Origin of the sequence: Micromonospora sp. NPDC051006, from assembly GCF_044456245.1 — a bacterium.
GTDB lineage: Bacteria > Actinomycetota > Actinomycetes > Mycobacteriales > Micromonosporaceae > Micromonospora.
In genome coordinates this window covers 1-110,566 of sequence record NZ_JBITFP010000021.1, presented here as the reverse complement: position 1 = coordinate 110,566, position 110,566 = coordinate 1, and the positions used below count along the sequence as shown (strand labels likewise).

The 110,566-nt window shown below is 72.5% G+C and carries 103 protein-coding genes, 2 tRNA genes and 1 riboswitch (1 of these 106 cut by a window edge); of the genes, 59 read left to right on the top strand and 46 right to left on the bottom strand.

Features of this window, described 5'->3' with window-relative positions; all coding sequences use genetic code 11:
* Together ACIBBA_RS26065 and ACIBBA_RS26060 are read left to right on the top strand one after the other, a co-directional pair.
* Positions 1-214 carry the end of a SigE family RNA polymerase sigma factor gene (locus tag ACIBBA_RS26065; RefSeq protein ID WP_396700554.1) on the top strand. 317 nt of this gene lie to the left of the window's left edge, so only the last 214 of its 531 coding nucleotides appear in the window; the start codon falls outside the window, past its left edge; the stop codon is at positions 212-214.
* Entirely contained in the window at positions 211-1,380 is a 1,170-nt protein-coding gene (locus ACIBBA_RS26060) for a hypothetical protein (RefSeq protein ID WP_396700553.1), read from the top strand. Before ACIBBA_RS26065 ends, ACIBBA_RS26060 begins: the two co-directional genes overlap by 4 nt.
* A 160-nt stretch (positions 1,381-1,540) precedes the next feature.
* Here the strand turns inward: ACIBBA_RS26060 and ACIBBA_RS26055 are convergent, their stop codons facing one another.
* The gene (locus ACIBBA_RS26055; RefSeq protein ID WP_396700552.1) at positions 1,541-1,726 is read right to left on the bottom strand and encodes a DUF397 domain-containing protein; all 186 of its coding nucleotides are present in this window, start codon (positions 1,724-1,726) and stop codon (positions 1,541-1,543) included.
* Entirely contained in the window at positions 1,717-2,505 is a 789-nt protein-coding gene (locus ACIBBA_RS26050; protein ID WP_396700551.1) for a helix-turn-helix domain-containing protein, read from the bottom strand. Before ACIBBA_RS26050 ends, ACIBBA_RS26055 begins: the two co-directional genes overlap by 10 nt.
* Positions 2,506-2,751: 246 nt before the next feature.
* On the opposite strand from ACIBBA_RS26050, the gene ACIBBA_RS26045 reads away from it, so the two are divergent.
* The 4 genes from ACIBBA_RS26045 (at position 2,752) to ACIBBA_RS26030 (ending at position 6,352) form a co-directional block, all read left to right on the top strand.
* Positions 2,752-3,105: a hypothetical protein gene (locus tag ACIBBA_RS26045; protein WP_396700550.1), complete on the top strand. Its 354-nt coding sequence runs from the start codon at positions 2,752-2,754 to the stop codon at positions 3,103-3,105.
* Between the two features lie 156 nt (positions 3,106-3,261).
* A complete protein-coding gene (locus tag ACIBBA_RS26040) occupies positions 3,262-4,413 on the top strand; it encodes a hypothetical protein (protein WP_396700549.1) in 1,152 nt (383 codons plus the stop codon).
* Between the two features lie 166 nt (positions 4,414-4,579).
* Complete coding sequence (locus tag ACIBBA_RS26035) at positions 4,580-5,347, top strand: SGNH/GDSL hydrolase family protein (protein WP_357046679.1); 768 nt, start codon at positions 4,580-4,582, stop codon at positions 5,345-5,347.
* Between the two features lie 102 nt (positions 5,348-5,449).
* Positions 5,450-6,352, top strand: a complete 903-nt coding sequence (locus tag ACIBBA_RS26030) for a sulfurtransferase (protein WP_396700548.1) — start codon at positions 5,450-5,452, stop codon at positions 6,350-6,352.
* Between the two features lie 120 nt (positions 6,353-6,472).
* Here ACIBBA_RS26030 and ACIBBA_RS26025 read toward each other — a convergent pair whose 3' ends face one another.
* The 3 genes from ACIBBA_RS26025 to ACIBBA_RS26015 all read right to left on the bottom strand — a co-directional run bounded on the left by ACIBBA_RS26025 (position 6,473) and on the right by ACIBBA_RS26015 (position 8,837).
* Positions 6,473-7,660, bottom strand: coding sequence for a hypothetical protein (locus ACIBBA_RS26025; protein ID WP_396700547.1), 1,188 nt, complete (start codon positions 7,658-7,660; stop codon positions 6,473-6,475).
* Positions 7,657-8,184 (bottom strand): SigE family RNA polymerase sigma factor, encoded by a 528-nt coding sequence (locus tag ACIBBA_RS26020; RefSeq protein ID WP_396700546.1) that lies wholly within the window; start codon positions 8,182-8,184, stop codon positions 7,657-7,659. The genes ACIBBA_RS26025 and ACIBBA_RS26020 overlap by 4 nt, the downstream gene beginning before the upstream one ends.
* A 68-nt stretch (positions 8,185-8,252) precedes the next feature.
* Positions 8,253-8,837, bottom strand: coding sequence for a TetR family transcriptional regulator (locus ACIBBA_RS26015; protein ID WP_396700545.1), 585 nt, complete (start codon positions 8,835-8,837; stop codon positions 8,253-8,255).
* Between the two features lie 106 nt (positions 8,838-8,943).
* Here ACIBBA_RS26015 and ACIBBA_RS26010 point away from each other — a divergent pair, with 106 nt between their 5' ends.
* Positions 8,944-10,101, top strand: a complete 1,158-nt coding sequence (locus ACIBBA_RS26010; RefSeq protein WP_396700543.1) for an FAD-dependent oxidoreductase — start codon at positions 8,944-8,946, stop codon at positions 10,099-10,101.
* 9 nt (positions 10,102-10,110) lie between these two features.
* Complete coding sequence (locus ACIBBA_RS26005) at positions 10,111-10,674, top strand: VanZ family protein (protein ID WP_396700542.1); 564 nt, start codon at positions 10,111-10,113, stop codon at positions 10,672-10,674.
* Here the strand turns inward: ACIBBA_RS26005 and ACIBBA_RS26000 are convergent.
* Complete coding sequence (locus ACIBBA_RS26000; protein ID WP_396700541.1) at positions 10,565-11,833, bottom strand: MFS transporter; 1,269 nt, start codon at positions 11,831-11,833, stop codon at positions 10,565-10,567. The two genes, ACIBBA_RS26005 and ACIBBA_RS26000, sit on opposite strands and share 110 nt — an antisense overlap.
* 135 nt (positions 11,834-11,968) lie before the next feature.
* Between ACIBBA_RS26000 and ACIBBA_RS25995 the strand changes: the two genes are divergently transcribed.
* The 3 genes from ACIBBA_RS25995 to ACIBBA_RS25985 all read left to right on the top strand — a co-directional run bounded on the left by ACIBBA_RS25995 (position 11,969) and on the right by ACIBBA_RS25985 (position 15,126).
* A complete protein-coding gene (locus tag ACIBBA_RS25995; protein WP_350868607.1) occupies positions 11,969-12,571 on the top strand; it encodes a helix-turn-helix domain-containing protein in 603 nt (200 codons plus the stop codon).
* A gap of 106 nt (positions 12,572-12,677) precedes the next feature.
* Positions 12,678-14,045: an acetyl/propionyl/methylcrotonyl-CoA carboxylase subunit alpha gene (locus ACIBBA_RS25990; RefSeq protein WP_396700540.1), complete on the top strand. Its 1,368-nt coding sequence runs from the start codon at positions 12,678-12,680 to the stop codon at positions 14,043-14,045.
* 160 nt (positions 14,046-14,205) lie between these two features.
* On the top strand, positions 14,206-15,126 hold the full coding sequence (locus tag ACIBBA_RS25985) for a hydroxymethylglutaryl-CoA lyase (protein WP_396700539.1): 921 nt from the start codon (positions 14,206-14,208) through the stop codon (positions 15,124-15,126).
* 61 nt (positions 15,127-15,187) lie between these two features.
* Here ACIBBA_RS25985 and ACIBBA_RS25980 read toward each other — a convergent pair whose 3' ends face one another.
* The gene (locus ACIBBA_RS25980; protein WP_357046700.1) at positions 15,188-15,769 is read right to left on the bottom strand and encodes a snapalysin family zinc-dependent metalloprotease; all 582 of its coding nucleotides are present in this window, start codon (positions 15,767-15,769) and stop codon (positions 15,188-15,190) included.
* A 171-nt stretch (positions 15,770-15,940) separates the two neighbouring features.
* On the opposite strand from ACIBBA_RS25980, the gene ACIBBA_RS25975 reads away from it, so the two are divergent.
* The 3 genes from ACIBBA_RS25975 to ACIBBA_RS25965 all read left to right on the top strand — a co-directional run bounded on the left by ACIBBA_RS25975 (position 15,941) and on the right by ACIBBA_RS25965 (position 21,502).
* Positions 15,941-17,473 carry an acyl-CoA carboxylase subunit beta gene (locus ACIBBA_RS25975; protein ID WP_396700538.1) on the top strand — a complete coding sequence of 511 codons (1,533 nt, stop codon included), beginning with the start codon at positions 15,941-15,943 and terminating at the stop codon, positions 17,471-17,473.
* A gap of 65 nt (positions 17,474-17,538) precedes the next feature.
* Positions 17,539-18,693: an acyl-CoA dehydrogenase family protein gene (locus ACIBBA_RS25970; RefSeq protein ID WP_396700537.1), complete on the top strand. Its 1,155-nt coding sequence runs from the start codon at positions 17,539-17,541 to the stop codon at positions 18,691-18,693.
* 100 nt (positions 18,694-18,793) lie between these two features.
* Entirely contained in the window at positions 18,794-21,502 is a 2,709-nt protein-coding gene (locus tag ACIBBA_RS25965; RefSeq protein WP_396700536.1) for an ATP-binding protein, read from the top strand.
* A gap of 292 nt (positions 21,503-21,794) precedes the next feature.
* On the opposite strand, the gene ACIBBA_RS25960 is transcribed toward ACIBBA_RS25965, so the two are convergent.
* Positions 21,795-22,307: a MarR family winged helix-turn-helix transcriptional regulator gene (locus tag ACIBBA_RS25960; RefSeq protein ID WP_396700535.1), complete on the bottom strand. Its 513-nt coding sequence runs from the start codon at positions 22,305-22,307 to the stop codon at positions 21,795-21,797.
* Positions 22,308-22,404: 97 nt separating this feature from the next.
* Here ACIBBA_RS25960 and ACIBBA_RS25955 point away from each other — a divergent pair, with 97 nt between their 5' ends.
* Positions 22,405-22,986, top strand: a complete 582-nt coding sequence (locus ACIBBA_RS25955) for a YceI family protein (RefSeq protein WP_396700534.1) — start codon at positions 22,405-22,407, stop codon at positions 22,984-22,986.
* A gap of 287 nt (positions 22,987-23,273) precedes the next feature.
* Positions 23,274-24,752, top strand: a complete 1,479-nt coding sequence (locus tag ACIBBA_RS25950; protein ID WP_396700533.1) for a glutamate--cysteine ligase — start codon at positions 23,274-23,276, stop codon at positions 24,750-24,752.
* A gap of 34 nt (positions 24,753-24,786) precedes the next feature.
* Here the strand turns inward: ACIBBA_RS25950 and ACIBBA_RS25945 are convergent, their stop codons facing one another.
* Positions 24,787-26,139, bottom strand: a complete 1,353-nt coding sequence (locus ACIBBA_RS25945; protein WP_396700532.1) for a hypothetical protein — start codon at positions 26,137-26,139, stop codon at positions 24,787-24,789.
* A 123-nt stretch (positions 26,140-26,262) separates the two neighbouring features.
* On the opposite strand from ACIBBA_RS25945, the gene ACIBBA_RS25940 reads away from it, so the two are divergent.
* Positions 26,263-26,949 carry a PASTA domain-containing protein gene (locus tag ACIBBA_RS25940; protein WP_396700531.1) on the top strand — a complete coding sequence of 229 codons (687 nt, stop codon included), beginning with the start codon at positions 26,263-26,265 and terminating at the stop codon, positions 26,947-26,949.
* A gap of 115 nt (positions 26,950-27,064) precedes the next feature.
* Entirely contained in the window at positions 27,065-27,862 is a 798-nt protein-coding gene (locus ACIBBA_RS25935) for a PASTA domain-containing protein (RefSeq protein WP_396700530.1), read from the top strand.
* A gap of 13 nt (positions 27,863-27,875) precedes the next feature.
* Here ACIBBA_RS25935 and ACIBBA_RS25930 read toward each other — a convergent pair whose 3' ends face one another.
* Positions 27,876-28,349 (bottom strand): hypothetical protein, encoded by a 474-nt coding sequence (locus tag ACIBBA_RS25930; RefSeq protein ID WP_396700529.1) that lies wholly within the window; start codon positions 28,347-28,349, stop codon positions 27,876-27,878.
* 100 nt (positions 28,350-28,449) lie between these two features.
* Positions 28,450-28,734, bottom strand: coding sequence for a hypothetical protein (locus tag ACIBBA_RS25925; protein ID WP_396700528.1), 285 nt, complete (start codon positions 28,732-28,734; stop codon positions 28,450-28,452).
* A 634-nt stretch (positions 28,735-29,368) separates the two neighbouring features.
* Here ACIBBA_RS25925 and ACIBBA_RS25920 point away from each other — a divergent pair.
* The 3 genes from ACIBBA_RS25920 (at position 29,369) to ACIBBA_RS25910 (ending at position 31,108) form a co-directional block, all read left to right on the top strand.
* Entirely contained in the window at positions 29,369-30,250 is an 882-nt protein-coding gene (locus tag ACIBBA_RS25920; RefSeq protein ID WP_396700527.1) for a helix-turn-helix domain-containing protein, read from the top strand.
* Positions 30,220-30,441 carry a DUF397 domain-containing protein gene (locus ACIBBA_RS25915; protein ID WP_357046723.1) on the top strand — a complete coding sequence of 74 codons (222 nt, stop codon included), beginning with the start codon at positions 30,220-30,222 and terminating at the stop codon, positions 30,439-30,441. Before ACIBBA_RS25920 ends, ACIBBA_RS25915 begins: the two co-directional genes overlap by 31 nt.
* Before the next feature lie 262 nt (positions 30,442-30,703).
* A complete protein-coding gene (locus tag ACIBBA_RS25910; protein WP_350868575.1) occupies positions 30,704-31,108 on the top strand; it encodes a hypothetical protein in 405 nt (134 codons plus the stop codon).
* Here ACIBBA_RS25910 and ACIBBA_RS25905 read toward each other — a convergent pair.
* A complete protein-coding gene (locus tag ACIBBA_RS25905; RefSeq protein WP_396700526.1) occupies positions 31,073-31,675 on the bottom strand; it encodes a hypothetical protein in 603 nt (200 codons plus the stop codon). The genes ACIBBA_RS25910 and ACIBBA_RS25905 overlap by 36 nt on opposite strands.
* Positions 31,676-31,888: 213 nt before the next feature.
* On the opposite strand from ACIBBA_RS25905, the gene ACIBBA_RS25900 reads away from it, so the two are divergent.
* A complete protein-coding gene (locus tag ACIBBA_RS25900) occupies positions 31,889-33,760 on the top strand; it encodes a S8 family peptidase (RefSeq protein ID WP_396700525.1) in 1,872 nt (623 codons plus the stop codon).
* A 117-nt stretch (positions 33,761-33,877) separates the two neighbouring features.
* Here the strand turns inward: ACIBBA_RS25900 and ACIBBA_RS25895 are convergent, their stop codons facing one another.
* The 3 genes from ACIBBA_RS25895 to ACIBBA_RS25885 all read right to left on the bottom strand — a co-directional run bounded on the left by ACIBBA_RS25895 (position 33,878) and on the right by ACIBBA_RS25885 (position 35,947).
* Positions 33,878-34,684: a WecB/TagA/CpsF family glycosyltransferase gene (locus ACIBBA_RS25895; protein ID WP_396700524.1), complete on the bottom strand. Its 807-nt coding sequence runs from the start codon at positions 34,682-34,684 to the stop codon at positions 33,878-33,880.
* Positions 34,681-35,796, bottom strand: coding sequence for an NAD-dependent epimerase/dehydratase family protein (locus ACIBBA_RS25890; RefSeq protein ID WP_396700523.1), 1,116 nt, complete (start codon positions 35,794-35,796; stop codon positions 34,681-34,683). The genes ACIBBA_RS25895 and ACIBBA_RS25890 overlap by 4 nt, the downstream gene beginning before the upstream one ends.
* A 65-nt stretch (positions 35,797-35,861) precedes the next feature.
* Positions 35,862-35,947 (bottom strand) — tRNA-Leu (locus ACIBBA_RS25885).
* Positions 35,948-36,155: 208 nt separating this feature from the next.
* On the opposite strand from ACIBBA_RS25885, the gene ACIBBA_RS25880 reads away from it, so the two are divergent.
* From ACIBBA_RS25880 to pknB, 7 genes are read left to right on the top strand one after another with little or no spacing between them, the layout of a single operon-like run.
* Positions 36,156-36,944, top strand: a complete 789-nt coding sequence (locus ACIBBA_RS25880; protein ID WP_350868567.1) for a DUF3662 and FHA domain-containing protein — start codon at positions 36,156-36,158, stop codon at positions 36,942-36,944.
* Between the two features lie 6 nt (positions 36,945-36,950).
* Complete coding sequence (locus tag ACIBBA_RS25875) at positions 36,951-37,436, top strand: FHA domain-containing protein (protein WP_088996760.1); 486 nt, start codon at positions 36,951-36,953, stop codon at positions 37,434-37,436.
* The gene (locus tag ACIBBA_RS25870) at positions 37,433-38,896 is read left to right on the top strand and encodes a PP2C family protein-serine/threonine phosphatase (protein WP_396700522.1); all 1,464 of its coding nucleotides are present in this window, start codon (positions 37,433-37,435) and stop codon (positions 38,894-38,896) included. Before ACIBBA_RS25875 ends, ACIBBA_RS25870 begins: the two co-directional genes overlap by 4 nt.
* A 28-nt stretch (positions 38,897-38,924) precedes the next feature.
* Positions 38,925-40,424 (top strand): FtsW/RodA/SpoVE family cell cycle protein, encoded by a 1,500-nt coding sequence (locus ACIBBA_RS25865; RefSeq protein WP_396700521.1) that lies wholly within the window; start codon positions 38,925-38,927, stop codon positions 40,422-40,424.
* Positions 40,421-41,929, top strand: a complete 1,509-nt coding sequence (locus tag ACIBBA_RS25860) for a peptidoglycan D,D-transpeptidase FtsI family protein (RefSeq protein WP_396700520.1) — start codon at positions 40,421-40,423, stop codon at positions 41,927-41,929. The genes ACIBBA_RS25865 and ACIBBA_RS25860 overlap by 4 nt, the downstream gene beginning before the upstream one ends.
* A gap of 1 nt (position 41,930) precedes the next feature.
* Entirely contained in the window at positions 41,931-43,358 is a 1,428-nt protein-coding gene (locus ACIBBA_RS25855) for a protein kinase (protein WP_396700519.1), read from the top strand.
* On the top strand, positions 43,355-45,166 hold the full coding sequence (pknB, locus tag ACIBBA_RS25850) for a Stk1 family PASTA domain-containing Ser/Thr kinase (protein ID WP_396700518.1): 1,812 nt from the start codon (positions 43,355-43,357) through the stop codon (positions 45,164-45,166). The genes ACIBBA_RS25855 and pknB overlap by 4 nt, the downstream gene beginning before the upstream one ends.
* A gap of 129 nt (positions 45,167-45,295) precedes the next feature.
* On the opposite strand, the gene ACIBBA_RS25845 is transcribed toward pknB, so the two are convergent.
* Genes ACIBBA_RS25845 through ACIBBA_RS25830 form a run of 4 tightly spaced genes read right to left on the bottom strand, consistent with a single transcriptional unit; the run spans position 45,296 to position 48,775 of the window.
* Positions 45,296-45,946: an aminodeoxychorismate/anthranilate synthase component II gene (locus tag ACIBBA_RS25845; protein ID WP_396700517.1), complete on the bottom strand. Its 651-nt coding sequence runs from the start codon at positions 45,944-45,946 to the stop codon at positions 45,296-45,298.
* A 4-nt stretch (positions 45,947-45,950) separates the two neighbouring features.
* On the bottom strand, positions 45,951-46,229 hold the full coding sequence (locus ACIBBA_RS25840) for a hypothetical protein (RefSeq protein ID WP_396700516.1): 279 nt from the start codon (positions 46,227-46,229) through the stop codon (positions 45,951-45,953).
* A gap of 6 nt (positions 46,230-46,235) precedes the next feature.
* Positions 46,236-47,972 (bottom strand): class E sortase, encoded by a 1,737-nt coding sequence (locus tag ACIBBA_RS25835; protein WP_396700515.1) that lies wholly within the window; start codon positions 47,970-47,972, stop codon positions 46,236-46,238.
* Complete coding sequence (locus tag ACIBBA_RS25830) at positions 47,969-48,775, bottom strand: DUF881 domain-containing protein (RefSeq protein ID WP_357046751.1); 807 nt, start codon at positions 48,773-48,775, stop codon at positions 47,969-47,971. Before ACIBBA_RS25830 ends, ACIBBA_RS25835 begins: the two co-directional genes overlap by 4 nt.
* 228 nt (positions 48,776-49,003) lie before the next feature.
* Here ACIBBA_RS25830 and ACIBBA_RS25825 point away from each other — a divergent pair, with 228 nt between their 5' ends.
* Together ACIBBA_RS25825 and ACIBBA_RS25820 are read left to right on the top strand one after the other, a co-directional pair.
* Entirely contained in the window at positions 49,004-49,267 is a 264-nt protein-coding gene (locus ACIBBA_RS25825; RefSeq protein ID WP_350868547.1) for a cell division protein CrgA, read from the top strand.
* Between the two features lie 313 nt (positions 49,268-49,580).
* Positions 49,581-51,803: a (Fe-S)-binding protein gene (locus ACIBBA_RS25820; protein ID WP_396700514.1), complete on the top strand. Its 2,223-nt coding sequence runs from the start codon at positions 49,581-49,583 to the stop codon at positions 51,801-51,803.
* A 71-nt stretch (positions 51,804-51,874) separates the two neighbouring features.
* Here ACIBBA_RS25820 and ACIBBA_RS25815 read toward each other — a convergent pair whose 3' ends face one another.
* A complete protein-coding gene (locus ACIBBA_RS25815; protein WP_396700513.1) occupies positions 51,875-52,555 on the bottom strand; it encodes a GPP34 family phosphoprotein in 681 nt (226 codons plus the stop codon).
* A gap of 140 nt (positions 52,556-52,695) precedes the next feature.
* On the opposite strand from ACIBBA_RS25815, the gene ACIBBA_RS25810 reads away from it, so the two are divergent.
* The 3 genes from ACIBBA_RS25810 (at position 52,696) to ACIBBA_RS25800 (ending at position 56,184) form a co-directional block, all read left to right on the top strand.
* Positions 52,696-54,009 carry a hemolysin family protein gene (locus ACIBBA_RS25810; RefSeq protein ID WP_396700573.1) on the top strand — a complete coding sequence of 438 codons (1,314 nt, stop codon included), beginning with the start codon at positions 52,696-52,698 and terminating at the stop codon, positions 54,007-54,009.
* The gene (locus tag ACIBBA_RS25805) at positions 54,002-55,003 is read left to right on the top strand and encodes a hemolysin family protein (protein ID WP_396700512.1); all 1,002 of its coding nucleotides are present in this window, start codon (positions 54,002-54,004) and stop codon (positions 55,001-55,003) included. The genes ACIBBA_RS25810 and ACIBBA_RS25805 overlap by 8 nt, the downstream gene beginning before the upstream one ends.
* A gap of 167 nt (positions 55,004-55,170) precedes the next feature.
* Positions 55,171-56,184 (top strand): NlpC/P60 family protein, encoded by a 1,014-nt coding sequence (locus tag ACIBBA_RS25800; protein WP_396700511.1) that lies wholly within the window; start codon positions 55,171-55,173, stop codon positions 56,182-56,184.
* Between the two features lie 66 nt (positions 56,185-56,250).
* Here the strand turns inward: ACIBBA_RS25800 and ACIBBA_RS25795 are convergent, their stop codons facing one another.
* Positions 56,251-58,272, bottom strand: a complete 2,022-nt coding sequence (locus ACIBBA_RS25795; protein ID WP_396700510.1) for an N-acetylmuramoyl-L-alanine amidase — start codon at positions 58,270-58,272, stop codon at positions 56,251-56,253.
* A 239-nt stretch (positions 58,273-58,511) separates the two neighbouring features.
* A riboswitch (cyclic di-AMP (ydaO/yuaA leader) is annotated at positions 58,512-58,647 on the top strand.
* A gap of 12 nt (positions 58,648-58,659) precedes the next feature.
* Here ACIBBA_RS25795 and ACIBBA_RS25790 point away from each other — a divergent pair.
* A complete protein-coding gene (locus ACIBBA_RS25790) occupies positions 58,660-59,700 on the top strand; it encodes an NlpC/P60 family protein (RefSeq protein ID WP_396700509.1) in 1,041 nt (346 codons plus the stop codon).
* 61 nt (positions 59,701-59,761) lie between these two features.
* On the opposite strand, the gene dcd is transcribed toward ACIBBA_RS25790, so the two are convergent.
* The gene (dcd, locus tag ACIBBA_RS25785; RefSeq protein ID WP_350868534.1) at positions 59,762-60,340 is read right to left on the bottom strand and encodes a dCTP deaminase; all 579 of its coding nucleotides are present in this window, start codon (positions 60,338-60,340) and stop codon (positions 59,762-59,764) included.
* Positions 60,341-60,439: 99 nt separating this feature from the next.
* On the opposite strand from dcd, the gene ACIBBA_RS25780 reads away from it, so the two are divergent.
* Entirely contained in the window at positions 60,440-60,988 is a 549-nt protein-coding gene (locus ACIBBA_RS25780; protein ID WP_396700508.1) for a pyridoxamine 5'-phosphate oxidase family protein, read from the top strand.
* Between the two features lie 73 nt (positions 60,989-61,061).
* Here the strand turns inward: ACIBBA_RS25780 and ACIBBA_RS25775 are convergent, their stop codons facing one another.
* Complete coding sequence (locus ACIBBA_RS25775) at positions 61,062-62,039, bottom strand: zinc metalloprotease (protein WP_396700507.1); 978 nt, start codon at positions 62,037-62,039, stop codon at positions 61,062-61,064.
* A gap of 265 nt (positions 62,040-62,304) precedes the next feature.
* Here ACIBBA_RS25775 and ACIBBA_RS25770 point away from each other — a divergent pair.
* A tRNA-Gly gene (locus tag ACIBBA_RS25770) sits at positions 62,305-62,378 on the top strand.
* A 228-nt stretch (positions 62,379-62,606) separates the two neighbouring features.
* Positions 62,607-63,377 carry a HEAT repeat domain-containing protein gene (locus ACIBBA_RS25765; RefSeq protein WP_396700506.1) on the top strand — a complete coding sequence of 257 codons (771 nt, stop codon included), beginning with the start codon at positions 62,607-62,609 and terminating at the stop codon, positions 63,375-63,377.
* Positions 63,378-63,702: 325 nt separating this feature from the next.
* Here ACIBBA_RS25765 and ACIBBA_RS25760 read toward each other — a convergent pair whose 3' ends face one another.
* The 4 genes from ACIBBA_RS25760 to ACIBBA_RS25745 form a co-directional block, all read right to left on the bottom strand.
* Entirely contained in the window at positions 63,703-65,004 is a 1,302-nt protein-coding gene (locus ACIBBA_RS25760; protein WP_396700505.1) for an MFS transporter, read from the bottom strand.
* Between the two features lie 12 nt (positions 65,005-65,016).
* The gene (locus ACIBBA_RS25755; protein WP_396700504.1) at positions 65,017-65,796 is read right to left on the bottom strand and encodes an aminoglycoside adenylyltransferase domain-containing protein; all 780 of its coding nucleotides are present in this window, start codon (positions 65,794-65,796) and stop codon (positions 65,017-65,019) included.
* 52 nt (positions 65,797-65,848) lie between these two features.
* Positions 65,849-66,607 (bottom strand): Stf0 family sulfotransferase, encoded by a 759-nt coding sequence (locus ACIBBA_RS25750; RefSeq protein ID WP_396700503.1) that lies wholly within the window; start codon positions 66,605-66,607, stop codon positions 65,849-65,851.
* A 101-nt stretch (positions 66,608-66,708) separates the two neighbouring features.
* Positions 66,709-69,069 carry a FlgD immunoglobulin-like domain containing protein gene (locus tag ACIBBA_RS25745; RefSeq protein WP_396700502.1) on the bottom strand — a complete coding sequence of 787 codons (2,361 nt, stop codon included), beginning with the start codon at positions 69,067-69,069 and terminating at the stop codon, positions 66,709-66,711.
* A gap of 292 nt (positions 69,070-69,361) precedes the next feature.
* Here ACIBBA_RS25745 and ACIBBA_RS25740 point away from each other — a divergent pair, with 292 nt between their 5' ends.
* A complete protein-coding gene (locus ACIBBA_RS25740; RefSeq protein WP_396700501.1) occupies positions 69,362-71,836 on the top strand; it encodes a choice-of-anchor D domain-containing protein in 2,475 nt (824 codons plus the stop codon).
* Positions 71,837-71,908: 72 nt separating this feature from the next.
* On the opposite strand, the gene ACIBBA_RS25735 is transcribed toward ACIBBA_RS25740, so the two are convergent.
* Together ACIBBA_RS25735 and ACIBBA_RS25730 are read right to left on the bottom strand one after the other, a co-directional pair.
* A complete protein-coding gene (locus tag ACIBBA_RS25735; protein WP_396700500.1) occupies positions 71,909-72,283 on the bottom strand; it encodes a VOC family protein in 375 nt (124 codons plus the stop codon).
* A gap of 44 nt (positions 72,284-72,327) precedes the next feature.
* Positions 72,328-72,813 (bottom strand): GNAT family N-acetyltransferase, encoded by a 486-nt coding sequence (locus ACIBBA_RS25730; RefSeq protein ID WP_396700499.1) that lies wholly within the window; start codon positions 72,811-72,813, stop codon positions 72,328-72,330.
* A 110-nt stretch (positions 72,814-72,923) separates the two neighbouring features.
* Here ACIBBA_RS25730 and ACIBBA_RS25725 point away from each other — a divergent pair, with 110 nt between their 5' ends.
* The 3 genes from ACIBBA_RS25725 (at position 72,924) to ACIBBA_RS25715 (ending at position 75,622) form a co-directional block, all read left to right on the top strand.
* Positions 72,924-73,445, top strand: coding sequence for a SigE family RNA polymerase sigma factor (locus ACIBBA_RS25725; protein WP_396700498.1), 522 nt, complete (start codon positions 72,924-72,926; stop codon positions 73,443-73,445).
* A 1-nt stretch (position 73,446) separates the two neighbouring features.
* Entirely contained in the window at positions 73,447-74,619 is a 1,173-nt protein-coding gene (locus ACIBBA_RS25720) for a hypothetical protein (protein WP_396700497.1), read from the top strand.
* A 124-nt stretch (positions 74,620-74,743) separates the two neighbouring features.
* A complete protein-coding gene (locus tag ACIBBA_RS25715) occupies positions 74,744-75,622 on the top strand; it encodes an LLM class flavin-dependent oxidoreductase (protein WP_396700496.1) in 879 nt (292 codons plus the stop codon).
* A gap of 51 nt (positions 75,623-75,673) precedes the next feature.
* Here the strand turns inward: ACIBBA_RS25715 and ACIBBA_RS25710 are convergent, their stop codons facing one another.
* Positions 75,674-76,105 (bottom strand): ASCH domain-containing protein, encoded by a 432-nt coding sequence (locus ACIBBA_RS25710; protein ID WP_396700495.1) that lies wholly within the window; start codon positions 76,103-76,105, stop codon positions 75,674-75,676.
* 115 nt (positions 76,106-76,220) lie between these two features.
* On the opposite strand from ACIBBA_RS25710, the gene ACIBBA_RS25705 reads away from it, so the two are divergent.
* Positions 76,221-76,748: an alpha/beta hydrolase gene (locus ACIBBA_RS25705; protein ID WP_396700494.1), complete on the top strand. Its 528-nt coding sequence runs from the start codon at positions 76,221-76,223 to the stop codon at positions 76,746-76,748.
* A gap of 21 nt (positions 76,749-76,769) precedes the next feature.
* Here ACIBBA_RS25705 and ACIBBA_RS25700 read toward each other — a convergent pair whose 3' ends face one another.
* Positions 76,770-77,321 carry a phosphoribosyltransferase family protein gene (locus tag ACIBBA_RS25700; protein ID WP_396700493.1) on the bottom strand — a complete coding sequence of 184 codons (552 nt, stop codon included), beginning with the start codon at positions 77,319-77,321 and terminating at the stop codon, positions 76,770-76,772.
* A 187-nt stretch (positions 77,322-77,508) separates the two neighbouring features.
* On the opposite strand from ACIBBA_RS25700, the gene ACIBBA_RS25695 reads away from it, so the two are divergent.
* The 4 genes from ACIBBA_RS25695 (at position 77,509) to ACIBBA_RS25680 (ending at position 82,103) form a co-directional block, all read left to right on the top strand.
* Positions 77,509-78,132 (top strand): septal ring lytic transglycosylase RlpA family protein, encoded by a 624-nt coding sequence (locus tag ACIBBA_RS25695; protein ID WP_396700492.1) that lies wholly within the window; start codon positions 77,509-77,511, stop codon positions 78,130-78,132.
* A 100-nt stretch (positions 78,133-78,232) separates the two neighbouring features.
* On the top strand, positions 78,233-79,360 hold the full coding sequence (locus ACIBBA_RS25690) for a PP2C family protein-serine/threonine phosphatase (protein WP_396700491.1): 1,128 nt from the start codon (positions 78,233-78,235) through the stop codon (positions 79,358-79,360).
* Between the two features lie 151 nt (positions 79,361-79,511).
* A complete protein-coding gene (locus ACIBBA_RS25685) occupies positions 79,512-81,368 on the top strand; it encodes an acyl-CoA dehydrogenase (RefSeq protein ID WP_350868498.1) in 1,857 nt (618 codons plus the stop codon).
* A 465-nt stretch (positions 81,369-81,833) separates the two neighbouring features.
* Positions 81,834-82,103 (top strand): DUF6458 family protein, encoded by a 270-nt coding sequence (locus ACIBBA_RS25680; protein ID WP_013730795.1) that lies wholly within the window; start codon positions 81,834-81,836, stop codon positions 82,101-82,103.
* Between the two features lie 39 nt (positions 82,104-82,142).
* On the opposite strand, the gene ACIBBA_RS25675 is transcribed toward ACIBBA_RS25680, so the two are convergent.
* Positions 82,143-82,679 (bottom strand): SixA phosphatase family protein, encoded by a 537-nt coding sequence (locus ACIBBA_RS25675; protein ID WP_396700490.1) that lies wholly within the window; start codon positions 82,677-82,679, stop codon positions 82,143-82,145.
* A gap of 113 nt (positions 82,680-82,792) precedes the next feature.
* On the opposite strand from ACIBBA_RS25675, the gene ACIBBA_RS25670 reads away from it, so the two are divergent.
* Positions 82,793-83,083: a DUF6458 family protein gene (locus ACIBBA_RS25670; RefSeq protein WP_396700489.1), complete on the top strand. Its 291-nt coding sequence runs from the start codon at positions 82,793-82,795 to the stop codon at positions 83,081-83,083.
* A gap of 57 nt (positions 83,084-83,140) precedes the next feature.
* On the opposite strand, the gene ACIBBA_RS25665 is transcribed toward ACIBBA_RS25670, so the two are convergent.
* Complete coding sequence (locus ACIBBA_RS25665) at positions 83,141-83,818, bottom strand: hemolysin III family protein (protein ID WP_396700488.1); 678 nt, start codon at positions 83,816-83,818, stop codon at positions 83,141-83,143.
* 109 nt (positions 83,819-83,927) lie between these two features.
* Between ACIBBA_RS25665 and ACIBBA_RS25660 the strand changes: the two genes are divergently transcribed.
* From ACIBBA_RS25660 to ACIBBA_RS25650, 3 genes are read left to right on the top strand one after another with little or no spacing between them, the layout of a single operon-like run.
* On the top strand, positions 83,928-84,578 hold the full coding sequence (locus ACIBBA_RS25660; RefSeq protein ID WP_396700487.1) for an allophanate hydrolase subunit 1: 651 nt from the start codon (positions 83,928-83,930) through the stop codon (positions 84,576-84,578).
* A complete protein-coding gene (locus ACIBBA_RS25655; RefSeq protein ID WP_396700486.1) occupies positions 84,575-85,432 on the top strand; it encodes a biotin-dependent carboxyltransferase family protein in 858 nt (285 codons plus the stop codon). The genes ACIBBA_RS25660 and ACIBBA_RS25655 overlap by 4 nt, the downstream gene beginning before the upstream one ends.
* Positions 85,416-86,168: a LamB/YcsF family protein gene (locus tag ACIBBA_RS25650; RefSeq protein ID WP_396700485.1), complete on the top strand. Its 753-nt coding sequence runs from the start codon at positions 85,416-85,418 to the stop codon at positions 86,166-86,168. The genes ACIBBA_RS25655 and ACIBBA_RS25650 overlap by 17 nt, the downstream gene beginning before the upstream one ends.
* Before the next feature lie 36 nt (positions 86,169-86,204).
* On the opposite strand, the gene ACIBBA_RS25645 is transcribed toward ACIBBA_RS25650, so the two are convergent.
* The 6 genes from ACIBBA_RS25645 to pdhA form a co-directional block, all read right to left on the bottom strand.
* Entirely contained in the window at positions 86,205-88,037 is a 1,833-nt protein-coding gene (locus tag ACIBBA_RS25645) for an NHL domain-containing thioredoxin family protein (protein ID WP_396700484.1), read from the bottom strand.
* A 134-nt stretch (positions 88,038-88,171) separates the two neighbouring features.
* Positions 88,172-90,838 (bottom strand): hypothetical protein, encoded by a 2,667-nt coding sequence (locus ACIBBA_RS25640; RefSeq protein WP_396700483.1) that lies wholly within the window; start codon positions 90,836-90,838, stop codon positions 88,172-88,174.
* Positions 90,839-91,181: 343 nt separating this feature from the next.
* Positions 91,182-91,319 (bottom strand): hypothetical protein, encoded by a 138-nt coding sequence (locus ACIBBA_RS25635; RefSeq protein ID WP_350868483.1) that lies wholly within the window; start codon positions 91,317-91,319, stop codon positions 91,182-91,184.
* 221 nt (positions 91,320-91,540) lie between these two features.
* The gene (locus ACIBBA_RS25630) at positions 91,541-93,028 is read right to left on the bottom strand and encodes a dihydrolipoamide acetyltransferase family protein (RefSeq protein ID WP_396700572.1); all 1,488 of its coding nucleotides are present in this window, start codon (positions 93,026-93,028) and stop codon (positions 91,541-91,543) included.
* 5 nt (positions 93,029-93,033) lie between these two features.
* The gene (locus ACIBBA_RS25625; RefSeq protein WP_350868480.1) at positions 93,034-94,023 is read right to left on the bottom strand and encodes an alpha-ketoacid dehydrogenase subunit beta; all 990 of its coding nucleotides are present in this window, start codon (positions 94,021-94,023) and stop codon (positions 93,034-93,036) included.
* A complete protein-coding gene (gene pdhA / locus ACIBBA_RS25620) occupies positions 94,023-95,198 on the bottom strand; it encodes a pyruvate dehydrogenase (acetyl-transferring) E1 component subunit alpha (protein WP_357046822.1) in 1,176 nt (391 codons plus the stop codon). Before pdhA ends, ACIBBA_RS25625 begins: the two co-directional genes overlap by 1 nt.
* 525 nt (positions 95,199-95,723) lie before the next feature.
* Between pdhA and ACIBBA_RS25615 the strand changes: the two genes are divergently transcribed.
* Both ACIBBA_RS25615 and ACIBBA_RS25610 read left to right on the top strand, forming a co-directional pair.
* The gene (locus ACIBBA_RS25615; protein WP_396700482.1) at positions 95,724-96,515 is read left to right on the top strand and encodes a hypothetical protein; all 792 of its coding nucleotides are present in this window, start codon (positions 95,724-95,726) and stop codon (positions 96,513-96,515) included.
* Between the two features lie 66 nt (positions 96,516-96,581).
* Positions 96,582-97,208 (top strand): phosphatase PAP2 family protein, encoded by a 627-nt coding sequence (locus tag ACIBBA_RS25610; RefSeq protein ID WP_396700481.1) that lies wholly within the window; start codon positions 96,582-96,584, stop codon positions 97,206-97,208.
* A 113-nt stretch (positions 97,209-97,321) separates the two neighbouring features.
* Here ACIBBA_RS25610 and ACIBBA_RS25605 read toward each other — a convergent pair whose 3' ends face one another.
* From ACIBBA_RS25605 to ACIBBA_RS25595, 3 genes are all read right to left on the bottom strand, one after another.
* Entirely contained in the window at positions 97,322-98,536 is a 1,215-nt protein-coding gene (locus ACIBBA_RS25605; protein ID WP_396700480.1) for a hypothetical protein, read from the bottom strand.
* Positions 98,537-98,589: 53 nt separating this feature from the next.
* Entirely contained in the window at positions 98,590-100,254 is a 1,665-nt protein-coding gene (locus ACIBBA_RS25600; protein WP_396700570.1) for a GTPase, read from the bottom strand.
* A gap of 129 nt (positions 100,255-100,383) precedes the next feature.
* On the bottom strand, positions 100,384-102,198 hold the full coding sequence (locus ACIBBA_RS25595) for an ABC transporter (protein ID WP_396700479.1): 1,815 nt from the start codon (positions 102,196-102,198) through the stop codon (positions 100,384-100,386).
* 222 nt (positions 102,199-102,420) lie between these two features.
* On the opposite strand from ACIBBA_RS25595, the gene dnaK reads away from it, so the two are divergent.
* The 5 genes from dnaK (at position 102,421) to ACIBBA_RS25570 (ending at position 107,154) form a co-directional block, all read left to right on the top strand.
* Positions 102,421-104,283 (top strand): molecular chaperone DnaK, encoded by a 1,863-nt coding sequence (gene dnaK, locus ACIBBA_RS25590; RefSeq protein ID WP_350868472.1) that lies wholly within the window; start codon positions 102,421-102,423, stop codon positions 104,281-104,283.
* A 47-nt stretch (positions 104,284-104,330) separates the two neighbouring features.
* Positions 104,331-105,086, top strand: coding sequence for a nucleotide exchange factor GrpE (gene grpE, locus ACIBBA_RS25585; RefSeq protein WP_396700478.1), 756 nt, complete (start codon positions 104,331-104,333; stop codon positions 105,084-105,086).
* 85 nt (positions 105,087-105,171) lie between these two features.
* Complete coding sequence (gene dnaJ / locus ACIBBA_RS25580; protein WP_396700477.1) at positions 105,172-106,359, top strand: molecular chaperone DnaJ; 1,188 nt, start codon at positions 105,172-105,174, stop codon at positions 106,357-106,359.
* Between the two features lie 28 nt (positions 106,360-106,387).
* On the top strand, positions 106,388-106,831 hold the full coding sequence (locus ACIBBA_RS25575) for a heat shock protein transcriptional repressor HspR (RefSeq protein WP_350868468.1): 444 nt from the start codon (positions 106,388-106,390) through the stop codon (positions 106,829-106,831).
* A gap of 131 nt (positions 106,832-106,962) precedes the next feature.
* Positions 106,963-107,154, top strand: coding sequence for a hypothetical protein (locus tag ACIBBA_RS25570; RefSeq protein ID WP_396700476.1), 192 nt, complete (start codon positions 106,963-106,965; stop codon positions 107,152-107,154).
* Between the two features lie 139 nt (positions 107,155-107,293).
* Here ACIBBA_RS25570 and ACIBBA_RS25565 read toward each other — a convergent pair whose 3' ends face one another.
* The 4 genes from ACIBBA_RS25565 to ACIBBA_RS25550 all read right to left on the bottom strand — a co-directional run bounded on the left by ACIBBA_RS25565 (position 107,294) and on the right by ACIBBA_RS25550 (position 109,904).
* The gene (locus ACIBBA_RS25565; RefSeq protein ID WP_350868464.1) at positions 107,294-107,725 is read right to left on the bottom strand and encodes a hypothetical protein; all 432 of its coding nucleotides are present in this window, start codon (positions 107,723-107,725) and stop codon (positions 107,294-107,296) included.
* Positions 107,726-107,905: 180 nt separating this feature from the next.
* On the bottom strand, positions 107,906-109,111 hold the full coding sequence (locus ACIBBA_RS25560; protein WP_396700475.1) for a cation:proton antiporter: 1,206 nt from the start codon (positions 109,109-109,111) through the stop codon (positions 107,906-107,908).
* Positions 109,112-109,116: 5 nt separating this feature from the next.
* A complete protein-coding gene (locus tag ACIBBA_RS25555) occupies positions 109,117-109,617 on the bottom strand; it encodes a cation:proton antiporter regulatory subunit (RefSeq protein ID WP_396700474.1) in 501 nt (166 codons plus the stop codon).
* Positions 109,618-109,685: 68 nt separating this feature from the next.
* Positions 109,686-109,904, bottom strand: a complete 219-nt coding sequence (locus ACIBBA_RS25550; protein WP_396700473.1) for a winged helix-turn-helix domain-containing protein — start codon at positions 109,902-109,904, stop codon at positions 109,686-109,688.
* 241 nt (positions 109,905-110,145) lie between these two features.
* On the opposite strand from ACIBBA_RS25550, the gene ACIBBA_RS25545 reads away from it, so the two are divergent.
* Positions 110,146-110,409, top strand: coding sequence for a hypothetical protein (locus ACIBBA_RS25545; protein WP_396700472.1), 264 nt, complete (start codon positions 110,146-110,148; stop codon positions 110,407-110,409).
* The last annotated feature ends 157 nt before the right edge of the window (positions 110,410-110,566 follow it).

Below are 110,566 nucleotides of genomic sequence, written 5' to 3'. Positions count from 1 at the left end.
GACCCTGCGGGCGGCGCTTGCCAAGCTCTCGCCGAAGCAGCGCGCCGTGTTGGTGATGCGGTTCTTCGAGGACCGCACCGAGACCGAGGCCGCCGAGATGCTCGGCGTCACCGTCGGCACCGTGAAGAGCCAGACCTCGGAGGCCCTGGCCAAGTTGCGCACCGTCGCACCCGAGCTTGCCGAGCTGTACGTCCTGGAAGGGAGTGCCCGATGAACGACCAGCGTCTCCGGCTCGACCTGGCCGACCTGGCCGACGAGGTCACCCCGGTCGACCTGCGGGACCGCGCGCTGCGGACGTCCCGCCGGATCGGCATCCAGCGCGCCGTCGCCACCTCCGCCGCCGCGTTGGTGCTGCTCGGCGCGGCCACCGGCACCGCCTTCGCGATCATGCCGAATCGAGGGGCTGACCCGCTTCCGGCGACCACCCCGTCGATCACCGCCAGCCCGTCGCCGTCGGCGTCGCCGAGCCCGTCGGTCAGCACCAGCCCGTCGGTGGCGCCTCCGGCCAGCTCGACCAGCAGCGAGCCGGCCACCGACGCCACCTTCGGCCGGCTCTTCTACGGCCCGTTCAGCCTGGGCGGGGGCGACACCGCCCACCTCTACTCGTGGACGCCCGGCGGTACCCCTGCCCGGCGACTCCAGTTGCCGGCCGGGCCCGCGCGGCTCAACGCCCTGGTCTCGCCGGACGGCCGCAAGGTCGCCTGGGTCGAGGACAACGGTTCACTCTGGACCGCCGCTCTCGACGGCTCCGGCAAGCGCAAGCTCCACGACCTGGTCGACAACATGTGCTGGTCACCCACCTGGTCGCCGGATTCGCGGCAGCTGACGGTGCGGTTGGGCGCCGAGGACGGCGGCTACGACCGGGCCGGCCTGCTGAACGTGTCGTCGGGTGCGTTCACCGAGGTCAAGGGGTTCCAGGGCTGCCATCCGCTGTGGGCGGCCGACGGCACGGTGGCCTTCGCGGACGGAGGCGACGGCACCGTCGTCGTGACCGACCGGACGGGCACCGGGCGGCGGACGATTCCCGGCCTCGACGTCAAGGGCAGCCGCTACCACTGCAACGACGTCACCAGCCTCTCTCCGGACGGCCGGCGGATCGCGCTGTTCCGGATCGACCGCAACGGCGAGAGCGGGGACGCCGCCCGCGACCTGCTGGTGAACGCCGTGCTCGACACCCGGACCGGGAAGCAGGTCACCCTGCCGCTCGGCGGTCGTGAACTGCGGCAGGTCTACTTCCAGGCGGACGGTTCGATGGTCGTCCGGGTGCGCAGCGGCGACCGCTACACCCTCCTCCTCGTCGACGAGGACGGGAAGAAGGTCGCCGAGAAGGCCGAGCCGTCGACCCTCAAGAACATGCAGATCATCGGTACGGCCGACTAGCCGGTCGGATCAACCCGGATCGCCGTAGGTCGGGTGCCCACGTCGGGCCCCGACCCGCGGCGATCCGGCCGTTCGCGGGTTGATCGACTCGATGTCGGCGACATCGGGGTATCCGAACGCGGGCGATACCGCCAGATCGCCGAAACGGAGTCGATCTCGTTCAGCGCCGCCGGGCGAACTCCACGAACGACCGCCACGCCCAGGGGTCGAAGGTCAGCACGGGCCCACCCCGGTCCTTGCTGTCCCGAACCCCGACAACCCCGGTCAGATTGTCGGCCACCTCGACACATTCGCCCTGGGTGCCGCTGCGGGTGGACTTCCGCCAGGTAGCGCCAGTCAGCTCCATGACGTCATCACTTCCTTCATCAGCTCGACCGACTGCCGTCGAGGAAGCGCCTCACTACGCACGCTCTCCCACCTCGACAGCAGGATAGCCAGATCCTCATCTTTATCGACCACGACGCCACCGAGCTGGGTCTCCAGATGACCGACCCATCCGCCGTCGCTGCCTCGGCCAAGTACGAAGGGGCCGACCAGGCCGACATGCACGCTGATTTCGATGGGGATGAGGTGGACGCTGATGTGCGGACGTTCCGCGCATCCGATCAAGTGATCGAGTTGTTGGATCATCAGCCCGCGGAAGGCCTCGTCGGCACGACGGAGAACCGATTCCTCGATCACCGCGACGAACTTGGGAGGGTCGGGCTGGACGAAGATGGACTGCCGATCCATTCGGACTGCCAGTCGGCGCTCCACCTCGTCATCACTGATCGTGTCGTCGCAGCGAATCAACGCTCGCGCATAGTTCTCGGTCTGAAGCAGGCCGGGCACCAAGCTCGGCTGGTAGCAGCGCAGCTGCTGGGCCTGTCGTTCTGCTTCGAGCCAGGGGCGGAACCAGCTTGGCTGGCCGTCGCGTTCCGCCAGCTTGAGCAGGGAGGTCAGCAGGCCGCCCGTGCCGAGCACCTCGTCGGCGCGCTTGAGGAAGAACCGGTCGAGCGGCCGTTGGCCCAGCTCGACGGCGGACACCTGGGAGCCCGAGAAGTGGACCAGTTTCCCGAACTCCTCCTGGCTCAGGTCGGCGTTCAGTCGCAGCCGCCGTAGTTGCGCCCGGACCAGCTCGGCCATCGGCTCACCTTCCACATCTCCTCCACGACTTCACCGGATCTCCCGGGCGGATCCCGCCCGGTGGACCGCTCGCCCCGCCACCACCACGACCCCCGTCGATCACTTCCGACAGTAGTCACCTGGCTAGCAGAGTGTCACGCAGCGAATCCGCCCCGATCCAGCCCGGACGGGGTTGGTTCGCTCCGGGGCCGTCCCGGTTCCCCCGTACCGGGGCGGCCCCCTCCGTAACCCGCTGAGGAGGTCGATGTGGCCGGACCGCCGCGCCAGCTTCCGGTGCCCCGTCTCGGGCCGTACGCCGATCGGCCCCGGGCGTATCCGCCGGACCACCCGCCGCACCTGCCGATCCGACCGCTCTGGCTGTGCCGCGCGTGCGGTCTGCCGTGGCCCTGCGCGCAGGCCCGGCTGCTGCTCAAGGTCGAGTACGACGGCCGCTACCTCGACCTGGCCGTCTACCTCTCCGGGCTCTATCACGAGGCGAGTCACGACCTGTTCCGGCTGAACCCGGACGACGGCCCGACGCCCCGCGATCTCTTCGACCGCTTCGTCGCCTGGGGGCCGTACCGGCGGCCGATGGTCGAACCACCACGCGGCGACCGCTGAATCGAGTAATCCCAGACGTCTGCGAGCGCCCGGATGGTTGCCGTCCCAGGCCGGAAAAGATTGTCGGAAAACAGCGTTGAACAGCGGCAACTGAGATCCACAGGGGACGCGTCTTGGGGGGCGTCGGAACGAGATCCGCTCCCGGAGGCCACCCCCATGGACAGCATCCTCACCCCCCGTACCGTCTTCACCTCGGCGCTGCGGCGGGCGCTGCGGCCCCGCGCGCTGATGGGCGCCGCGGCGCTGGTGCTGCTGCCTCTCGCGGCGGCCGGCTGCGCCACGCCGGCCACCACGGTCGGCGCCGCCGCGCGGCCGGCCGGCACTCCCGCCAGCACCGAGCCGGTCGCCGTGGCCCGGGTCGCCGACGACGGCGGGACCGGCGGGTCCGCGCCGCGGTCCGGCGACGTCCGGCGGAGCGCCCCGGCCGGCACCGGCAGCAACCTGAGCTGGCCGCAGCTCACCTGGTACTCCGAGCGGGAGTACGGCGGGACGAGCGACGCGCCGGCCCGAGTCTGGCGCAGCACCCCGGCGGGCCGTTGGGAGCTCGTCCGGGAGGGTCGCCCCGCCGACCCGAAGGCCGAGGGCAAGGTGGTCGCATCCCCGGACGGCCGGCGGATGGCCTGGCGCTCGGCGAACCCGAACCAGCTGATGATCAGCGCCTTCGAGGGCGGTCCGGTCACGACGGTGCCGGCGCCGGGCGACCGGGGCTGCGAACCGCGCTGGCTGGACAACCTCACCGTGACCTACACCGAGGGCGCGCTGGGCGACTGGACGGTGGTCGGCGTCCGCCCGGACGGCAAGGGGCGTCGGGTGCTCGCCACCCAGGAGTCGAAGTGCCCGTTCGTCGGGGACGGCGTGGTGGCCTTCGTCCAGGAACGCGCCCTGCGCATCGCCGAGGGCGGTGGCAGCTCCTTCCACTTCGTGAAGCCCCGCATCCCCGCCGATCTCAGGATCCACAGCGTGGCCGGCTTCTCCCCGGACGGCCGGGACGTCGTCATCAGCACTCACGTGCCGAACGCGGGCGAGTGTGGCTGCACCTGGCGGATCCGCAACTTCCGAGTGCAGGTCGGCACGGGCGTCGCCACCGAGTTGACGCCGCTCGACCCGGCGTGGCGCGGGGAGACCGGTCGCGGCCAGGCCGAGCAGGTTCACTTCCTCCCGGGCGGCACCATGATCGCCCAGATCAACACCGCCACCCTCGGTGACGACGCGCCCGCCTACCGGCTGGTCCGCTACGCCGCGGACGGTCGGGTGCTGGGCAGCCTTCCGGTGCCGGCCGGTACCCCGTGGGGTCAGCTGCTCGGCTGACGCGGGAGCTGCGCGGGCGAACGGGCCACACCGACGGGGGGTGGCCCGTTCGCCCGCGCCTCGATCCGGCTCGATGACCTCTGCCACGTCGCCCAGTAGCGGGACCCACCGGCCCGGCCGGCGGTGCAAAACTTGTCGCCGCAGGCAACGAGAGCGAGGGGGCGCGGTGCGCTGGCGCAGCTTTGTGGCGGTGGGGGACAGCTTCACCGAGGGGATGGACGACCCCTACCCGAACGGCACCTACCGCGGGTGGGCCGACCTGGTCGCCACCCGGCTGGCCGCCGAGGCCGGTCCGGAGTTCCAGTACGCGAACCTGGCCATCCGTGGCCGGCTCTTCCCGAACGTCGTCGCCACCCAGGTGCCCGAGGCGGTCGCGATGAAGCCCGACCTGATCAGCTTCGCGGCCGGCGGCAACGACGTGCTGCGCCGCACCTTCGACCCGGACGCGCTGGTCGCCCGCTTCGACGACGTGGTCCGCGAACTCCGCTCCGGTGGCGCCGACGTGATCCTGTTCCGGTTCGCCGACGTGATGGCCCGGCTCCCCGGCCAGCGCCTGGTCGCGCCCCGGGTGCAGCTGCTCAACCAGGCGGTCGGCGAGACCGCCGAGCGGCACGGCGGCATCCTGGTCGACCTCTACGCCGACGACACCTACCTCAACCCGATGCTGTGGAGCACCGACCGGCTGCACCTCTCCCCGGCCGGGCACCGCCGGGTCGCCGGCCAGGTGCTGACCGCGCTCGGGGTGGGTTGCGACGAGGAGTGGCTGATGGTGCCGCCGCATCCGGCGCCGACGCCGTGGCTGGCCGCCCGCGCGGCCGACGCGCGGTGGGTCGGCCAGCACCTGGCGCCGTGGATCAAGCGTCGGGTGACCGGCCGCTCGTCCGGCGACACCGTCACCGCCAAGCGCCCGGTGCTCGGCCCGTTCACCGACTGACCGTTCGCCCGGCGCCGGCCGCCGCCGTGCGGTCGGCCACATTGTGGGCCCTGACCTCGGATGCCGGGTTCCCGGCGTCCCATCGGGCGTACCTTGGGGATCATGTCTGTGCCGAGTGATCCGGATCCCCGCCTTCGGGCCTACGCGGATCCCCAGCGGCTGGTCACCACCGAGTGGCTGGCCGAGCACCTGGGCGACGAGGGCCTCGTCGTCATCGAGTCCGACGAGGACGTTCTGCTCTACGACACCGGCCACATCCCGGGCGCGGTCAAGGTCGACTGGCACCTGGAGCTGAACGACCAGGTGACCCGGGACTACCTCGACGCCAAGAGCTTCGCCGACCTCTGCGCCGCCAAGGGCATCGGTCGCAACGACACGGTGGTCTTCTACGGCGACAACTTCAACTGGTGGGCCGCGTACGCGCTCTGGGTCTTCACCCTCTTCGGCCACCAGGACCTCCGGCTGCTGGACGGCGGTCGGCAGAAGTGGATCGCTGAGGGACGGGAGTTGACCCGGGAGAAGGTGTCCCGGCCGCGCGCCGAGTATCCCGTCCCGCAGCGGGACGACGCGCCGATCCGGGCGTACCGCGAGCAGGTGATGGCGCACGTCGCGGCCGGCCGGCCGCTGGTCGACGTCCGTTCGCTGGGCGAGTACACCGGCGAGATGCTGCACATGCCGGACTACCCGCAGGAGGGCGCGCTGCGCGGCGGCCACATTCCCGGCGCGGTCAGCAAGCCGTGGAAGTCCGCAGCCAACGACGACGGCACGTTCAAGTCGCCGGACGAGCTGCGGGCGATCTACGCCGACCAGCTCGGGTTGAGCCCGGACGACGACATCGTGGCGTACTGCCGGATCGGCGAGCGGTCCAGCCACACCTGGTTCGTGCTGCGGCACCTGCTCGGCTACCCCCAGGTGCGCAACTACGACGGCTCGTGGACCGAGTGGGGCAACCTGGTCCGGGCTCCCGTCGTCAAGGGCGACCAGCCCGGCGGGCTGAACAGCTGACCGTCGCCGGACCCGCGTGCGGCCGAGGGCCGTCGCGCGGGTCCGGCGCTTCGGCGGTACGGCGCGCGCCGGCTCCCGGCCGGAACGCGCGGCGGAATGCCGGTCGCGCGCTGGCCGGGCTCAGCCGGCGGCGAGCGAGACCTCGCCGTGCAGGTCCCGCACCACGCCGGTGACCGCGCCGGTCGACGGCTGCCAGCGCAGCAGGCCGCCCGGGTCGTGGCGGAGCAGCAAGGCACCGTCCCGGTCCCAGCCGAGTACCTCGCAGCAGGCCTTCCAGCGGTCCCGGCCCAGGTCGAGCAGGCGGGTGACCACTCCGGTCTCGGCGTTCAGCACCGCAACCCCCTCTAGCCCACTCATGCTGCCGGTGGTGAGCCAGCCGGCCCGGGCCACCTGGTCGCCGCGCTGCCAGCCCCGCCCGTAGAACTCGTCGACCCGGTTGCCGCTGGGCAGCGCGCGGAAGTCCAGCGGCCAGGAGCTTCGGTCCGTGCCCGCGGCGCTCTGCGTGTATCTGCCCAGCGTGAGGCTCTCCGGGGCGCCGCCCAGCGTCAACACGGTGTCCGTCCGGACGCTCGGGTCGGGGCTGATCACGTCCCAGGGGGACACCGACACCTCCCGGGCGGCACCCGTGCCCCGGTCCACCTCGTACGTGGTGTCGTTGTCGCCGACGAACAGCCGGTCGCCGGACCAGAGGACGTGCTCCAGGTAGCCCTTGAGCGGATAGTGGCGGACCGTCGCGGTGGTCAGGTCGACCACGATCACCTCGTCGGTCTGGGCGAAGGCGGCCGTCCGCCCGTCCGGCGACAGGCTGCTGCTCTTCAGCGGGACGGCGGCGTTGCCGTCGGCGTCGCGGGTCTTGGCCGGGGTGACCACGTCGAGATCCCGGACGAGACCGTCGTCGCCGAGCACCCGGATCCGTCCCTCGACGCCGGTTCCCGGATCGACCGGCTGGTACAGCGCCAGCGCCTGGCGGACCGGGCGGGCGGAGAGCGACGCGCTCACCGGGTCGCCGAGGCGAGCGAGCGGGTCACCGGGATACGTCAGTTGCTCCGGCGGTCGCTGCACCGGTGCGGCGCTCGGGACCGGGCTCGCGGTCGGCGTGGCCGGTGTGATCGGCGACGGCCGGTCGGCGGGGCGCAGGGCAACGGCCGTACCGCCGGTCAGCAGGACGACCGCGACGGCGGCGGCACCGGCGGCACGGCGGTTACGCCGGGTGCGGCGGGCCCGCTCCCAGCCGGCGGACGCGGGGTGCGTCGGCCGGATGTCCTCGGTGGCCACGGCCAGCAGTCGGGCCAGGTCCTCTTCCTTCACGGGTTCACCTCCATGCCGCTCGGCCGGCCGTCCTCGCGGCCCAGCTCAGGGGCCACCTCGCGGAGCCGGCGCAGCGCCGCGTGACACTGGCTCTTCACGGTGCCGACGGTGACGCCGAGCACCTCGGCGGTCGCCGTCTCGGTCAGGTCCTCGAAGTAGCGCAGCACCACAACCGCCCGCTGGCGGGGCGGGAGCTGCCCGAGGGCGTCGTGCAGGGCGAGCCGGAGCAGCCCGTCCCGGTCGTGGGCGGCCTGCTCCGGCGGGTATCCGCCGAGCCATTCCCGCCGGCGGCGACGCCACCAGGAGACGGCGTCCCGGTAGAGGATGGCCCGCACGTACGCGGCCGGGTCGCCGTCACGGACCGCGGGCCAGCGCAGCGCCAACTTCAGCAGGGCGTCCTGGAGAAGATCCTCGGCCTGGTGCCGGTTGCCGCAGATCAGGTAGGCCGCACGCAGCAGCCGGTGCTGGTGGTTCTCCACGAAGGCGACGTAGCCGTCGCGCCCGTCGTTCGCCGCCGGTCCCATCCGCCCCCTCCCCGGCCGTCGCGTTCCGTGTCACCCGACAGACGCACGGGGAGCGGCAAAAGGTTGGGTCAGTTCTCCGGCAGCCCGGTCAGGTAACGCTGGAGGGTCGGCGCGACCCAGCCGACCAGCTCCTCCGGTGCCATCTCCACCATCGGCGGCAGCTGGACGATGTAGCGCGTGAAGGCCAGCCCGAGGATCTGACTGGCCACCAGGCCGGCTCGCCGGCCGGTGGTCGCCGGGTCGGTGCCGAAGCCGGCCACCGCGGCGCTGAGCTGGCTGGCGAAGATGCCCCGCATCCGCTCGGCCGCGCCCGGGTTGGTGCTCGCCGTACGGAGCAGGGCGGCCAGCGTCTCGTCGCCCTCCCACCGGGCGAGGAAGTGCCGGATCAGCACCTCGCCGAGCTGCCCGGGCGGGACGTGGGTCAGGTCGGGCAGCCGTAGGTCGAACTCGGCCGCCGCCGCGAACAGCCCCTCCTTGCTGCCGTAGTAGCGCATCACCATCGACGGGTCGATCCGAGCGTCGGCGGCGATGGCGCGAATGGTGGCGCGCTCGTAGCCGTCGGAGGCGAACCGTTCCCGGGCGGCGCGCAGGATCGCCGCGCGGGTGACGTCCGAGCGGCGGGGCCGGGGCGCGTCGGTGGGGGCGACGGTCATGTCCACGACCGTAGGCCAACAACTGTTGACACACCAACACCCGGCGGCCAAACTTGCCAACAAGTGTTTGCCAACACACGTTGGCAATCCCTTCCCGGAGGTGGCGATGCTGCCCGCGAAGACCGACGTTCTGGTGGTGGGAGGCGGCCCGACCGGCCTCGCCACCGCGCTCACCCTGGCCCGACGCGGGGTCGAGGTGACCGTGCTCGACCAGATCGACCACCCGCCGGTGACCTCCCGGGCGGCCGTCGTGCACGCGTACACCCTGGAGGTGCTGGACCGGATCGACGCCGCTGCGCCGCTCGTCGCCCAGGGCCTGCGGGCGCCGCGGTTCACCGTGCGCGACCGCGACCGGGTGCTGCTCGCGGTGCCGTTCGACCGGTTGCCGTCCCGCTTCCCCTACGCGCTGCTGGTCTCCCAGTCGGTCACCGAGGCGGTGCTCGCCGAGCGGTTGGCCGAGCACGGGGTGCGGGTGCGGCGGCCGTGCCGGCTGACCGGTCTGACCCGGACCGACGACGGGGTGCTCGCTGAGGTCGACGGGGCCCCGCTGCGCGCCCGGTACGTGGTCGGCGCGGACGGCATGCACAGCACCGTCCGGCAGGCCGCCGGCATCGGCTTCACCGGTCCCACCGACGAGGAGTCCTACGTGCTCGCCGACGTCCGGGTCCGCAGCACCCTGCCCCGCGAGGAGGTGTCGCTATTCCTCGCCCGCTCCGGGCCGCTGGTCTGGGCGTCCCTCCCGGACGGGGTGGTCCGGCTGGTCGCCGCCGTGCCGGCGGCCCCCGCCGAGCCGGACCGGGCCTACCTCCAGGCGCTGCTCGATGAACGCGGACCCGCGCAGCGACCCGACCAGGTGACCGAGGTGCTCTGGGGATCCCGGTTCCGGGTGCACCACCGGCTCGCCGACACGTTCCGGGCCGGGCCGGTGCTGCTGGCCGGAGACGCCGGGCACGTGCACAGCCCGGCCGGCGGGCAGGGCATGAACCTCGGCATCTGCGACGCGGTGGCCCTCGGCACCGCCCTCTCCGACGTGCTCGCCGGCGGCCCGGAGACGCTGCTCGACGAGTACACCGCGCGGCAGCGCCCGATGGCCGAGGACGTGCTGAGCTTCGCCGCCGGGCTGACCCGGCTGGCCACCCTGCCGCCCGCCGGCCGGCCGGTGCGGGACGCGCTGCTGCGGCTGCTCGGCGCCCTGCCGCAGGTCAGGCAACGGATCGCGCTGCGCCTCTCCGGGCTGTCCCACCGGGAGCGCGCGCCGGGCTAGGCTCCGCCCGTGGAGCAGGTCTGGCGGGACTGGGGCGGCGTCCTGCTCGCCGTGCTGGCCGGGCTGCCCCTGCTGGCCCTGGTCACCGCCGGGCTCGCCCGGCGTCGGGACGTGCCGGCCGGGCAGGCGTGGCGACGCAGCGTCGCGGAGGTGGGCGCGGTCGCCGGCACCCTGCCCTGGGTGTGGATGATCCTCACCCCGCGCGACGCGCCCCGCCAGGTCGACCCGGTGCCGCTGCGCGACCTGGCCGACCTGCTCACCGGCCCACCGGTGACCGCGGTGGTGCAGGTCGTCGGCAACCTGCTGGTCTTCGCGGCGCTGGGCTTCTTCGCCCCGGTACGCCTCGCCGCGCTGGCCGGCGTCGGTCGGCTCTTCCTGCTCGGCGCGGTCGGCTCGGTGCTGGTCGAGACCCTCCAGTACGCGCTGGATCTCGGCCGGGTCTCCTCGGCGGACGACGTGCTGCTCAACGCGACGGGCGCGGCGCTGGCCGGGCTGCTGTCCCGGGGCTGGTGGGCGCGGCCGGCGGCGGCACCGGCGGAGCCGGCCGCAGTGCCCACCACGCGGCGAGGGTGACCAGCGCGAACGTGCCGGCCGCGCCCACCGCCACCGGCGCCGTCCCGTACGCCGCCCCGACCAGGCCGGCGAGCGCCGCGCCGACCGGCGCGGTGAGCAGCCCGACCATCCGCTGGGCGGCGCCCACCCGACCGAGCAGCCCGGCCGGCACGCGCCGCTGCCCGTACGACGCAAAGACGCTGTTCCACGAGGCGGTGCCGGCGGCGAAGACGGCCAGCGCGAGCCCGCCCGGCACCGGGTGCCGGGCCAGCGCGAACCCGGCCAGCGCGACGGTCTGCACGGCGAGCACCGCGCGCAGCGCCGGCACCGTGCCGAGCCGGGCGGCGAGTCGCCCCGAGCCGAGCGCCCCGGCCACCCCGCCGACGATGGCCGCCGCGGCGAAGAGCCCGTACCCGGCCGGCGGCACCCGCAGCACGTCCAGCGCGTAGAGCACCAGCACGGCCAGCAGCCCGCTTATCGCCAGGTTGCTCGCCGCGGTGAGCAGGGTGAACCGCCACAGGGTCCGGTCCCCGCGCAGCCACCGCACCCCCTCGCCGATCTCGGCCCGCACCGAGCCCCGCGGTGTGGGCTTCGCGTCGCCGAGCGGACGGGCCGGGGTGAGGGCGAGCACGAGGAGGGCGGCCACCGCGAACGTGACCGCGTCGATGGTGAAGGGCAGCGCCGGGGCGGCGGTGAAGAGCAGGCCGGCGGCGGGCGCGCCGAGGAAGCCGCCGGCCACCGCGGCGCCCGCCTGGAGCCGGCCGTTCGCCCGGGGCAGCGCGGCCGGCGGCACCAGCGCGGGGAGCAGCGCGAAGGAGGCGGCGTCGAAGAGGGTGCCCAGCGTGGCGAGCAGGAACGCGGCCAGCAGCAACGCCGCGACGCCGGCCCGGTCTAGGGCGACCGCGACGGCCAGCGCGCCGACCACGGCGGCGCGTACCCCGTCCACCAGGGCCATCGTCCGCCGGCGGTCCCAGCGGTCCGCGTACACGCCGCCGAGCAGGCCGAAGAGCAGCGGCGGCAACTGGCCGGCCACGGTGACCGCCGCGATGACCCGGGGGTCGCGGGTCAGCGTCGCGGCCAGCAGGGCCAGCGCCGGCGTCCGCAGCGCGTCACCGAACCGGGACGAGACGGCGGCGGACCAGAGCAGGTGGTAGTCACGCCCGAGTCGGGATGCGGTCATGCCGGCGATCTTGGGGGGTCGAGCGGGTCGAGGGTCAAGCCGGCCGGCATCGCCCGGTCGCCCGCTCCTCAGGTGTGACCAACCGCCCGGTAACCAAGCCTCCACCTCGCGCTGGGCGCGGTCTAGGCTTGCCCGGTGACGGTGGAGCAGCAGGCGCGCGGCGGCGCGGCGAGCGCGGGGCGGCGCCGGTCCCGCAAGGACGAGATCCTGGAGATCGCGGTCGGTCTCTTCGCCGCCCGGGGCTACCACGGCGTCTCGATGGACGACATCGGCGCGGCCGCCGGGGTCACCGGTCCGGCCCTCTACCACCACTTCGCCGGCAAGGAGGCGATGCTGGTCGCCGCGCTGATCCCGGTGAGCGAGGGGCTGCTCGCCGGCGGCCGGGAACGCGCGGCCGGCCGCCCCGACGATCCGCGCGGCGTGCTGGAGTCGCTGATCGACTACCACGTCGACTTCGCGCTGGCCAACCCCGCGGTGATCGCCCTGCACCTGCACGAGCTGGACCGCCTTCCCGACGAGCCGCGCCGCCGGATCCGGCGCCTGCAGCGGCTCTACGTCGAGGAGTGGGTGACGGTGCTGACCGCCCTGCACCCGGGCATGCCGGACGGCGAGGCCCGGGTGTTGGCGCACGCGGCCTTCGGCCTGATGAACTCGACCCCGTTCCTCGGCGGTGAGGTGGACCGGCGACGCCGGGCCGAGCTGCTGCGCGGCGCGACCCTCGCCGCCCTCCTGGCCTGACACCCCGGGCCGACCTCGCTGACCGACCCCGATGGCGACTTCTGACTGGCCGGGGTGGCATGGTTCCCTGACAACCGTCCCGACATCTGGACGCTGGGGAGGAAACATGATCGAGTCGCTGCTGGTCGCCAACCGGGGCGAGATCGCCCGCCGGATCATCCGTACCGCCAAGCGGCTCGGCGTACGCGCGATCGCGGTGCACTCGGAGGCGGACGCCGGTCTGCCCTTCGTCACCGAGGCCGACGAGGCCGTCTGCGTCGGCCCGGCCAACCCCGCGCAGAGCTACCGCAACACCGAGGCGATCCTCGCGGCCGCCAGGTCCACCGGCGCGCAGGCGATCCACCCCGGCTACGGATTCCTCTCGGAGAACGCCGACTTCGCCCGTACCGTCGAGGCCAGCGGGCTGATCTGGGTCGGGCCCGGCGCGGACGCGATCACCGCGATGGGCGACAAGATCAATGCTCGGAACCTGATGGCGGCGGCCGGCGTCCCGGTCGCGCCCGGCACCACCGAACCGGCGGCCGACCTGAACGCCGCCGTCGCGGCGGCGGCCGAGATCGGCTACCCGGTGATGGTCAAGGCCGCGGCCGGTGGCGGCGGCATGGGCATGGGCGTGGCCGTCGACGAGGCCGCGCTGCGCACCGAGTACGACAAGGTGCGCGCGTTCGCCGAGCGGATGTTCGGCGACGGCTCGGTGCTGCTCGAGCGGTACTTCCCCCGGGTACGCCACGTCGAGGTGCAGATCCTCGGTCTGGCCGACGGTCGGGTGGTGGCGCTCGGCGAGCGGGAGTGCTCGGTGCAGCGGCGCAACCAGAAGCTGGTCGAGGAGTCGCCGTCGCCGGCCGTCTCGCCCGAGCTGCGCGCGCGGTTCCTCGCCGCGGCGGTGCGGGCCGGCGAGGCGGTCGGCTACCGCAACGCCGGCACGGTGGAGTGCCTGTTGGTCCCGCGTGAGCGGGACTCCAAGGGGGAGGGTTCCGGTTCCGAGGAGTTCTTCTTCCTGGAGATGAACACCCGCCTCCAGGTGGAGCACCCGGTGACCGAGCTGGTCTACGGCCTGGACCTGGTCGAGGAGCAGCTGCGGGTGGCCGGTGGGCTCGCCCCGACGTTCGACCCGGACCGGCTCGCCCCGCGCGGGCACGCCATCGAGCTGCGGATCAACGCCGAGGACCCGAAGCGTTTCCTGCCCGGCCCGGGCGCGATCACCACGTGGGCCGAGCCGACCGGCGAGGGCGTTCGGGTCGACTCCGGCTACGTCGCCGGCAACACCGTCACCCCGTTCTACGACAGCCTGCTGGCGAAGCTGATCGTCAGCGGCGCGGATCGGGCCGAGGCGATCGAGCGGGCCCGCGCCGCCGTGGCCGCCTTCGAGGTGGCCGGCCCGAAGTGCAACCTGCCGTTCTTCGCCGAGCTGTTGGAGAACGACGAGTTCGTCTCCGGCGACTACGACACCGGCATCGTCTCCCGGATGCGCTGACCCGCCCCCCTGCGCCGCTGATCATGAAGTTGTTGCCCACCACCTCGGCGTGTCGCGGCAACAACTTCATGATCAGCCCGGCTGGATGCGGATTTTTCGGCGCGGGTGGGAGGCTTGAGGGACCAGGAACCAGCACGCGTCACAGTGAGGTGACCATCGCATGAGCCAGCTGCCAACTTCCGTGTCGATCCGCGAGGTCGGGCCGCGCGACGGGCTCCAGAACGAGGAGCCGATCCCGACCGACGCCAAGGTGCGCCTGCTCGACGCGCTCTCCGGCACCGGCGTCAAGCGGATCGAGGCGGTGTCGTTCGTGCACCCGAAGGCGATCCCGCAGATGGCCGACGCGGACGAGGTGTGGCAGCGGGCCCGCAAGGCCGACGGGGTGCGCTACTCGGCGTTGGTGCCGAACACCCGCGGCGCGCAGCGCGCCCTTGCCGCCGGGTTCACCGAGATCGAGGTGGTCGTCTCGGCCAGCGACACGCACAACCGGCGCAACGTCAACCGCTCGACCGACCAGTCGCTCGACGACATCGCCGAGCTGATCGACCTGCTGCACGGCGCGGGGGCGCAGGCCGAGGTGATCGTGGCGACCAGCTTCGGCTGCCCCTACGAGGGGGACATCGACCCGCAGCGGGTCGCCGGGATCGTCGACCGGGTGGTCTCCGACGGTGCGGACCGGGTGGCGTTCGGCGACACCACCGGCATGGGCACCCCGCGCCGGGTCCGCGACCTGCTGACCGCGGTACGCGACCGCAACGCGCACGTTCCGGTGCTGCTGCACTTCCACAACACCCGGGGCACCGCGCTGGCCAACCTGCTCACCGCGCTGGAGCTGGGAGTCACCGAGTTCGACGCCAGCGTCGGCGGTCTCGGCGGCTGCCCGTACGCGCCGGGGGCGAGCGGCAACCTGGCCACCGAGGAGGCGGTGCACATGCTGCACGACATGGGCATCGACACCGGCATCGACCTGGACGCCCTGATCGAGGCCGCCGAGCTGGCCGAGCGGCTGATCGGCGGGAAGCTCCCCTCCGGCGTGCTGCGGGCCGGCCCGCGTACCCGGTTGACGCCGATGCCGGCCTGACCGGTCGGGCACGCAGCGGAGGGGCCGGCGGTCGCGCCGCCCCTCCGTCGTACCCGGTCGGTCAGCCGATCGGGGCCAGCGTGGCCGGGGCCGGCCAGCTGTCCCGGAAGATCTCCGACCCGGTGCGGTCCGCGGCGCGCTCGCCGGCGCTGCGGGTGCCGGCGAAGAGGTTGCTCACCCGGTTCGCCTCGGTGGTGCTCGGGTAGGGGTTGGTGCAGCTGGTGCCGGCGCTGCCGCCGGACATCAGGATCGCGCAGTTGCCGTTGTAGTTGTCCGGCAGGCCGAGGATGTGCCCGATCTCGTGGGTCATGATCCGCAGCGGGCTGTACTGCGAGGCCTGCTGGGTGTCAATGTAGACCCGGCCGTTGCCGAGGCTGGTCCGCACGGCGTACGAGCCGCCGCCGGTGATCTGGTAGATCCGCAGGTTGGAGCCGCAGTTCGCCGAGAGCGTCAGGTTCGAGGTGGCGTTGTTCCAGATGGAGGCGGCCTGGTTGGCGATGCTGGCGTAGCTCGGCGCCTGGCTGGTGTTGTAGCAGATGGTCATGGCCGCGGACGCGGGTGACGGGTTGGCCACCGTCACGCCGAGGGTGGCGACTGCCGTCGCGACCAACGCGCCTGCGATCCGGCCGATGCGTGAGGTCATTGCGGGCTCCAATCCGGAAGGGGTGTCAGGAGCCTAGACATATACATCCATCAATTTCAATATTTGGTTCGCGTTCGCCGTCGTGCGGTGCGGCGGCGTCCGGGTGGCCGGGCGTCCTCGCGATGCGATAGCCTAACGATCGTTCAGGTCGCAACAGGCGAGGGAGTCGGCGTGACGCTCGACGGTGAGGCACTGGAGCAGCTGCGCAAGCGGGCCCAGGCCGGCGGGGCGGACAAGTATCACGCGGCCAACGCCGCCAAGGGCAAGCTCTTCGCCCGGGAACGGGTCGCGCTCCTGGTCGACGAGGGCAGCTTCGTCGAGGACGGCCTCTACGCCAACGCAATGGCCGACGGCCTGCCCGCCGACGGCGTGGTCACCGGCACCGCCACCATCGACGGGCGGCAGGTCTGCCTGATGGCGAACGACTCCACGGTCAAGGCCGGCAGCTGGGGCGCGCGCACCGTAGAGAAGATCATCCGGATCATCGAGCGGGCCTACTCCACCAGCGTGCCGATGGTCTACCTGGTCGACTCGGCCGGCGCCCGGATCACCGACCAGGTCGAGCTCTTCCCCGGCCGGCGCGGCGCCGGAAAGATCTTCTGGAACCAGGTCCGCGCCTCCGGCTCCATCCCGCAGGTCTGCGCGCTCTTCGGGCCGAGCGCGGCCGGCGGGGCCTACATCCCGGCGTTCTGCGACGTGGTCGCCATGGTCGACGGCAACGCGAGCATGTACCTCGGCTCGGACCGGATGGTCGAGATGGTCACCGGCGAGAAGACCACCCTGGAGGCGATGGGCGGCGCCAAGGTGCACTGCGCCGAGTCCGGCGTCGGGCACTTCCTCTGCAAGACCGAGGCCGAGGCGCTCGACGTGGTGAAGCGCTACCTGTCCTACCTGCCGGCGAACTGGACCCAGGCGCCGCCGGTGGCCGAGGCGCAGCCCGCGCCGGCGAAGGCCGACCTGGCCGCGCTGGTGCCGGCGAGCGAGCGGCAGGCGTTCGACATGCGCCGCTACGTCAAGGGTCTGCTCGACGAGGACAGCTTCTTTGAGATCCAGGCGCTCTGGGCCAAGGAGCTGACCATCGGCTTCGGCCGGCTCGACGGCCAGGTCGTCGGCGTGGTCGGCAACAACTCGATGTTCAAGGGCGGCGTGCTCTTCGTCGACTCGGCCGACAAGGCCACCCGGTTCGTGCAGCTCTGCGACGCGTTCAACGTGCCGCTGCTCTTCCTCTCCGACGTGCCCGGCTTCATGGTGGGCAGCGCGGTCGAGAAGCAGGGCATCATCCGCCACGGCGCCAAGATGATCACTGCGATCTCCGAGGCCACCGTGCCGAAGATCTGCGTGGTGGTCCGCAAGGCGTACGGCGCGGGCCTCTACGCGATGGCCGGCCCCGGCTTCGAGCCCGACGCCACCATCGCGCTGCCCACCGCCAAGATCGCCGTGATGGGTGCCGAGGCGGCGGTGAACGCGGTCTACGCCAACAAGATCGCCGCGATCGAGGACGAGGCGGAGCGCGCCGCGTTCGTCGCCGCGAAGCGCGCGGAGTACGAGCAGGACATCGACATCGTCCGGCTCGCCAGCGAGCTGGTGATCGACGCGATCGTCGAGCCGCACGAGCTGCGGGCCGAACTGGTCCGCCGGTTCACGGCGGCGCAGGGCAAGGAACGGCACTTCTCCCGGCGCCGGCACGGCGTCACCCCGGTCTGACCGACCCGACCCACTCCCGGCCGGCGTCACGAGCGCCCGGCGGGCCCGTCCTACAGGAGGAACCCATGGACTTCCGGCTCACCGAGGAGCAAGAGGCGCTGCGGGAGAGCGTGCGGGACTTCGCCCGCGAGGTGGTCGCACCGGTCATCGCCGAGCACTACGAGAAGCACACCTTCCCGTACGAGGTGATCCGGCAGATGGGCAAGATGGGCCTCTTCGGGCTCCCCTTCCCCGAGGAGCACGGCGGCATGGGCGGCGACTACTTCGCGCTCTGCCTGGCCCTGGAGGAGCTGGCCCGGGTCGACTCCAGCGTGGCCATCACCCTGGAGGCCGCGGTCTCCCTGGGCGCCATGCCGATCTACCGCTTCGGCAACGACGAGCAGAAGGCGCAGTGGCTGCCGAAGCTGCTCAGCGGCGAGGCCCTCGCGGGCTTCGGGCTGACCGAGCCGGGCACCGGCTCCGACGCGGGCGGCACCCAGACCCGGGCGGTCCTGGACGAGGCGACGAACGAGTGGGTGATCAACGGCTCGAAGGCGTTCATCACCAACTCGGGCACCGACATCACCACGCTGGTCACGGTGACCGCGGTGACCGGGGTACGCGAGGACGGCTCGAAGGAGCTCTCCACCATCATCGTGCCCTCCGGCACCCCGGGCTTCACCGTCGCGCCGGCCTACTCCAAGGTCGGCTGGAACGCCTCGGACACCCACGAGCTGACCTTCGAGGACTGCCGGGTGCCGGCGGCGAACCTGCTCGGCGAGCGGGGTCGGGGCTTCGCCCAGTTCCTGCGCATCCTCGACGAGGGGCGGATCGCCATCGCCGCGCTCGCCGTCGGCCTCGCCCAGGGCTGCGTCGACGAGTCCGTCAAGTACGCCAAGGAGCGGCACGCCTTTGGCCAGCCGATCGGCAACTACCAGGCGATCCAGTTCAAGATCGCCGACATGGAGCTGAAGGCGCACACCGCCCGGCTGGCCTACTACGACGCGGCGGCCCGGATGCTGGCCGGCGAGCCGTTCAAGCGCCAGGCCGCGATCGCCAAGCTGCACGCCAGCACGGTCGCGGTGGACAACGCCCGCGAGGCCACCCAGGTCCACGGCGGCTACGGCTTCATGAACGAGTACCCGGTAGCCCGGTTCTGGCGGGACTCGAAGATCCTGGAGATCGGCGAGGGCACCAGCGAGGTGCAGCGGATGATCATCTCTCGCGACCTCGGGCTCTGAACGCTCGCCGACGCTGCCGCTGTCGGGTATCGGCGGCGGAGCGTCGGCAGCCCGACGCTCGACTGCCGGAGGTCGGACCCGATCCGTAGTGTTCCACCCCATGACTCCGGCTCATGATCGATCGCCCGGCCTGGGCGTTCGTACTGGTCTGCCGGACCTGTTGCGCGGGCACCGGCTCGCCGCCGGCCTCACCCAGGCCGAGCTGGCCGACCGCGCCGGTGTCGGCGTACGGACGGTGCGTGACCTGGAACGCGGTCGGTCCTCGCGGCCACAGCGGACCACCGTCGAGCTGCTCGCCGGCGCGCTCGACCTCACCGGGGTCACCCGGGCGGCCTTCCTCGCCGCGGCCCGCGGGCCGACCGCCGATCCGCCCGACCCTTCCGGCGATCCGCTGACGGCCGGCGGTGAGCGGGGCGACGCGGGCCCGGTGAGCCTGCCGCCGCCGGTCGAGCTGATCGGGCGCGACCGGGACGTGACCGAGTTGACCGGCATGCTCACCGACGAACTCGGACCCCGGCTGGTGAGCCTGGTCGGGTTGGCCGGCGTCGGCAAGACCGCGCTGGCCCTGTCGGTGGGGCACGCGGTGGCCGGCAGTCACCCGGGCGGGGTGGCCGGGGTGGTGGTGGCGGCCGGGTCGGACGGGTCCGATCTGCTCGCCGCCTCGGTGGCCGTACTCGGCGCGACCCGGGTCCCGGACCTCGCCGTCCGGCTGACCGGCCGGCCGGCGCTGCTCGTCGTGGACGCCGCCGAGCGGGCGCCCGGCCCGGTCGCCGAGACCCTGCACCGGCTGATCGCGGCGGTGCCGTCGCTGCGGGTGCTGGTCTCCGGGCGGCATCCGGTCGGCCTGCCCGGGGAGTGGGTCTGGCCGGTCGCACCGCTCGAGGTGCCGCCACCGGAGGACGAACAGGCCGAGCCGACGGTGCTGGCCCAGTGGCCGGCGGTGGCGCTCTTCACCGCGCGGCTCGCCCAGGTGCGCCGTGAGCCGCCCGTCGCGGCCGAGCTGCCGGCGCTGGCCCGGCTGGTGCGCCGGCTGGACGGGCTACCGCTCGCCATCGAGCTGATGGCGGCCCGTGGCCGGATCCTCGACGTGACCGAACTGCTCGACCGCTACGGCGACCGGGTTCTCGACCTCGCGACGCCCGGCGACGGCGGGCAGCACCCCGGCTGGGACGCGCCGGGCGGGGCGGAGGCTTCCCGGCCGCGGGTGGGCGTCACGCTGCGGGACGCCGTGGCGACCAGCTACCGGCTGCTCGCCCCGAACGAACGGGCCGCGCTGCGCCGGCTGGCCGCGTTCGGCAACCGCTGGTCGGTCGACCTGGCCGAGGAGATGCTCGCCGACGACGCTGACTCGGACGGCACGGTCGCGGTCGACCCCGTGCCGGTGCTCGACCGGCTCGCCGAACTCGGTCTGCTGAGCGTCCGCGGCGTCGGGCCGCTCCGGTTCCGGCTGCTGGACGCGGTCCGCGACTTCGCCACCGAACAGGCCGCCGGCGCGGGCGAGCTGACCTGCATCCGGCTCCGGCACGCCGCGGTGGTCGCCCGGTTGGTCGCCCGGACCGCCACCGACCTGGTCGGTAGCGGACTCCCCGAAGCGGTGCACCGGCTCGACGAGGTGAGCAGCGACATCAACTCCGCGCTGGCGCACGCGGCGACCGACGATCCGCTGACCGCGCTGCGGCTGGCGACCGGGTTGACCCGCTGGTGGCGGTTCCGCGGCCGGGATGTGGCCGGGCGGCAGTGGCTGCGCCGGTTGCTGGCCGACCCGCGTACCGCCGATGCCGACCCGGTGCTGCGGGCGTGGGCGTCGGTCGGTGTGGCCCAGCTCGCCGCCGAGCACGGCGCGGGCGCGGAGGAGTTGCCCGCGGCGCGAGGGGCGCTGGAGGCGTTCCGCCGGGCCGGTGACGTGACCGGGGAGCTTGCGGCCCGTACGGTGCTCGGCGCCCTGCTGGTGACCACCGGGCATCAGCAGGAGGCCCGGGAGCAGGCCGACTCGGTGCTCCGGCTGGCGGCCCGCAACGGGCGCGTCCGGGAGATGGCGGTGGCGCAGAACAACCTCGCGTGGCACGAGGTCCGGGTCGCCGACCTGGCCGCCGCCCGGCGTCGGCTCGCCGCGGTGGACCGGCTCGCCGCCCAGTGCGGGGAGCAGCGGCTGCGGGTGCTGGCGCGGGCGAACCTGGCCGAGGTCGCCCGCCTGGAGGGCCGGTACGCCGACGCGGTGGACCAGGGCCGCTTGGCGGCGACGGCGCTGGCCGAGCTGGGTGATCCGGGACAACGACGTCGGGTGCTCGGCCGGGTCGGCCTGGCGCTCGCCCAGGACGGTCGCGGCACCGAGGCGGCCGAGGTGCTCGCCGAACTACAGGCCAGCTTCCCGGAGGTGCCCCGCCAGGCGCGTTCGGCCCCGGTGGTGCCCCGGCCCCGGGCGGCCGGGTCCGTGGGTCGTCCGGACGGCGCGCCGCGTCGGGACGACCTCGGCGCGTTCACCAGCGGTCCGGCCGTGGCCGCAGGCGGGTGGTCGCACCCGGAGGAGGGCATCCGTGCGCTGATCGAGGGAAACCTCGCGCTGCACCGGGGGGACCGGGAGTTGGCTGCGGAGTGGTTCGCGGCGGCGGTCGCCGTGGCCGGCACCGATGGGCAGGACCGGCGCGACGTCGTGGAGGCGCTGGTCGGGTTGGCCGCCAGCACCGGAGATCCGGCGGCGCTGGACCGGCTCGACCAGGTCTGCCGGAAGAACGGGATCCGGCTGCTGCCACAGGAGGAAGGCCTGCTCTACGCGCTGGTCGTGGCGCGGGAGACCGGGTCGCACCGCTAAAGGCGGCGGGCATCTGCGCTGACGACGCCAGCGTGGCGGGCGTCAGCCGTGGCGGGCGTCAGCGTGGACGCACGGGGCCGGGGGTGGCGCGAGCGAAGAGCCCCCTGTTGCTACCCCTCGCCGTTCGCCCGCGCCGTCACCCCCCGGTGAATCCCCGCTGACCGAAGACTAGCCAGCGCCGGCCAGGTGATTGGTCCGATTTCGGGGGCTGTATCCGGCTGGTCCGGCAGTTCTGCCGGTCTTTCTGCCGGTGCACGGGCCGTGCGGCCGACCGGGCCGCGGTCGAAGGCGTTCAGCCGCGGCTGAGGGTCGACTGCTCCTCGACGGGCTCGTTCTCGGCGTTGCTTCCGGCGGTCGCGCAGGGGTGAACGGCGTCCCGTACCCGGCGGAGCCCGTCGAGCATCGCGTCCAGGGCCGCCGGGTCGAGTTGGCCGGTGAACCACTCCTCGATGATGCGCAGGTGCCCGGGCAGCACCTCGTCCAGCCGTTGCAGCCCGGCGGCGGTGACCACGGCGTACGAGCTGCGCCGGTCGGAGGGACAGGCGCGCCGGGTCAGCAGACCGTCGCGCTCCATCCGGTCGACCACCCGGGTCACCCCGCTGGTGGAGAGGGAGGTCTGGGCGGCGAGATCGGTCATCCGCAGCTGGTTGTTGGGTGACCGGGCCAGCCGGGTCAGCACCTCGAACTCGACGGCGGAGACGTCGTGCTCGTCGAACTGGGCGGCGAACCGGGCCGTCAGCCCGGCGTGCACCTCGTAGAGCAGGCCGATGGCGGTGATCCGGGGATCGTCCAACACGTTCTTCACCCGTTCATCGTAGCAGTACTTGACACGGGGAATATTGCACCGGCTATAGTTGCTGCGGCAGTCGTTGGGCTACTACATATTCCTGGAGGAGAGCACCATGACCAGCAGCACCGATGCGGTTACCCGCGACTGGCAGGGCCTCACTATCCCGACCGCCGGCACCTACGTGCTGGACGCCGCGCACGCGCGGGTGGGTTTTGTCGCGCGCCACATGATGGTCAGCAAGGTCCGCGGTGAGTTCACCGAGGCCGCCGCCACCATCACCATCGCCGAGGACCCGCTGCAGTCCTCGGTCACCGCCACCATGCAGGCCAGCAGCATCAACACGGCCCAGGCCGACCGGGACGCGCACCTGCGCAGCCCCGAGTTCCTCGACTCGGAGCAGTTCCCGACGGTGGAGTACCGCAGCACCGGTGTGAAGTCCCAGGACGGCAACGAGTTCGTCCTGCTCGGTGAGCTGACCATCAAGGGCGTCACCCGCCAGGTCGAGCTGGACGTGCAGTTCGAGGGCGTCGGCCGCAGCCCCTTCGGCCAGGACATCTTCGGTTTCTCGGCGAGCACCGAGATCGACCGTGAGGAGTTCGGCCTGACCTGGAACGTCGCCCTGGAGACCGGTGGCGTGCTGGTCAGCCGCAAGATCAAGATCGAGATCGAGGGCGAGGCCATCCGCCAGGCCTGATCCTCGGATCTCCGCCAACGCTCGGGCCCGCGCCGTACTCCGGCGCGGGCCCCGCGTCGTTCAGGTGCCAATTGTCACGACTTGTTTGTGGTCCGGCCGGTGGTGGGCACAGTGACCAGGGCGGTGCTGCCGCCTGAGGGCTCGACCAGGCCCGGACGGAACCGCTCCGGTGCGGGATAACCGGAGTCGGCCTCTGGTTTGGCGAGGTGGGCGCTCTTACCGTGGATGGCTGACAACGCGCATCCGGGGCGGCGAGCCCCCGACTGCGCCTCGTGCCGGGAGGACACATGGGCAGGGACGTCTCGCAGGGCGCCTTCACCCGCGAGGACCGGGTCCGCTACCGGCAGAAGGTCCGGCGGTGCCTGGACGTCTTCGCGCTGATGCTGGACGACTTCGGCTTCGACGCCGACCGCCCGATGACCGGGCTGGAGATCGAACTCAACCTGGTCGACTCGGCCGCCGAGCCGGCGATGCGCAACGAGGAGATCCTCGCCAACATCGCCGACCCGCTCTTCCAGACCGAGCTGGGGCAGTTCAACCTCGAACTGAACGCGCTGCCTCGGCTGATCGAGCGCGCCGGCTTCGCCGACTACGAGCAGGACCTGCGCGGCAGCCTGTCCCGGGCGGACGAACGGGCCGCCAAGTCGGACGCGAAGATCGTCCTGGTGGGCATCCTGCCCACCCTCACCGAGGGCCACCTGGTCGAGGACAACCTCTCCACCAACGAGCGCTACCGGGTGCTCAACGACCAGATCGTCGGCGCCCGGGGCGAGGACATCGAACTCGACATCCGCGGTGTCGAGCGGCTGCAGACGCACACCGACTCGATCGCGCCCGAGGCCGCCTGCACCAGCCTCCAGTTCCACCTCCAGGTCGCGCCGGACAGCTTTGCCGACTACTGGAACGCGTCCCAGGCCATCGCCGGGGTCCAGGTGGCGATCGGCGCGAACTCCCCCTTCCTGTACGGCCGGCAGCTCTGGGCGGAGACCCGGATCGCGCTGTTCGAGCAGGCCACCGACACGCGTCCGGATGAGCTGAAGGCGCAGGGCGTACGACCTCGGGTGTGGTTCGGCGAGCGGTGGATCACCTCGATCTTCGACCTCTTCGAGGAGAACGTGCGGTACTTCCCGCCGCTCCTGCCGATCTGCGAGGACGAGGACCCGGTCGAGGTGCTGCACGCCGGCGGGGTGCCCCAGCTGGGTGAGCTGCGGCTGCACAACGGCACGGTCTACCGGTGGAACCGGCCGGTCTACGACATCATGGACGGCCGCCCGCACCTGCGGGTGGAGAACCGGGTGCTGCCCGCCGGCCCGACGGTGGTCGACATGCTGGCGAACGCGGCCTTCTACTTCGGTCTGGCCCGCGCGCTGGCCGAGGCGGACCGCCCGATCTGGAGCCAGCTCACCTTCAGCTCCGCCGAGGAGAACTTCCACGCCGCCGCCCGGCGCGGCATGGACGCCGTCCTGCACTGGCCGCGGCTCGGCGACGTGCCGGTGACCCAGCTGGTGCTGGATGTACTGCTGCCGAAGGCCGCCGCCGGGCTGGACGGCTTCGGCGTGGCCCCGGCCGAACGGGACCGGCTGCTCGGCATCATCGAGCAGCGCTGCCGGACCGGACGCAACGGCGCGGTCTGGCAGACCGAGGCGGTCTGGGCCGCCGAACGTCGCCGAGGCATGGACCGCAACGCGGCGCTGCACCACATGGTCCAGCGCTACGCCGAGCTTCAGCGCAGCAACGAGCCGGTGCACACCTGGCCGGTGGACTGACCGCTGCGGCGGTGGCGCGCCGGCCGAGCCGACGTCAGCTCGTCTTGCGCGGCGGCCGGCTGCGGCGGCCGGCTGGTTTCGGCGGGGTCTGACCCGGTGCCGCGTCGTCCGCACCGACCGGGTCGAGTCGGTCCGCCTCCCCGGTCCGGGGCGCGGGCACCCGTGGCACACCGGCCGGGGCCGCGGGCGAAACCGCCGGCGGCTGGTTCCAGTCGCCCGATCGCCCAGGGGTGGCCGAGGTCTTCTCGGCCGCGCCCAGCCCGAGCTGTCCGGTCGACGGCTCCGCCTCGCCGGCAGCCTCCCCGGCGGGCGGCGTCGGGTCGGTGACTGCGGCCGCGGGCTCAGCCGCCGGCCGGCTACGCGTCGCCGAGCGCTGGTCGGCGCGCTGGGCGAGGGTGGCCAGCAGCACCGATCCGCCCATACCCACGATCACCGCGTACGGCGCGATGAGGTGCGCCGACACCTGCTCCGGGCTGATTGCCGAGAGCCGGGGCACGGCCAGCAGGTAGCCGACCGCGACCAGCAGCGGCCCGGCCGCGCCGGAGGTCGTCGCGCCGACCCGGCGCTGCGCGGACCGGGCCGCGCGCAGGGCGGCGAGCACGCCGATCACCAGCGCGGAGCCGAGCGAGAGCAGCGCCCCGGGCCAGTAGAGATAGTCCCGGATCCAGAACCCGGGCCGGTCCGAGCTGATCTGCCAGATGCCGAGCTGCGCGCTGGACAGCCCACGGCCGGAGAGCATCCCGTCGACCACGGCGACCACGGCGAGCAGCCAGAGCCAGGCCACGGTCGCGATCATGTTGGTGGCGGCGGCGCGCGAGCGAAGTGCCCAGAGCGCGGCGAGCACGCCGAGCAGCACCCCGATCGCCGCGTAGCCGGCGGCGACGCGCTGCGGGGTGGCGGTGTCCGGAGCGGCCGCGACGCGGGCCGGCACCGCGACCAGCAGGACGGTGATCAGGGCGCCGAGGCCGGCGGCGACCGCGAGGCCGACGTGCCACAGTCCGCCGCCCCGGGTGGTGTCCGCCATCGGCGCGGCGGCCGGCCTCGGGTGCTTCCCGGCCTCGTCGACCGGCGCAACGTCCGGACCTGACGGGTCGAGCGGCGCCTCGCCGGGCGATTCGGGCGTCGGTCGGATTCCGTCGGCCGCCGCCGGGACAGCGGACCGCTCGTGGAGCCGATGCGCGCACACCGCGCCGAGCACGGTCGAGGTGGCGGCGATCCAGGTGGCCCAGATCAGGCTGGCGACCCAGGCCGCCGGCGCCGCGCCGGCATCGGCCGGCGCCCAGTTGATGATGCCCAACCCGTAGCCGAAGCCCAGTTGGGCTGCGCCGGTACCGGCAGCAACCCCGACCGCGGTCGCGATCGATCCTCCCCAGCCGCGTCTGGCCATGCCGGGGAGCGTAACGTCCCGTCGTCGCCGCGGCGAGTCGTCGGCGACCGGCGCGGTCCGACAGTGGCGGCGTCGGCTTTGGCGGGGACCGGTACGGTCGCCGGTGACGGAGGCGGTGGCGGTGTGACGGACGGGAACACGGGCGGGCAGTTCTCCCCGGGCGACGGCGACGGCCGCCCCGGTCGGATGGCCGTGGTGCTGGGCGGCGGCCTGGCCGCGGTGCTGCTGGCCGCGCTCGGCGCGACGGGGGGCTGGCTGCTGGCCGGCGAGGACGACGTACCCCCCGAGGAGCCGGCGGCGGCGACCAGCCCGACCGCCGGTTCCAGCTCTCCGACGGCGCCGCGGCCGACGGCCACCCGCAGCACGCCGTCCGCCCCCCGCACCTCGGCGTCCACCGGTTCCGGGCTGACCGTGCCGCCGGTGATCGGCACCGACTTCGAGGACGCCCGGGACGAGCTGCACGAGCGGCGGTTGAGCTGGCGGCTGGTCTTCGGCACCGGTTCCGGTCGTACCGTCGAGCGGACCGAACCGGCGGTCGGCGCCGCGGTGAAGCGGGGTACGACCGTGACCCTCTACGTCAGCGGACCGGCGCCGACCAGCACCGTGCCGGATCTCGTCGGCGACGACTGCTCCGAGGCGGCCGAGGAGTTGGGCGAGGAGGGTCTGTTCCCGCGCTACCCGACCGGCCGCAGCGGCACCATCCAGCGGCAGGAGCCGGCGGCGGATGCCGTGGCGCGCTGGAACGACACGGTTCAGGTCTTCTGCGGGGCGCAGCCGGACGGCCCGCCGAGCGGTTCGCCGGCACCCTGACCGGACGGGTGGGTGCCGGGCGGGTCGGCACGCTGATCCCGGCCGATGGCCGCGCGGACCGTTAGGTTGGCGGTCGAGGGCCAGGACGCCCGCCCGGTTCGGGAAAGGACGTGCGATGAGCGACGACCGCCAGCAGCCGCCCACCGGGGAGCCCGACGACGACCAGACCCGGCCACTGCCGCGAGACGACGCGGAGCCGGCCGACCTCACCCAGCGGTTGCCGGCGGAGCGGGCCGGGTCGAACGAGTCCGGCGGGAAGCCGCCTGAGCCCGGCGCACCGGAGGCGACGGCTCCGCTGGGTCGGCCGGTGGACCGGACCGCCGCGCTACCCCCGGAGCGGGCGGCACCGTGGTCCGGGCGGGCCGAGGTGCCGCCGCCCCGACCGGCCGACTACCGGGAGCAGACCGGCGACTGGTACGCCGAAGACCAGGGCGGCCGGCGCTGGTGGCTGCCGATCCTCTGGGGTGTCCTGACGTTGCTGCTGGTCGCGCTGCTCGGTACCGCGCTGTGGCTGGTGCTCAACGCGGACGACGACCGGCCCGGCCCGGAGCCGTCCCCGTCCCCCGTGTTGACCACCGCGGTGCGGACCAGCGCGGCCCCGACCTCGGCCGCACCGACCAGCGAGGCGCCGAGCAGCGCGCCGCCGACCACCGAAGCGGCCGGGGTGCCGGTGCCACCCGTGACCGGGCTGCCGCAGGCGACCGCGGAGGCACTGCTGGACGGGCTCGGGTTGAGCTACCGGGTGGAGTTCCGCCCGTCGGAGCTGCCACCGGGGCGGGTGATCGGCACCGAGCCGGGGGCGGGTGAGCTGGTCTCCGAGGACGACGAGGTCGTGCTCCTGGTCTCGCAGGCCGAATCGTCGGAGACCGTGGAACCGCCCACACCGAGCCCGACGGGAACGGCCACACCCTGATCGCGGCCGGCCGTCACCACATTCGTCGTCTGGTGCTGACCAGGCCGAGCCCGGCCAGCGAGATGGTCAGCCCGATGATGCCGGACCAGAACAGCGAGCGCCGGATGTCCTCCGCCGAGTGCTGGCCGGTGAGGGAGCCGGTCTCACCGGCAAGCGCGCCCGCGCCGGTTCCGGAGTCGCCGTCGGCCCCGGTGCCGTCCTCGGTGCCGGCTTCCTGACCCGTTCCGGCGCTGGCGTACGGGTCTGCGGCCGGATCGGCGGCACCGGCCCAGCCGGGTTCGTCCTCCAGGTCGGGCGGGCCGCCCTCCCCGATCACGGTGATCTCCGGTGCCGGGACCGGCTCCGGTAGGTGGGTGGCGGAGAGAGCGGGGTCGCGGAACACGACCACCAATGTGGTTGCGGCGCCGAAGAGCGCCAGGAGCCCGAAGGCGTAGCCGATACGGAAGCGGTGGTGCCGCCGCGCGGCGGGCGGATTGACCATGACCATCCCAGGGTCGGGGTCCTGGACGCGCGGGGTGGAACGTGCCGGGGTGGGCGTGCCTCGATTCTATGGCGGCGGCACGCCCACCATCGGTGGTTTCGGCTGGTCAGCCAACCCGGACCGGAGTGCGGGCGACCGGCCGGCGCGGTCGTACGGTGTGCGGGCGCGGCTCCGGCGCGGCCCGCAGCTGCTGCAGCCCCTGCCGCTGTACGTAGATCGACCGCCGGTTGACCGCGTCCCCCGCCGCGTTCAACTCGTAGCCGTCGAGCCACAGCCAACCGTCGTAGGTCGGCCACTCGAGGACCCGGATCACTCGAAACATGATGGGCCGGAAGAACTGGACACTCGCCGCGCGAGTCACGTGCAGTACGTCACCAGAGCGGGGAAGCACATGGGCTCCTGGAGAGGGACGGCCGGCGGAGGCGCCGGCGAATCTGATCGGGGGACGTCTCGGCCGGTCAACGGGGTCGTGCCTCGTCCACCGGTGTGGTGCGGTCGGTGGTGGTCGGGCCGTACCCGCTGGTGGCGTGCCGCCACCCGACCATCACCCGGCCGCTCCGGTTTCGCGCCCGCCGCCGCAGCCAACTGACATGCAGCGGCGGGGTCATCACTCCGGAGCAGGTCTGGCGGTCTCTGTCGCCTCGCCGACATCCCCCGACCCCCACCAGCTGCAATGATCACCAGCGGGGATCGAACGGAGACGGTGAGTAACTCGCGTCATACGGACAGAGTGCACCAGCGAGGTGCCACATGCAAGTTGCACGTCGAGATTTGCCGATACATGAGTGCCCTCCGCAAATCGGCGCTTGAAGCGGTCGGCGTCCGGACGGCACACTGAGGGACGGTTTCGCCCGTCGCGGCCGGCCGAGGACCGGCACCACCCCGCCGCGAACGCCCGCCGTCCCAGGGTCGCGCCCCGGCGGGCGCGAGCATTCGGCGCGTCGACCGGAGGTAGGCCGGGTGAGGGCGAGCAGCCAGCATTCCGAGGTGGCACCTGTGAGTGAGGCGTGGGCCGAGGTGGACAGGTGAGTGAGCGGCGCAGTCCGACCATCCGGCGGCGCCGGCTCGGTGCGGAGCTGCGTCGGCAGCGCGAATCCGCGGGCATCACCATCGAGGTCGTCGCCGAGCAGTTGGAGTGTTCGGCCTCCAAGATCTCCCGGATCGAGACCGGCCACACCTCGGCCACCCCGCGCGACGTCCGGGACATGCTGCGGATCTACGGGGTGGTCGGCGTCGAGAGCGACGAGCTGGTCCAGATCGCCCGGGAGGCCCGGCAGAAGGGCTGGTGGCACCCGTACAGCACGGTCCTGGTCGGGGCGTACGTCGGGCTGGAGGCGGCGGCGAGCTCCATCCGGGCCTACGAGCAGCAGGTGGTACCGGGCCTGCTGGAGACCGAGGAGTACGCGAGCGCGATGATCCGCGCGGCCCGGCCGGACTTCACCCCGGATCAGGTCGCACAACGTGTCCGTGTCCGCCTCGGTCGACAGTCGTTGCTGACTCAGGACGATCCGGTCGATTTGTGGGTGGTGCTCGATGAGGCGGTGGTAAGCCGTCCGGTGGGCGGGGACGAAGTGATGCGTGGCCAGCTCAAGCGGCTGGTCGAGGTGGCCGAACTTCCGAACGTGACGCTCCAGATCCTGCCGTTCGAGGTGGGGGCGCACGCCGGCATGGACGGGACCTTCACGATCCTCAGCTTCCCCGAGCCCGGTGATCCGGATGTCGTGTACGCGGAGAACGCCACGGGAGGGCTCTTCCTCGAGAAGAGTGACGAACTGCAGAAGTACAGCTTCATCTTCGATCACATTCGAGCAGCGGCCATTCGTCCGGAGGAGTCCGTCGCACACATCGCGAAACTGGCAGAGGAGCCGTTGTGGAAATGGCGACCAAGAGGTTCCCCGTGGACCTGACGCAGGCAACGTGGTTCAAGAGCTCGAAGAGCGGGCCGAACTGTGACAACTGCGTGGAGGTGGCGTACGCGACCGGCGCGGTCGGGGTGCGGGACTCCAAGGACAAGACCGGGCCCGCCCTGATCTTCGCTCCGGGTGAGTGGCGCGCCTTCGTCGCCGGTACCAGGGGCGGCGGGTTCGGCCCGGCCTGAGAGCCGTCGGGCAGTTGATGACGGGCGGGTCCCCGTCCGGTGGGTGGCCGGGCGGGGGCCCGCCCTTCCCATGCGCCGGTCGGGGAACCGCCCTTCCCCCGTGCCGGTCGGGGAACCGCGTACCACCCACCGGCCGGCCGGTGGACCAGGATCCGCCGGGAATCCCGTCGCCACATCCGTTCCGCCTCGTTGAACCCGTCGGTACGGCGCTGGTCGACAACCCGCCGCAGGGATCCGCAACCGAGCGAGGCAGGCGAGACGGATGACGACGATCGGGTCAGACAACCTCACCAACGGTCCCGGGAAGCCGGAGCGGTTCGGTGGTAAGTACCGCGGGGCGCGTCGGGACACCGTGCTGACCGAGGTGGTGTCGAGCGATTCCGAGCTGGGTGCTCGGGAGGCGCCGGCCCCCGAGCAGGCCGGCCCGCCGCTGTCGCTGCCGTCGCTGGACCCGAACCCGCTGACCGAGCCGTCGTTCCCGCCGGCCGGCTGGCCGGCGGAGCCCGGTGACTCGCTGGTCGACCACCCGCTGCTGCGTGGCCTGCTGATGGAGTTGCCGCCGAAGGGCAGCGTGCCGCCGCCGGGCTGGCTGGACCGGTGGTTCGAGGCGACCCGGGCGATCCTGGAACTGCTATACGTGCAGGGGACTGGCGGCCGCTCGCGCTGAGGACGGCTCCGCCGGCCTGGCCCGCTCCGCGAGCCGGTTGTGCCGTAGCGCGTGCCGGACCCCGAAGACCAGGATGATGAGCGCGCCGACGGTGATCGCCGGGCCGGTGAAACCCGGCGTGGCGAAGCGGTCGTCGCCGCTCGCGGCGATCACCGCCGGCACCGTCAGCAGGCCGGTGACCTGCAACGGCAGGCCGATCAGCGGATGCGCCGCGGCAGCCCGCAGGCCGTGTGGCGCGGGGGTCTCCGGCGCCGTGGCGAACGCGCCCGCGCCGGCCCACAGCCGGCGCACCCGGCGTACGGTGCAGACCGCCACCACGAGCGCGGGAAGGCCGGCGAGGTCGAGGGCGCCGGCGGCCCGGTCGGCCGGGGCGTCCCCGGCGCTGACCAGCCCGGCCGCCAGCACGGTGGCGGTCAGCGCCAGGCCGGTGAGGGTCAGGATGAGCAGCCATCCGGCGCGCCGGCGCAGCGCGCAGGCGCGGTCCAGCCCGGGCAGTCCGTCCGCGATCACGCCGGCGGCCAGCCACACGGCGGCGATCGGCAGCAGGGCGACGAGATAGCTCTCCATGCTGGACACTCTTGCCCGTCGAGGTGCTGCGCGAATCCGGGCCCAGCCCCCGTTCGCCCCGGACAGCATCCCGTAGGGGGCATCGTCCCGCGTTATGAAAGATTCGACATGTTTATCTTCATCACTCTCCTGATCTACGCTCAGCTAGATCGGCCGCCATCGATCTGAGCGGGACCCGCGTCGGGCGGCTGCCGGTCGGAGGGAGGTAGCAAGATGGGTCTTGCCCACAGATCCGTACTCGTCGGGGTGGCCACGCTGACCATGTTGGCCGCCGCCACGCCCGCCCTGGCCGCCGAACCGACCGGAGCGATCCGGGCGGCGGGCGGGGACACGGCCGTCGCGGACAGCTACATCGTCGTCTTCAAGGACACCGCGGTCAGTCGGAACGCGGTCGGCGACAACGCCGACCGGTTGGTCGGCCGGCACGGCGGTGCGGTGGCCCGCACCTACGGGGCGGCGCTGCGCGGCTTCGAGGTCCGGGTCGGCGCGAAGGCCGCCGCACGGATCGCCGCCGATCCGGCCGTCGCGTACGTCGAGCAGAACCACACCGTCTCGATCGCCGGCACCCAGGCCAACCCGCCGTCCTGGGGCCTGGACCGGATCGACCAGCGGAACCTGCCGCTGAACAGCTCGTACACCTATCCGAACACGGCGTCCAACGTGCGCGCCTACGTCATCGACACCGGCGTGCTGTACGGGCACAACGACTTCGGCGGCCGGGCCGTCTCCGGCTTCGACGCGGTCGACGGCGGCTCCGCCGACGACTGCAACGGCCACGGCACCCACGTCGCGGGCACGGTCGGCGGCTCCGCGTACGGCGTCGCCAAGGGCGTCCAGATCGTCGGGGTCCGGGTGCTCAACTGCCAGGGCAGCGGCACCAACGCCCAGGTGGTCGCCGGCATCGACTGGGTGACCGCGAACGCGGTCAAGCCGGCCGTGGCCAACATGAGCCTCGGCGGCTCCGCCAACAGCTCGATCGACACGGCGGTCACCAACTCGATCAACTCCGGCGTCACCTACGCGGTGGCGGCCGGCAACGGCAACGCCCTCGGCGTCCGGCAGAACGCCTGCAACTACTCCCCGGCCCGGGTGCCCTCGGCGATCACCGTCGGCGCGACCCAGAACAACGACGCCGCGGCGAGCTTCTCCAACTTCGGCACCTGCGTCGACATCCTGGCCCCGGGCGTCAACATCACCTCGGCCTGGTACACCGGCAGCGGCGCGACGAACACCATCAGCGGCACCTCGATGGCGTCGCCGCACGTCGCCGGGGCCGCGGCGCTCGTGCTCTCGGCGAACCCGTCGTGGAGCCCGCAGCAGGTGCGGGACAACCTGGTCACCAACTCCACCCCGAACGTGGTGACCAACGTCGGCACCGGCACGCCGAACCAGCTGCTCTACGTAGTCAACGGCACCCCGCCGGCCAACGACTTCTCGGTCTCGGTCTCGCCGACCTCCGGCTCCACCGCGCCGGGCGGTTCGGTGACGGCCACCGTCGGCACGGCCACCACGGCCGGCTCCGCCCAGTCGGTCAGCCTCTCCGCCAGTGGCCTGCCGGCCGGCGCGACCGCGTCGTTCAGCCCGTCGACGGTGACCTCGGGCGGCTCGTCCACCCTCACCATCGCCACCTCGGCGAGCACCCCGCCCGGCAGCTACCCGGTGACGATCACCGGCAGCGGCGCGGCCGGCACCCGGACGGCCAGCTACACGTTGACCGTGACCGGCTCGGGTGGCGGTGGCTGCTCCGGCAGCAACGGCACCGACGTCGCGATCCCGGACACCGGCGCGACGGTGGCCAGCTCGATCACGATCGCCGGCTGCAACCGCAACGCCTCGGCGTCCGCCACGGTCGCGGTGAACATCGTGCACACCTACCGCGGTGACCTGGTGATCGACCTGGTCGCCCCGGACGGCTCGGCCTACCGGCTGAAGAACAGCAGCTACTTCGACGGCGCCGACAACGTGAACACCACGTACACCGCCAACCTCTCGAGCGAGGCGGCGAACGGCACCTGGCGGCTGCAGGTGCGCGACGTCTACGCGGGTGACACCGGCTACATCAACACCTGGACGCTCAACCTCTGAGTCCGGGGATCGACCGGGGCCCCTTCCGACACGCCGCGGAAGGGGCCCCGCCCCGTCCGGCCCGGGCCCGCCCGCTCCGCCGGGATGCGGCGGGCCGGGACCGGGTGCCGGGGCGGGTCAGACCGCGAAGGTGGCGGGGCGCTCGGTGGCCGGCGCCGGTGGCTGGGCCTTCCACAGGCCGAGCTTCTGGGCCGTCATCCGGGTCAGGTAGACCGGGTTGAGGATCACGTACCGGCGCCAGAGCCGCTTCGGCTCCAGGCCGAGCCGCCAGAGCCACTCCAGGCCGACCCGCTGCATCCACGGCGGAGGCTGGCGCAGCAGCCCGGCGTGGTAGTCGAAGGCCGCCCCGACCGCCATCATCGGCATGTCGAGCAGCGGCCGCATGGCGTACGTGAAGACCTCCTGGCGGGGGCAGCCGAGCCCGACCAGGACGAGCCGGGCGCCACTGGCCCGGATCCGGTCGGCGATCTCGGCGTCCTCACCCGGCTGCACCGCGCGGAACTTGGACGGCTCCACCCCGGCGATCTTGAGGGCCGGGAACATCCGCTCCAGCGCCGGGATCAGCCGGGCCAGGGTCTCCTCGGTCGAGCCGTAGAGGTAGACCGGCAGGCCCTCGTCGGCGAACCGGGAGAGCACGTGCAGGGTCAGCGTCGGGCCGTAGACCCGGTCGGTCAGGCCGGCGCCGTGCAGCAGGTTGAGCGCCCAGCGCACCGGCTGCCCGTCCGGGGTGACCACGTCGAAGGAGTTGAGCCTCGCGTTGTGCGCCCGGTCCAGGACGCCGGTCATCACGCCGTGCACGGCCAGCGCGGTCAGCGCCAGCGGGCGGCGGTCCTGGGCGGCCGCCACCACCTGCTCGGTCGCCGCGGCGTAGTCGGTGGCGTCGACCAGGACGCCGAGCACGTTGCGCTTGCTGCCGGTGGTCATGGCTGCGGCACCCACTTGTCGACGTTGGCCTCGTAGATCTCCCGCAGGATCATCGGCACGTCGTAGGTGATCTTCCAGTTCGGGTAGTGCTCCTCGAACCGGGCCATGCTGCTGACGTACCACTGGTGGTCGCCGGTGCGCGCCTGCTCGACGTAGTTGATCTGCGCCTCGCGGCCGGCGATCTCCTCGGCGACCCGGAAGGCCTCGATGTGCGAGGTGTTCGAGTGCCGGCCGCCGCCCAGGTTGTAGACCTGCGCCGAGCGGGGCTCCCGGAAGAACGCCTCGAACGCGGTCAACACGTCCCGGGAGTGGATCGCGTCGCGGACCATCTTGCCCTTGTAGCCGAAGAGGTTGTAGGTCCGACCCTCCATGACGCAGCGCATCAGGTAGGCCAGGAAGCCGTGCAGCTCGGCCGCCGAGTGCGCCGGGCCGGTCAGCGTGCCGCCCCGGAAGCAGGCCGTCTTCATGTCGAAGTACCGGCCGTACTCCTGGACCATCACGTCGGCGGCCACCTTCGACGCGCCGAAGACCGAGTGCAGCGACTCGTCGATCGACATCTCCTCGGTGATGCCCTGGTGGAACGGGTGATCCTCGGGCAGCTCGTACCGGGTCTCCAGCTCGACCAGGGGCAGGCTGTTCGGCCGGTCGCCGTAGACCTTGTTGGTCGAGCAGTGGATGAACGCGGCGTCGATCGCGTGCCGGCGGGTGTTCTCCAGCATGTTGAGCGTGCCGCCGGCGTTGACGTCGAAGTCGGTGTACGGCTCCTTGGCCGCCCAGTCGTGGCTGGGCTGGGCCGCGCTGTGGATCACCACCGCGATGTCCGAGCCGTACTTCTTGAAGATCTGCTCCAGGCCGTCCCGGTCCCGGATGTCCACCCCGAAGTGGGTGTACGACCCGCCCAGGTCGGCGCCGAGCCGCTCCAGGCTCCAGGATGTCGAGCCATCCGCGCCGAAGAAGTACCGCCGCATGTCGTTGTCGATGCCAACCACGTCGAGACCGAGGCCGGCGAAGTGCCGAGCCGCCTCGGAGCCGATCAGACCGCCCGACCCGGTCACCAACGCGACACTCACACGCCACTCCTGGTCCATCGGAGGCAGAAACCATCGGAGCATAGCGTGACGCCCGATACGTCCCGATATGCCGCGAGGGCTCCGCAACCTGCGGAGCCCTCGTGTGGTGGTGGGGAAGGGGGGAGTTGAACCCCCACGCCCTTTCGGGCACACGGACCTGAACCGTGCGCGTCTGCCATTCCGCCACTTCCCCGTGGCACGACCCGGATCACTGTAATCCGCCCTGACCTCGCCGTCTCCGGCGGGGCCCGAAACATATTACGCTGTCCCGGTCATCGCCACGAGCGGTTACCGTTCGTGGCGGACGAAAGAGTAGCACGACAGGAACGGCCCAACCGAACGGGCCGGGAGCAGCCGGCCGAGCGGCGTGTGAGCTGCGCGCGCGCCGGCCGGATACCATCATGTCCTCGGGACCCGAGGAGGAGCCGGTGAGCGTGCTGCAACGCTTCGAGAAGCGTCTGGAAGGCCTGGTCGAAGGGGCCTTCGCCAAGGTCTTCAAAGGGGTGGTCCACCCCGTGGAGATCCTCAACGCCATGCAGCGGGAGGCCGAGGCGCACAAGGCCATCCTGGCTGGTGGCCGCACGTTGGTGCCCAACCGCTACGTGATCGATCTCTCGCCTTACGACCACAGTCGGCTGGCGCCGTACGCCGCCGCGCTGGCCCAGGAGCTGGCCCAGTCGCAGGCGGAGTTCATCGGCGAGCAGGCCTGGACGGTCTACGGCGACGTGATCGTCGAGATCGAGCGCGGTGAAGGGCTGGACACCGGCATGTTCCGGGTCACGGCCGAGGTCTACACCGGCGGCGAGGTCGCCCCGGTCTCGGCGCCCGGCTACGACGCCGGCCCGCCCGCCTACCCCGCGTACGACCAGGGTGGCGGCTACGGCCCACCGCCCGGACACGGCGGCACGCGCAACGTGCGGCTGGTCTCCGGCGACGGGCGCACCTATCCGCTGCAGATGGGCTCGACCGTCATCGGTCGCGGCGACCAGGCCAACCTGCGCCTGCCCGACGTCGGCATCTCGCGGAGGCACGCCCGGCTGGACTTCGACGGCGGTCAGGTCGTGCTGACCGACCTCGGCTCGACCAACGGCACGATGGTCAACGGCCAGCGGGTCTCCGCCGTCGCCCTCAACCCGGGCGACATGATCCAGCTCGGCACCACGACGCTGACCTTCCGCGTGGACGGCTGACCCGCCTTGCCGGAACTCGTCATCACCGTCGCCCGGTTCGGGTTCCTCATCCTGCTGTGGATCTTCGTGTTCACGGTGGTCGGCGTCATCCGCCGGGACCTCTTCGCGGGCGCCCGCTCGGGCCGGCTGGTGGCCGCGCCCCGAGCGGTCGGCGCCTCGACGGGCCAGCCGGCGAAGCCGGCGAAGGTGAAGCGGGGCAGGGCGGCGCACCAGCTGGTGGTGACCGCCGGTCAACTGGCCGGCACCCGGATCACTCTCGGTGAAGCGCAGATCACCATCGGTCGGGCGGAGGACTCCACCCTCGTGATCACCGACGATTACGCCTCCGCGCGACACGCCCGGCTCGTGCCGCGCGACGGGCAGTGGTTCGTCGAGGACCTCGGTTCGACTAACGGCACCTATCTCGATCGCGCTAAGGTCACCGGACCAACCCCCGTCCCCCTCGGCGTGCCGATCCGGATCGGCCGCACTTCCCTCGAATTACGGCCATGACTCTGACCCTGCGCTATGCGGCCCACAGCGACCGCGGTCTGATCCGAGACGGCAATCAAGACTCCGTCTACGCCGGACCGCGGCTACTCGCCGTCGCCGACGGCATGGGCGGCATGGCCGCCGGTGACGTCGCCAGCAACATCGTCATCGGTGCCATGGCGCCACTCGACGAGGACGTCCCAGGGGACGCTCTCGTCGACGCGCTGCGTTCGGCCGTCGGCACCGCCAACCAACAACTCCGCGACACGGTGGACGCCAACCCGCAGCTGGAGGGGATGGGCACCACGCTGACCGCGACGCTCTTCTCCGGCAGCAAGATCGGCATGGTGCACATCGGCGACTCGCGGGCCTACCTGCTCCGCAACAACGAGTTCGCCCAGATCACCAAGGACGACACGTACGTCCAGATGCTGGTCGACGAGGGCCGGATCAGCGCCGAGGAGGCGAGCAGCCACCCACAGCGGTCGCTGCTGACCCGGGCGCTCGACGGCCGGGACATCGACCCGGAATACTCCGTCCGCCAGGTGCTCCCCGGTGACCGCTACCTGATCTGCAGCGACGGGCTCTCCGGCGTGGTCAGCGCGGAGACCATCGGCGAGACGATGCGGGAGTACGTCGACCCGCAGCAGTGCGTCGAGCGGCTGGTGCAGCTCGCGCTGCGCGGCGGCGGCCCGGACAACATCACCGTGATCATCGCCGACGCCACCGACCAGGACATCGTCGAGGCGACGCCGATCGTCGGCGGTGCGGCGGCCCGGGACCGGGGAATGGCCACCTCGGCCGACGACTCCACCCCGGCCGCCCGTGCCTCCGCGCTATCCGCGCCCCGCCCCGCCGCCCCGGAGGAGCCCAGCTCCACCGCCGACGACGACGAGCCGGAGCGGCGGCGACACCGGCCGGTCCGGGCCGCCGCGATGGCGCTGGCGTTGCTGGTCATCCTCGGTGGCGGGCTCTTCGCCGGCTGGTCCTACACCCAGCGGCAGTACTACGTCGGCGCCACGGAGGACGGCCAGGTGGCCGTGTTCCGCGGGATACAGGGTCAGATCGCCGGGATGGACCTCTCCAGCGTCCACTCCACCAGCCCCGCCGACCTGGAAGACCTCACGCTCGCCGCGCAGGAGCAGGTCAAGCAGGGCATCCCGGCCAAGAGCGAGCCGGACGCCGAGCGCCGCCTGGCCGAGCTGACCAGCGACACGCCGAGCAACCCCAACCTGAAGCCGGTCTGCGGGCCGAGCCCGACCGCCGACGTCAGCCCGGAGAGCCCGTCGCCGACCGGCGTCGTGACCTCGCCGGGCCCGAGCGGCAGCGCCACCGCCGCCACGCCGACCGGCAGCCGTGTTCCCAGCCCCAGCGCCAGCAGCAGCGTGGCCGGCACCGAGCCGTCCGCCACGCCCGACGCCCCGCCCTCCGACTCGGCTCCGCCGGCGCTCGACCCGGCCGGCTGCCGGTCGCCGGAGTGAGCGCCGGCCCTACTCCGAGGACCCATCCGTGACCGCAGCGGCCACACCGGCAGCCTCGCCCGCCACCACGGGCGAGCAGCCCGGCGTACGCCTGGCCCGGTCCCGGCGCAACGCCGAGCTGTCACTGCTGCTGCTGGCCATGGTGCTGGTGGCCGCGTACGGGGCGACCGTCGAGGCGAACATGCTCGACACGGTCACCCCGGACTTCTGGTTCCCGGCAGCCGCGCTGGGTGCCGTCTTCCTCGGCCTGCACCTGGTCATCCGGTTCCTGGCCCCGTACGCCGACCCGGCTCTGCTGCCGGCGGTGGCGCTGCTCAACGGCCTCGGGGTGGGCTTCCTGCGCCGGATCGACCTGGGCGAGGCCCTACCGGCCGACCGGGAGGACCTCGCCATCTTCGCCGGCATCGGCGGGCGGCAGTTGGCGTGGACGCTGGCCGCGGTGATCCTCGCCGCCGGCCTGCTCGCCATCATGCGCGACCACCGGTCGGTCTCCCGCTACGCGTACACCCTGGGCCTGGCCGGCATCGTGCTGGTGATGATCCCGGCGGTGCTGCCGGCCAGCATCTCCGAGATCAACGGCGCCAAGCTGTGGGTCCGGGTGGGCAGCTTCTCCATCCAGCCGGGTGAGTTCGCCAAGCTGGCGCTGCTGGTCTTCTTCGCCTACTACCTGGTGCGCAAGCGCGAGGTGCTCTCGCTGGCCAGCCGGCGCTTCCTCGGCATCGACTTCCCGCGCGGACGCGACCTCGGCCCGGTCGTCGTGGTCTGGCTGATCAGCCTCCTGGTGCTGGTCTTCGAGAAGGACCTCGGCACCTCACTGCTCTACTTCGGCATGTTCGTGGTGACGCTCTACATCGCCACCGAACGGGTCAGCTGGCTGCTGATCGGTCTGATCCTCTTCTTCGGCGGCGCCTACCTCGCCTACTTCCTCGGCGAGCTGGTCGGCGGGCCGTTCGCCAACTTCTACCTGCGCGCGCAGATCTGGCTGGACCCGTTCGCCGACCCGACCGACAAGGGCTACCAGCTCGTCCAGGGTCTGCTCGCCCTGGGCACCGGCGGGCTCTTCGGCGCCGGGCCGGGCGGTGGCCAGCCCGGCATCCTGCCCGAGGTGCAGAACGACTTCATCTTCGCCGGCATCGGTGAGGAGATCGGCCTCTTCGGGCTCTCGGCGCTGCTGGTGGTCTACCTGCTGATCGTGGAGCGGGGCCTGCGCGCCGCGCTGGCCGTGCGGGACTCGTTCGGCAAGCTGCTCGCGGGCGGCCTCGCCTTCACCCTGGGGCTCCAGGTCTTCGTGATCGTCGGCGGGATCAGCAAGCTCATCCCGCTGACCGGCCAGACCACCCCGTTCCTCTCCGCCGGTGGCTCGTCGCTGATGGCCAACTGGCTGCTGATCGCGGTGCTGCTCCGGGTCTCCGACGGCGCCCGCCGGCCGGTGACCGGTGGGGCCGGCGGTGGCAAGGCGGCGCGGCCGTCGAGCGGCGGCCCGCCCGAGCAGCTGCACGGTGCCCCCACGGAGGTGATCAAGCCGTGAACGCACCCCTGCGCCGCGTCGGCGTCGTCGTCATGGTCCTGTTCGGTCTGCTCTTCGCGAACCTCAACTGGATCCAGGCCTACAAGGCCGATGAATACCGCACCAGCGACTACAACGGCCGGGTCCAGGTCGCCGAGTACGAGCGCAAGCGCGGCAACATCGAGGCCGGCGGCACCGCCCTGGCCACCAGCAAGGAGACCAGCGGCCAGCTGAAGTTCCTGCGCACCTACCCCGGCGGGGCGAAGTACGCGCACGTGCTCGGCTACAAGCCGGTCAACCTGGCCGACACCGGCATCGAGCGGGCCGAGAACGACTTCCTCGCCGGCACCAGTGACCAGCTGCTCGGCGACCGGATCAAGGACATGTTCACCGGTGACCAGACCGGTGGCGGCAACGTGCTGCTCACCCTCTCCAAGCGGGCCCAGGACGTGGCCTACGAGCAGCTGCGCAACAACGAGCAGGGCGTGAAGCGGGGCGCGGCGATCGCCATCGACCCGCGTACCGGAGCGGTGCAGGCGCTGGTCTCCATGCCCAGCTTCGACCCGAACCCGCTGGCCAGCCACAACACCACGCAGGCGGCGGCGGCGTACAACCAGCTGGAGCAGGACCCGAACAACCCCCTGCTGAACCGGGCGTTCGCCGAGACCCTGCCGCCGGGCTCCACCTTCAAGATCGTGGTGGCCGCGGCGGCGTTGGAGAACGGGATCGGCAAGAGCACCCAGATCCCGGCCGGGTCGAGCTGGACCCCGCCGACCTCGGGCACCCCGATCCGCAACGCGGCCTCGTCGATCTGCCCCGAGCCGCAGGTCACCCTGATGAGCGCGGTCACCGAGTCGTGCAACACCGGGTTCGCGCAGCTCGGCGTCCGGCTCGGCGCCGACGTCATCAAGCAGAAGGCCCGCCAGTTCGGCTTCGAGCAGGACGACCTCACCGTCGGTCAGCTCGGCGAGGACGGGCAGGCGGTCGCGGCGAGCCGGACCGGCGACATGCAGAACCCGGACGGCAGCACCGACCCGGCGGCGCTGGCCCAGTCGTCGATCGGGCAGAACAACGTGCGGATGACCCCGCTCGAAGGGGCCCTGATCGCCGCGTCGGTCGCCCGCAAGGACGGCAAGCAGATGCGTCCGTACCTGGTCCGGCAGCTGCTCGCCCCGGACCGCACCACCAGCTACTACACCGCCGACCCGCGGGAGCTGCGCCAGCCGGTCAGCGGCCAGGTCGCCGCCGACCTGCGGGACATGATGGTCAGCGTGGTCGAGAACGGCACCGGCGGCCGGGCCAAGATCAATGGCTACACGGTGGGCGGCAAGACCGGCACCGCCCAGTCCGCGCCGGACCGGCCCGACCACGGCTGGTTCATCGGTTTCGCGCTGGACAAGAACGGCGACCCGGTCTCCGCCGTCTGCGTGGTGCTGGAGCAGGCGGGTTCCGGCGGCAGCACCGAGGCGGCCCGGATCGCCGGCAAGATCATGCAGGCGGCCATCGCCGACCCCGGGGGCCGCTGACATGCTGAGCCCCGGGGTCCAGCTCGGCAACCGCTACCGCCTCGACGAGCGGATCGCCAGCGGCGGCATGGGCGACGTCTGGCGCGGCACCGACCAGGTCCTGGGCCGCACCGTCGCGGTGAAGAGCCTGCTCCCGGCGTTGCTCGACGAGCCGGGCTTCGCCGAGCGGTTCCGCGGCGAGGCCCGCACCATGGCCACCATCAACCACCCCGGCGTCGTCGACGTCTACGACTTCGGCAACGACCAGCAGATCGCCTTCCTGGTGATGGAGTACGTCGAGGGCGACGCCCTGTCGGCCACGCTGAGCCGGGTCGGCCGGCTCACCCCGGCCCGGACGATGGCCCTGGTCGCCCAGGCCGCCGACGCGCTGCACGCCGCCCACGAGAAGGGCATCGTGCACCGCGACGTCAAGCCGGGCAACCTGCTGGTCCGGCCGAACGGCACGCTGGTGCTCACCGACTTCGGCATCGCCCGCTCCGAGCTGGTGGGGCAGCTCACCGCGGCCGGCTCGGTGCTCGGCACCGCCTCCTACATCTCCCCGGAGCAGGCCACCGGCGGGGTCGCGACGCCCGCCTCCGACGTCTACGCGCTCGGCGTGGTCGCCTACCAGTGCCTCGCCGGCCGCCGTCCGTTCGAAGGGGACAATCCCCTCGAGATCGCTATGCGGCACGTCCAGGAGACGCCCCGGCCGCTGCCGGCGGACATCCCGCCGCAGGTCCGAGCCGTGGTCGAGCGGGCCCTGGCGAAGGACCCGGCGGCCAGGTGGCCGAGCGCCGCGGCGCTCGCCGGGGTGGCCCGCCAGTTGAAGGCGGTCCTGTCCCAGCAGGCCCGCGCCGGTGGGCAGGCCCGGCCGGTCTCCGGCGCGCCGTCCTCGCCGGCCGCACCCGGCCGCGCCCAGGTGCCGCAGCAGCCGCGCCCGCCGGCGACCGCCCAGCGGCCGCAGGCCGCCGGTTCGGCGCCGCGCCCGGCCGGCACCGCCCGCCCGACCACCGTGGCCCCGGCCCAGCAGCCGCCGCGTCCGACCGTGGTCGCCCCGGCCGCGACCCAGTCCCGGCCGCCGGCGGCCCAGGCCGGCTATCCGCGCGGCGCCGCGGCGGTGCCGTCGGCGCCGACCCGGCACGAGCCGTCACCGGCGTACGCCCCGCAGGCCAGCCCCGGGATGCCGGCGCCGGGTCGGTCCCGCCCCGGGATGGTGCTCGTCGCCATCCTCCTGGCCGTACTGGTCCTGCTCTGCTCCGGCGTGATTTCCTACAAGCTGCGGAAGGCGCAGACCGGCGAACCCGGGGCGCTCGGCCCGCGCACCGTGACGTCCGGCGCGCTGCGGCCGGACGGACGCGACGATCTGCCCCAGACGTCGTACCGTCGACACGAACGGCTCAGGCCGGCGAGCGGCGAGACGACGACGAGCGAAGGACGACAGACGCGATGACAGCGCAGGCCCGCCTGCTCGGTGGCAGGTACCAGGTCGGCGAGCTCCTCGGCTACGGCGGCATGGCCGAGGTGCACCGCGGTCGTGACCTGCGGCTCGGCCGGGACGTCGCGATCAAGATGCTCCGGACCGACCTCGCCCGGGACGCCACCTTCCAGATGCGGTTCCGCCGCGAGGCGCAGAACGCCGCGTCGTTGAACCACCCGGCGATCGTGGCCGTCTACGACACCGGCGAGGAGACCGCGCCGACCGGCGAGACGCTGCCGTTCATCGTGATGGAGTTCGTCAACGGGCGGACCCTCAAGGAGGTGCTCGGCGCCGAGGGGCGGCTTCAGCCCCGCCGGGCGCTGGAGATCTGCGCCGACATGTGCGCGGCGCTGGAGTTCAGCCACCGGCACGGCATCATCCACCGGGACATCAAGCCCGGAAACGTCATGCTCACCCAGACCGGCCAGGTCAAGGTGATGGACTTCGGCATCGCCCGGGCCCTGGCCAGCGGCGCCACCACCATGACGCAGACCAGCGCGGTGATCGGCACGGCGCAGTACCTCTCGCCCGAGCAGGCCCGGGGCGAGGCGGTCGACGCCCGCTCCGACGTCTACGCGGCCGGCTGCGTGCTCTTCGAACTGATCTGCGGCCACCCGCCGTTCGTCGGCGACAGCCCGGTCAGCGTCGCCTACCAGCACGTACGGGAGGCGCCGCCGACGCCGAGCGACATCAACCCGGACGTCAATCCCGCGGTCGACGCGATCGTGCTCAAGGCGCTCTCCAAGAACCCGCTCAACCGCTACCAGAGCGCCGGCGAGATGCGGGCCGACCTGCTCCGCGCCGCGGCGGGCCGGCCGGTGCTGGCCACCCCGGTGATGCGGGAGCAGGAGACGATGCCGATGGCCCCGGCCGCCGGTGGCGCGGGCTACCCGGCCGGTGGCGCGGGTGCGCCGCCCACCGGGCAGATCCCGGCCCGGGTCGGTGACCCGCGCCGCCGCAAGGCGTCGTCCTGGCTGATCGCCACCTTCGCTGCGCTCGGTGTGCTGGCGGTGATCGCCCTGGTCGCCGCCCTGCTCTGGAACCAGCAGAGCGACAAGCAGGTGAGCGTGCCGACGGTGACCGGCTTGACCCAGCAGCAGGCGTTCGCCGAGATCCAGAAGGCGGGCCTCGCCGCCCAGGCCGGCGACCAGGTGCTCAGCACCACCTGCGAGAAGGGCAAGGTCGTCAACCAGGACCCGGCCCCGAACACCCGATTGGAGCCGAGCCGCACCGTGACCGTCCAGGTCTGCGGCGGTCCCAACGTGAAGGCCATTCCTCCCGTGGTCGGTCTCGACTTCGAGACCGCCAAGCAGACGCTGGAAGGGCAGGGCTTCAAGGTCGCCAAGCCGACGGAGAGGGACAGCCCGAAGGATGAGGGGACGGTGCTCGCCTCGTCCCCCGAGGTCGGCAAGGAGGTGGCTGAGGGCACCTCGGTCACCCTGACCATCTCCAAGGGCAACGTGAACCAGGTGCCCCGGGTGATCGACTCCACCGTGGAGGACGCCAGGCAGGAGCTGAGGGAGGCCGGTTACGACGTCCGCGTCATCGACGGTGACGAGGTGCCCGCGGCCCAGGTCGGCCGGGTGCAGCGGCAGAACCCCGAGCCCGGCAAGGATCTCGCCAAGGGCAAGACGGTGACCATCGAGATCGGCATCCCCGAGCCGGAGACGCCGCCGACCACCGGCACGCCCACCCCGACGCCGACGACCACGCCGACGACGCCGGGTACCGGGGGCGGCTTCCCGATTCCCCCCATGCCGCCGATCCGGTCCGACGACTGACCGGCCGCCGGCGGTAGCGCGACAGTCAGGCGTCGGCAAGAGGCCCGGCGTCGGGCGCGACGGTCAGGCGTCGGCAAGGGCGGCCGGCGGCCAGGCGTCGGCGAAGGCGTTTCGGCGGTGGGGCGGCGGTCAGGCGTCGGCGAAGGCGGCCCGGCGGCGGGCGTCCACCTCGGCGGCGAGGGCCGGGGCGCGCTCCAGCGCCTCCGGGTGGCCACAGTCGGCGAGCCAGTTGGCGAGCATCAGGTGCCCGCCCTCGGTGAGCACCGACTCGGGATGGAACTGGACGCCCTCGATCGGCAGGGTGCGGTGTCGCATCGCCATCACCACCCCGGAGCCGGTCCAGCCAGTGACCTCCAGCTCGGCCGGCAGCGTCTCGGGCAGCACGGCGAGTGAGTGGTAGCGGGTCGCGGTGAACGGGTCCGGTAGGCCGGCGAGCACCCCGGTCGACGTGTGCCGGACCTCGGAGGTCTTGCCGTGCAGCAGCTCGGGAGCCCGGGTCACGGTCGCGCCGAACGCCTCGCCGATGGCCTGGTGACCGAGGCAGACACCGAAGATCGGCAGCTCGCCCGCGTACTGACGGATGACGTCCAGGCAGATGCCGGCGCGATCGGGGCTGCCCGGGCCGGGTGAGAGCAGGATGCCGGCCGCGCCGACCCGGCCCACCTCGGCGACGTCGATCTCGTCGTTGCGGCGTACGTCGCACTCGACGCCGAGCTGACCCAGGTACTGCACCAGGTTGAAGACGAACGAGTCGTAGTTGTCGATCACCAGGACGCGCATCGGCTCACCGGTCCGGGGTCGGGGGCGCGGTGTTGTTCCGCTCGGTGTCGTACGGCAGGTCGTGCTCGTCGCCGGGCGGCGCGTCACTCGGCACCATCTCGCCGGCCGGGTCGCCCTGGTCGGCGTCCTGGCTGACCTGCACGTCGTCGAAGGGGAGCAGGGGTTCGGCCCACGGGAAGACCACGTACCAGAGCAGCGCGACGGTGGCGGCGGCGAGCAGCACCGACCCGCCCAGCTTGCCGACCAGCCCGAACGGGAGCTTGCGCCAGATCCACGAGTACATCGCCGGTCAGCCTCCCAGCTCCGCCGGGCGGCCCGCCGACTTCGGCTGGGTCCGGTCCAGCTCGGCGTGGATGATCAGCCGCTGGTAGTTGTCGAACTTCGGGTTGCAGGTGGTGAGGGTGAGCATCCGCTTGGTCGCCTTCACGCCCGGCTTGCCGGGCACGGCGGCCACCACCTCGACCTGCGTCGGCTTGACGATCCGGGTCTGCGAGACCTTGTAGACGTACCAGTCGGTCTTGCTCTCGACCACGATCGCGTCGCCGTTGTTGAGTTCGTCCAGCCGCCAGAAGGTGGCCCGGTTCCGGTGCCCGGCGACGGAGAAGTTGCCCACCTCGCCCGGCATCGCGCTTTTCGGGTAGTGGCCCGGGGCGTAACGGATGTCGGCCTGGGTGACGCCCTCGACCACGACCCAGTTCTTGGCGAGTTTCGGGATGTAGAGGCCCGCGATCGGCTTGCCGTGCACCGGCGGGGACGGCTTCGCCGACGGAGTCGCCGGTGCGGCGACGGTGGGGTCGCCGGTCGGGCCCCACGCCTGGGCCAGCTGCTGACTGAGATCATTCTGGTGAGCGTCGACGATCGCCGACTTGCCCCAGACCTCGTAGCCGGCGAAGAGCAGCACCACCAGGCCGAAGGTGATCAGCACCTCGCCGGACACCCGGATGCCGGTGCGTACCCGGGAGGCCAGCGACGGCCGGGTCAGCTCGGAGTAGACGCTCTTGTAGCCCTCCCCGGTCTGCTCCGGGCGCAGCTGGACCACCCGCTCACCCCGCCGGGGCCGAGGCGGCTCGGTGGCGTCGGTGCCGCCGGTGTCACCCGCGTCGCCGGTCTCCGGCGTCCTGGGCACCGCGCCCATCAGTGCGGTCGAGTCGAGTGCCGGGTGTCGCGCCGGGGCGCCGGGCACGACCGGGATCAGCGCGGTGGCGGCGGGGTCGGCGGCCGGGGAGACCGGAGCGGCGGGACCGCCACCCGGCCCGCTGGAAGAGCGCTCGGCTCGCGGGCCGACCGGTGCGATGAACGCGGTGGGCCCGTCGGTCTGGCTCGCCGGGGGCGCGGCCGGGGCGGCGCGGTTGGTGGACTCGTCCGCCGGTGCCGCGGACCGCGGCAGGCCCGCACCTGGCCGGCCGGAGTCGGCCGAGGAGGTGGCGGGGCGACGGCTCGGCAGGCCACCGGGCGTAGCGGGCCGCACCGGAACCTCGCCGGGATGGCGCGGGTCGGCCGCCGCTCCCGGCGCGGAGAAGTAGTGGGGCGCACCAGGGTGCCCGCCGGGGACCGGCGCGTCGCCGGCGGCGGGACCGGCCGGCGGTGTCGTTCGGGCCCCGGCGGCGCCGGGCCACGGAGGCGGTGCGCTGCCCGCGCCACCGGCGGGCGTGGTCGGGCGGGCCGGTTCGGCGGCGGCCGGTGGCCGACCGGACTCAGGCGCGAACCAGCCCTGGCTTCCGGGCTGACCGACGTCTCCGGCCCCGCCCGGCTGGGGCGGCACCGCGTTCGGGCCGGAGCGGGCGGTCGCCCCCGCTGCCGACGGCCCGACGGTCGGCGGCTGTGCGGCCGGTGGTTGCGGTGCGGGCGACTGCGGGGCCGCCGGCGGCTGCGCGGTCGGCGGGCGCGTCGGCAGTACCGGGTCGGGCCAGGCGCCCCGGCCGGGTCGCTGTGGGGCCGGCTCGGTGCGGTCGATCTTCGGCAGGAGGGCCGTCGGATCGTCGGCCTGATCCCGGTGCCGCCCGTCGGGCCGGTCGCCGGCACTCACCGGAGCACCTTCGCCGAGCGCAGGGCGGTCGAGTCCTCGAAGGCAGGCACGGTCACGGTGGAGACGGTCTCCCGGTAGCCGAGTTGGTAGTCATCGACCACGTCCTTGAACAAGCGAACTCCCTCGGATTCGGCGAGGGCCTGCTGGAGGGCAGCGGGATCGCCGATCGCTACGATCTTGAACGGGGGGGAGTACACCCGACCATGCAACAGCAGGGTGTTACCGACGCAGCGTACCGCGCTGGTGGCGAGCACGCGGACGTTCATGATTGACATGGCCTCCGCGCCGCCGGCCCAGAGCGCGTTCACCACCGCCTGTACGTCGCCCTGGTGAACGACCAGGTCGTCGTTGCTGACGCCCTCGGGTAGCTGGTCGCTGCGCCGGGGTGCGGCGTCGTTGAGCTCGACCGTCACGCCGGTGCCGGTCAGCGCGGTGAAGCCGGCGGTCTCCCGGCTGCCGAGCGCCCGCTCCTGCTGGGCCTTGATCGGCCCGTCCTGCTCGCCCAGCGCGGTGGTCCGCTCCTCGACGTCGCCGCGGAGCGTCGCGGCCTGCCGCTCGCTGTCGGCGACCTGGTGCCGGCGCTCCTCGATCAACTGGTTGAGCTGCGGGCGTCGGTCCTCACGCAGGGCGGTGCCGCCGGCGGTGGTCGCGGTGGTGGTGAAGAGCAGCCCGGCCGCGGCGGCGATCAGCGGCACCCCGATCGACCAGCCCGGTCGTCGCTGCCGCCCGCGCCGTGGCAGCAGCCCGGCGACGGCGCGCCGGAGCACCTTCTGCCAGGATGCGCCGCCGGATGTGTACTCCACCGAGCGTTCCTTCCCGTCGTCTCGCGTCGGCCCACGCCGGCTAGGCCGGCATGGTGACCGGAATAACTCCCGCTTTTTCGGTCACTCCGTGCACCGGCCTGACCCCATTCGTGGCTTGGGCGGGCCTTCGGGACTACGCTAGCTTTCGAAACATTATTGGCCATGGACCGTCGCCCCCGCGCCCGGTTGTCAGGCCGGACGAGGTCGTAACCCCCTCTGGAGAGCGTCGTGCCCAAGTCTCAGGTCCGCAAGAAGAAGGTGTACACCCCGCCGACGGACGTGCGCCCGACGGCGACGGCGTCGACGCGCAAGCCTAGCCCGGTGTGGTTGCCGCTCACGGCGGTCGCGCTCATCGTCCTGGGCATCGGCTGGCTGGTGGTCTACTACCTCTCCGAGCAGGAGTACCCGGTCATGTCGTGGGGTTACTGGAACCTCGCGGTGGGCTTCGGGGCGATGGTCTCCTCGCTGATCCTGCTCTCTCGCTGGCGCTGACCCCGGCTCTCGCGCGCCCGCCGGCCTCCGTCGCTGCCGCGCCGGAGGCCGGTCTACCTCACTCCACGCCGCCCCTGCCCGGCAGATCAGGGCGGGGCCACCTATGGTGTGCGCAGGGCGGCGCGGCCCGGTGCGAGAAGGCTCACGTTACTGCTGGGTAACCTTGCGCGTAGGCTGCACTGCATGACCGAGCGGAGCGAGGTCATCGACCGGCCCGGTCGAGGGTGCGGCAGCGGCGGCTCGCCGACCGCGCCCTGAACTGGCCCCGGTCGCCGAGCCGCTCGACAGGCAGCAGACCGGGGAGGCCAACTCGATGGGCAGCGTCCAGATCGTCACCACGATCCTCGCGGCCGCCATCACCGCCGTGGCGGTGGGGCTTGCGGTGCGCGCCGTCCTGAGGATGGTGGCAGTCGTCCGGCTGGGTCAGCCCGCGCCGGAGCGGTTCACCGACAAGGGCGCCCGCACCAGGACCATGCTGGTGGAGACCGCCGGCCACACCCGGATGTTCAAGTGGGGCGTCGTGGGTGCCGCGCACTGGTTCGTGATGGTCGGCTTCATCGTGCTGTCGCTGCTGGTGCTCGAGGCGTACTTCGAGGTCGTCACCCCGACCGGCGGGCTGCCGATCATCGGGCCCTGGACGATCTTCGGCCTGGCCACCGAGGTCATCGGCGTGCTGGGCCTGGTCGGCATCCTGGTGCTGATGGCGATCCGGCTGCGTAACCGGCCCAACCGGCCGGGCGGTCGCTCCCGGTTCACCGGCTCGACGATGTGGCAGGGCTACTTCGTCGAGTGGATCGTGCTGCTGGTCCTGATCTTCGGGTTCGTGATCCGGGGCTTCAAGGTCGCCACCGACCACTTCGAGTACCCGGTCTGGGCCACCCCGGTCAGCCACGCCGTCGGGGCGGTGCTGCCCGACTGGCAGGACGGCGCCAGCATCGCCGCGCTCATCAAGATCGTAATCTCGATGACCTGGCTGATCGTCATCTCGCTGAACGTCACCATGGGTGTCGCCTGGCACCGCTTCCTGGCGTTCCCCAACATCTTCTTCAAGCGCGAACCGGCCAAGCCCGCCGGCTCGGGTCTCGGCGCGCTGCGGCCGATGACGAGCGAGGGCAAGCCGCTCGACTTCGAGGAGGCCGACCCGGAGAAGGACCAGTTCGGCGTCGCCCAGGTGGAGCAGTTCAGCTGGAAGGGTCTGCTCGACTTCAGCACCTGCACCGAGTGCGGCCGCTGCCAGTCGCAGTGCCCGGCCTGGAACACCGGCAAGCCGCTCTCGCCGAAGCTGCTGGTGCTGAGCCTGCGCGACCACGCGTACGCGAAGGCGCCGTATCTGCTGGCCGGCGGCGGCAAGGATCTGACCGGCGAGGAGAAGGCCACCGCCGCGCAGCTGGCGCACGTCGACGTGCTCGCCCTCGCCGAGGCCGAGAAGCCGCTGATCGGCACCGCCGAAGAGGGCGGCGTCATCGACCCGGACGTGCTCTGGTCCTGCACCACCTGCGGTGCGTGTGTCGAGCAGTGCCCGGTCGACATCGAGCACGTCGACCACATCGTCGACATGCGCCGCTACCAGGTGCTGATCGAGTCGAGCTTCCCCTCCGAGGCCGGCGTGATGCTGCGCAACCTGGAGAACAAGGGCAACCCGTGGGGCGCGCCGCAGAACACCCGCGAGGACTGGACCAAGGGGCTGGACTTCGAGGTGCCCCGGGTCGGCGAGGTCGACGACTTCGAGTACCTCTTCTGGGTGGGCTGCGCCGGCGCGTTCGAGGACCGGGCCAAGAAGACCACCCGGGCGGTGGCAACGCTGCTCAACGAGGCGGGCGTCTCCTTCGCCATCCTCGGCGAGGGCGAGACCTGCTCGGGCGACCCGGCCCGCCGGATCGGCAACGAGTTCGTCTTCCAGATGCTCGCCCAGCAGAACGTGGAGACCCTGAACGAGGCGTTCGAGGGCCGGGAGAAGAGCAAGCGCAAGATCGTCGCGACCTGCCCGCACTGCTTCAACACGCTGGGCAACGAGTACGGCCAGCTCGGCGGCGAGTTCGAGGTCGTGCACCACACCCAGCTGCTGGCGCACCTGGTGGCCACCGGCAAGCTCACCCCGGTGCAGCCGGTCGACGGCGGCGTCACCTACCACGACCCGTGCTACCTGGGTCGGCACAACCGGGTGTTCACCCCGCCGCGCGAGGTGCTCGGCAGTGCGATCACCGGCGGCGACGGCCAGGAGAGCGCGGGTGGCCTGATCGAGATGCCGCGCAACAGCGAGCGCTCCTTCTGCTGCGGCGCCGGCGGCGCCCGGATGTGGATGGAAGAGAAGATCGGCAAGCGGATCAACGTGGAGCGGGTCGAGGAGGCCATGGCCACCGGGGCGAAGACCGTCGCGGTCGGCTGCCCGTTCTGCTCGACGATGCTCAGCGACGGGGTCAACGGAAAGGGCGCCGGCGAGCAGGTCGAGGTGATCGACGTGGCCAGCGTGCTGCTCCGCTCGGTCAAGCCGGAGCAGGCGCAAGGGGACAAGAAGGCCGAGCCGGTCGCCGGTTGACCCGCGTACCCCCGGAATCGACGCACGACGGCGGTGGCACCCGGTGCCACCGCCGTCCGCGTCTTCCAGGGTCAGGAGACGGCGGTGGTCACGATCGCGGCCGTGGTGACGGCGGTGGTGGCGGCGATCAGCACCGCCTGGGTGTCCAGGATCGCCCGCGTCGTCGCGTCGGACGCCCAACTGCCCTCGGAAATTTCCGCCACCCGGCGCTTGACCCGGTCCTTCGGCAGCTCGTGGAAGACCTTGCGGTCCAAGCCGACGGCCCGGGCCAGGCTGACCAGTGCGGCGGTCCGGGGCTCGACCGGTCCGTCAGTCGCGACCGCGGCGACCATGCGCTGCCGGGCCAGCGTCTCCACCGCCGGCTCCGTGCCGCTCGGCGAGGGATAGCGGGTACGCGGAAAGACCCAGAGCACCCGGTCGGACTCGCGGCGCAGCACACCGGCGCCGACCAGACCGTCGAGCACCCGGTCCGGCAGGTCCCTGGCGAGCCGGCTGATCCAGTCCTTCGGCCGACGCCGCTCGTCGTCCGCCGCGATCCGGGCGAGGGCCTCGTCCAGCAGCGGTACGCCCAGCGGGTCCGCGCCGATCGCGGTAAGCCGCTCGTCGGTGACCGACAGCCGGCCGGCGAGCGCGAGTTCGAGCAGCAGCGCGCCGGCCAGCCCATAGCCGAGGTGCAGCGCGCCGAGCTGGTTGACGCCCCCGTCGTCATAGCTGAGCAGGGCCAGTTCGTCCGCCAGGGTGAGGTCCGACATGATCACGACGGTAACCGCCGCCGGCAAGAGCATCCGGCCGTGCGGAACCGGCGGTGTGGGCACTCGTACCCCTGGGGCCGCCGTGGAACAATCGCGCCCGAGGTGAGGCGATCATCGACGGCCTGCTATTGATCACGCTGCTGCCCCTGGTCGGCTTCGCCGCGCTGACCGCCGGCAACGCGTTCTTCGTCGCGGCCGAGTTCGCGCTGGTCACCGTCGACCGGGCCGAGATCGACCGGCGGGCCGAGGCCGGCGACGCCCCGGCTGCGGGTGTCCGCCGGGCGTTGCGCGAACTCTCCTTCCAGCTCTCCGGCGCGCAGCTCGGCATCACCATCACCGCGCTGCTCACCGGCTACCTGGCCGAGCCCGCCCTGGCCCGGATCTTCACCCCGGTGCTGCGTCCCCTCGCCGGGGACGCCACCGAGCGGTTCACCCCCTTCCTCGCCCTCGCGCTGGCCACCCTGATCTCCATGCTCTTCGGCGAGCTGGTCCCGAAGAACCTCGCGCTGGCCCGGCCGATGCCGACCGCGCTGGCCACCGCCGGCCCGATGCGCGGCTTCTCCCGGACCTTCGGCTGGCTGATCCGGGGGCTCAACGGGTCGGCGAACCGGCTGGTCCGGGCGCTCGGCGTGGAGCCGCAGGAGGAGTTGGCGAGCGCCCGGTCACCGGAGGAGCTGGGCCTGCTCGCGGCCATCTCGGCCCGGGCCGGCGCACTGCCGCCGGACACCGCGATGCTGCTGCGCCGGACCATCCGGTTCGGCGACAAGCGGGCCGCCGAGGCGATGACCCCACGCGTCGACGTGGTCGCGCTGCGCGCGTCCGCCAGCGTGGCCGAGCTGCTGGCCCTTTCCCAGCAGACCGGGCGGACCCGCTTCCCGGTCTACGAGGAGACCCTCGACCTGGTCACCGGTGTCGCCGGGGTGCCGGACGCGCTCGGCGTGCCGCTCGGCCGGCGGGCGGGCACCACGGTCGGCTCGGTGGCCCGTGAACCGGTGTACGTGCCGGAGAGCCTCGACCTCGACGGTGTGCTGGCCGCGCTGCGGGCCGCCGGCGCCGACCTGGCCATCGTGGTCGACGAGTACGGCGGTACGGACGGCGTGGTCACCGTCGAGGACCTGGTGGAGGAGCTGGTCGGCGAGATCGCGGACGAGTTCGACCCGGCCGCGGTGGCTGACGCCGCTCCGGGTGAGCTGACCGTGCCGGGCGGTGAGCGCACCCTGCTCGTGGACGGTGTGCTGCGCTCCGACGAGCTGGCCGAGCGGACCGGGTTCCGCCTGCCCGAGGGGCCGTACGAGACGCTGGCCGGCTTCCTGATGGCCCGGCTGGGGCACATCCCGGTGGCCGGTGAGACGGTCGAGGCGCGCGGCTGGGAGTTCACCGTGGTCGAGGTGGAGAGGCACCGGATCGAGCAGGTCCGGGTGGTCCTGCCCGAGGAGCCGGACGGCGATGGCTGAGCTGCTGTTGACCGTGCTGCTGCTGCTCGGCAACGGGTTCTTCGTGGGCAGCGAGTTCGCGCTCATCGCGTCCCGGCGTACGGTGCTCGAACCGCTCGCCGCCAGCTCGCAGCGGGCCCGCTGGGCGCTCTCGGCGATGAACCAGATCCCGCTGATGATCGCCGGGGCTCAGCTCGGCATCACGGTCTGCTCGCTCGGGCTCGGGGCGATCGCCGAACCGGCGCTCGCCCACCTGCTGGAATCGCCGTTCCACGCGGCCGGGCTGCCGGAGCGGGCGGTGCACCCGGTGGCCTTCGTGCTCGCCCTCGGCGTGGTGGTCTTCCTGCACACGGTGGTCGGCGAGATGGTGCCGAAGAACATCACCCTGGCCGGGCCGGAGCCGTCGGCGCTCTGGCTGGGCCCGGCGATGCTCGCCTTCTGCGTGGCGACCAAACCGCTGCTGCTGGCCATGAAGTGGGCCTCCCGGCAGGTGTTGCGGTTCTGGCGGATCGAGGCGACCGACTCGGTCAAGACGGTCTTCACCGCCGAGGAGCTGGCCGGGCTGGTCTCCCAGGCGCGTACCGAGGGGCTGCTCGACGCCGAGGAGCACGCCCGGATCACCGGGGCGCTCGCCCTGCACAGCCGGACGGCGGCCGACGCCCTGCAACCGTGGTCGACCGTGGTGACGGTGGCCGAGGACGTCTCGCCCGCGTCGCTGGAGGTGCTGGCCACCGGCACCGGCCGGTCGCGCTTTCCGGTGGTGGAACGGGCCACCCGCCGGGTGCTCGGCTTCGTGCACGTCAAGGACGTGCTCGGGTACGCCGGACCGGGCCGCCGGGCCCCGGTGCCGATCGAGGTCTACCGGCCGCTGGCGGTGGTGCCGCCGGACCGTACGCTCGCCGACCTGCTGCTCGCGATGCGCCGCGAGCGGCGGCACATGGTGCTGGTCAGCGACGGCCGCCGCCCGCTCGGCGTGGTGACGCTCGACGACGTATTGACCGCCATCGTTGGATGATCCGCCAACACCCTTGGTGTGCAAGCGGTTGCGCCAGCGTGACGACGCGCGGACTCACCTTGATTCCGCTCCGGCGCTTCCCTATCGTGGGGCACCGACCGCTGTGGGTCGTCTGCCTCGCCGCTTCCCCTCTGCGAGGCGCCCGGCGGTCGGTTGCAAAGGAGTCGGTGCCGGTGGCAACCATGCCCCCCCATCGTCACGCACCGGGACGATCCGTCCGTCCGGGTGGCCTGCGCCGGGTCGCCCACCGCCTGCTCATTCTGGTCGCTGCCGCGGCCGTCGGTGCCGGCATGCTCGCCGCACCGGCGCATGCGGAGCCCACGGTCGACGAGATCGAGGCACAGATCGACAAGCAGTGGGAGCAGTTGGAGCCCACCATCGAGCAGTACAACAAGGTGCGGGCGCAGCTGAAGGTCAACCGGAAGAAGTCGGCTGACCTGGAGAAGAAGATCGAGCCGCTCGCGTTGCAGAGCGAGCTGGCCATGAGCCGGGTCGGCGACCTCGCCTCCCGCTACTACATCGACGGTCCGTCGCAGGACATCGGCGCGCTGCTGGTCAGCGCCAAGCCGAGCACCCTCACCGAGCAGCTCACCATGCTTGACCGGCTGGCCAAGCAGGAGCGCAAGGAGGTCGAGGGGGTGCTCAAGGTCCGCGCGAAGTTCGACGCGGAGAAGCAGAAGCTCGACGCGCTGATCGCCACCCAGGTCAAGCAGCAGGACGAGCTGGCGGCGAAGAAGAAGAAGATCGACGCCGAGATCAAGCGGCTCGAGAAGACGCTGCCGGTGACCACGGTCAAGACGGCGGCGTGCCCGACCGTCAACGGCGTGGTCAGCGCGGCCGCCCGGACCGCGATCAAGACCGCCTGTCAGCAGGTCGGCGACCCGTACGTCTGGGGTGCCACCGGGCCGAACTCGTTCGACTGCTCCGGCCTGACCCAGTACGCCTACAAGGCCGCCGGGATCAGCCTGACGCACTTCACCGGCGCACAGTGGAACGAGGGCAAGGCCATCCCGCGCTCCGAGGCGCGCCCCGGTGACCTGGTCTTCTTCTTCAGCGACCTGCACCATGTCGGCCTCTATCTGGGCAACGACAAGATGGTGCACGCGCCGCGGGCCGGTAAACCGGTCCAGGTGGCGAGCATCAACAACATGCCGGTCGCCGGGTTCCGCAGACCCAGCTGATCCATCCGTGCCACGACGAGGGCCCCCGGTCGAATCGACCGGGGGCCCTCGCGTACGTGCCGACGGCTAGCGGGGCGCGCCCAGCGGTGACGGGAGCAGCAGCACGTCGTCCAGGTTGACGTACATGACCCGGTGGCCGAACTGGATCTGCGCGTACCGCAGGTCACCGCGGATGACGGTCCAGTCGCCGGGCGACGACCCGTCGAACGTGACCGCCCGGTAGTACTCGCTCGGCACGATCCCGCCGAGGGCGTACCGCTGCCCGGCGGCGAAGGTGTACTGCAACGGCGAGATCGTCTGGTAGGGCACCCCGGCCGGATAGGCCGCCTGCTCCGGGTAGGCCCGCCCGTAGACCGGCACGGTCGCCTTCCCCGGCCGGGGAGTCACCACGAAGCCGGTGGCCCACTTCGCGGTCCGCGCCGCGGCGGGGTTGTGGAACCACGCCTTCTGGCCGAGGTACCAGATCGCCGTCCAGTCGCCGCGCACCTCGGCCACCGCGTACGTCTGCCCCGCCGAGGCGCGGGCGCCGTGGTCCGAGATGTACATGGTGTCCGGTGTGCCGTCCGGCCGCTCACCGAGGTCGTTGACGAGCGGCGCGTCGTGGCTGGGCGCGCTGTGCAGGACCACCGCGGACGAGCCGCGCAGCGGGCAGGGCTCGGCCGGCGGCGGCGGGGTCGGCACGCCGGGCGGCTGCTGGTTGCACCCGATGAAGGCCGGCCGGTTGGTGGTGACGTCCGGGTCGATGGTGACCAGGCCGGTCCAGGCCGTGCCGGTGGTCCGGAACGGCGCCCTGAGCAGGTCGAAGTAGTGCGACCAGTCCCAGTAGGGGCCCGGGTCCCAGTGCATCCCGGCGACGGTGGACGCCACCGTGCCGGGGACGTTGTCGTGCCCGATGATGTGCTGCCGGTCCAGCGGGATGTTGAACCGCAGCGCCAGGTGCCGCACGAGCTTCGCCGAGGCGCGGTACATCGCCTCGGTGTACCAGGTGCCGTGCCCGGCGAAGCCCTCGTGCTCGATGCCGATGGACTTCGCGTTGACGTACCAGTTGCCGGCCTGCCAGCCGACGTCCTTGGCCTTGATGTGCTGGGCGACGTGCCCGTCCACCGAGCGCAGCGTGTAGTGCCAGCCCAGGTAGTCGGCCTGCTGCACCAACCCGACGCTGGGGCCGTAGTAGCCCTCGGTGTCGTGGATGACGATGTACTCCAGCTTCTGCTGCGCCGGACGGTTGCCCAGGTCGTGGTTGCCGTAGTCGCCGGCGCCCGGGCCGTACTTCTCGTACGGCGCCGGGATCCACTCGCAGCCGAGGCCGACCGGGCACTCCAGCCCGTCCGGCCGCTCCGCCCGACGCAGCCCGAGCCGGTGCAGCCCGGACTGGTCGGCGCTGACCGCCTGGGCGGTGAGGGTGACCTGGTGCCCGTCGTCGGTGCGGCGGCTCGCGCCGGAGCGGAGCTGGTCGTACACCTCGTCGGCGAAGGCCGCGGCGGTCTCCTCGGTGTCGGCGCCCGAGTAGCGGGCGACCGCGCCGTACCAGGCGGCCGGGTCGGTGCTCGCGCCGACCGGTCCGCCGAGCTCCCGCTGGTACGCGGCGAGCAGCGCGGCACCGCCGCGGATGTTGGTGGCCGGATCGGATCGGAGGGCGTCGACGTTCGCGCCGGTGAGCGCGGCGGCGGCCTGCAGGGTCTGCACCGCGGCGGCGAGCGGGGCGTTCCTGCTCGCCGCCGCGTCGGCCGGTGCGGCGACGGTGAACGGTCGGGACTCGTCACCGCGCGGGTCCTCGTGCGCGTCGACGTGGAAGCCTGCGGGCTGCGACGTGACGTGCGCGACGTCGGTCAGGTGCAGCGGCCCGAAGCCGCCGCTGGTGCTCGGCGTGCCGGCGTGGGTGTCCCAGCGGGACTCCAGGTACGAGACGCCGAGCAGGACGTTCTCCGGTACGCCGTACTCCGCCGCCGCGGCGGAGTACTGCTGCTGGCGGTCGTCGGGCGGCGCGGCCGCGGCCGGGACGCCACCGAGTGGCACGGCTGTCGTGGCCGTGACCACGGCCGCGGTGAGCAGGGCGAGTCTGCTCCTCGACAGGGTTGAACGGTGCATCGAACCCCCCAGGTCGGACGGGTAGGGATGGGGTCACCTTGGCCCCGCCGCGACCACTGCGTCAATACCTTTCCATCTATCAACATTCACGGAAGGAAATCTTCATGACGGACCGAGGGTGCGCCACCGCGACCCGGGTACGGAGTGTCACGGCCCCATGGGTTGCGGATCGATAACGACCATCTCTACTCTGGTCATTCGTCGGCCCGCCAACAGTTCCGTCCAGCCGGGGCGGTAACGGTCCGACACCGCCGAGTCGCTCGCGAGCGAGCCGGGGACCCAGGTTTCCGGGGTGAATCCGCAGTCACTGCGGTAGGGCGCCCACCTTCCCGCCCGAACCCGTCAGCTAACCCGGTAGGCGGTCAGGAAGAAGGAGTCCGGAGCCCGGTGGCCCACCATGCCCCGCGGCCTCCGTCCGAGTGGCCGGCGACAGCCGGTCCGGCGACGGTTGCGCCGCGCTCACGCTGGTCCCGCTTCACCCTCATTCTCGCCGCACTGCTCGGCGTCGCCGTCGTCCTGACCGGTGGCGCCAAAGCGGCCCACGCCGACCCGTCGGTCGCCGAGATCGAGCGCCAGATCGACGAGGACTGGAACAAGCTCGAACCCATCATCGAGCGGCACAACGCCACCCGGCAGGACCTCGCCGCCAAGCGCAAGCAGGCCGACGCGCTGGGTGCCCGGATCAAGCCGCTGCAACTCCAGGTCGACCAGGCCATGGACAAGGTCAGCGCGCTCGCGGTACGCGCGTACAAGGGCGAGAACGTCCTCACCATCAACGCCGTGCTCGGCAGCCAGAACCCGAGCGAGGTGGTCGGGCAGCTCGAGCTGCTCGACCGGTTCGCCCACAACCAGCAGCAGGACGTGCAGCAGGTGGCCAACCTGCGCGACCAGCTGGCCCGGCAGAAGGCGCCGCTCGACGAGATGGTCGCCCAACTCACCCGGACCGAGGCCCAGCTCGCGGCCAAGAAGAAGCAGATCAACGCCGAGATCGACCGGCTGCAGAAGCTCCGGATCAAGGTGTACGGCAACGGCGGCGGCGGTTCGCTGCGGCCCGCCCCCTGCCCGGCCACCTATCCGGGTGGGGCCGCCGGCACCGCGGTCAAGTTCGCCTGCGCTCAGATCGGCAAGCCCTACGTCTGGGGCGCCGAGGGCCCAAACTCGTACGACTGCTCCGGCCTGATGCTCGCCGCCTGGGCGAAGGCCGGGGTCTCGCTGCCGCACAACGCGGCGCAGCAGAGCCGGGTGACCAAGAACGTCAGCCGAGCCGACCTGCGCCCCGGTGACCTGGTCTTCTACTACAGCGACATCCACCACGTCGGCATGTACGTCGGTGGCGGTTGGGTGGTGCACGCCTCCCAGGCCGGCGTACCGGTCAAGATGAAGAAGGTCGACGACGGCCCGATCCACAGCTACGGCCGACCCGGCTGATCCGCGTACCTGAGAGAAGGGCCCGCTCCGGCAACGGAGCGGGCCCTTCGTCGTGCGGGGATCAGCGGGTGGGCCAGGCGCGCCAGTTCTGCCAGGAGCGGCTCGGGGTCGGGCCCCGCTGGCCCTGGTAGCGCGAGCCGTAGACGGCCGAGCCGTACGGGTGCTCGGCCGGCGAGGAGAGCCGGAAGATGCAGAGCTGCCCGATCTTCATGCCCGGCCAGAGGGTGATCGGCAGGTTGGCCACGTTGGACAGCTCCAGCGTCACGTGGCCGGAGAAGCCCGGGTCGATGAAGCCGGCGGTGGAGTGGGTCAGCAGGCCCAGCCGGCCGAGGCTCGACTTGCCCTCCAGCCGGCCGGCGAGCTGCTCGCCGAGCGAGATCACCTCGAGGGTCGAGGCGAGCACGAACTCCCCCGGGTGCAGCACGAACGGCTCCCCGTCGGGCACCTCGACCACCGAGGTCAGGTCGTCCTGCTGCATCGCCGGATCGATGTGGGTGTAGAGGTGGTTGTTGAAGACCCGGAAGAGCCGGTCGAGGCGTACGTCGATGCTCGACGGTTGCACCAGGGTGGGCTCGAACGGCTCCAACCCGAGCGTGCCGGCCTTGATCTCGGTGACCAGGTCGCGGTCGGAGAGCAGCATCGGACCACCATAGCGAGGCCCGCCAGGAAGGCCGGATCCGGTGCCGGTGACCAGCGCGTCGCGGTCGCTCCTCGTACATTTGTTCGATAGAATGTCGGCATGGCTTCCTGGTCCGAATTCGCCGCTGACGAGCCCCGCCTCGCCAACGGGATCCGCGTTCTCCTGCAGCAGTACGGTCCGGGCTTCGGCTACCTGGCCACGGTCCGCGCCGACGGCGGGCCCCGGGTGCACCCGGTGTCGCCGGTGATCACCGACGAGGGGCTCTTCTGCTTCGTCATCGACTCGCCCAAACGGCGCGACCTCGAGCGCGACGGGCGCTACGCGCTGCACTCGTTCCCGCCGGAGGAGAGCGACGACGAGGCCTACGTCGCCGGCCACGCCCGACCGGTCACCGATCAGGCCCGGGTGGCCCGGCTGGCCGCGAGCGCCGGGGCGGCGCCGCAGGTCGACTGGCGGCTCTTCGAGTTCACCGTCGACGTGGCGATGCTGGCCCGGCGTGACTCGGGCAGCGCCGGCGGGCCCGCCGAGAGCTTCGGCCGCCCCGCCGTCCAGGTCTGGCTCGATCCGCACGCCGCCGACCGGCCGGCCGCGCCGACGCCGGTGCTGGCCGGCGCCGCCCGATGCGACGCCCACCGCTCGGCCGCCTGAGCACATCCTGGGGAGGAATAAGCCGGTGCCGGCCCCGTCGCGACGGGGCCGGCACCGGTGGTACGCGGAGCGGCTACGCGGCGCGGTAGGCGTTCCACGCGGTCAGCATCCGGCTCGCCTGCCCAGCGGTGAACTGGTACATGCACGAGTCGTAGGTGTAGTCCATGAAGTTGGTGATCGGATCCAGGCCGGTCGCGGTGCAGGTGTCCCGACCGGTCGGGCACTGGTAGGCCGGCGAGGCCTCGGCCGGGGTGTCGCTGACGCTGTCGCCCTGGCCGCCACAGCCACCCTGGAAGGTGTGGTAGAGGTTCAGCCAGTGGCCGACCTCGTGGGTGCCGGTGTCGCCCTGGTTGTAGTTGGTGGAGGTCCCGCCGGGCAGCGACTCGCCCAGCACGACCACGCCGTCCGTGCTGCTCAGCTTCCGCTGCGGGAACGTCGCCCAGCCCAGCAGGTCGTCGCTGAGCTCGCCCAGGTAGACGTTGAGGGTGTTCTTGCCGCCTTCGCGCAGCGCGGTCTTCATCTGCCGCTCGGCCGACGAGCCGTAGACGATCGGGTACCAGGCCGGGTTGGTCACCCGGTTGATCTTCGTCAGTTGGAAGCCGAAGGCGGTCGCCGCGCCACCGGTGCCGCCGGCGTAGGCCTGGTTCAGCACGCTGATCTGCGAGTTGATCATCGAGTCCGGGATGTTGCCGCCGGCGCGGGTGCTGTCCCGCTGGATCACGTGCACGATGACCGGGATGGTGATGGCGGCCAGCGGGGCGGCGCCGGCCCGCTTGTTGCTGCGCTCCCGCAGCGCGGCGGCCAGGTCTGCCTCCCGCTCCTGGGCCTGCTTGACGGTCAGCTCGTTGGGTTCGTGCTTGGTCGCGCCGCCCGCCTTGACGCGGGCGTCCGAGTGGACGTCGGCCGGCTCCGAGCAGGTCTCGGCAGGGGCGGCGGCGAAGGCCGAAGCGGCCGGAACGACGCCCACCGCGGCGGTGCTGAGCAGCAGCGCGAGGGTCGTCGACGCGACACCGGCGGCACGCCGGGTCAGCAGGTTGGGACGAAGTCCCATGGGCCCACCTCTTTCTGTCGGCGTGGCAGGGGGTGTGTCACGCCGTGGCTGAAACGTGTGGCCGACGTTACAACCGATCGACAGATTTGAGAACGCCCATACCTTGTCGTGGGGAAACTTCTTCCTGCCCGTGTGCCGGTGACCGGCCCGGCCGGGTCATCGACCGCCTCCGCCGCCCGCCCCGCCGAACGGGCGTCCGGCGCGCCTCGCGCCGAGGGGTACCTGGGTGCACGGGGCTGGTGACTCAGGTACAGTGGTGCCGCTTGCGGGTGTAGTTCAATGGCAGAACATCAGCTTCCCAAGCTGACAGTGCGGGTTCGATTCCCGTCACCCGCTCCACGCGAAAGGCCCTGGTCAGGACGCGAGTCCCGGCCGGGGCCTTCGACGTTCCCCAGGCCATGCGCAGGTGGCTGGCGATCCACCGGCCACCCGGCACGCTTCCTACCTGTCGTCCTGCCTCGGCCTTCGGCCTGTCCGAGCGGTCAGCCGCCGCCTTCTCGCTGATCTAGGTTGTCTTCTATGCCAGACCGATCCTGGGAGCTGACTCACCGTGACCGCGAGGTTCGGTTGGACGCACTGCGTGCTCTCTTGGCTGGGGCGGAGAGAGGGGACGCGGCCTCGAAGCAGGTCCTCAAGGAGATCGTGACCGGGTACCGGAACTTCGACCCCGAGATCTACTCCCGTGCCTTGAATCTCCTCGTGCTGTTCGGTGACGAGTCGCTGGCCGAAGCGCTCCTTGCCGCGCTTGCCGACCAGGAGTACGGATGCCAGGCGTGGGCCGCGAGCGGCTGCGGGATCCTGCGCCTTCAGGCGGCCGCCCCGGTGTTGATCGACCTACTTCGCCACCCGGATGCTCTCGTCCGCGAGAGCGCCTGCGAAGCTCTGGGAGAGATCCGCGACCCCACCACGATCACGCCCCTCGCGCAGGTGCTCGACGACCCAGCCGAGCACGTCAGAGCCGCTGCCGCGTACGCCCTGGCTGACATCGGTGACGACGACGCGATCGAGCAATTGTGGACTGCGCTGGAGTCGCCCCGCCGGCCCGTGCGTGCCGGCTACCTGTCGGCCGCGCTGGCCCGCCCTGGCACCCAGACGCTCGACCGCCTGATCCAGGCGACCTCACACGACGACCCGGAAGTGCGCTTCTGGGCAGCACGAGCACTCGGCGCTACCGGTGACGATCGAGCCGAGGAACTGTTGACGCACCTCGCGGCCGAGGACCACGCCACGGTGCGAACCGGCGCGCACGTCAGTACCGCGGCCAAGAAGGCGCTGAAGACGCTGCGGAACATCCGCGAACACCGGCGGAAGGCACGCGCCCGAGCGCCGCGCGGATGATCTCGTTCTGGTGTTGCGGGTTGGCGGTGCCGACGGAATCGCAGGCGTTTCGGGCATCACAGTCGGTTCAGCGTGTCCTGCCGAACTGACGGTTCGGGCCGATCAAGGCTCCCGCGGCAGGGAAGCTGCGGCGGCGAGAGCCTCCGCGATGCACTCGTAGTCCTTCACCAGGGGGCCGACCAAGCGCGGTTCGGGCTCGAGCGCCTCGACCAGCCCACGTACCAGATCGCGAATCCTGGCCTCGTGCGACGGCCGACGGATGCGAGGGTGTCGCCGATGGAAGCTGTCCCAGCGGTGGAAGCCGATGTCGACGAGGCGCTCGCGGTCATCGGGTGAGGCGACCGGACATCCCTGATTCCACAGCTTCGCCAACGCCACCAGTGCGGCTGCGTGAGCCGGGTTGGTCATCTCGCCGCTCCGTTGCTTCCGATGGGTGGGCCGCCGGCACCGCGGGGGCGGATGCGATCCCGGCACGGTGCCGCCACGCGTCGACGGCGAGCACCGCGAGCGCGGCCAGGGTCAGGAGCCCGCCGATCAGCGCCAGCAGCCGCGGCCCCGGGCCGGGCAGCAGGATGCCGCCGAGCAGCGACCCGGCGGCGATGCCGGCGTTGAAGGCGGTGCTGACGCCGGCCGACGCGAGATCGGTGCTGCCGGGGGCGAGCTGCAGCATCCGGTTCTGGACGGCGGTGGCGAACGCCGCGTAGGCGATGCCGATGCCGGCGAGCAGGACAACCGTGGCGGGTCGGAGCGCGCCGAGCGCGTACAGGCCGAGCAGGGATGCCGTGCCGATGCTCAGCGGTGTCAGCAGCGACGCGGTCGGGTGGGTGTCGAGGGTGCGGGCCACGATGATCGTGCCGACCACGCCCGCCGCGCCGGAGACGAAGAGCAGTGGCGCCAGCGCGGCGTCGGTGAAGCCGCTGACGTCGAGCAGGAGCGGCGTGACGTAGGTCTGCAGGATCAGGAAGCCGCCGACGCCGACGGCGGTCGCGATCAGGAGCATCGCGAAGCGCCGCGCGTCGGGCGAGGTGCCCCGGGCGGCGCCGCCGGACTCCGGCGAGTAGGACGGGATCAGCACGACGACCACGGCGGCAGCCACCACGCCGATCCCGGCCATGACCGCGAACGCGGCCCGCCAGCCGGCCTGCTGCCCGAGCCAGGTGCCGGCCGGAACCCCGAGCACCGGGGCGAGCGCCGCCCCGGTCGAGAACAGCGCCACCACCCGACCGCGTACCGCGACCGGAAAGAGGCCGGTCACGGCGGGCGAGACGACGGACCAGAACAGCGCCTGGGTGAGCGCGGTGACGAGACGGGCGCCGGCCAGCACGGCGTACGTCGACGCGAACGCGGCCACGGCGTTCGCGGCGGCGAACAGGAGCATGGTGACGCCGAGCAGTTGACGGCGGGGAACCCGTTGGGTCAACCGGGCCAGCGGCACGGATGCCAGCACGACCACCACGGCGTACCCGCTGACCAGCAGGCCCACCTGCGATCGTGAGCGGTCGAGATCGGGCGCGATGAGGGTGAGCAGACCGATCGGCAGCAGCTCGGTCGTGATGAACGCGAACGCGGTGAGGGACAGGACGACAAGGGCTGCCGAGGCCCTGCGCGGCGAAACCTCCGGTGCCAACTTCTGCCTTTCTCAGGACGACGCGAAGCGGCGCCAGGCGTCGTCGGCGACCGCGTTGACGCTGTCGGCTGCGGCGGCGAGGTCTGCGGCGGTGAACCGTTCCGCCTCGCCCACACGCCAGCGGACCGCTCGATACGCGAGATCCGCGTACTCGGGGAACAACTGCGCGAGATAGTCGCCTGCCGTGGCCTTCGAGATGATGTCACCGTGGGCCAGCGTGTAGTGCGACCGCGCGGGCCCGAGCACGAACCAGCTCACCGTCGCGCCGTCCATGACCTCGTCGGGAGCCACGTCGGCCAGCGCTGACGGAATCGACGCCGCTGTCGACTGCCAGTACTCCCGCAGGTTGTCGAGGTTGTAGCGGCGTACCTGCTCCGGGTCGACCCGTACCTCCAGCTCCGCGACAGCCGGGCCACGGACCGGGATGCCGTATCGCTGCAAGGTCAGCCACAGCACCGGCGTCAGTTCACCGCAGGGCATGTCGGTCTTGAGCTCGCCGTCGACCACGAACGGGACGCTTCGCCGGTCACTCGGCCATGACCGCGCCAGCGCGGGCTCCAGATAGACACCGTCGAGATGGGGTTGGCGAGGCATCTCGGCATGGATTCGCGCGAGCTGGGCGAGGTCGTCGACTGTCGCCGGGCGCGAGGTCATGACCACCATGTCGACGTCGCTGGCCCCGGGCTGCCAGGCGCCGAGCGCGGCCGACCCGACGAGGTAGAGGCCGCGCACGTAACCCGGCAGTGCCTCATCGACCGCCCGGAGATAACCCTGCGTCCGCTCCTCGACCACGGGGGTGACCGTAGCAACCAAAGCTCGGGGCGGACATCCGCTTCCCACGGCGTCATGGCTCCTGGTGTCGGTATCGGTCGATCCACTGCTGGTTGAGCTCGTCGGCCTGGCGTTGGTGTCGGGCGGCGATCGTGCTTCCGGCCGGCATGTCGAGCCCGAGGAAGTCGACAACGCGGCGCGTCGTGGTGAGCATGTCCGCGTCGAGTTCCTCGTATCGCACGACGTACGGCTCGATCCCCCACGAGGCGAACCAGGCCTCCCAGGCCGCGTTGTGCTCGCTGATCACCTCGATGAAGTGACCGATGCCGTCCGCGTCGAACCGGGGCGCCTGCCCGTTGCCGGCGCTGCCGCTGATCTCTCCGTTGCCACCGACGAACCACTTGGCGGTCTGCTCCGCGCGTAGCCACGACACGGCCTGGGCCACGAGGTCCTCGCGGCGCAGGAAGACGAAGCGGGTACGGCCGAAAGCTTTCTCCAGTAGCGCGAGGTCGTCGCCGCTGAGGTGCGGGTGGACCGCCGCGAGCTTGCCGACGAGTTCGTCCAGGGTGCCCCACATCAGCTTCGCGCCGAACACGCCGTTGTCGGTCCGCCCGGTGGCCAGTGCGGCCCGGACGTAGTCCGCATAGTCGAACCCGCCTTCGGCGGTGCGGGCGAGCTGCCACCGGTCGGCCCACATCGGCTCGTCGGGTGCGCGGAAGTAGGCCTGCGGTTGACCGGCGACCCCGCTGGACTCCAGCAGCCCCAGCAGCAGCGAACTCCCGGTGCGCGGGGTGGCGCAGACGAAGTAGGAGTCGGTGGATTCCGAAGGCATGACCGCAGATAAATGCAGCGGGGCGGTGGCCCGCAACTGAATTCGTCAGTCGCCGACACCGGGGCCCCTCCTTTTCGGAGCGGGCCCCGGTTCGACTTCGATCAGCTCGCGTGAGGTGACGAGTGGGCGGTCGAGTTCACCCGGAAGCGGTTCCGGCCCGGCCACTCGCGCACGAGTCGCACCGTTCCGGTGGTGGTGAGGGCCGCGCCCTGACCGTCGGCCGCCGTGGCGGTCAGCGTCCAGGTGTAGGCGCCGTTGGGCACCACCCGCCCGGAGCCGTCCGTGCCGTTCCACGCGGTGGCCACCAGGCCGCGGGCCAGGCCACCGGAGAGGGTACGGACGGTCGCGCCGGTGGCCTGGTTCCGGATCACGAGCGTCCAGGAGGCGGCCGGCCTGTTCAGCCACCACTTCGGGGTCCATTGCCGGGTGCCTCCCCTGACGTCCACCGACGTGGCGACGGTGGCGTCGAGCTGGGCGAGGGGCGAGACCGGCACGCCGCTCGGCACCAGGTGGATGCCGCCGTCGGCGCCGACGTGGGCGATCAACCCTGTGTACGGGTCGACGTCCCAGGGACGCCACGACGCGAACTCCCCGGCGGTGTGCGACACCGGCGTACCGCTGCGCACGTCGGTCACCTTCAGCTGCCCGTCCGCCTCCGACGCGACGAAGCCGTCACCCAGCCTTGCCCGCGACCAGGCCGACCCGGAAACGAGCGTCAGCTTCGTCTTCTTGACCGTGTCGTAGACGCCCTGGCCCGCCGCCGAGCCCACGCAGGTCCACAGCAGCCACCGCCCGACGGCCTGGAGGTCATCCAGCAGACACATGGGCCCGAACCACACCTGAGCACCCCGCTGCCCGGTCAGCAGGTCGACCGGGACCACCGTGTCGTTGCCGTCGCGCACCCACAACGTGGTGCCCCACATCGCCTCTACCGTGTCGGTGGTCTTGTACACGCTGAGCCGGTTGTTGAGGTCGACGATCTGAGTTTCCGCTCCAGGGTCGTTGGCCGGCGCGGTAAGAGCGGCGAAACGGCCGCTGACGGCCGCCACCGACTGGTAGACGCGGGAAGCATCGATGCGCGTACCGGGCAGGGGCTCGGTGGGCTCCAGGAGGTGGGGCTGCTGGTCGACCGCAGGATTGCCCCAGGCGCCCGCCACGACCGTCCGGCCGTCACCGGTGTCGTGCAGGCTCGGGCAGGCCAGGGTGTCGCAGCTGGCGGGGACGGGGCCGCGGTCGACACGCGGCCCGACCGTGAGGGAGCCGGTCACGCCGATGTCCCGGGTATGGAGGTAGCGCCAGCCCTGCGAAAGGTCGGTCTCCATGGTGTTCAACCGGCCCTGCGTGAAGGTCAGCCCGTCCGCCGCCTGGATGATCGGCTGCGGGTACGCCTCGGCGACCCTGCGGACCGCCACCTCACCGTCGTCGGCGGCCTCGAGGAGGGAGACTCCCCACTGGTCCCAACCGGTGCCACCGGGAACCAGGAGCGCGCCGTCGGGGGTCGGCATCGGGGTGTGCGACGAACGGGCCAGCAGCGTCTTACGCGTGGTGCCATCGAGAGCGACGACCTCGACCCGCCGGACCGGCAGGAGGTAGCTGGGGCTGCCCAGGGAGGCGTCGTACCGAGACACGATCAGCGTCTCGCCGACCATGCCCAGCAGTTGCGCGTCACCGGTCAGCGGCACCGTTCGGGGGGTGGCGGTCAGGTCGGCGCGTGAGTGGATGAAGACGACGCCGTCCTGCCACCAGAGCAGGTGCGTGGGGGTGAGCGCGGCAAGGCCCGGGCTCGCGTTCTGGCGATACGGCAGCGGGATCAACCGGCCCTGGTCCGCATCGAGCCAGCCGACGTGCCCGCCGGCGCTCGTCCGGTACTGCACCACCTGTCCGTGCGCGTCGGCCAGCGGGGAGAGGCTCTTGAACGTCACGAGGACACCGGCGGGGACACCCTGCACCGGGCGTTGGGTGACGCGACCGTCGTCATGAGTGTCGAGCAGGTGCCAGGTGGTGTCGGCGCTCAGGAAGTTTCCCGTCCTGGTCACGACCGTCCAACCGAGCGTGCTGACGTACTGGTGGCCGGTGGGTAGTACCACCGTGCGAGAGCGCCCGCTCGACATGTCCCGCAGCGCCACGCTCCTGGCGGTGGAGTCGTGGTGGGCGACGATGTCGGAACCCGCACCGAAGTCCGGGACGGAACCGCCCTGCGCGGCGGACGGGTCAACCACCGTGTCGACGCCGGCGTAGCTCGTCCACAGGTGGCCGCGTCCGTACTCGTAGCGAAGGAACCCGGAGGGACCGGCGCTCAGCAGGGCCGTCTGGGGGCGCAGGGCGATGCTGGCGGGGATGACCACCTCGCCGGCGACCGGGTCGGCGTGCGCGGGGCCGGCGGTCAGCGGGACCAGGCCCGCGGCCAGCATGATCGACATTGCGGCGGCGACACTGGCGCGTACGGGCGCACGTCTGGCCACGCTCGTCCTTTCTCAAGACAGCAGGTGAAGGCTGCGGAAAAGGCTGTCCTGCTGGCACACCGACGCGTCGCCAGGGGCGAGGCGGCAACGCAGGGCCGGCGACCGCGGACAAGTTGCCGGAGCCTAGCAGCCAGCTCGACACCACCTTGGACACCTCGCAGATCCCCGCGATCGGGCTCGATCGCTGCCCAGGTTCGTCCGGTCGGCCATTGCCGGAGATCGTTCCGGCTCTCTACGCTCCCGAGGCCCGGCACCTGTCCGGGCCTCAAACCCTGACCGTCATGGGGGATTCGTGCGTACCCTTCGCGGCGCCCTGGTGGGCGCCATCGCACTTCTCGTCATCAGCACAGCATCGGCCGGGCCGGCGCAGGCGGCGGACGTCACGCCGCCGTCGGCCCCCCACACCGCCCTGACCATGAACTTCGAGGGTCTGGGCTACATCGACGGGAGCTTCTCGTACGAGGCGTCCCGAAACACGCTGGAGGTCTACCAGCAGAACGCCAACGGCTACGCGCTCGTGATGCGCGGCTTCACGACGAACCAATGGCACTACCTCGACGTGACACCGCCCATCGGCACCCGCTTCGTGGCGGGCCAGTCGTATCAGACGACGCGGAACTTCTCTCCCCAGCAGTCGACCACCGTCCTGAACGTCAGCGGCGACGGCCAGAGCTGCGACTGGAGCAGCACCCCGGGAACCCTCGACGTCACCCAGGCGGAGTACGGCGACGACGGGAAGTTCACCGCCTTCGCCGCCACCTACTCCGCCCCCTGCGGCGCGAGCGGCCGGGCGAAGGGTGAGATCCGCTTCCAGTCCAGCATCGGCTACCGGGCGACGGACAGCTGGGAGTACCGGCTCCAGGCGGGGCAGCAGCCGGCCGGTATGCCCGGCACGCCGAAGGCCGTCACGGTCGAGGTCAACGGAAGCGAGCCGACCACGTTCGGCGCCGCTTCCCTCTCCGGAGCGGACCCGGGCGCCTTCGAGATCACGGCCAACACCTGCTCGGGCAACACCCTGACGTACGGGCAGACCTGCCAGCTGACCGTCACACCGAAGGCCTCGGTCCTCGGTGAGCAGACCGCCCTGCTGACGCTGGTCGAGAACTCGGTCGCCGGCAAGGTCAGGCGGCTGCTCTCGCTCACCGGCTACGACCCCCGTGACACCACGGCCTCCCCGCCGTACGTGAGCTTCGGTTACGTGCCCGCGTACGACACGTCGGCGCCGCAGACCGTGACGCTCACCGGGGCCACGGATCTGCCGATCACCTTCGGCAAGGCCAGCGTCCAGGGCGACAACGCCGGCATGTTCAAGATCACCAGCGATGGTTGCTCGCAGAAGACCCTGAACAAGGGGCAGACCTGCTCGATGAGCGCGGTGGCGCGCCCGTCGACGGAGCAGGTCGGGGCGATGCTGACGCTTCCGGACAACAGCTTCACCGGTAAGACCGAGGTCTCGCTGGGCGTCAGCGGCTACTCCGACGATCGCGGCACCTACTACCCGGTTTCGCCGTACCGCATCATGGACACCCGGTCCGGCAAGGGCGCTCCGAAGCGCCCGATCGGGCCCGGCTCGGTGGTCGGCCTCCAGGTGACCGGCTCGGGCGGCGTGACGACCGAGGCCGGGACGGTGGTGCTGAACGTGACCGTCACCGGCCCGACCACCGACGGCTTCGTCACCGTCTACCCGGCCGGTCTGTCGCGCCCGACCGCCTCCTCGGTGAACTTCACCAAGGGGTGGACCGGCGCGAACTCGGTCACGGTGAAGGTCGGCGCCGGCGGCAAGGTGAACGTCTACAACAACACCGGCTCGTCACACGTCATCGTCGACGTCGTCGGCTATTACTCCAAGGGCCACGAGTGCTGCTCGGGGTACATGGGCGGCCAGTACCACCCGCTGGCCAAGCCGGTCCGCCTGACCGACACCCGTACCTGGGGTGACGGCCGCATCCCCGGCAGGCACTACATCAACTCGGCGGCGAACTGGGGCACGAGCAATTCGAAGATCCGGGCGTTCGCGGTGAACATCACGGCGACCCAGCCGTCGTCGGCGGGCTTCCTGACCGCCTGGAACGGTTACGCGGGCGGCCGGCCCGACACGTCGACGCTGAACTACACCGCCGGCGCCACCGTGCCGAACTTCGCGATCGTGCCGACGAGCCCGTGTGACCAGTGCGGCAGCGCCACCGGTTGGCCCTCCATCGGGGTGTACACACACGCCTCGGCGCACATCGTGGTCGACATCGTCGGGTTCTACGACGACGGGTCGCTCCCCGACGGCCTGCGGTTCCAGTCGACCGCGCCGACCCGGATCGCGGACACCCGTAGTGGTCAGGGCTGGCCGTCGCGGCTCGGCCCGGGCGGCGTCGCGACGATCCCGACGCCGGCGACGATCGCGGGCACCGACACGTGGGCTCTGGCGACGAACGTGACGGCGGTCAAGCCCACCTCGACGACCGTCCTCACGGTGTGGCCGTCGGGCGCGACCCGACCGGGCACGTCGAACATGAACCCCCGGGCGGGCTCGCTGGTGTCCAACGCCGTGCAGACGATGATCGGTGCGGACAACAAGTTCAACGTCCACAACCTCTCCGGATACACCAACGTGGTGGTCGACGTCGTCGGCACGTTCTACCTCTATCCGCCGTCGCCGCCCGCGGGCTGGGGTACCGGGCTCAGGTCGGTCGCCCCGTCGTCAGGCGCCCGGACCGCGACCCCCGAGGCCGCCGCCCCGGAGGTGTCGACAGCCCAACTGGTGAAGCGGTCCTAGCGACCGCGACACCGCAACGGTAGGAGAGCGGATGGCCTGCGGCTGCATCGCCGCAGGCCATCCGCGTTCCGTTCAGAGGTAGAGACAGAACGGGTGGCCGGCCGGGTCGAGGTGCACCCGTACGTCGTCCTGAGGCTGGAAGTCGGCCAGGGTGGCGCCCGCGGCCACCGCGTGGGCCGAGGCCGCCGCCAGGTCTTCGACCTTGATGTCGAGGTGGGCCATCATCTGCGGATCGTGCGGACCGGCCGGCCAGACCGGTCGTACGTAGGCCGGTTCGCTCTGGAAGGCCAGGCCGGCGCCACCGTCCGGCGCGCGCAGCGTCACCCAGTCCGACTCGTCCTCATGCCGCGACCAGCCCAGCAGGCGTTCGTAGAACGCGGCGAGTTCGCGGGCGTCGGGCGCGTCCAGCACGGTGGTGGTCAGACTCAGCCGAGGTCGATCTGCCATGCCACCGTCCGTACCCACCTCCGGGCAGGCCCCAACCACTCCGGCTAATCAGTCAACTCGCGGAGGTGGCGCAGCCCGGGGCGACCGTCGAGCACTACGTCGCCGACCGGGGTGAACCCGGTCCGCCGGAGCACTCCGAGCGAACCGGCGTTCTCCACCGCGGCCGACGCGACCAGCCGGCGCAGCCCGTACTCGTCGCGGGCCAGGTCGCAGACGCGGCGGACGCCGCCGGTGGCGACCCCACGCCCGGTGGCCCGCTCGGCCACCCGGAAGCCCAGCTCGGCGCCGCCGTCGGCGACGTCGACCAGGTTGAACCGGCCCAGCACGGCCCCGTCGTCGTCGACCAGGACGTGGAAATGGATCAGGCCGGCCGACTGCTCCGCGAGCAGCGCCGCGTGCCGGGCGGCGAAGCCGGTGAAGTAGTCGTCGCCGCGGTCCGGCACCGATCGTGCGAAGAAGGCCCGGTTCTCCCGCTCGAAGCGGAGCAGTGCGGGGGCGTGCCGTGCGTCGAGCCGCTGGAGTTCGGGCATCGCGTGACCGTAGCAACCGGTGGTGCCCGCCCGCCGTCCGATAAACGTGGGTACGGCGTTAACCCGACCGCCCTCCCAGCGCGTTTACCAGCCGGGAGGTACACATACACATGCAGCGATCCGGGGAACTGACGCCGCCGGAGGGCTTCGCCGAGTTCGTCGCGGCGCGCTCCGGCGTGCTGCTGCGTTCGGCCTGGCTGCTCACCGGTGACGCGGGTCGGGCCGAGGACCTGTTGCAGACGGTCCTCGCGGACGCCTGGCGGCGCTGGGCCCGGATCACCACCGCCGGCCATCCCGAGGCGTACGTGCGGAAGGCCCTGTTCACCACGTACGTCTCCTGGTGGCGACGTCGTTGGCGCGGTGAGATCCCGGGCCGGGCGACGGACGAGCCCGGGTACGGCGACATGGCCACCGAATCCGCCAACCGGGACGCAATACGCCGCGCCCTGGCCCGGCTGAGCCGCCAACAGCGGGCGATCGTGGTGCTGCGCTATGTCGAGGACCTCAGCGTGGAGCGGACCGCCGAGTTGCTGGGGTGTTCGCACGGCACGGTCAAGGTGCAGGCCTTCCGCGCGCTCCGGACCCTGCGCACCGACCCGAATCTTGAGCTCTTCGCCGCGTGGAGGTCATGACGTGACGTACGAGGACGAGGACATCAGACTCCTGCTGACCGAGGCGGTCCCCCCGCTGCCGGCGCCGCCGGACCGGCTCGGCGCGGTGGCCCGGCGGGTGCGAAGGCGCCGGCGTCACCAGACCGGGAGCATCCTGCTCGCGGTGGTCCTCACCATCGGGCTGGGCGCCGGCGGCACCGCGCTGGTGACCGGCGGCGACCGCGCTCCGGCCCGGCCCACGGCTGTCGACCCGACCGGGACCGAGGCGCGTTGTCCGGCCGACCTCAGCGAGTTCCCGGATCTTCGGTCGGCCCGGTACGGCGGGTCCGAGCCGCTGGTGCCCGAAGGCGCCGTGGAGGTCACGGCGTGCGAGGTGCCGCATCCGGCCGGCATGGGCGGGGCCACACCGAGTGCCCCCCGGGTGCTGAGCACCGGGGTCGGTGACCTCGTGCGGATGCTCAACTCCCTGCCGCCGCACCAGACCAGGCCCGGCAGCAGGTCACCGGCGGCCGGGCAGCCGGACGACGGCGAGGGCCTCCGCTGCACCATGCAGGCCCGCTACTCCGACATCGCCTACGTGCTGCGCTACCGCGACCGTGCGCCGGTCACCGTCTACACCAGCGCCAACTGTGGGGTGGTGGTGAGCGGCGCCCAGGGTCGGGGGCTGGACCCGGAGCTGTTCACCGGCTTCCTCGACCGGTACCGAGCGCAGGTGGTGGCACGGACGGCACCGGCCACCATCGCCACCCCGGCCTGCCCGTCGACCCTGCCGGTCAGCCGGCTCCGGCTGACCCCGAAACACCCCGGCCTGGACGACCGGATCTCGGTCGACAACCCCAGCCAGCGGCCGCAGCTGCCGACCCGACTGGTGGCCGTGACAGCCTGCCGGTACGAGATCGGCCAGACGACGGCCCGGCTGACCCGGCAGGAGAGCGACCGGGACGGGGCCGACGCCATCCGCCCGGTGCTCAACACCGCGAGCGACAAGGGCAAGGTCACGAACTGCGGTAGTCATCCCGGCTATCCGCCGCCGACCGCCATGGATTCCCTGTTGGTGGCGGACGCGACCGGCGCCACGGCGGAGTTCTGGTTACGTCGGGCACCCTGCACAGCCCTGGTCAGGGGTAAGAGCAGTCCCGTCACGGCGACGGGCGCCCTGCTGGGCGCGGTCGACGACATGCTCGGCCCCAGGTGACCGGGTCGGTGATCCGTTCAGCCGGTGGCGGTGGTGGTCAGCGGGCCGGGATCGCGTCGCGGCAGGGTGGCGATCGATACATGGTCAAGGTCCGTTCCCGGCCCGCCCGGCTAGGCTGGCGATCATGCGGATTGGCATCGTGATCCTTCCCGACCAGCGTTGGTCCGAGTCGCAGCGGCGCTGGCGGCAGGCGGACGAGTGGGGCTTCGACCACGCCTGGACGTACGACCACCTGGGCTGGCGGGACCTCGTCGACGGGCCGTGGTTCGACTCGATCACCACCCTGACCGCGGCAGCGACGGTCACCTCCCGGATCCGCCTCGGCACCCTCGTCGCCTCGCCCAACTTCCGGCACCCGGCCGCGTTCGCCCGGCAGATCACCGCGCTCGACGACGTCTCCGACGGTCGGCTGCTGCTCGGCATCGGCGCCGGTGGCATCGGCTTCGACGCCACCGTGCTCGGCGGCGAGACCCTGCCCCCACGGCAGCGGGTGGACCGGTTCGCCGAGTTCACCGAGCTGCTCGACCTGGTGCTACGCCAGGACGGCACCACCTGGCGCGGCGAGTGGTTCGCCGCCGTGGACGCCCGCAGCAACCCGGGCAGCGTGCAGACCCCACGGGTGCCGTTCGTGCTGGCCGCGAACGGTCCGCGTTCGATGCGGCTGGTGGCCCGCTTCGGTCAGGGCTGGGTCACCACCGGCACCGACGCCGATGACCTGGCGGCCTGGTGGGACGGGATCGCCGAGCTGTCGGCGCGACTCGACCGGACGCTGGACGAGGCCGGCCGCGACCCGGCCACCCTGGACCGGTACCTCTCGCTGGACGCGGCCCCGGTCTTCTCGTTGAGCAGCGCCGACTTCTTCGCCAGCCAGGTCGAGCGGGCGGCCGACCTGGGCTTCACCGACGTGGTCACCCACTGGCCCCGGGCCAGCAGTTGGTACGCCGGGGACGAGGAGATCCTGGTGGACGTGGCCACCCGCCTCCTGCCGGAGCTGCGCGGCTGAGACGCGCGGGCGGCCCCGCGCCCTATCACCGCACGTTTCCGCGTGGGTTGCTCAGGTGCCGAGGTCGCCGGTGCCGATGCCGCCCTCGCCGGCGGAGGTGAGCCGGAAGCGTAGGCAGGCGATCTCCGTGTCGTCGGTGACCGTCGTGCCGAGACGCGCCCAGTAGGCGGCGTGGCCGGAGCGCCAGTCCTCGATCGAGCGGTCCCCCTCGCCCTCGGACCGGGCGAAGTCCCAGCTGACGTCGGCGAAGCGGACCACCTCGACGCCGGTGATCTGCACGACCCCCACCAACTGGTCGGCGTCGTCGACCAGGACCAGCCGCTCGCCGACCTGCTCCAGCTCCTCGCCCTCCGCGGCGTACTCGGTGAGCAGCCCGGCGGTCGCGGTCTTCACCCCGGCGAGCACCAGGGCGTTCAGGTTCGTCCGCAGCTCACCGGGGGTGCCGAGAGCGAGGGTGCGCAGTCCGCCGATCCGAGGCCACATCCTGCCGAGGCTAGGCGAGAGCCCTCGCCCCCGCCGCCGGTTTTCGTCCACCCCCGCGCCGCCGCCCCCGCGGCGTACGGTGACGGAGCGGCAGTCGGAGGATGTGGAGGCGGTCATGGCGGATCGGCGGGCGGTGCTCGTCCCTGGGCAGGCCTACGACACTCAGGCTCCGCTCTTCGCCTACATCGGCGAGGCGCTCCGGCGCTCCGACTTCGACCTGCACGAGATCTCGTGGCAGGTGCCCGAGACGCCTGGCCAGGACCAGATCGGCGCCTGGGTGGCCGAGCAGGTCGCCCCGAGCCTGAACGAACCAACCGACCTGGTGGTCGGCAAGTCGCTCGGCAGCCTCGCCGCGCCGCTCGCCGCCGAGCGGCAGGTGCCGGCCGTCTGGCTCACCCCGCTGCTGCACATGCCGGGGGTGGTGACGGCGTTGGAGCGGGCCACCGAACCGTTCCTGCTCATCGGCGGTGGCGCGGACCCGTTGTGGGACGGCCCGCTGGCCAGCCGGCTCACCCGGCACGTGCTGGAGATCCTGGACGCCGACCACTCGCTGCTGGTGCCCGGTCCGATGGTCGCCTCGGCGGACGCGCTCGGCCGGGTCTGCATGGCGGTCGAGGAGTTCGTCCGGATCACCTCGGTCTAGCGGGCCCCCCTCCGCGGAACCTCAGTCGGGCAGGTCGGTGGCGGTGACCAGGGCGCGGACCCGCAGCTCCGCGGCTACCTCCGGCGGGCAGTCGACGGCGACGGCGGCGGTGCCGACCGGCTCGGCTCCACGGGCCGCGCAGATCTCGTAGAGGGCTCGTACCTGGGCGCCGGTGGCCACCCAGTCGTCCACGACCAGCACCCGGTCGCCCGGCGCGAGGTGCCGGTCCCGGACGGCCAGGTCGACCCGGCGACCCCGGAAGTCGGGTGGGCTCTGCGCCCAGGTCAGGGGGCCGGCCGGCAGTCGACCGTCGCCCGGTTTGTGCGCGGCCACGAATCCCACCCCGAGCGCGGTCGCGGCCAGCGGGCCGACCAGCAGACCGGTGACCGCGGGAGAGACCACCACGGTCGGCCGGGCGGCGCGGAACGGGGCCACCAGGGCCGGGCCCAGCGCGGCCAGCACCGTCGGGTCACGCCACCAGCCGGACACGTCGCTGACCAGGTGGCTCGCACCGGGGCCGGGGTCGATCCAGCGGATCAGTTGGGCCAGACGTTCGGTCAGCTCGGCGGGCATCCGTCCATCTTCGGCCACCGGCTCGGCGCGAGCGGGCAGTGGGGCCGGCCGGCCGACGGCGGGTCGGATGATCGGCTACACGTATCCCTGCATATCCGGGCATACCACCATGATCACGTTGACTTCGGAAGTACTTCTCTCGTTACGGTCCGACCCGGCTTGTTGGCACGACGAAAGGACCGGGCTGGTGGCTGGTAGGCACCTCCGTACCCGCAGGATCTCCTCGCCGGCCGGCATCGCGGCCACGGCGGCGGTCGGGGTGGCGCTCGCCATCGGCGGCACCGTCGGCACCGTCCAGCTGACCTCGGGTTCGGCCGGGTCCCGCCCGGTAGCGGTTGACCTCACCCCCACCACCGCGGCGAGCACGCCGGCACCCAGCTCGCCGGCCGCGTCGCCGAGCGCGAGCAGCACGCCGAGCCCGACCGCCAGCCGCTCCGCGCAGGCGGCCTCGCGCGGCAAGGCGCGCACCGCCGCTCCGAAGCCCTCCCCGACCAAGCGGAAGACGACGGCGCCGGCTCCGAAGGTGCTGGAGAGCGGCAGCTGTGGCGCGTCGTTCTACTCCGACGGGCAGTTGACCGCGAACGGCGAGAACTTCAACCCGGACGAGCTGACCGCGGCGCACAAGACCCTGCCGTTCAACACCAAGGTCCGGGTGACCAACCCGGCCAACGGCAAGTCCGTCACCGTACGGATCAACGACCGCGGGCCGTTCATCGACGGCCGCTGCCTCGACCTGTCCCGGGCCGCCTTCGCCACCATCGCCTCACTGGACGTCGGCGCGACGACGGTCCGGTACGAGGTGCTCGGCTGACCCGGTGCTCGACGGCGATCGGACCGGTGTCGCGATCCAGCCGGGCAGAACCTCCTCAGACGACGGGCCAGGTTCATTCACCCGTTCACGTCAATCAGGCATGCTGTCCCTCGTACGCACGCATCCCTTCCAGTCGGGCCGTAGCCCGCTGAGCCCCGGATCCCGCGCCGGCCTCGGCGCGGCCCTCGCCCTGCTCGTGATCGTCTCGGCGATCGAGCTGGCGGACGGCCGGCCGGCGCACTACATCGCGCTGATGGTGGGGGCCCCATTCCTCGCGGCGGCGCTGGCGTCCTGGCGGGTGGTGCTCGGCGTGGGCATCGCGGCCACCGCTATCGGGACCGCCTTCGCGCTCTGCGACTGGTCGATCTCCCTGGTCAACGGCGTGAACGTGGCGGGCATCGCGCTGGCCACCGCGATCGCGGCCTCGGTGGCCTCGGTGCGCCAGCGGCAGGCGGAGCGGATCGCCGAGCTGACCAAGCTCGCGGCGGTGGCCCAGCAGGCGGTGCTGCGTCCGCTCGGCCCGCAGGTCGGCACGCTCTCGGTCGCCGGTCGCTACATCTCCTCCACCGCCACCGCGGAGATTGGCGGTGACCTGTACGAGGCGATCGACACCCCGTACGGCGTCCGCATGATCATCGGTGACGTTCGCGGCAAGGGCCTGGACGCGGTCCGGTTGGCCAGCATCGTGCTCGGCTCCTACCGGCACGTGGCGTACGAGCGGGCCGATCTGCGCGCGGTCGTCACCGACCTGGACCGAGCGGTGGCCCGCAGCGTGGGCGACGAGGACTTCGTGACCGCCGCGCTGGTCGAGGAGCGGGGTGGCACCCTCACGATCGTCAACTGCGGGCACCCGCCGCCGTTACTGCTGCGGCGCGGCGCGGTGATCCCGCTCGAACCGCCCGCGCCGGCGCCCCCGCTCGGCTTCATGCCGGTGGTACGGCCCCGGGTCGAGCGGCTGGAGCCAGGTGACCGGCTGCTGCTCTTCACCGACGGGCTGGGCGAGGCGCGCCGGGACGGGGAGTTCTTCCCGACCGCCGACCGGGCCTGGCGGCTGCTCGGCCACGGCACGGTCGCCGACGGGCTGGCCTCGCTGGAGACCGCGCTGGTGGAGTGGGTGCACGGCCGGCTCGACGACGACATCGCGCTGGTCCTGATGGAGTACGCCGGTCCCCGTACCGGGGCGACGGCGGCCGTGCCGAGCTGGGAGGTCGGCGCGGCGGAGAGCTGAAATACGCTCGCCTGACGTGCCGGGGGCACACCCGAACCGGAAGTGTGTAATGGCTGTCACTTCGGCGATCATCTTGTCGCTGCCTACCCACCGGTAATACAGTCGGGGTTACTGATCGGTAACACGTGTCCGGAAGCGGGGGCCAGCGAGCATGACCCACTACAAGAGCAACCTTCGGGACCTCGAGTTCAACCTCTTCGAGGTCTTCGGGGCGGACCGGGCGTTCGGCCAGGAGCCGTACTCCGACCTCGACGTCGACACCGCGCGCAGCTTCCTCGCCGAGGTCGACCGCCTCGCCCGCGAGGATCTGGCCGCCAGCTACACGGACAGCGACCGGAACCCGCCGGTCTTCGACCCGGCCACGCACACCGCGCCGCTGCCGGAGTCGTTCAAGAAGTCGTACCGGGCGTTCATGGAGTCCGAGTTCTGGCGGCTGGACCTTCCTCCGGAGCTGGACGGCACCAACGCCCCGCGGGCCCTCTGGTGGGCGCTCGCCGAGCTGGTCCTCGGCTCGAACGCCCCGGTCTGGATGTACGCCTCCGGCCCGTCCTTCGCCCACGTGCTGCACGTCGAGGGCACCGAGCGGCAGAAGAAGTGGGCCAAGCTCTTCATCGACAAGCAGTGGGGCTCGACGATGGTGCTGACCGAGCCGGACGCCGGTTCGGACGTGGGCGCCGGCCGCGCCCGCGCCATCCAGCAGCCGGACGGCTCGTGGCACATCGAGGGCGTCAAGCGCTTCATCACCTCGGGCGAGCACGACCTGACCGACAACATCGTGCACTACGTGCTGGCCCGCCCGGTGGGCGTCGAGGGCGTCGGCGGCCCGGGCACGAAGGGTCTCTCCCTCTTCGTCGTGCCGAAGTTCCACTTCGACGAGGAGACCGGCGAGCTGGGCGAGCGCAACGGCGTCTTCGCCACCAACGTCGAGCACAAGATGGGCCTGAAGGTCTCGAACACCTGCGAGATGACCTTCGGTGAGCACGGCGTACCGGCCAAGGGCTGGCTGCTCGGTGACAGGCACGACGGCATCCGGCAGATGTTCATGATCATCGAGTACGCCCGGATGATGGTCGGCACCAAGGCGATCGCTACCCTCTCCACCGGCTACCTGAACGCCCTCGAGTACGCGAAGAACCGGGTCCAGGGCGCCGACCTGATCCAGCAGGCCGACAAGGCAGCGCCTCGGGTGACCATCACCCACCACCCGGACGTGCGGCGTTCGCTGCTGATGCAGAAGTCGTACGCCGAGGGCCTGCGCGCGCTGGTCCTGTACACCGCCTCCTGGCAGGACAAGGTCGCCATCGCCGAGGCGGCCGGCGACGAGAAGGCCACCGCGCTCGCCAAGCGGGTCAACGACCTGCTGCTCCCGTTGGTCAAGGGCGTCGGCTCGGAGCGGGCGTACGAGCTGCTCGGGCACGAGGCGCTGCAGACCTTCGGCGGCTCGGGCTTCCTGCAGGACTACCCGCTGGAGCAGTACGTCCGCGACGCCAAGATCGACACCCTGTACGAGGGCACCACCGCGATCCAGAGCCTCGACCTGGTCTTCCGGAAGATCGTCCGGGACAACGGCAAGGCCCTCATGGCGGTCGCCGGCGAGATCCAGGAGTTCATCACCTCCGAGGCCGGCAACGGCCAGCTCAAGGAGGAGCGTCAGGCGCTCGGCAAGGCGCTCGCCGAGATCCAGACCATGCTGGGCGTGATGACCGGCTGGCTGGGCGAGGCGCAGGGCGGCGACGCCCGGGCGCTCTACAAGGTCGGGCTGAGCAGCCGGCGGTTCCTGCTGGCGATCGGCGACCTGGTGGTCGGCTGGCTGCTGCAGAAGCAGGCCGACGTGGCCCTGCGCGCGCTGAGCGGCGAGGTCTCCACCGCCGACCAGGCGTTCTACACCGGCAAGGTGGCCGCCGCCCGGTTCTTCGCCCGCGAGGTGCTGCCCCGCATCGGCGCCGACCGGCGGATCATCGAGGGTGCCGACCTGGAGATCATGGACCTCCCGGAGGAAGCCTTCTGAGGCATGGCCCGCGCTCCGGCGCGGGCGCACGGCCGGACCTGCTCCGGCCACGAAGCGGCACGACGGCCGGCGGGCAGCAGCCCGCCGGCCGTCGGCGTCCCGGCCCGAGCGATCTGCGGCCTCTGGCGGCGGGGCGCTGGCACGCCTTGGCCGCCTCGCTCTGCTTCAGCGGAGGCAACAGGCTGCGGTGCGGGCCGACGGTGGCCCGGCCCTTTCGCCGCCTTTGCTCTGCTTCAGCCGAGGCAACACTCCGAGCCCGAAAGTGTCGCCGCCGCTGAAGCAGAGCAAAGGGTGTGCGCAGGGGGTCACCGCCGCCGCGCCCATTCTGTGCCGAGTGTCCGGGTTCCCGAGGTCCGGCGGCGCATTCGGTGAGCCGAGCCGGGTAGCCCGTGGCCGTGGCGGGTAACCGTCGCCGGACCACGTCGGAACGCGCCCGGAGCCACCGCACGGGGGAGTGCAGCGCACATGGGCATTGGTAGTGGGATCTTCCTGATCGCGATCGGCGCGATCCTGACCTTCGCCATCAGAGCCAACGTCTGGTGGGTGGACCTGCGCGCGGTCGGCTGGGTGTTCATCCTGGCCGGGCTGGGCGTCCTGCTCACCACGCTCTGGTTCTGGCAGGACCGGCGCAAGCGGGCCCGCACCCTCATCGTGGAGGAGAACCGGCTGTCTCATCCGACCGCGATGATGCCGCCGCCGCCGGACCCACCGCCGCCGACCGCGCCACCCTCCTGAGCCATGTGACGCTGAGCCACCCGCCGACCGGCGGGTGGCTCAGCCGCGTGCGGTGTGCCGGTCGATGATCTCCGCGCCACCCCGGTCCAGCTCGGCCCAGGGCTGCGATCCGCGGTGCACGGCCAGGTCGGTGGTACGCAGCCCCTCCGGGTCGGCCCGCTGCGGGTCGAGCAGCGCCGACAGCAGCGAGATCCCCGGGTTGTGCGCGATCAGCAGCACCGTGCGGGCCGTCGGGTCCACCCGGCGGATCAGCGCCAACAGGTCCTCCGGCTGCGCCTCGTAGGCGTCCGGCTCATACCGCACGTCCGGGCGGGGACCGGCGGAACCACCCTCCGGTGGCGCACCGGTCATGCCCATCGCCACCCCATGCCAGGTCTCCCGGGTCCGCCGGGCGTCGGAGCAGAGCACCACGTCGGGCAGCAGACCGTGCTTGGCGAGCCAGGCGCCGGCGGCCTCCGCGTCGGCCCGCCCTCGACTGGTCAGCGGTCGATCCGCGTCCGGAGTCTCCTCGGACTGCACGGCCTTGGAGTGCCGCAACAGCACCAGTGTCCGTTCCCCGGCGTACCCGTCCGTCATGCCCCCAGCTTGCCCGATTGGCGATCACGGTGCCGGGGTAAGTCGATGGGTGCCGCAACCTCACCGATGGCCGCGGCGGGAAGAAACGCCAGCTGACAGCCGAGGAGGCGACGATGGGCATTGGTGGCAGCATTTTCCTGATCGCACTGGGTGCGATCTTCGCGTTCGCCGTGGAAGCCGACCTGGGCTGGCTCAACCTGGCCGTCGTCGGATGGGTGCTGATGCTCGCCGGTGTCGCGGGCCTGCTCGTCACCCTCTACTTCTGGAACAGCCGCCGGCGCACGGTGGTCACGACCGCCCCCGTCCGCGAGGACCGCGTGGTGACCGACCGGGTGGTGCCGGCGCAGGACGACCGGGTCGTGCAGGAGTACCGCGAGGTGCATCGGCCCGGCCGCACGGTCTGAGCCAACCACTGCTCCCGGGGGCCCCGCAGCGTCGCGGGGCCCTCGGTGTGCCCGGGCTCAGGCGAAGAGCGCGAAGTAGATCGCGATGTGGTGGCAGATCGCGGCCACCAGCGTGCAGGCGTGGAAGAACTCGTGGTGGCCGAAGACCGTCGGCCAGGGGTTCGGCCGGCGTAGCGCGTAGAAGACCGCGCCGACGCTGTAGATCGCGCCCCCGGTTAGCAGCAGCACCAGCGCCGTCACCCCGCCCTGGTGCAGGATCTGCGGCAGCATCGCCACCGCCACCCAGCCGAGCGCCAGGTAGAGCGGCGCGGAGAGCCAGCGGGGGGCGTGCGGCCAGATCATCTTCAGCGCCACGCCGGCGAGCGCGCCGCCCCAGACCACGGCGAGCATGATGGTCGCCAGGCGCTGCTCCAGCAGCAGCACGCAGAACGGCGTGTACGTCCCGGCGATGAACACGAAGATCATCGAGTGGTCCATCCGGCGCATGATCTGGTAGCCCCGCTCCGACCACACCCGACGGTGGTAGAGAGCGCTGGTGCCGAAGAGCCCACAGACGGTCAGGCTGTAGACGACACAGCTGACCAGGGGCGCCCAGCCCGGCCGGGTGGCGGCGATCGAGCAGAGCACGATCCCGCAGACCAGGGCGACGAAAAACGCGTACGCGTGCAGCCAGCCGCGCATCCGGGGTTTACCGATGTCGACCGGCTTGAGCCGAAGCGGTGCGGAGGTGGTCACCACAACAGGTTACGACACCGTAGGTTACTTGGAAGTAGTGCGTCTCGTCACGCGGATCCACCCGCGACGGTCGGTACCGCGCGCGGCCGTGGTCGGCGAAGATGGCGGGATGCGGATCCGGCCGGTCGGGGCGCACGCCCTGCTGCTCGACTGCGCGGAACCCGGTGCGCCGGCCGGGGTCGACCTCGCCGGTCTGGTGGAGGCGTGGCGGGCAGAGCTGTCCCGCCGCCGCGATCTTGGTGAGCTGACCGCCGTCGAGATCGTCCCGGCGGCCGCCACCGTCCTGCTCGACGGGGTACCGGACCCGGCGACGACCGCCCCGCTGATCGCGAGCTGGGTTCCGCGTCCCGCCGCCGTGGCAGGCGCCGCCGGGACGATCGAGGTGCCGGTGACGTACGACGGCGCTGACCTGCCGATCGTCGCGGAGCACTGGGCCACCACCGTGCCGGCGGTGGTCGAGCGGCTGGCCGGCACCGAGTTCCGGGTGGCCTTCTGCGGCTTCGCGCCCGGGTTCCCCTACCTGACCGGGCTGCCGGCCGAGCTGGCGCTACCCCGGCTGCCCACCCCCCGCCCCCGGGTGCCGGCCGGCTCGGTCGCCCTGGCCGGCCCGTACGCCGGCATCTACCCGAGCGCGTCGCCGGGTGGCTGGCTGCTCGTCGGACGGACCGGGATGGTGCTCTTCGACGTCGCCGCCGACCCGCCGGCCCGGCTGACCCCGGGCACCCGAGTTCGCCTCACGAACGACGGGGGCTCGGCATGACCGGCGCCATCGAGGTGCTTCGGGCCGGGGCGCTCACCACGGTGCAGGACCTGGGCCGGCCCGGCTTCGCCCACCTCGGGGTGCCCCGTTCCGGCGCACTGGACCCGACCGCGATGCGGCTGGCGAACCGGCTGGTCGGCAACCCGGAGACGGCCGCCGGGCTGGAGGTCACGCTGACCGGGTGCGCGCTGCGGCTGTCCCGGGCGGCCACCGTCGCCCTCACCGGCGCCGAGGTGGAGGTCCGGGTGGACCAGCGTCCGGGCGACGCGGGCCGGCCGCTCTCCGTACCGGCCGGGGCGGTGCTGCGGATCGGCCCCGCCCGGCGCGGCGTGCGCAGCTGGCTGGCGATCTGCGGCGGGATCGACGTGCCGCCGGTCCTGGGCAGCCGCTCCACCGACACCCTCTCCGGGCTGGGTCCGCGCGCGCTGCGCGACGGTGACCGGCTGCCGCTCGGCGTGCCGGTCGGGCCGCCCGCACCGGTCGACCTCACCGTCGGCCCGTCGCCCCGCGACGAGCTGCGGCTCGCCGTCCGGCTCGGCCCGCGCGACGACTGGTTCACCCCGGCCGCGTTCGAGCGGCTCTTTGGCAGCGCGTACACGATCAGCCCGGTGAGCAACCGGGTCGGCGCGCGACTGGTCGGCGCGGACCTGCCCCGCGCGGTGCCGGGCGAGCTGCCCAGCGAAGGGATCGTGCTCGGCGCGGTGCAGGTGCCGGCGGACGGCCAACCGTTGATCTTCCTGGCGGACCACCCGACCACCGGCGGCTATCCGGTCATCGGGGTGGTGGCCGACGTGACCCCGCTCGCGCAGGCCCGGCCAGGTACTACCGTCAGATTCCATGGACCTCAACGCTGACCTGGGCGAGGGATTCGGCATCTGGCGGCTCGGCGACGACGAGGCGCTGCTGGGCCTGGTCACCTCCGCCAACGTCGCCTGCGGCTTCCACGGCGGTGACGCACCCACGATGCGCCGGGTCTGTGAGGCGGCGGTGCGCCGCGGTGTCGCGGTGGGCGCCCAGGTCGGCTACCGGGACCTGGCGGGGTTCGGCCGGCGGCACATCGCGTACGATTTCGCGGAGCTGCGTGACGAGGTCCTGTACCAGCTCGGTGCGCTGGACGCGTTCTGCCGGCTGTTCCGCACCCGGGTCCGCTACCTGAAGCCGCACGGCGCGCTCTACCACGCGGCGGCACACGACGAGTCCCAGGCGGCGGCGCTGGTCGCGGCGGTCGGCGAGTACGACGATCAGCTGCCGCTGCTCTGCTCGTCCGGGTCGGTGCTCGCCCAACTGGCGGTCGGTGCCGGGCTGCGGGTGGTCGGCGAGGGCTTCGCCGACCGTGGCTACCTGCCCAACGGCACCCTGGTGCCCCGCGGTGCGTCGGGCGCCCTGGTCACCGACCCGGAGCAGGTCGCCGAGCGGGCGCTCCGGATGGCCACCGAGCAGACCGTGGTGGCGGTGGACGGCAGCGTCGTCCCGTGCCCGGTCGAGTCGATCTGCCTGCACGGCGACAGCCACGGGGCGGTCGCCGCCGCGGAGATGGTCCGCGCCTCGCTGATCGACGCCGGCGTCCAGCTCAGCCCCTTCACCGGCTGAGCGCAGGCCCCGGCGCTCAGCACCGGGGCCCGGGTCTCAGGCGTCCAGGCCGCGAAGGACCAGCGGCAGGCGGGCGACGCCGGTGTCGACCACCCGGACCGGCACCCCCCAGTCCTGCCGGGTCAGGTGGCAGGCCGCGTGCTCGACGTCCGCGTCGCAGGTCGCCGCCTGCGCGGTCACCTGCAGCACGCCGCCGGCCACCTCGCCGTTGACCACCAGCCGGCGGGACAGCTCGGTGCCGCTGCCGGCCCCCTCGACGAGCAGCTCCGGTGGCGAGGCGGAGATCACCAACCGGGTGGACGGGCCGTACGTCTCGTCCAGCTTCTGGCCGGGCGCCGGGGTGAAGATGATGTCCAGGGTCAGCTCGCCGGCGGTGACGTCGGTCGGCTTCCGTTCGGTGCGGTGCCGGGGGCCGTCCACCGTGCTCGCGCCGGCAGCGGAGAGCGCGCCGGGGGCCAGCCGGGTGAGCCGGTGCGCGGCGGACTCGACCACCAGCACCTCGCCCTCCGGGGTGAGCACCAGGTCGCTCGGCTCGGCCAGGCCGTCGGCGACGGTGGAGACCTGGGCGGTCTCCGGGTCGAAGCGCCGGACCGCCCCGTTGTACGTGTCGGCGACCAGCACCGACCCGTCGGGCAGCGCGCACACCCCCAGCGGGTGCTGGAGCAGCGCCGTCTCGGCCGGCCCGTCGACGTGGCCGAAGTCGAAGAGCCCCTGCCCGACCGCGGTGCCCAGCACCCCGTTCTCGATGTACCGGATCGCACTGGTCTCGCTGTCGGCGATCCAGAGCCGGGTGCCGTCGGCGGAGACGGAGAGGCCGGAGGGCTGCGCCATCCACGCCTCGGCCAGCAGGCCGTCGCGGAGCGCCTCGACGGTGGTGCCGGCGTACATGCCGGCGGTCCGCTTGATCGGGTCGAACCACCAGAGCTGGTGGATGCCGGCCATCGCGATGATCAGCTTGTCGTCGTACCAGGCCAGGTCCCAGGGGGAGGACAGGTCGACCGAGAGCGCGTCGTGCGCGTGGTCGTCGACCGTCGAGCGCCACTGCCGCCCGGTGCCGGCCACGGTGACCACCTCGCCGGTGGCGAGCCGTACGCCGCGCAGCAGGTGGTTGACGGTGTCCGCGACGACCAGGTCGTAGCCGGCCACCTCCGCCACGTGCTTCGGGAGCAGGCAGAGCCCCTGTGGCTCGGAGAAGGTCGCCGCCCCGGCGGGCCCGTCGACCCGACCCCGACTACCCGAGCCGATCCGGCGGACCAGCCGCTCGCCGTCCGGTGCCAGCTCGGCCAGCGAGTGCCGGGCCGAGTCGGAGACCAGCAGGTTGCCGGAGTCGAGCAGCACGGCCTTGCCGGGGAAGCGCAGCGTGGTCTCCGGCTCGGCGGGCGGGACGTAGGGGCCGTCGCCCCGGTGCAACGTGCCCTTCGCCTCGTGGGTGGCGATCAGCTCGTCAATCAGCCGGGCCAGGCCCTCGGCGTGACCCTCGCCGGCCATGGTGGCCACCACGTAACCCTCGGGGTCGATCACCGACAGGGTCGGCCAGGCGCGGGCCGCGTACTGCTGCCACGTGATCAGCTCGGGGTCGTCGAGGACCGGGTGGTGCACCCCGTACCGTTCGACTGCCGCCGCCAACGCGTCCGGGTCCTTTTCGTGCTCGAACTTCGGCGAGTGGACGCCGATCACGACGAGCACGTCGCCGTACTTCTCTTCGAGCGGGCGCAGTTCGTCGAGCACGTGCAGGCAGTTGATGCAGCAGAAGGTCCAGAAATCGGCCAACACGATCTTGCCGCGGAGGTCGGCGAGCTTCAGCTCACGCCCACCGGTGTTCAGCCAGCCCCGACCGCGCAGCTCGGGGGCCCGTACTCGTGCGCTCATGCGTCCAGTCTGCCGGAGACCGGTGGCCGGGTCGGCCGGTACCCCGAGCGGGCTCGATCACACCCCAGGGAGTGGCCGGCGGCGGATGCGACGGCGGGGCCACGGAGGTCCGTGGCCCCGCCGTCGGGATGGTCCTACTGTCCGGCCGGCTTCAGGCAGAGCACCCGGTTGGACCCGCCACCCGACAGCTCCACCCGCGGCTGGGCCGGGTCGGCGCACTTGTCCTTGTTGTCCACCTTGGAGGTCACCGTGAACGCGTTGGCCTCGCCGCAGTCCGCGGCCACGGCACCCTCGCCGTCCTGCTTCACGCAGGTGCCGACGGCCGGGTCGAACGCCGGCGCCTCGTTCCCGCCGCCGACCTTGCCGAGCAGCATGAGCAGACCCAGCGGCACCGCCAGGATGAGCACCGCGGCGACCAGCACGGCCGCCAGCACCCGGCCGTTGCGCACCTTCGGCGTCGGCGCCTCGACCTTCGGCTCCTCGTCCGGCTTGAACGCGTCGAAGCGTCCCTGGTCGGACTCGGAGGCGGCCGGCGCGGTCTGTCCCCAGGACGGCAGGGGCTGCTGCTGCGGAGGCGGCGGGAACGGCGGGGGGAACCCGCCGGGCGCCGGGTCGGCCGTGCCGGGCGGGCCGTAACCGGGCATCCCACCCATGCCGGGATCGCCGTGCGGCGAAGCCGGCGAGCCGAACGGGTCAGCCGGCCGCTCCGTCCCGGGGTGCGGGCGCACGCCGTTCATCGGCCGGTTGCTGCTCGGCGCGTCGACGAAGGACGGCACGCCCGGCGGGAAGGCCGGTGGGGCGGACGGGCCGGCGTTCAGCGGCGGGTTCTCGGCGAAGCCGCTCGGCGGCGGCACCCGGTCGTCGAAGCGAGGCTCCGGCCCGGACTCGGGCCGGTGCTCCATGCCGTACGGGTCGGGCTCGGCCTGCACCGGCTCGTCCGCGGTCTCGGGGCGGGCCGGCCGGCCGTAGACCCGGGGCTGCGGGGCGGGTGAACCCGACGGGTGCATGGCCTGGTCGGTCGGGGGCATCACCCGGCTGGCCAGCGGCACCGAGGCGCTCGCTGCGGCCCGGCCCACCGCGCCGGCGTCGGCCTGCGGTACGGACGCGCGGGCGGCCGCACCCGACTCCGGGGAGGTACGCGGCGCGGGCACCACGGGCCCGGCCGAGGACGGCTCCTCGTTGCGGGCCTCGGCCTGACCCCAACCGGACTGCTCCTGCTCGTACGACTGCCTGGCACCGTCGCCACCGGCCCGGTCGGGCCAGTCGGCGCGCTCGGCCGCCGGGGAGCCGTACGGGGCCGGCGAGCCGAACTCGGCCGGCGGGGCGTAGTCGGCGGGCGGGGCGGCGGCCAGGCTGGCGCCGGGTACCCGCTGCTCCTGCGGGGGCAGCGGCACCGCGTTGGCCGGTGAGATGCCCGGCGCCGGGCCGGGCTGGTAGACGGGCTGCTCCTCGGCCTGTTCCGGGGCCCGGCCAGCCGCGGGGTCGGCATCGGCCCGGCCCCACGCCTCGCTGGCCGACCACGGCTCGACCTCCGACACGGCGGGCCGCTCGGCGCCGGTCCACTGCGCGGGGTTCTCCGCACCCCAGGCCGGGGCGGCGTCGGCACCGGGCACGCTCGCGCTGGCCCGGGCCGGCGCGCCGTTCGGCTCCGCGGCAGCCCAGCCGCCGGAGGGGGCGGCGTCGTCCTGAGTCGAGCCGGCAGGGCTCTCACCCCAGCCGCCCGGGGCGGCGTTCCCCTGCGGCCGCTCGTCGTTCTGCGCGAGCATCCAGTCGGGCTGCCCCGGCCGGTCCTCCGGCGCGGTGGCGGTACCCCAGCCGGCCGGCTGCGCGGCCTCGTCCGGCTGCGCCCCGGCCGCTGCCGGCCAGCCGCCGGAGCCGGCCGGGTCCTGCTGGCTGGCCCAGCCGCCGGAGGCTGCCGGGTCCTGCTGCGCGGCCCAACCGCCGGAGCGGGCCGGGTCGTCCGCCGCCGGCACCTGCGCGGCACCGCGCGCGGCGGGCTCGGGCTGGCCCCAGGCCGGCGCCGACTGCTCGGCCTGGCCCCAGGTCTGGCCGGACTGCTCGGCCTGTCCCCAGGCCTGCTGACCGTTCTGCTGGCCACCGTCGGCCCAGCCGCCGGCGTTCGCCGGGGCGTCCTGCTGCGCGGGCCCGTCGGCCCAGCCGCCAGCACGGGCGGCCGGCGTGTCCTGCTGCCCACCGTCGGCCCAGCCGCCGCCGGCCGGGCCGGGCTGCCCGGTGCCGGCCCAGCCGTCGGCGCGGCCCGGGTCGTCCTGCGGTGCGGTGCCGGCGGCCTCCTGCTGGGCCCAACCGCCGGAGCGGGCCGAGTCGCCCTGGGGCCAGGCCTGCGTGGCCGGCGCGGGGGCCGGCACCTGCGCCGCACCGCGGGCGGCCGGCTGGGACTGCGCCCAGGCGGGCTGCTCGGCGCCGGCCCAGGCCGGGCCGGGCTGCTGTTCAGGCTGCGCACCCCAGCCGGGCTGGGCGGTGCCGGTCGCGGCCCAGGCCGGGTCGGGTTGCTGCGCGCCGCCGGTGCTCGCCCACGGGCCGGGTTGCCCCGCCTCGGCGGGCGGCGGCACCTGCGCGGTGCCCCACTGCGGAACGGGGGACTGGTCCTGCTGCCCCGTCCAGGCGGGGGCGGGCGGGTTGGATCCTGCCGGCGGCGGGGGCGCCCAGCCCAGGTCCGGGCCGGCGGCGCCGTAGCCGTTCCCTGGCTGCGCCGGCCGGTCGCCGTACGGCGCCGGTCCGCCGGCGCCCGGTGACACCTCGTCCGGCTCCTGGCCGGGGTGGTGCGGGCCCTCGGACGTCATCGGTGCGCCTCCTCCATCACATTCGGCCGCCCGTGCCGATCGGTTTCCTCGGCAGGGCTGCCGGCGTCGCCGGCATGCCGGCCGTGCCGGGCTCCCCGCACCGTATCCGGTGGCCGCCCGCGGCCTCCGGGGAGCACCGGTCGTCACTCCCTGTGGCCGGACGATGTCGAACTGCTTCTATCGGCTCGACCTCGCCGGGTCGGCGGGCGACGACCGAAGCCCACCGTACCGGGCGCTGCGGCTAGGTGGAATCCCGGTGCCGACGGGTGTGAAACGCCGATGACCCGCCCGGGGCGTCCGGGCGGGTCATCGATCTGGAGGAGAAGAGGAACGTGGTGGCGCGTCAGCTCATGTGACGCTGGGCGATGGCGAGGAGCTCCTCGCGGACCGCCGGCGAGTTCGCCGAGCGCAGCGCGTGCTCGATGGCACGCGCGCGGCGGGTGGCGTCGCGACGGGTCCGGATCCGCTCGATCATGCTCATGGTGTCTCTCCTCCTGGCTATTCGGTTGTCAGCCCCTGGTGTCTCTATTTAACCGCACCGGAGGGCCAACTTCCATCGATTATTAGGTGAGCTGAGACACCAGCCGAACAATCGAAGGTAAAACGAGCCGGCTGCTTAGGTTTCCGCCTGCCAACGGACACGGCCGGTGTGCCGGGCGTTAACCCGAGGCACACCGGCCGTGGCTGGTGGAGAAGGACCGGTCAGGTCCAGGCGAGCAGCGCCGCCTCCGGGTCGGCGAGGAAGTCGCCGATGTCGCGGAGGAACTTCGAGCCGAGCTCACCGTCGATGATCCGGTGGTCGAAGGAGAGGCCCAGCGTGGTGACCTGGCGCGGGCGGACCTTGCCCTTGTGCACCCAGGGCATCTCCCGGACGGCACCGAAGGCCAGGATCGCCGACTCGCCCGGAGGCAGGATCGGCGTACCGGTGTCCACCCCGAACACCCCGACGTTGGTGATGGTCAGGGTGCCGCCGGACATGTCCGCCGGCGAGGTGCGGCCGGCCTTCGCCGTCTGCACCAGCCCGGTCATCGCGTCGGCCAGCTCGCGCAGCGTGAGCCGCCCGGCGTCCTTGATGTTCGGCACGATCAGGCCGCGCTCGGTGGCCGCCGCGATGCCGAGGTTGACGTACTCCTTGACCACGATCTCGTCGCCGGCCCAGGTCGAGTTGACCATCGGGTGCCGCTTGACCGCCAACAGCACCGCCTTCGCCACCAGCAGCAGTGGCGAGACCCGGACGTCGCGCCACTCCCGCCGGCCGCGCAGCCGGTCCAGCGCCTTCATCGCCCGGGTCATGTCGACGGTCAGGAACTCCGTCACGTGCGGGGCGGTGAAGGCCGACCGGGACATGTTCTCGGCGGTGAGCTTGCGTACCCCCTTGACCGGGATGCGCTGCTCGCGGTCCGCGCCGAAGCTCGGAGCCGTCGTGCCGACCACCGTCGCCGTGATCGGCTCGGCCGTCGCCACGGCGCCGCTCGCCGCCTGCTGCACGTCCTCCCGGGTGATCGAGCCCAGCGGGCCCGACCCGGTCAGCGTGCTCAGGTCGACCCCGAGGTCCTTGGCGAGCTTGCGCACCGGCGGCTTGGCGAGCACCAGCCCGCCGGCCGCCGTACCGCCCTGCCCGTTGCGGCCCGGCGCCGGCACGGCCGCCGGCTGCGGGGCCGGCGCGACCGGCGCCGGGGCGACCGGCGCGGGGGTCGTGACGGCCTGCGCCGGGACGGCGCCCTTGCGCGGGCGGCGCTTCGCCGCGGTGGTACGCGGGCCGTAGCCCACCAGCACGGCGGTCCGCCCGCCCGGGGCGGGGCCGCCGATCAGACCCGGCTCGACCATGCCCTCGGCCGGCGCCACCTCGACCGCCGCCAACGACGCGGCTGACGGGGTGGGCAGGTCGCCGTTGGGCTGACCGGTGGTCGACGGCGTGTCCGGGGTGTCCAGCGGGCCGGCGTCCGGGTCGGTGTCGATCGCGATGATCGGCGTGCCGACCTCGACCGTGGTGCCCTCCGGGTGGAAGAGCCGCTGCACCCGCCCGGCCCACTTCGCCGGGATCTCCACGGCCGCCTTGGCCGTCTCCACCTCGACGATCGGCTGGTTCAACTCGATGACGTCGCCGACCTTGACCAGCCAGCTGAGGATCTCGCCCTCGGTCAGCCCCTCGCCCAGGTCGGGCAGGTTGAATTCCTTGATCCGGGACATGCCGCTCACCAGCCGAAGGTGCGGTCGACGGCGTCGAGCACCCGGTCGAGGTCGGGCAGGTACTCCTCCTCCACCCGGGCGGCCGGGTAGGGGATGTCGAAGCCGGTCACCCGCAGCACCGGCGACTCCAGCGAGTAGAAGCACTGCTCGGTGATCCGGGCGGCCAGCTCGGAGCCGAGACCCAGGTTGGACGGGGCCTCGTGCACCACCACGGCCCGGCCGGTGCGCTTCACCGACTCGTAGACGACGCCCAGGTCGAGCGGGGAGATCGTGCGCAGGTCGATGACCTCCAGCTCCCGACCGTCCTCGGCGGCGGCGGTTGCCGCGTCCAGGCAGGTCCGGACCATCGGCCCGTACGCCAGCAGGGTGACGTCGGTGCCGGGCCGGACCACCCGGGCCGAGTGCAGCGGGTACGCGTCGGACAACGGCGCGTCCAGGTCGACCGGGCCCTTCTCCCAGTAGCGCCGCTTGGGCTCCAGGAAGACGATCGGGTCGTCGGAGGCGATCGCCTGCTGGATCATCACGTAGGCGTCCTGCGGGTTGGCGCAGGAGACCACCTTCAGGCCGGCCGTGTGTGCGAAGTACGCCTCGGGCGACTCGGAGTGGTGCTCCACCGCGCCGATGCCGCCGCCGAACGGGATCCGGATCACCATCGGGATGCTGAGCTTGCCCCGCGAGCGGTAGTGCATCTTCGCCACCTGCGACACGATCTGGTCGTACGCGGGGTAGACGAAACCGTCGAACTGGATCTCGCAGACCGGCCGGTAGCCCCGGATGGCCAGGCCGATCGCGGTGCCGATGATGCCGGACTCGGCGAGCGGGGTGTCGATCACCCGCTGGTCGCCGAAGTCCTTCTGGAGCCCGTCGGTGATCCGGAAGACGCCGCCGAGCTTGCCGACGTCCTCGCCCATGATGACGACCTTGGGGTCGTTCTCGAGAGCGCGGCGCAGGCCGGTGTTCAGGGCCTTGCCGAGGGTGAGCGTCTCCGTGGCCATCAGTGGGCGCTCCCCTCGAACGACTCCATGTAGCGGCTGAACTGCGCGCGCTGCTCGTCGAGCAGCGGGGATCCGGTGGGGTAGACGTGGTCGAACATCGTCACCGGCTCCGGGTTGGGCATGGCGAGCACCCGCTCGCGCAGGTGCACCGACTCGCGGCGGGCCTGCTCGTCGACCTCGGCGAAGAAGTCCGCGTCGGCGATCTGTTGCTTCTCCAGGAAGGCCTTGACCCGGGCGATCGGGTCCTTGGCCTGCCACGCCTCGACCTCGCTGGCGATCCGGTAGCGGGTCGGGTCGTCGGAGGTGGTGTGCGCGCCCATCCGGTACGTGTACGCCTCGATCAGGCTCGGGCCCTGCCCGTGCCGGGCGTTGTCCAGCGCGGTGCGGGTCACCGCGTACGAGGCCAGCACGTCGTTGCCGTCCACCCGGACACCGGGGAAACCGAAGCCGGCGGCCCGCTGGTAGAGCGGGATCCGGGTCTGCCGCTCCAGCGGCTCGGAGATCGCGTACTGGTTGTTCTGGCAGAAGAAGACCATCGGGGCGTTGAACACGCCGGCCCAGACGAAGGCCTCGTTGACGTCACCCTGGCTGGTGGCGCCGTCGCCGAAGTAGGCGATCACCGCCTCGCCGTCCTCGGTGCCGGTCTTGCCGTCCATCGTGATGCCCATGGCGTAGCCGGTCGCGTGCAGGGTCTGCGCCCCGATCACGATCGTGTACATGTTGAACTTGAACTCGTTCGGGTCCCAGCCGCCCTGGTCGACGCCGCGGAACAGGCCGAGCGGCATGATCGGGTCGATGCCCCGGCAGTAGAGGACGCCGTGCTCCCGGTAGGTCGGGAAGGCCATGTCCTGGGTACGCAGCGCCCGGCCGGAGCCGACCTGCGCCGCCTCCTGCCCGAGCAGGCTGGCCCAGATGCCCAGCTCACCCTGACGCTGCAGGGCGGTGGCCTCGGCGTCCAGCTTCCGTACCAGCACCAGGTCGCGGTAGAGGCCGCGGTACTCCTCGTCGGTGAAGTCGACGCGGTACACGGTGCCGTCCCGCCCGGTGAAGCTCTCGATCCGCTCACCCTCCGGGGTGAGCAGCTGTACCAGGTCCGGGTCGCCGACCGCGGACTTCCTGGAGCGGGGTGCGGCCCGCCTGCCGCGGGTGGTGACCCCGGGGTCGCCCTTTGCCATCCGTCTCTCCCTGTCGTCTCTGCGTCGGCACCGGGGGGTGACCCGGCCGCGCAAATCCTGCACCTGTCCGGCCGGTGCCGGACGGGTTCCTGGCGGCCGCGCCTAGCCCGGGTGGGGGTTGCCGCGCGGCGCGAGCCGGATTCGGTGCCGAACCCGGTTCGGGAGCGCCGGCGCCCAGCCGTACCTGCCGCGAGGGTGCGCGGAGGCCGCGGCTGCGTTGCCGTCGTGGTCCATATTCGCAGAGCAGGTGAGTGGGCCCACAAGTACGCCCGCCCTTCCGGCCGGCACCCAATTGCTTCGCGGCATTTGTCAACATCAGGCCCGTCGGGTGCCGCAAGACGATCCGGTGCTGATTCGTCACCGTTCGGTCAGTTGGGTGTGTCGACACGCTGTGGACGGCTGGTCAACGCAGCGTTACTGAGCCAGGCTGAATGCCGCGGGATCGCCACGATCGGGTGGTTTGCCGCATCTCCGGGTCACGTTTCGCGTCCCGGTCCGTCCACGGTCGACAACGAGGGAGGCGTGGTGTCCGAGCCAGCCGACGGTCCCGGTACGCCGCTGCTCGGTCGGCACCGCTCCACCAACGGCGGCTACCGCCGGGTGGTCGGCGCGCACCGTGCCCGCGGCTCGACCGCCCCGGCCAAGGGCTACCTCTTCACCGTCGCGCTGCTCGCCGGCACCGCGTCGATGCCGATCCTGGCGGCGATCAGCGCCGGCTCGGCCACGGTGGGCAGCACCGCCCTGCCGGACACCAGCACCCCGTTCATCCCGACCCCGTCGGTCGGGCCGGTGGTCATCCCGCTGCCGATGACCAGTCAACCCGCGCTCCCACCGGCCCGCCCGGTGATCACCCCGTCGGCAGCCAACGGCTGGTCGCCCGGGGTCGCGCTGGAGACGCCGGACCGCCCGGAGCAGGCCGGGCCGCGTCCACCGGGCCCCGGCCGGCCGGTGCCGCCGCCCCCGGCGCCGCGCCCGCCCCGACCCACCCCGCCCTCCGCCTCGCCGAGCCCGTCGCCGACGGGGTCGCCGACCGGCGGGCCGTCGCCCACGGCGACGGCAACCAGCACCATCTCGGTGCCGCCCCGGCCCACTCCCACCGGGACGACCAGCCCCACCCACTCGGCGCCACCGGAGGGCCCGCCGGAGCCGACCGATCCGCCCGCGACCCACCCGACACCCGTCGACCCGCCGGCGACCCTGACCGCCGGCCCGACCCCCGGCAGCGGGGGGAGTCCGACCCCGCCGGCCGCCAGCACCGTTCCGGCGCCCCGGGAACCGGTGGACCCGCACCCGACCACCTCACCGCCGGTACGGTGACGATCAGAAGCGGCTGAGCCGTCCCGGCCCGTGCCGGGCCGGCGGTGCGGGAGCGGAGGAGACGGCGTGGGCGGCGGTGCGGAACCCCGTCCGGGCACCGTCGCCCGGCGCGGCCCGACGTTGCGACTGGCGCGGCTGGTCACCGAGCTGACCGCGCCCGCGGTGCTGGTCTCGGCGCTGATGCTCACCATCGGCTGGCACAGCGCCCGGGGCGGCGCCCACGGGCTCGCCTGGGGGCTGCTGGCCACCGTCTTCGTCAGCGGCATCCCGTTCGCCTACATCGTCGGCGGAGTCCGTCGGGGCCGGTTCACCGATCACCACGTGGGGCTGCGCGAGCAGCGCCGGGTGCCGCTGCTCTTCGGTCTCTGCTCGGTCGCCGCCGGGCTGGCCCTGCTCGCGGCGCTCGGCGCCCCGCGCCCGATGCTGGCGCTCGCCGCGGCCGGCGTGGTCGGCTTGGTCGTCGCGGTGACCCTGAGCCACTGGTGGAAGATGTCCATCCACTCGGCGGTCGCCGCCGGCACCGTGGTCGTCCTGGTGCTCACCTTCGGGGCCCGGCTGCTGGTCACCGCCCCACTGTTGGCCGTCGTCGGCTGGTCCCGGGTCCGGCTGGGCGACCACACCACCACCCAGGTGGTCGCCGGTGGCCTGGTCGGCGGACTGGTCGCCGGCGTGGTCTTCGCCGCCCTCCGCTGACCGCCCTCCGGCCCCCCGCCCAGTGCCGTTGATCATGAGGCCTGCGGCGAAGTCGATCTCCTTCGTCGCGCAGACCTCATGATCACTTCGGTCGAATGGGGTGGGGGTGGGGGTCAGTCGTCGGCCAGCCGGTGGCGGTTGGCCTCGATCCAGGCGTCCAGCGCGGCCGGGTCGTCGGGGTCCACCCCATCGGCCATCAGCTGCGCCACAGCCGCCGTCGCCGGGCTGCGCCGTTCGCCGGTGCTGTAGAGCCGGGCGAACTCCGGCACCATCTCCTCGATCGCCGTGTCGGTCTGCTCCGCCGCCGACTCGGGCAGGCCGCGCCGGTGGGCCGCGTAGCCGGCCCAGGCCCGCAGCACCCGGGGCAGCATCGCGGCGTCGTCCATGTCCAGCACCGCCCGCCGGTGCACCCAGTCGAGCAGGAACAGCCCGGCGACCGCCGGGCTCCACCGCAGCGGGTCGGCGTCCGGGAAGGTCGCCGAGTGGTCGAGCAGCAGGCTGAGGCAGAAGTGCAGCGAGGCCAGCTCGGGGCCGTCGACCGTGTCCAGCCCGGCGCGGGCCGCCTCCGGCGAGGCGAGGAAGCGCCGGACCAGCTCGGTCCGGTCGTCGGCGGAGAGCTGTTCGGGCTCCCGGGGCGCCGGCAACGCCGCGCCGGGTAGCAGCGCCAGTCGAGCGCCGACCAGCGCCCGGTCGGTGGCGAGCGACCCCTCGCCGGGCAGCTCGCCGAGGTCGTCCGTGATCAGCAGGTGCCGGGCCACCTCGCTGCGCATCCGGGCGGGGTCCTCCTCCCGGAACCAGGTCAGGTCGTCGCTAGCGCACATCTGCCGGACCTGCTCCAGGATCCGCTCGGCGGGGCCGCCGACGAAGACGTCCTTGGTGATGCCGATGTTGTGGTCGACCAGGGCCACCAGCGCGTGCTCCGGGCCGCCGACCGCGTCGTCGTAGGCGAAGGTGGCCAGGTAGGAGGTCTGGTCGCCGTACACGTCGCCGTAGGCCCAGCTGCCGGTGAGGTGCACCCGGCCGAGCTGACCGGACCACGCCGGCGCCTGGCTGCCCGGGCGGACCCGGCCGGCGCCCTCGGCGTCCGGCACCAGGGTGGCGAAGACCGAGCGGATGGTGGTGGCCGCGGCCGTACGCCGGCGCGCGGTGGCGACGAGGAAGCCGGCGACGAACTCCCGGACGGCAGCGCTGCGGTCGGTCTCGGCGATCGCGTAGACGCTGCCGAGCAGCGCGGCGCCGAGCATCTCGGCGTCCAGGGCGCAGTCGAGCTTGGTCACGTCGCGTGCGGCGTGCAGCACCGCGTCGTAGGGGGTCTGAGGCGTGGCCATGCTCCGACCCTACGCCCGGCGGGCGCTCCGGCGAGTGGTAGCGATCGGCCGGATCAGCGGCGGGCGGCGTCCTTCAGCGCGTCCCGGGCCTCGGCGTAGGAGGCGAGCACGACCCGGACGGGGGTGAGCACGTACTCGTCGCCCACCGTCGCCACCGCGGCGGTCAGCCGCCGCTCGGCCCGGCGCCGCGCCCGCCGGGCCGCCCACCGGACGACCGGCCGGGTCAGCGCGGAGATCAGCAGCCCGGCGAGCAGGCCGCCGAGCAGCAGCACGGTGGGCAGCGGCACCTCGCCCACGGCCGGGTTGTCCAGTTTCGGCAGGCCGAGCGCGCGCAGCGCGTAGCCGAGCACCAGCCAGCCCAGCCCGACCAGCGCGGCCAGGGTGACCAGCCACTGCAGCGCGCCGACCACCCGCCACCAGACCGGACGGTGGCCCATCCCGAGATCGGTGCCGGCGACCGCGCGGTCCAGCTCGTCCGGCAGGTCGCCGAGGCGCGACCGCGCCGCCGTGGTCACCGCTGCCGGCCAGTCCGCCGGCAGCTCGGCGGCGGCCCGGTCGGCCACCGCCCGGATGGCCAGCCCGAGCGCGGAGCGCTGGGCGGCGGTGGGATCCGGTACCGAGGTCGCGGCGACCAGGCTCTCCGCCGGGTCGGCGGTCTCGCCGCCCGGCCCGGGCAGGTGCAGCCGGCGCAGCGGGTCCGGGCGCAGCCGCCGCCAGCCGCGGACCAGCGGCCAGCCGGTGCTGGCGACGGCCCGGTGCCGGTACGCCCGCTGCACCGCGTCGGTCACCGCCGGCACGCCGGCCGCCCCGGCCAGCGCCCGGGTCAGCCCGTCGACCGTGGCGTCGTCCGGGCCGCCCGCCGGCCGGGCGGAGCCCACCAGCTCGTCCAGCTCGCTCACCACCGTGTCGACGTCCCCGGCGAGCCGGCGCAGCGCCGCCTGCCGCTCGGCCACCGTCCGCTCCAGCGCCGCGCGCAGGTCGCCGATCCCGGCCGGGTCGATCGCGGTGGTCGCCAGCAGCGGGACGCCGTCCAGCCCGTCCGCGTCGAGCAGCCGGCGCAGGTCCGCCAGGACCCGGGGCAGCTCGGCCGGGGGCAGCCGGTCGGCCTGGTTGAGTACGACCAGGGTGACGTCCCGGTGCCGGTGGAACTCGCGCAGGTAGCCGGTGTGGATCACCCGGTCGGCGTACTTCTGCGGGTCGACCACCCAGATCACCTGGTCGACCAGGCCGAGCAGCCGGTCCACCTCCATCCGGTGGGACCGCTGCACCGAGTCGAAGTCGGGCAGGTCGAGCAGGACCAGGCCGTGCAGCGCCGACTCGTCGTCGCCGTCCAGGGCGCTCTCCCGCACGAACCGGTGCCGGGGCAGCACGCCGACCCAGTCGAGCAGCCGGACCGCGCCCTCCTGCTGGCCCCAGACGCAGGCGTGCGTCACCCCGGTGGTCGGCCGGCGTACCCCGACCGGGGAGAGCTCCAGCCGGGCCAGCGCGTTGAACAGGCTGGACTTGCCGCTGCCGGTGGCACCGGCCAGCGCGACCACGGTGTGGTCCCGGGAGAGCGCCAGCCGGGTGCCGGCCCGCTCGACCAGGGTGTGCGCCGGGACGAGTTGAGAATCGGGCAGGTGCCCGTCCGCCGCGCCGAGGAAGCGGCGGACCGCGTCCAGGCGGGCGAGCAGCGCGTCCGGGTCGACCCGCTGGTCACCCCGGAACGCCTCACGCATCCGACCGACGACGTTGCTCACCGGGCCGGCCTTTCGTTCGCGACTGCGGGGCTCGCAAGCTCACTCCTCGCGCTCACCGGGCCGGCCTTTCGTTCGCGACTGCGGGGCTCGCAAGCTCACTCCTCGCGCTCACCGGTCGCCCTCCCCGGTGGTGAGGCCGCTGCGGTGCCGGGCGATCTCCACCCGGGTCGCGGCGCGCCGCAGCGCGTCGGCGGTCTCCGGCCCGGGCCGGGCCGCCTCCGTCCGGGCGAGGTAGCGGGCGGCCTCCTCGTCGAGCAGCGTCCGCACCCGGTCGAGCAGGTCGACGCGGGCCTTGTTGGCGAGCGTACGGACCGCCTGGTCGCCGAAGATCGCCTGGAGTACGGCCTGCGCGGCCACCGTGGTGCCGGCCCCGGTGGCCACCTCGAGCCCGGTCGGGATGAACGCGGTCGAGGCGAACACCGCGATCATCACCGCCAGCCCGGTGGCGTTCACCGCGTACGCGGCGGTGCGGGCCACGAACCGCTTGTCGCCGCCCTCCGCGCGGACCAGGTCCAGCACCCCGCGCTGCCACTCCCGGACCAGCCGCTCGGCCCGTTCGGGCAGGTCGTCGCCGGGATGGGCGAGCCCGGGTTCGAGCAGCGCCGCGCCGGCCGGGTGCGCCTTCCACCCGGTGTACGCGTTTTCGGCCGCCTCGGCGGCGACCCCGCGCAGCAGCGTCACCAGCTGGGACTCGATCGCGGTACGCAGCTCGGCGGCGGGCGCCGGACGCCCGGTCACCGCGGCGATCAACCGGTCGCGCAGCCGCCCGATCCGGGCTTCGAGAGTGCGGAAGAACTCGCCGGTGCCGACGAACTCCTGCCAACGGGCGAGCACCTCACCGCGGAGCAGCCGGCCGTCGGTCAGCCCCTGCTCCACCGTGCGGTGCGCGCCCCGGTAGGCGGCCTGGACCCGCTCGTCGAGCGCGTCGGCCGTCTCGACCTGCTCGTCGGCGGCGTCGGCGAGCCCTTCGATGGCGGGGTGCACCGCGGCCAGCGCCCCGTCCAGGGTCTGGCGCACCACGGCGGCCCGGGCGTCCGCGTCGGCGGCCAGCCGGGCGAACCAGTCGGCGAGCGGGGCGGTGACCCGCCCCGGCAGCAGCCCCTGCCCGTCGACCCAGGTCTCCGGGAGCACGAAGAGCGGCGCCTGACCGAGACCCTGCTCGGCGAGCATCTCGGAGAGATGGGCGGCGATCTCGTCGCTCGCCTCGGCCGGCACCCGGTCGAGCACCATCGCGATCACGGCGCCCCGGGACCGGGCGCTGCGCAGCAGCTCCCAGGGGACGGCGTCGGCGTAGCGGGCGGCGGTGGTGACGAAGAGCCAGAGGTCCGCGGCGGCGAGCAGTTGACCGGCGAGCGCCCGGTTGGCGTCGACGACCGAGTCGATGTCCGGCGCGTCGAGGAAGGCGAGGCCGGGCGGGAGCGCGGGGGCGGTGACGAGCTGGAGGGTGCCCGGATCCTCGCTCGGCTCGTTGGTGCGGGTGAGGCCGGGCAGCAGCTCGCCCTGACGGAACCAGGACGAGTCGGCCGGGCTGCAGACCAGCACCGGTGAGCGGGTGGTCGGGCGGAGCACGCCGGCCGCGCTCACCCGGGCCTGGACCAGGCTGTTGACCAGGGTCGACTTGCCGGCGCCGGTGGAGCCGCCGACCACCACCAGCAGGGGGGCGTCGAGTCGGGTGAGCCGGGGCAGCAGGTAGTCGTCGAGCTGGTCGGTGAGCCCGGCGGCGGTGCGCCGGGCCGGCTCGGCCGAGGGCAGGCTCAGCGGGAAACTGGTCGCCCCGATCGCGGCGCGCAGGCCCTCCAGGGCGGCGGGGAGGGTGTCGTCCCCGGTGGTGGCGGGCGGGTCCTCCGCGTCATCCGGCGGGCCGGTGCGGGCTGCGACGGCGGGCGCGCCGGACTGGGTGGCGGGATCGCCGTGCGTCGTCACCGCTAAAGCGTGCCCGACCGATGCAAGGGAAGACAACCGATCAGTAGCAAACGAAGGTTGCGTCGGGTTCACTCAACCCCGACTTGACGATCTGCGGACGCGTGGCACTATTGAGTCCGGTTCACTCAACTTGTGGTGGCGCCCGCTGCGGCGGCGCCCACCGGGCAGCTCAGCGGGCGGTGCCCGTCACCTGCTCAACCTTTACGAAGCGAGGAAGCGAAGATGGCACGTGCGGTCGGTATCGACCTCGGCACGACGAACTCCTGCGTCAGCGTTCTCGAGGGCGGTGAGCCCACCGTCATCGCCAACGCTGAGGGCTCGCGGACGACCCCGTCGATCGTCGCGTTCGCCCGCAACGGTGAGGTGCTCGTCGGTGAGGTCGCGAAGCGCCAGGCGGTGACCAACCCGGACCGGACGATCCGGTCGGTCAAGCGGGAAATCGGCACCAACTGGTCGGTGGACATCGACGGCAAGAAGTACACCCCCCAGGAGATCTCGGCCCGCACGCTGATGAAGCTCAAGCGGGACGCCGAGGCGTACCTGGGCGAGCAGATCACCGACGCGGTGATCACGGTTCCGGCCTACTTCAACGACGGCCAGCGCCAGGCCACCAAGGAGGCCGGTGAGATCGCCGGCTTCAACGTGCTGCGGATCGTCAACGAGCCGACCGCGGCCGCGCTGGCGTACGGGCTGGACAAGGGCTCCAAGGAGCAGACCGTCCTGGTCTTCGACCTCGGCGGTGGCACCTTCGACGTCTCCCTGCTGGAGCTGGCCGAGGGCGTCATCGAGGTCAAGTCGACCAGCGGTGACAACCACCTCGGTGGTGACGACTGGGACCAGCGGATCATCGACCACCTGGTGAAGACCTTCCGTGGCGAGCACGGCATCGACCTGGGCCAGGACAAGATGGCCCTGCAGCGGCTGCGCGAGGCCGCCGAGAAGGCCAAGATCGAGCTGTCCGCCGCCACCACCACCAACATCAACCTGCCGTACATCACGGCGGGCTCCGCCGGCCCGCTGCACCTCGACGTGACGCTGAGCCGCGCCGAGTTCCAGCGGATGACGCAGGACCTGCTGGACCGCTGCAAGGGCCCGTTCGAGCAGGCCGTGAAGGACGCCGGGATCAAGGTCTCCGACGTCGACCACGTGATCCTGGTCGGCGGCTCGACCCGGATGCCGGCCGTCACCGACCTGGTCAAGCAGCTGACCGGCCGTGACCCGAACAAGGGCGTCAACCCGGACGAGGTCGTCGCCGTCGGCGCCGCGCTCCAGGCCGGTGTGCTCAAGGGCGAGGTCAAGGACGTCCTGCTGCTCGACGTGACCCCGCTGAGCCTGGGCATCGAGACCAAGGGCGGCATCTTCACCAAGCTGATCGAGCGCAACACCACCATCCCGACCAAGCGCTCCGAGGTCTTCACCACGGCGGACGACAACCAGCCGTCGGTGCTGATCCAGGTCTTCCAGGGTGAGCGGGAGATCGCGTCCTACAACAAGAAGCTCGGCACCTTCGAGCTGACCGGCCTCCCGCCGGCGCCGCGCGGCGTGCCGCAGATCGAGGTCACCTTCGACATCGACGCCAACGGCATCGTCAACGTGCACGCCAAGGACCTTGGCACCGGCAAGGAGCAGAAGATGACGATCACCGGCGGCTCCTCGCTGCCGAAGGACGACATCGAGCGGATGCGCCGGGACGCCGAGGAGCACGCCGACGAGGACAAGCGTCGTCGCGACGAGGCCGAGACCCGCAACGTGGCCGAGGCGCTGCAGTGGCAGACCGAGAAGTTCCTCGCGGAGAGCGGCGACAAGCTGCCCGCGGAGAACCGCGACCAGCTCAACGAGGCGCTCGGCGAGCTGCGTAGCGCCCTCGGCGGCCAGGACATCGAGAAGATCAAGTCGGCGCACGAGCGGCTGGCGCAGGTGTCCCAGCAGGCCGGTTCGCTGCTCTACTCCCAGCAGGGTGAGCAGGGCCAGCAGCCGGGCGGCGAGGCCGGCCCGGGTGCCGCCGGGGCGACCGGCCCGCAGGCGGCCGGTGGCGCCGACGACGTGGTCGACGCGGAGATCGTGGACGAGGACGGCAAGAAGTGACCGTCGGCCTCCGACACGTGTCCACGGTGAAGGGATGAGGTAGCCGCATGACGGAGAAGCCACGAGCCGCCGACCGGGGCAAGACCGGGTCGACGCCGGGTGGCTCCGCGCCCGCCGAGCCGGCCACCGGTGACGCGCCGCGGGTCGTCATCCGCAACAACCGCAAGATCAGCCGGCCCGCAGAGCCGGAGGGGACGGCCGCCGACGCCGCCACCGACGTCTCGGCCGAAGGGCTGGTCGAGGACGCCGAGGTCGTGGTCGACGAGATCGAGGTCGAGGCCGGCACGATCGACGGCGCGACCGCCGGCGGCCCGCCGGTGGTGGACGCGCCGGCCGAGCCGGTCGACGCCGCGACCAGCACCAGCCTCGGCGCCGAGCTGGAGGCGCTCCGCGCCGACCTCGACGAGCGGACGCGGGACCTCCAGCGCGTGTCGGCGGAGTACGCCAACTACCGCAAGCGGGTGGACCGGGACCGGGGCGTGGTCACCGAGCAGGCGACCGGGTCGGTGCTCGCCGCGCTGCTGCCGATCCTGGACGACCTGGACCGGGCCCGGGAACACGGTGACCTGGTCGGGCCGTTCGGAACGGTGGCGGAGCAGCTCACCACGGCGCTCGGCAAGTTCGGGTTGACCCCGTTCGGCGAGCAGGGCGACCCGTTCGACCCGACGCTGCACGAGGCGGTGGCGCACCAGACCTCCGCCGACGTGACCGAGCCGACCTGCGTGCAGGTGATGCGGCGGGGCTACCAGCTGGGTGAGCGTCTGCTGCGGCCGGCTCTGGTCGCGGTGGCGGAACCGGAATAGTGCCAAGCAGTGACCGGGTCGCCCCGTCCGCCGTACGACGGCGGGCGGGGCGACCGGGCCACCACGGTCGGAAGGGGGTGGACCGGTGAGTTCCAAGGACTGGATCGAGAAGGACTTCTACGCCGTGCTCGGCGTGGACAAGGCTGCCTCCGCGGACGAGATCAAGAAGGCGTACCGCAAGGTGGCCCGGGAATCGCATCCGGACCACAATCCGGGCGACCCGAAGGCCGAGGAGCGGTTCAAGGCCGCGTCCGAGGCGAACAACGTGCTCTCCGACCCCGGCCGACGCCGGGAGTACGACGAGATGCGATCCCTCTTCGGTTCCGGGGCGTTCCGGCGTAACGCCCGGGGTGCGGGCGACCCCGGGGGCGTCCCGTTCGACGTCTCCGACCTGTTCGGCGGCGCGACGGCCGGCGGCGGAGGAGACCGCCGCTTCGGCGGCGCCGGCTTCTCCGACCTGTTCAGCTCGATCTTCTCGGGTGGGCAGGCCGGCTCGACCGCCCCGCGCGGCCCGGCCCGCGGGCGGGACGTGGAGACCGAGGTGGCGCTGGACTTCGGCGACGCGGTGCGCGGCGTGACCCTGCCGTTGACCCTGCGCGCCCCCGGCGTCTGCGACACCTGCCACGGCAACGGCGCCAAGCCCGGTACCCAGCCGCGCACCTGCCCGGTCTGCCACGGCGCCGGTGTGACGACCCGCAACCAGGGCTCCTTCAGCTTCTCCGAGCCGTGCCGCAACTGCCAGGGCGTGGGCACCGTGGTCGAGGAGAAGTGCCCCGAGTGCCACGGCACCGGTGGGGTGACGAAGACCCGCACGCTGAACGTCCGCTTCCCCGCCGGGGTGGCTGACGGCCAGCGGATCCGGTTGGCCGGGCGGGGCGAGCCGGGCGAGCGCGGCGGGCCGGCCGGCGACCTGTTCGTACACGTCAAGGTCCGGCCGGACGAGCTCTTCGGGCGCAGCGGCGACGACCTGACGCTGACCGTGCCGATCACCTTCGCGGAGGCCGTGCTCGGTACCGACCTGCGGGTACCCACGCTCGACGGCGCGGTGACCCTGCGGGTCCCGCCGGGTACCCCGAGCGGTCGGATCCTGCGGGCGCGGGGCATGGGCGTGACCCGCCGGGACGGGCAGGCCGGCGATCTGTTGGTGACACTGGACGTGGTGGTGCCGGCACGGGTGTCGGACGAGGCGCGCGCGGCGCTGGAGGAGTTCGCCGAGCAGACGGCGCCGGCGGCGCGGGAACATCTCGACGCGCGGGTGCGTCGAGTCGGTTGACGCGGTCAGTGACGCGGAGGTGAGCGGGATGTCGGATGGGTTCGCTGGTTCGGCGGGTGACCCGGCCTACGAGGCCAAGGTGCTGATGATCTCGGTCGCGGCGCGGATGGCGGGAATGCACCCGCAGACCCTGCGCCAGTACGACCGACTCGGCCTGGTGCAGGCCGGCCGGGCGGCCGGCGGCGGTCGCCGCTACAGCGTCCGGGACGTGGTGCTGCTGCGCGAGGTGCAGCGGCTCAGCCAGGACGACGGGATCAACCTGGCCGGGGTCAAGCGGATCATCGGGCTGGAACGCCTGGTCGAGCAGGCGCAGCAGCGGGTGGCCCGGCTGGAGGCGGAGCTGGACGCCGCGTACCACCGGATCGCCGAACTGGAGTCGCTGGCCCGCTTCCCGGGCCGCGACCTGGTGCCGACCAACCGCACCTCCACCGCGTTGGTGGTCTGGCGGCCCCGCCGCGGCCCCGAACGCTGACCCGACACTCACCTCCGGGACCTGAACGGCCCGGTCCGCTGGCTGGTTTTCCGGCGCGGGCCGGGCCGTTCCCGTTAGTGTGCAAATGAGGTCCTTTCCGCGCAAAGCAGACCCACTGGCATGGGGGAGCGATGACGGATGCGGCGAAGCAGGTGGCCCAGCAGGCGGACGATCGGCTCGACAAGATTGCCGAGACGGTCCGGGAGCGGTTCGAAGAGATCACCAAAGGACGCTTCACCGACGTGGTGAAGGAGGGGCGCTTCGCCGACCGGCCGGACCACGGGGCCGACCGGGAGCGGGCGGAGAGCCGACCAGGAGGGTAGGGCGGGCCGGGCTGAAAACCGGACGCCGACGTGCGGGCCGGGACCCACGGGGGGTCCCGGCCCGTTCGCCTTCAAGATGCGGGCCGGGACGCGGTGATGCCGGGGCGGGGGTCCCGGCCCGTTCGCCTCAAAACGCGGGTCAGCCGATTCGGCGGTTCTCCCGGACCAGGCCGCCTTCGCACCAGTCCCGGTAGACGAAGAGATCCTGCCGGGCCAGCAGCACCCGGCTGTTGTGCGCCCAGGTCCGCATCATCTCGTCGCCGGTCTTCTCGGCCTGCTCGACCAGCTTCCGGAAGCGGCGCTTGGGGTGGGCGCGGAAGTTCGTCCGGATGCCGTCGGCCGCATAGATGTAGAGGCAGTGCAGGGCGAACCGGCGGGCCGGGCAGCTCGGGTCCATCGCCAGGTCGAAGAGGGTCAGCACCAGCCGGTCGCCGGAGACCAGCAGGTCCCAGTCGGGTGGCATCGACGCCAACGGCACCGAATCGGGTTGGTAGGCCCACGCGCGCAACTCCGCCGGCGATGGATCGACGGGGTTGGCAAAGCCGTGGAACGTCGACTCCTGCACGCTCACCGGCCAACCTTCCACTCTGCCCGCAGTGGTACCAGCCGCCTGCGGACCTTGGGCTGCTGGGGCGACACGCTAATCGCAACCGGACAGCGGCGGTAGCCCCTCAGGGGAGCAATTCAGCAACCGTTGGCCTAGCCGGGTCGACCGTACGGCCGACCCGGCTCATGGGGGCAGCGACGGGCGTCAGTCCCCCACCGGCACCGGCTCCCGCCGTTGCAGCGCGGCACGGCGGCGCAGCCAGCGCTTGAACCACGGGAAGTCGGGCAGCCTGGCCAGCATCGGCCCGGTCACCACCGTGATCAGAACGTACGCCGTGGCGAGCGCGGCCAACCGCGGCTCGACGCTGCCGGCCGCCACCGCGAGACCCGCGATGACGATGGAGAACTCGCCTCGGGGGACCAGCGCGAGCCCGGCCCGCCAGCGACCGGGTTCGGCGATGCCGACCCGCCTGGCCGCCAGATAGCCGGTCAGCGTCTTCGTCCCCATGGTGACCACCGCCAGCGCGAGCGCCGGCAGCAGCACCGGCGGGATGTCGCGTGGGTCGGTGACCAGCCCGAAGAAGACGAAGAACACCGCGGCGAAGAGGTCCCGCAACGGGCTCAGCAGTTCGGTGGCGTGGTGCGCCACCGGGCCGGAGAGCGCGATGCCGACCAGGAACGCGCCGACCGCCGCCGACACCTGCAGCTTCGCCGCGACGCCGGCGATCAGCAGGGTCAGACCGAGTACGCCGAGCAGCAGCGCCTCCGGATCCTTCGCGGACAGGGCGGCGGAGATCAGGTGGCCGTAGCGGATGGCGACCAGCAGCACCAGCAGCACGGTGCCCACCGCGACGGCGAGCGCGATGCCCCCGCCGAGCAGCCCGCTGCCGGCCAGCACCGCGGTGACCAGCGGCAGGTAGAACGCCATGGCCAGGTCCTCGACCACCAGGACCGAGAGGATCACCGGAGTCTCCCGGTTACCGAGCCGGCCCAGGTCGGCGAGGACCTTGGCGATCACTCCGGAGGAGGAGACCCAGGTGATGCCGCCGAGCACCAGGGCGGCCACCCAGTCCCAGCCCATCAGCAGGGCGAACGCCGCGCCGGGCAACGCGTTGAACAGACCGTCGATCAGGCCGGCCGGGGCCGCCGAGCGGAGGTTGCCGACCAGTTCGTTGGCCGAGTACTCCAGGCCGAGCATGACCAGTAGCAGGATCACGCCGATCTCGGCGCCGACAGCGAAGAACTCCTCGCTGGCGGCCAGTGGGAGCAGCCCGCCGTGCCCGAACGCGAGCCCGGCGAGCAGATAGAGCGGGATGGGTGAGAGACCGATCCGGCGGCTGAGCCGGCCGAGGACGCCGAGCAGCAGCAGCAGCGCGCCGACTTCGACGAGCAGCGTGGTGGATTCGTGCATCCGCCTCAGCCGTCCGGGTCACTGTCGGCGAGGAGGGCGGACACGCCGTCGAGACCCTTGCGGGTCCCGACCACGACCACCACGTCGCCGGCCGCGAAGCGGAAGGTGGGAAGCGGCGAGACGATGACCTCGCCGTCGCGCAGCACCGCCACGATGGAGGCGCTGGTGCGGGTACGCGCCTTGGTGTCACCCAGTTGCCGGTTGACGTACCGCGAGCCCGCCGGGATGGCGATCTGCTCGGTGAGCAGACCGGCGGCCTGCTCGCGCAGCCCGGAGAGCTGACCGAGCATCAGCGACGCGCCGAGGATGTCGGCCAGCGCCTCCGCCTCGTCGTCAGTCAGCGGGATGTCGGCCTGGCAGGAGTCGGGATCGTCGGGGTCGTAGAGGACAAGATCCCGGCGGCCGTTGCGGTGGGAGACCACGCCCAGGCGGCGTCCGGACTCCGTCACCAGATCGTGGCGTACCCCGATCCCCGGTAAGGCAATCTGCTCGACACGTACTCGCACCAGCCAAGGCTACCGCTTGCTGAACGAGGGGTAGATCTTGGTCGAATTCGGCCCCTCGGCACCAAGGTCTAGGGCTTCTCCGCAACGAACACGCCGACGCCTTCCAGCGTCTCGGTCAGCCCGGTTGCTCGGAGAATCATCATGGCCTTGCCGACCACCGTGTCCGACACGCCGTACTCCTTGCAGAGCTGCGAACGGCTCGGCAGTTTCGTGCCCGGCAACCACTCGCCTGATTCGATCTTGTTCCGCAACTCGTCTGCGAGAACCTGGTACTGCTGCTTGGGCATGCACACTCCCCGGATGGCACGCCCATTCGATCACGCCACTACCTCCGACCTCAAGCAATCGGAGCTTGGTCGTTGACCTACAACCGCTACCGATTGTAGGTTCGGGACGAACGCTTCCGGATGGCACTGGGGCGCTCAACAGGCCGGGGCGGACTTCCCCCGTGGTTCGTCCCGGCCCTGCTTTTTCCACCGCACCCGCGAGGAGAGGACCACGACTCATGCCTGACCTGGGGCGGCGGCGATGAGCGGGCGCTACGTCATCCATCTGCCGGTCGCCGCGCCGGACCTGGCTCGCGCCAAGATGTTGGGCCGGACCGCCGGCCGGTCACTGGCCTTCCTCGCCCGGATCGACCTCGGCGGGATCATCGTCTCCACCGAGGACGACCAGGGGGTACGGCACTGGGTCTTCTGCGATCGGCGGCTGGACGGTGGCCGTCGTTGCGTGCTGCGGGCCGACCACGAGACCCCCTGCACCGCCCGCCTGCCCCGGCGGACCAGTGGCTGACGCCGCGGGAGCTGCTACCTGAATGATCGACTCGGCTTCCGGGAAATCGGGGCATCCGAACTGGGCGGTTTCAAGCGGCTGTTGCAACGAGGTGCTTGTTGAGTACCTCGGCAGGATTCTGCCAGTCGAGGGTTTGGCGGGGTCGTCCGTTGAGTTC

What these genes read in the sequence shown, in the direction of transcription:
- ACIBBA_RS25560 (WP_396700475.1), bottom strand. Translation starts at nt 109,111, where the DNA reads ATGCACGAATCCACCACGCTGCTCGTCGAAGTCGGCGCGCTGCTGCTG.
- ACIBBA_RS26050 (WP_396700551.1), bottom strand. Translation starts at nt 2,505, where the DNA reads ATGGCCGAGCTGGTCCGGGCGCAACTACGGCGGCTGCGACTGAACGCC.
- ACIBBA_RS25690 (WP_396700491.1), top strand. Translation starts at nt 78,233, where the DNA reads ATGCTGTCCCTCGTACGCACGCATCCCTTCCAGTCGGGCCGTAGCCCG.
- ACIBBA_RS25980 (WP_357046700.1), bottom strand. Translation starts at nt 15,769, where the DNA reads ATGACCTCACGCATCGGCCGGATCGCAGGCGCGTTGGTCGCGACGGCA.
- pknB (WP_396700518.1), top strand. Translation starts at nt 43,355, where the DNA reads ATGACAGCGCAGGCCCGCCTGCTCGGTGGCAGGTACCAGGTCGGCGAG.
- ACIBBA_RS25965 (WP_396700536.1), top strand. Translation starts at nt 18,794, where the DNA reads ATGACTCCGGCTCATGATCGATCGCCCGGCCTGGGCGTTCGTACTGGT.
- ACIBBA_RS26015 (WP_396700545.1), bottom strand. Translation starts at nt 8,837, where the DNA reads ATGACCGTCGCCCCCACCGACGCGCCCCGGCCCCGCCGCTCGGACGTC.
- ACIBBA_RS25680 (WP_013730795.1), top strand. Translation starts at nt 81,834, where the DNA reads ATGGGCATTGGTAGTGGGATCTTCCTGATCGCGATCGGCGCGATCCTG.
- ACIBBA_RS25935 (WP_396700530.1), top strand. Translation starts at nt 27,065, where the DNA reads ATGAGCGACGACCGCCAGCAGCCGCCCACCGGGGAGCCCGACGACGAC.
- ACIBBA_RS25575 (WP_350868468.1), top strand. Translation starts at nt 106,388, where the DNA reads ATGTCGGATGGGTTCGCTGGTTCGGCGGGTGACCCGGCCTACGAGGCC.
- ACIBBA_RS25870 (WP_396700522.1), top strand. Translation starts at nt 37,433, where the DNA reads ATGACTCTGACCCTGCGCTATGCGGCCCACAGCGACCGCGGTCTGATC.
- ACIBBA_RS25815 (WP_396700513.1), bottom strand. Translation starts at nt 52,555, where the DNA reads ATGTCGGACCTCACCCTGGCGGACGAACTGGCCCTGCTCAGCTATGAC.
- ACIBBA_RS25990 (WP_396700540.1), top strand. Translation starts at nt 12,678, where the DNA reads ATGATCGAGTCGCTGCTGGTCGCCAACCGGGGCGAGATCGCCCGCCGG.
- grpE (WP_396700478.1), top strand. Translation starts at nt 104,331, where the DNA reads ATGACGGAGAAGCCACGAGCCGCCGACCGGGGCAAGACCGGGTCGACG.
- ACIBBA_RS25985 (WP_396700539.1), top strand. Translation starts at nt 14,206, where the DNA reads ATGAGCCAGCTGCCAACTTCCGTGTCGATCCGCGAGGTCGGGCCGCGC.
- ACIBBA_RS25645 (WP_396700484.1), bottom strand. Translation starts at nt 88,037, where the DNA reads ATGAGCGCACGAGTACGGGCCCCCGAGCTGCGCGGTCGGGGCTGGCTG.
- ACIBBA_RS25685 (WP_350868498.1), top strand. Translation starts at nt 79,512, where the DNA reads ATGACCCACTACAAGAGCAACCTTCGGGACCTCGAGTTCAACCTCTTC.
- ACIBBA_RS25895 (WP_396700524.1), bottom strand. Translation starts at nt 34,684, where the DNA reads ATGACCACCGGCAGCAAGCGCAACGTGCTCGGCGTCCTGGTCGACGCC.
- ACIBBA_RS25805 (WP_396700512.1), top strand. Translation starts at nt 54,002, where the DNA reads ATGGCTGAGCTGCTGTTGACCGTGCTGCTGCTGCTCGGCAACGGGTTC.
- ACIBBA_RS26055 (WP_396700552.1), bottom strand. Translation starts at nt 1,726, where the DNA reads ATGGAGCTGACTGGCGCTACCTGGCGGAAGTCCACCCGCAGCGGCACC.
- ACIBBA_RS25700 (WP_396700493.1), bottom strand. Translation starts at nt 77,321, where the DNA reads ATGCCCGCCGAGCTGACCGAACGTCTGGCCCAACTGATCCGCTGGATC.
- ACIBBA_RS25640 (WP_396700483.1), bottom strand. Translation starts at nt 90,838, where the DNA reads ATGACGTCCGAGGGCCCGCACCACCCCGGCCAGGAGCCGGACGAGGTG.
- ACIBBA_RS25795 (WP_396700510.1), bottom strand. Translation starts at nt 58,272, where the DNA reads ATGCACCGTTCAACCCTGTCGAGGAGCAGACTCGCCCTGCTCACCGCG.
- ACIBBA_RS25845 (WP_396700517.1), bottom strand. Translation starts at nt 45,946, where the DNA reads ATGCGCGTCCTGGTGATCGACAACTACGACTCGTTCGTCTTCAACCTG.
- ACIBBA_RS25950 (WP_396700533.1), top strand. Translation starts at nt 23,274, where the DNA reads ATGGGCAGGGACGTCTCGCAGGGCGCCTTCACCCGCGAGGACCGGGTC.
- ACIBBA_RS25570 (WP_396700476.1), top strand. Translation starts at nt 106,963, where the DNA reads ATGACGGATGCGGCGAAGCAGGTGGCCCAGCAGGCGGACGATCGGCTC.
- ACIBBA_RS25545 (WP_396700472.1), top strand. Translation starts at nt 110,146, where the DNA reads ATGAGCGGGCGCTACGTCATCCATCTGCCGGTCGCCGCGCCGGACCTG.
- ACIBBA_RS25955 (WP_396700534.1), top strand. Translation starts at nt 22,405, where the DNA reads ATGACCAGCAGCACCGATGCGGTTACCCGCGACTGGCAGGGCCTCACT.
- ACIBBA_RS26010 (WP_396700543.1), top strand. Translation starts at nt 8,944, where the DNA reads ATGCTGCCCGCGAAGACCGACGTTCTGGTGGTGGGAGGCGGCCCGACC.
- ACIBBA_RS25880 (WP_350868567.1), top strand. Translation starts at nt 36,156, where the DNA reads ATGTCCTCGGGACCCGAGGAGGAGCCGGTGAGCGTGCTGCAACGCTTC.
- ACIBBA_RS25725 (WP_396700498.1), top strand. Translation starts at nt 72,924, where the DNA reads ATGCAGCGATCCGGGGAACTGACGCCGCCGGAGGGCTTCGCCGAGTTC.
- dcd (WP_350868534.1), bottom strand. Translation starts at nt 60,340, where the DNA reads ATGCTGCTCTCCGACCGCGACCTGGTCACCGAGATCAAGGCCGGCACG.
- ACIBBA_RS26020 (WP_396700546.1), bottom strand. Translation starts at nt 8,184, where the DNA reads ATGGGACCGGCGGCGAACGACGGGCGCGACGGCTACGTCGCCTTCGTG.
- ACIBBA_RS25705 (WP_396700494.1), top strand. Translation starts at nt 76,221, where the DNA reads ATGGCGGATCGGCGGGCGGTGCTCGTCCCTGGGCAGGCCTACGACACT.
- ACIBBA_RS25905 (WP_396700526.1), bottom strand. Translation starts at nt 31,675, where the DNA reads ATGGAGAGCTATCTCGTCGCCCTGCTGCCGATCGCCGCCGTGTGGCTG.
- ACIBBA_RS26000 (WP_396700541.1), bottom strand. Translation starts at nt 11,833, where the DNA reads ATGACCGCATCCCGACTCGGGCGTGACTACCACCTGCTCTGGTCCGCC.
- ACIBBA_RS25655 (WP_396700486.1), top strand. Translation starts at nt 84,575, where the DNA reads ATGACCGGCGCCATCGAGGTGCTTCGGGCCGGGGCGCTCACCACGGTG.
- ACIBBA_RS25930 (WP_396700529.1), bottom strand. Translation starts at nt 28,349, where the DNA reads ATGGTCATGGTCAATCCGCCCGCCGCGCGGCGGCACCACCGCTTCCGT.
- ACIBBA_RS25675 (WP_396700490.1), bottom strand. Translation starts at nt 82,679, where the DNA reads ATGACGGACGGGTACGCCGGGGAACGGACACTGGTGCTGTTGCGGCAC.
- ACIBBA_RS25660 (WP_396700487.1), top strand. Translation starts at nt 83,928, where the DNA reads ATGCGGATCCGGCCGGTCGGGGCGCACGCCCTGCTGCTCGACTGCGCG.
- ACIBBA_RS25605 (WP_396700480.1), bottom strand. Translation starts at nt 98,536, where the DNA reads ATGGCCACGCCTCAGACCCCCTACGACGCGGTGCTGCACGCCGCACGC.
- ACIBBA_RS25840 (WP_396700516.1), bottom strand. Translation starts at nt 46,229, where the DNA reads ATGTACTCGTGGATCTGGCGCAAGCTCCCGTTCGGGCTGGTCGGCAAG.
- ACIBBA_RS25890 (WP_396700523.1), bottom strand. Translation starts at nt 35,796, where the DNA reads ATGCTCCGATGGTTTCTGCCTCCGATGGACCAGGAGTGGCGTGTGAGT.
- ACIBBA_RS25820 (WP_396700514.1), top strand. Translation starts at nt 49,581, where the DNA reads ATGGGCAGCGTCCAGATCGTCACCACGATCCTCGCGGCCGCCATCACC.
- ACIBBA_RS25600 (WP_396700570.1), bottom strand. Translation starts at nt 100,254, where the DNA reads ATGCGTGAGGCGTTCCGGGGTGACCAGCGGGTCGACCCGGACGCGCTG.
- ACIBBA_RS25970 (WP_396700537.1), top strand. Translation starts at nt 17,539, where the DNA reads ATGGACTTCCGGCTCACCGAGGAGCAAGAGGCGCTGCGGGAGAGCGTG.
- ACIBBA_RS25750 (WP_396700503.1), bottom strand. Translation starts at nt 66,607, where the DNA reads ATGCCTTCGGAATCCACCGACTCCTACTTCGTCTGCGCCACCCCGCGC.
- ACIBBA_RS25730 (WP_396700499.1), bottom strand. Translation starts at nt 72,813, where the DNA reads ATGCCCGAACTCCAGCGGCTCGACGCACGGCACGCCCCCGCACTGCTC.
- ACIBBA_RS25635 (WP_350868483.1), bottom strand. Translation starts at nt 91,319, where the DNA reads ATGAGCATGATCGAGCGGATCCGGACCCGTCGCGACGCCACCCGCCGC.
- pdhA (WP_357046822.1), bottom strand. Translation starts at nt 95,198, where the DNA reads ATGGCAAAGGGCGACCCCGGGGTCACCACCCGCGGCAGGCGGGCCGCA.
- dnaK (WP_350868472.1), top strand. Translation starts at nt 102,421, where the DNA reads ATGGCACGTGCGGTCGGTATCGACCTCGGCACGACGAACTCCTGCGTC.
- ACIBBA_RS26060 (WP_396700553.1), top strand. Translation starts at nt 211, where the DNA reads ATGAACGACCAGCGTCTCCGGCTCGACCTGGCCGACCTGGCCGACGAG.
- ACIBBA_RS25735 (WP_396700500.1), bottom strand. Translation starts at nt 72,283, where the DNA reads ATGGCAGATCGACCTCGGCTGAGTCTGACCACCACCGTGCTGGACGCG.
- ACIBBA_RS25780 (WP_396700508.1), top strand. Translation starts at nt 60,440, where the DNA reads ATGGCTTCCTGGTCCGAATTCGCCGCTGACGAGCCCCGCCTCGCCAAC.
- ACIBBA_RS25625 (WP_350868480.1), bottom strand. Translation starts at nt 94,023, where the DNA reads ATGGCCACGGAGACGCTCACCCTCGGCAAGGCCCTGAACACCGGCCTG.
- ACIBBA_RS25855 (WP_396700519.1), top strand. Translation starts at nt 41,931, where the DNA reads ATGCTGAGCCCCGGGGTCCAGCTCGGCAACCGCTACCGCCTCGACGAG.
- ACIBBA_RS25710 (WP_396700495.1), bottom strand. Translation starts at nt 76,105, where the DNA reads ATGTGGCCTCGGATCGGCGGACTGCGCACCCTCGCTCTCGGCACCCCC.
- ACIBBA_RS25715 (WP_396700496.1), top strand. Translation starts at nt 74,744, where the DNA reads ATGCGGATTGGCATCGTGATCCTTCCCGACCAGCGTTGGTCCGAGTCG.
- ACIBBA_RS25900 (WP_396700525.1), top strand. Translation starts at nt 31,889, where the DNA reads ATGGGTCTTGCCCACAGATCCGTACTCGTCGGGGTGGCCACGCTGACC.
- ACIBBA_RS26040 (WP_396700549.1), top strand. Translation starts at nt 3,262, where the DNA reads ATGGACAGCATCCTCACCCCCCGTACCGTCTTCACCTCGGCGCTGCGG.
- ACIBBA_RS25945 (WP_396700532.1), bottom strand. Translation starts at nt 26,139, where the DNA reads ATGGCCAGACGCGGCTGGGGAGGATCGATCGCGACCGCGGTCGGGGTT.
- ACIBBA_RS25915 (WP_357046723.1), top strand. Translation starts at nt 30,220, where the DNA reads ATGGCGACCAAGAGGTTCCCCGTGGACCTGACGCAGGCAACGTGGTTC.
- ACIBBA_RS25775 (WP_396700507.1), bottom strand. Translation starts at nt 62,039, where the DNA reads ATGGGACTTCGTCCCAACCTGCTGACCCGGCGTGCCGCCGGTGTCGCG.
- ACIBBA_RS25650 (WP_396700485.1), top strand. Translation starts at nt 85,416, where the DNA reads ATGGACCTCAACGCTGACCTGGGCGAGGGATTCGGCATCTGGCGGCTC.
- ACIBBA_RS25550 (WP_396700473.1), bottom strand. Translation starts at nt 109,904, where the DNA reads ATGCCCAAGCAGCAGTACCAGGTTCTCGCAGACGAGTTGCGGAACAAG.
- ACIBBA_RS25670 (WP_396700489.1), top strand. Translation starts at nt 82,793, where the DNA reads ATGGGCATTGGTGGCAGCATTTTCCTGATCGCACTGGGTGCGATCTTC.
- ACIBBA_RS25910 (WP_350868575.1), top strand. Translation starts at nt 30,704, where the DNA reads ATGACGACGATCGGGTCAGACAACCTCACCAACGGTCCCGGGAAGCCG.
- ACIBBA_RS26030 (WP_396700548.1), top strand. Translation starts at nt 5,450, where the DNA reads ATGTCTGTGCCGAGTGATCCGGATCCCCGCCTTCGGGCCTACGCGGAT.
- ACIBBA_RS25630 (WP_396700572.1), bottom strand. Translation starts at nt 93,028, where the DNA reads ATGTCCCGGATCAAGGAATTCAACCTGCCCGACCTGGGCGAGGGGCTG.